This window comes from Anatilimnocola aggregata, from assembly GCF_007747655.1.
In the GTDB taxonomy this organism is placed as follows: domain Bacteria; phylum Planctomycetota; class Planctomycetia; order Pirellulales; family Pirellulaceae; genus Anatilimnocola; species Anatilimnocola aggregata.
In genome coordinates, this window is the sequence record NZ_CP036274.1 from 1,094,983 (window position 1) to 1,210,325 (window position 115,343).

At 55.8% G+C, this 115,343-nt stretch carries 103 protein-coding genes and 1 tRNA gene (1 of these 104 running past the window's edge); 53 read left to right on the forward strand and 51 right to left on the reverse strand.

Going from position 1 to position 115,343, the window contains the following annotated elements; genetic code table 11:
• Nucleotides 1-1,547 carry the final stretch of a WD40 repeat domain-containing protein gene (locus tag ETAA8_RS04165; protein WP_145085317.1) on the forward strand. The gene continues 1,684 nt to the left of window position 1, outside the view, so only the last 1,547 of its 3,231 coding nucleotides appear in the window; its start codon lies off the left edge, out of view; its stop codon occupies nt 1,545-1,547.
• A gap of 127 nt (nt 1,548-1,674) precedes the next feature.
• Nucleotides 1,675-1,923 (forward strand): hypothetical protein, encoded by a 249-nt coding sequence (locus ETAA8_RS04170; protein ID WP_145085320.1) that lies wholly within the window; start codon nt 1,675-1,677, stop codon nt 1,921-1,923.
• A 73-nt stretch (nt 1,924-1,996) separates the two neighbouring features.
• Here ETAA8_RS04170 and ETAA8_RS04175 read toward each other — a convergent pair whose 3' ends face one another.
• From ETAA8_RS04175 to bioB, 4 genes are all read right to left on the reverse strand, one after another.
• Nucleotides 1,997-2,620 (reverse strand): hypothetical protein, encoded by a 624-nt coding sequence (locus ETAA8_RS04175; RefSeq protein WP_145085323.1) that lies wholly within the window; start codon nt 2,618-2,620, stop codon nt 1,997-1,999.
• Nucleotides 2,613-3,206 (reverse strand): hypothetical protein, encoded by a 594-nt coding sequence (locus ETAA8_RS04180; RefSeq protein ID WP_145085326.1) that lies wholly within the window; start codon nt 3,204-3,206, stop codon nt 2,613-2,615. The genes ETAA8_RS04175 and ETAA8_RS04180 overlap by 8 nt, the downstream gene beginning before the upstream one ends.
• 21 nt (nt 3,207-3,227) lie before the next feature.
• Nucleotides 3,228-3,839 (reverse strand): hypothetical protein, encoded by a 612-nt coding sequence (locus ETAA8_RS04185; protein WP_145085329.1) that lies wholly within the window; start codon nt 3,837-3,839, stop codon nt 3,228-3,230.
• Nucleotides 3,840-3,984: 145 nt separating this feature from the next.
• The gene (bioB, locus tag ETAA8_RS04190; RefSeq protein WP_145100162.1) at nt 3,985-5,022 is read right to left on the reverse strand and encodes a biotin synthase BioB; all 1,038 of its coding nucleotides are present in this window, start codon (nt 5,020-5,022) and stop codon (nt 3,985-3,987) included.
• 144 nt (nt 5,023-5,166) lie between these two features.
• Between bioB and ETAA8_RS04195 the strand changes: the two genes are divergently transcribed.
• The gene (locus ETAA8_RS04195; RefSeq protein WP_145085332.1) at nt 5,167-5,751 is read left to right on the forward strand and encodes a PSP1 C-terminal domain-containing protein; all 585 of its coding nucleotides are present in this window, start codon (nt 5,167-5,169) and stop codon (nt 5,749-5,751) included.
• A 797-nt stretch (nt 5,752-6,548) separates the two neighbouring features.
• Here the strand turns inward: ETAA8_RS04195 and ETAA8_RS04200 are convergent.
• On the reverse strand, nt 6,549-7,604 hold the full coding sequence (locus ETAA8_RS04200; protein WP_145085335.1) for an NAD-dependent epimerase/dehydratase family protein: 1,056 nt from the start codon (nt 7,602-7,604) through the stop codon (nt 6,549-6,551).
• Between the two features lie 140 nt (nt 7,605-7,744).
• Here ETAA8_RS04200 and ETAA8_RS04205 point away from each other — a divergent pair, with 140 nt between their 5' ends.
• The 3 genes from ETAA8_RS04205 (at nt 7,745) to ETAA8_RS04215 (ending at nt 13,021) form a co-directional block, all read left to right on the forward strand.
• Nucleotides 7,745-8,683, forward strand: coding sequence for a prenyltransferase/squalene oxidase repeat-containing protein (locus tag ETAA8_RS04205; protein WP_145085338.1), 939 nt, complete (start codon nt 7,745-7,747; stop codon nt 8,681-8,683).
• A 131-nt stretch (nt 8,684-8,814) separates the two neighbouring features.
• Nucleotides 8,815-9,492 carry an ABC transporter ATP-binding protein gene (locus ETAA8_RS04210; protein ID WP_145085341.1) on the forward strand — a complete coding sequence of 226 codons (678 nt, stop codon included), beginning with the start codon at nt 8,815-8,817 and terminating at the stop codon, nt 9,490-9,492.
• Nucleotides 9,493-9,505: 13 nt separating this feature from the next.
• Complete coding sequence (locus ETAA8_RS04215; RefSeq protein WP_145085344.1) at nt 9,506-13,021, forward strand: FtsX-like permease family protein; 3,516 nt, start codon at nt 9,506-9,508, stop codon at nt 13,019-13,021.
• A 232-nt stretch (nt 13,022-13,253) separates the two neighbouring features.
• Here the strand turns inward: ETAA8_RS04215 and purD are convergent, their stop codons facing one another.
• Nucleotides 13,254-14,582 carry a phosphoribosylamine--glycine ligase gene (gene purD, locus ETAA8_RS04220; RefSeq protein ID WP_145085347.1) on the reverse strand — a complete coding sequence of 443 codons (1,329 nt, stop codon included), beginning with the start codon at nt 14,580-14,582 and terminating at the stop codon, nt 13,254-13,256.
• A 207-nt stretch (nt 14,583-14,789) separates the two neighbouring features.
• Here purD and ETAA8_RS04225 point away from each other — a divergent pair, with 207 nt between their 5' ends.
• The 5 genes from ETAA8_RS04225 (at nt 14,790) to ETAA8_RS04245 (ending at nt 18,388) form a co-directional block, all read left to right on the forward strand.
• Nucleotides 14,790-15,194 carry a ComEA family DNA-binding protein gene (locus ETAA8_RS04225; RefSeq protein ID WP_202921545.1) on the forward strand — a complete coding sequence of 135 codons (405 nt, stop codon included), beginning with the start codon at nt 14,790-14,792 and terminating at the stop codon, nt 15,192-15,194.
• A 137-nt stretch (nt 15,195-15,331) separates the two neighbouring features.
• A tRNA-Val gene (locus tag ETAA8_RS04230) sits at nt 15,332-15,405 on the forward strand.
• Between the two features lie 207 nt (nt 15,406-15,612).
• On the forward strand, nt 15,613-16,575 hold the full coding sequence (locus tag ETAA8_RS04235) for an AlbA family DNA-binding domain-containing protein (RefSeq protein ID WP_145085353.1): 963 nt from the start codon (nt 15,613-15,615) through the stop codon (nt 16,573-16,575).
• Nucleotides 16,576-16,863: 288 nt separating this feature from the next.
• Entirely contained in the window at nt 16,864-17,223 is a 360-nt protein-coding gene (locus ETAA8_RS04240; protein WP_145085356.1) for a hypothetical protein, read from the forward strand.
• 253 nt (nt 17,224-17,476) lie between these two features.
• On the forward strand, nt 17,477-18,388 hold the full coding sequence (locus ETAA8_RS04245) for a hypothetical protein (protein ID WP_145085359.1): 912 nt from the start codon (nt 17,477-17,479) through the stop codon (nt 18,386-18,388).
• On the opposite strand, the gene ETAA8_RS04250 is transcribed toward ETAA8_RS04245, so the two are convergent.
• The 3 genes from ETAA8_RS04250 to ETAA8_RS04260 all read right to left on the reverse strand — a co-directional run bounded on the left by ETAA8_RS04250 (nt 18,385) and on the right by ETAA8_RS04260 (nt 21,345).
• Nucleotides 18,385-20,466 carry a P-loop ATPase, Sll1717 family gene (locus ETAA8_RS04250; RefSeq protein ID WP_145085362.1) on the reverse strand — a complete coding sequence of 694 codons (2,082 nt, stop codon included), beginning with the start codon at nt 20,464-20,466 and terminating at the stop codon, nt 18,385-18,387. The genes ETAA8_RS04245 and ETAA8_RS04250 overlap by 4 nt on opposite strands.
• Nucleotides 20,467-20,612: 146 nt before the next feature.
• Entirely contained in the window at nt 20,613-20,984 is a 372-nt protein-coding gene (locus ETAA8_RS04255) for a hypothetical protein (protein WP_145085365.1), read from the reverse strand.
• 79 nt (nt 20,985-21,063) lie between these two features.
• Nucleotides 21,064-21,345 carry a hypothetical protein gene (locus ETAA8_RS04260; protein ID WP_145085369.1) on the reverse strand — a complete coding sequence of 94 codons (282 nt, stop codon included), beginning with the start codon at nt 21,343-21,345 and terminating at the stop codon, nt 21,064-21,066.
• Nucleotides 21,346-22,278: 933 nt separating this feature from the next.
• Between ETAA8_RS04260 and ETAA8_RS04265 the strand changes: the two genes are divergently transcribed.
• Nucleotides 22,279-22,908 (forward strand): hypothetical protein, encoded by a 630-nt coding sequence (locus tag ETAA8_RS04265; protein ID WP_145085372.1) that lies wholly within the window; start codon nt 22,279-22,281, stop codon nt 22,906-22,908.
• A gap of 506 nt (nt 22,909-23,414) precedes the next feature.
• Here the strand turns inward: ETAA8_RS04265 and ETAA8_RS04270 are convergent.
• Nucleotides 23,415-24,017: a hypothetical protein gene (locus ETAA8_RS04270; RefSeq protein WP_145085374.1), complete on the reverse strand. Its 603-nt coding sequence runs from the start codon at nt 24,015-24,017 to the stop codon at nt 23,415-23,417.
• A 57-nt stretch (nt 24,018-24,074) separates the two neighbouring features.
• Nucleotides 24,075-24,986 carry an ArdC family protein gene (locus tag ETAA8_RS04275; RefSeq protein WP_145085377.1) on the reverse strand — a complete coding sequence of 304 codons (912 nt, stop codon included), beginning with the start codon at nt 24,984-24,986 and terminating at the stop codon, nt 24,075-24,077.
• 405 nt (nt 24,987-25,391) lie between these two features.
• Here ETAA8_RS04275 and ETAA8_RS04280 point away from each other — a divergent pair, with 405 nt between their 5' ends.
• Nucleotides 25,392-25,802: a hypothetical protein gene (locus ETAA8_RS04280; protein ID WP_145085380.1), complete on the forward strand. Its 411-nt coding sequence runs from the start codon at nt 25,392-25,394 to the stop codon at nt 25,800-25,802.
• On the opposite strand, the gene ETAA8_RS04285 is transcribed toward ETAA8_RS04280, so the two are convergent.
• Nucleotides 25,786-26,088, reverse strand: coding sequence for a hypothetical protein (locus tag ETAA8_RS04285; RefSeq protein WP_145085383.1), 303 nt, complete (start codon nt 26,086-26,088; stop codon nt 25,786-25,788). The genes ETAA8_RS04280 and ETAA8_RS04285 overlap by 17 nt on opposite strands.
• Before the next feature lie 566 nt (nt 26,089-26,654).
• Here ETAA8_RS04285 and ETAA8_RS04290 point away from each other — a divergent pair.
• Both ETAA8_RS04290 and ETAA8_RS04295 read left to right on the forward strand, forming a co-directional pair.
• The gene (locus tag ETAA8_RS04290; protein WP_145085386.1) at nt 26,655-27,536 is read left to right on the forward strand and encodes an ATP-grasp domain-containing protein; all 882 of its coding nucleotides are present in this window, start codon (nt 26,655-26,657) and stop codon (nt 27,534-27,536) included.
• The gene (locus ETAA8_RS04295; protein WP_145085389.1) at nt 27,496-28,128 is read left to right on the forward strand and encodes a hypothetical protein; all 633 of its coding nucleotides are present in this window, start codon (nt 27,496-27,498) and stop codon (nt 28,126-28,128) included. The genes ETAA8_RS04290 and ETAA8_RS04295 overlap by 41 nt, the downstream gene beginning before the upstream one ends.
• An 88-nt stretch (nt 28,129-28,216) precedes the next feature.
• Here the strand turns inward: ETAA8_RS04295 and ETAA8_RS04300 are convergent, their stop codons facing one another.
• The 5 genes from ETAA8_RS04300 to ETAA8_RS04320 form a co-directional block, all read right to left on the reverse strand.
• The gene (locus ETAA8_RS04300; RefSeq protein WP_145085392.1) at nt 28,217-29,152 is read right to left on the reverse strand and encodes a tyrosine-type recombinase/integrase; all 936 of its coding nucleotides are present in this window, start codon (nt 29,150-29,152) and stop codon (nt 28,217-28,219) included.
• Between the two features lie 42 nt (nt 29,153-29,194).
• Complete coding sequence (locus ETAA8_RS04305) at nt 29,195-29,671, reverse strand: helix-turn-helix transcriptional regulator (protein ID WP_145085395.1); 477 nt, start codon at nt 29,669-29,671, stop codon at nt 29,195-29,197.
• 33 nt (nt 29,672-29,704) lie between these two features.
• Complete coding sequence (locus ETAA8_RS04310) at nt 29,705-30,658, reverse strand: Holliday junction DNA helicase RuvB C-terminal domain-containing protein (protein WP_145085398.1); 954 nt, start codon at nt 30,656-30,658, stop codon at nt 29,705-29,707.
• Between the two features lie 32 nt (nt 30,659-30,690).
• On the reverse strand, nt 30,691-30,999 hold the full coding sequence (locus ETAA8_RS04315; protein ID WP_145085401.1) for a hypothetical protein: 309 nt from the start codon (nt 30,997-30,999) through the stop codon (nt 30,691-30,693).
• Nucleotides 31,000-31,295: 296 nt separating this feature from the next.
• A complete protein-coding gene (locus ETAA8_RS04320) occupies nt 31,296-31,556 on the reverse strand; it encodes a hypothetical protein (RefSeq protein WP_145085404.1) in 261 nt (86 codons plus the stop codon).
• A gap of 126 nt (nt 31,557-31,682) precedes the next feature.
• On the opposite strand from ETAA8_RS04320, the gene ETAA8_RS04325 reads away from it, so the two are divergent.
• Nucleotides 31,683-32,750 (forward strand): endonuclease NucS domain-containing protein, encoded by a 1,068-nt coding sequence (locus tag ETAA8_RS04325; RefSeq protein ID WP_202921546.1) that lies wholly within the window; start codon nt 31,683-31,685, stop codon nt 32,748-32,750.
• A gap of 10 nt (nt 32,751-32,760) precedes the next feature.
• Here the strand turns inward: ETAA8_RS04325 and ETAA8_RS04330 are convergent, their stop codons facing one another.
• On the reverse strand, nt 32,761-33,000 hold the full coding sequence (locus tag ETAA8_RS04330; protein WP_145085411.1) for a DUF6117 family protein: 240 nt from the start codon (nt 32,998-33,000) through the stop codon (nt 32,761-32,763).
• Nucleotides 33,001-33,844: 844 nt separating this feature from the next.
• Here ETAA8_RS04330 and ETAA8_RS04335 point away from each other — a divergent pair.
• The 14 genes from ETAA8_RS04335 (at nt 33,845) to ETAA8_RS04400 (ending at nt 46,330) form a co-directional block, all read left to right on the forward strand.
• The gene (locus ETAA8_RS04335; RefSeq protein ID WP_145085414.1) at nt 33,845-34,987 is read left to right on the forward strand and encodes a metallophosphoesterase; all 1,143 of its coding nucleotides are present in this window, start codon (nt 33,845-33,847) and stop codon (nt 34,985-34,987) included.
• A gap of 65 nt (nt 34,988-35,052) precedes the next feature.
• A complete protein-coding gene (locus tag ETAA8_RS04340; RefSeq protein ID WP_145085416.1) occupies nt 35,053-35,733 on the forward strand; it encodes a hypothetical protein in 681 nt (226 codons plus the stop codon).
• 16 nt (nt 35,734-35,749) lie between these two features.
• Nucleotides 35,750-37,648, forward strand: a complete 1,899-nt coding sequence (locus tag ETAA8_RS04345; protein ID WP_145085419.1) for a formylglycine-generating enzyme family protein — start codon at nt 35,750-35,752, stop codon at nt 37,646-37,648.
• Nucleotides 37,649-37,706: 58 nt separating this feature from the next.
• Nucleotides 37,707-38,108, forward strand: a complete 402-nt coding sequence (locus ETAA8_RS04350) for a TspO/MBR family protein (protein WP_145085422.1) — start codon at nt 37,707-37,709, stop codon at nt 38,106-38,108.
• 44 nt (nt 38,109-38,152) lie between these two features.
• The gene (locus ETAA8_RS04355; RefSeq protein WP_145085425.1) at nt 38,153-39,091 is read left to right on the forward strand and encodes a helix-turn-helix domain-containing protein; all 939 of its coding nucleotides are present in this window, start codon (nt 38,153-38,155) and stop codon (nt 39,089-39,091) included.
• A 57-nt stretch (nt 39,092-39,148) separates the two neighbouring features.
• Nucleotides 39,149-39,727 (forward strand): DUF417 family protein, encoded by a 579-nt coding sequence (locus tag ETAA8_RS04360; RefSeq protein ID WP_145085427.1) that lies wholly within the window; start codon nt 39,149-39,151, stop codon nt 39,725-39,727.
• Between the two features lie 53 nt (nt 39,728-39,780).
• Entirely contained in the window at nt 39,781-39,909 is a 129-nt protein-coding gene (locus ETAA8_RS35535; protein ID WP_261343622.1) for a hypothetical protein, read from the forward strand.
• 163 nt (nt 39,910-40,072) lie between these two features.
• Entirely contained in the window at nt 40,073-40,477 is a 405-nt protein-coding gene (locus ETAA8_RS04370) for a response regulator (RefSeq protein WP_202921547.1), read from the forward strand.
• Between the two features lie 197 nt (nt 40,478-40,674).
• Nucleotides 40,675-41,223, forward strand: coding sequence for a c-type heme family protein (locus ETAA8_RS04375; RefSeq protein WP_145085433.1), 549 nt, complete (start codon nt 40,675-40,677; stop codon nt 41,221-41,223).
• Between the two features lie 102 nt (nt 41,224-41,325).
• A complete protein-coding gene (locus tag ETAA8_RS04380) occupies nt 41,326-43,548 on the forward strand; it encodes a nitric-oxide reductase large subunit (protein WP_145085435.1) in 2,223 nt (740 codons plus the stop codon).
• Nucleotides 43,548-43,877, forward strand: a complete 330-nt coding sequence (locus tag ETAA8_RS04385; RefSeq protein ID WP_145085438.1) for a cupin domain-containing protein — start codon at nt 43,548-43,550, stop codon at nt 43,875-43,877. Before ETAA8_RS04380 ends, ETAA8_RS04385 begins: the two co-directional genes overlap by 1 nt.
• A complete protein-coding gene (gene sdhB / locus ETAA8_RS04390) occupies nt 43,878-44,795 on the forward strand; it encodes a succinate dehydrogenase iron-sulfur subunit (protein WP_238397676.1) in 918 nt (305 codons plus the stop codon). It abuts the gene before it with no gap.
• 459 nt (nt 44,796-45,254) lie between these two features.
• Nucleotides 45,255-45,758: a nucleoside deaminase gene (locus ETAA8_RS04395; protein ID WP_145085441.1), complete on the forward strand. Its 504-nt coding sequence runs from the start codon at nt 45,255-45,257 to the stop codon at nt 45,756-45,758.
• A gap of 50 nt (nt 45,759-45,808) precedes the next feature.
• Nucleotides 45,809-46,330, forward strand: coding sequence for a CIA30 family protein (locus tag ETAA8_RS04400; protein WP_202921548.1), 522 nt, complete (start codon nt 45,809-45,811; stop codon nt 46,328-46,330).
• Between the two features lie 8 nt (nt 46,331-46,338).
• Here ETAA8_RS04400 and ETAA8_RS04405 read toward each other — a convergent pair whose 3' ends face one another.
• From ETAA8_RS04405 to ETAA8_RS04445, 9 genes are all read right to left on the reverse strand, one after another.
• Nucleotides 46,339-47,238 carry an alpha/beta hydrolase family esterase gene (locus tag ETAA8_RS04405; RefSeq protein WP_145085447.1) on the reverse strand — a complete coding sequence of 300 codons (900 nt, stop codon included), beginning with the start codon at nt 47,236-47,238 and terminating at the stop codon, nt 46,339-46,341.
• Complete coding sequence (locus ETAA8_RS04410; RefSeq protein ID WP_145085450.1) at nt 47,235-47,750, reverse strand: dihydrofolate reductase family protein; 516 nt, start codon at nt 47,748-47,750, stop codon at nt 47,235-47,237. Before ETAA8_RS04410 ends, ETAA8_RS04405 begins: the two co-directional genes overlap by 4 nt.
• A gap of 24 nt (nt 47,751-47,774) precedes the next feature.
• Nucleotides 47,775-48,533, reverse strand: a complete 759-nt coding sequence (locus tag ETAA8_RS04415; RefSeq protein ID WP_145085453.1) for an MBL fold metallo-hydrolase — start codon at nt 48,531-48,533, stop codon at nt 47,775-47,777.
• 52 nt (nt 48,534-48,585) lie between these two features.
• Nucleotides 48,586-49,851 (reverse strand): Kelch repeat-containing protein, encoded by a 1,266-nt coding sequence (locus ETAA8_RS04420; protein ID WP_145085456.1) that lies wholly within the window; start codon nt 49,849-49,851, stop codon nt 48,586-48,588.
• Between the two features lie 53 nt (nt 49,852-49,904).
• Nucleotides 49,905-50,381, reverse strand: coding sequence for a cupin domain-containing protein (locus ETAA8_RS04425; protein ID WP_145085459.1), 477 nt, complete (start codon nt 50,379-50,381; stop codon nt 49,905-49,907).
• On the reverse strand, nt 50,378-51,625 hold the full coding sequence (locus ETAA8_RS04430) for an MFS transporter (RefSeq protein WP_202921549.1): 1,248 nt from the start codon (nt 51,623-51,625) through the stop codon (nt 50,378-50,380). Before ETAA8_RS04430 ends, ETAA8_RS04425 begins: the two co-directional genes overlap by 4 nt.
• A gap of 23 nt (nt 51,626-51,648) precedes the next feature.
• Nucleotides 51,649-51,957, reverse strand: coding sequence for a hypothetical protein (locus ETAA8_RS04435; RefSeq protein ID WP_145085462.1), 309 nt, complete (start codon nt 51,955-51,957; stop codon nt 51,649-51,651).
• Nucleotides 51,958-52,052: 95 nt separating this feature from the next.
• Entirely contained in the window at nt 52,053-52,466 is a 414-nt protein-coding gene (locus tag ETAA8_RS04440) for a DUF3024 domain-containing protein (protein ID WP_202921550.1), read from the reverse strand.
• A gap of 110 nt (nt 52,467-52,576) precedes the next feature.
• A complete protein-coding gene (locus ETAA8_RS04445) occupies nt 52,577-53,347 on the reverse strand; it encodes an alpha/beta hydrolase (protein WP_202921551.1) in 771 nt (256 codons plus the stop codon).
• A gap of 265 nt (nt 53,348-53,612) precedes the next feature.
• Here ETAA8_RS04445 and ETAA8_RS04450 point away from each other — a divergent pair, with 265 nt between their 5' ends.
• Genes ETAA8_RS04450 through ETAA8_RS04465 form a run of 4 tightly spaced genes read left to right on the forward strand, consistent with a single transcriptional unit; the run spans nt 53,613 to nt 61,509 of the window.
• A complete protein-coding gene (locus ETAA8_RS04450; RefSeq protein ID WP_145085468.1) occupies nt 53,613-56,183 on the forward strand; it encodes an HsdM family class I SAM-dependent methyltransferase in 2,571 nt (856 codons plus the stop codon).
• Nucleotides 56,176-57,450, forward strand: a complete 1,275-nt coding sequence (locus tag ETAA8_RS04455) for a restriction endonuclease subunit S (protein WP_145085471.1) — start codon at nt 56,176-56,178, stop codon at nt 57,448-57,450. The genes ETAA8_RS04450 and ETAA8_RS04455 overlap by 8 nt, the downstream gene beginning before the upstream one ends.
• Complete coding sequence (locus ETAA8_RS04460) at nt 57,443-60,820, forward strand: type I restriction endonuclease subunit R (RefSeq protein ID WP_145085474.1); 3,378 nt, start codon at nt 57,443-57,445, stop codon at nt 60,818-60,820. The genes ETAA8_RS04455 and ETAA8_RS04460 overlap by 8 nt, the downstream gene beginning before the upstream one ends.
• Nucleotides 60,817-61,509, forward strand: coding sequence for a M48 family metallopeptidase (locus ETAA8_RS04465; RefSeq protein ID WP_145085477.1), 693 nt, complete (start codon nt 60,817-60,819; stop codon nt 61,507-61,509). The genes ETAA8_RS04460 and ETAA8_RS04465 overlap by 4 nt, the downstream gene beginning before the upstream one ends.
• Before the next feature lie 158 nt (nt 61,510-61,667).
• On the opposite strand, the gene ETAA8_RS04470 is transcribed toward ETAA8_RS04465, so the two are convergent.
• From ETAA8_RS04470 to ETAA8_RS04485, 4 genes are all read right to left on the reverse strand, one after another.
• A complete protein-coding gene (locus ETAA8_RS04470; RefSeq protein ID WP_145085480.1) occupies nt 61,668-62,693 on the reverse strand; it encodes a hypothetical protein in 1,026 nt (341 codons plus the stop codon).
• A gap of 9 nt (nt 62,694-62,702) precedes the next feature.
• Nucleotides 62,703-63,356, reverse strand: coding sequence for a DUF2726 domain-containing protein (locus ETAA8_RS04475; RefSeq protein ID WP_145085483.1), 654 nt, complete (start codon nt 63,354-63,356; stop codon nt 62,703-62,705).
• Between the two features lie 91 nt (nt 63,357-63,447).
• The gene (locus ETAA8_RS04480) at nt 63,448-63,816 is read right to left on the reverse strand and encodes a DoxX family protein (protein WP_145085486.1); all 369 of its coding nucleotides are present in this window, start codon (nt 63,814-63,816) and stop codon (nt 63,448-63,450) included.
• A gap of 22 nt (nt 63,817-63,838) precedes the next feature.
• A complete protein-coding gene (locus ETAA8_RS04485; protein WP_145085489.1) occupies nt 63,839-64,129 on the reverse strand; it encodes a hypothetical protein in 291 nt (96 codons plus the stop codon).
• Nucleotides 64,130-64,397: 268 nt separating this feature from the next.
• Between ETAA8_RS04485 and ETAA8_RS04490 the strand changes: the two genes are divergently transcribed.
• The 4 genes from ETAA8_RS04490 to recD2 all read left to right on the forward strand — a co-directional run bounded on the left by ETAA8_RS04490 (nt 64,398) and on the right by recD2 (nt 68,203).
• Nucleotides 64,398-64,697 carry a GYD domain-containing protein gene (locus tag ETAA8_RS04490; RefSeq protein ID WP_145085492.1) on the forward strand — a complete coding sequence of 100 codons (300 nt, stop codon included), beginning with the start codon at nt 64,398-64,400 and terminating at the stop codon, nt 64,695-64,697.
• Between the two features lie 8 nt (nt 64,698-64,705).
• Nucleotides 64,706-65,344 (forward strand): ferritin-like domain-containing protein, encoded by a 639-nt coding sequence (locus ETAA8_RS04495; RefSeq protein WP_202921552.1) that lies wholly within the window; start codon nt 64,706-64,708, stop codon nt 65,342-65,344.
• Between the two features lie 102 nt (nt 65,345-65,446).
• Complete coding sequence (locus tag ETAA8_RS04500) at nt 65,447-65,998, forward strand: hypothetical protein (RefSeq protein ID WP_145085493.1); 552 nt, start codon at nt 65,447-65,449, stop codon at nt 65,996-65,998.
• A gap of 39 nt (nt 65,999-66,037) precedes the next feature.
• Nucleotides 66,038-68,203, forward strand: coding sequence for an SF1B family DNA helicase RecD2 (recD2, locus tag ETAA8_RS04505; RefSeq protein WP_145085496.1), 2,166 nt, complete (start codon nt 66,038-66,040; stop codon nt 68,201-68,203).
• A 65-nt stretch (nt 68,204-68,268) separates the two neighbouring features.
• Here recD2 and ETAA8_RS34340 read toward each other — a convergent pair whose 3' ends face one another.
• Entirely contained in the window at nt 68,269-68,418 is a 150-nt protein-coding gene (locus ETAA8_RS34340) for a hypothetical protein (RefSeq protein WP_202921553.1), read from the reverse strand.
• 46 nt (nt 68,419-68,464) lie between these two features.
• Between ETAA8_RS34340 and ETAA8_RS04510 the strand changes: the two genes are divergently transcribed.
• The 7 genes from ETAA8_RS04510 (at nt 68,465) to ETAA8_RS04540 (ending at nt 74,696) form a co-directional block, all read left to right on the forward strand.
• The gene (locus tag ETAA8_RS04510) at nt 68,465-69,418 is read left to right on the forward strand and encodes a potassium channel family protein (protein ID WP_202921554.1); all 954 of its coding nucleotides are present in this window, start codon (nt 68,465-68,467) and stop codon (nt 69,416-69,418) included.
• A 43-nt stretch (nt 69,419-69,461) separates the two neighbouring features.
• Complete coding sequence (locus ETAA8_RS04515) at nt 69,462-69,917, forward strand: hypothetical protein (RefSeq protein ID WP_145085502.1); 456 nt, start codon at nt 69,462-69,464, stop codon at nt 69,915-69,917.
• Nucleotides 69,914-71,728, forward strand: coding sequence for an alpha/beta hydrolase family protein (locus ETAA8_RS04520; protein WP_145085505.1), 1,815 nt, complete (start codon nt 69,914-69,916; stop codon nt 71,726-71,728). Before ETAA8_RS04515 ends, ETAA8_RS04520 begins: the two co-directional genes overlap by 4 nt.
• A gap of 109 nt (nt 71,729-71,837) precedes the next feature.
• Entirely contained in the window at nt 71,838-72,914 is a 1,077-nt protein-coding gene (locus ETAA8_RS04525) for an alpha/beta hydrolase (protein ID WP_145085508.1), read from the forward strand.
• A gap of 78 nt (nt 72,915-72,992) precedes the next feature.
• Nucleotides 72,993-73,586 carry a methyltransferase family protein gene (locus tag ETAA8_RS04530; protein ID WP_145085511.1) on the forward strand — a complete coding sequence of 198 codons (594 nt, stop codon included), beginning with the start codon at nt 72,993-72,995 and terminating at the stop codon, nt 73,584-73,586.
• Nucleotides 73,587-73,592: 6 nt separating this feature from the next.
• Nucleotides 73,593-74,054, forward strand: coding sequence for a TfoX/Sxy family DNA transformation protein (locus ETAA8_RS04535; protein ID WP_145085514.1), 462 nt, complete (start codon nt 73,593-73,595; stop codon nt 74,052-74,054).
• A 330-nt stretch (nt 74,055-74,384) separates the two neighbouring features.
• Nucleotides 74,385-74,696 (forward strand): hypothetical protein, encoded by a 312-nt coding sequence (locus tag ETAA8_RS04540; RefSeq protein WP_202921555.1) that lies wholly within the window; start codon nt 74,385-74,387, stop codon nt 74,694-74,696.
• Between the two features lie 9 nt (nt 74,697-74,705).
• Here ETAA8_RS04540 and ETAA8_RS34345 read toward each other — a convergent pair whose 3' ends face one another.
• The 7 genes from ETAA8_RS34345 to ETAA8_RS04570 all read right to left on the reverse strand — a co-directional run bounded on the left by ETAA8_RS34345 (nt 74,706) and on the right by ETAA8_RS04570 (nt 83,605).
• The gene (locus ETAA8_RS34345; protein WP_202921556.1) at nt 74,706-75,116 is read right to left on the reverse strand and encodes a hypothetical protein; all 411 of its coding nucleotides are present in this window, start codon (nt 75,114-75,116) and stop codon (nt 74,706-74,708) included.
• A gap of 527 nt (nt 75,117-75,643) precedes the next feature.
• On the reverse strand, nt 75,644-75,889 hold the full coding sequence (locus tag ETAA8_RS04545; RefSeq protein WP_145085520.1) for a hypothetical protein: 246 nt from the start codon (nt 75,887-75,889) through the stop codon (nt 75,644-75,646).
• Nucleotides 75,890-76,880: 991 nt separating this feature from the next.
• Nucleotides 76,881-77,867 carry a DNA adenine methylase gene (locus ETAA8_RS35795; RefSeq protein WP_145085523.1) on the reverse strand — a complete coding sequence of 329 codons (987 nt, stop codon included), beginning with the start codon at nt 77,865-77,867 and terminating at the stop codon, nt 76,881-76,883.
• Nucleotides 77,868-78,954: 1,087 nt separating this feature from the next.
• Complete coding sequence (locus tag ETAA8_RS04555; protein WP_145085526.1) at nt 78,955-79,575, reverse strand: hypothetical protein; 621 nt, start codon at nt 79,573-79,575, stop codon at nt 78,955-78,957.
• A gap of 81 nt (nt 79,576-79,656) precedes the next feature.
• Nucleotides 79,657-79,863 carry a hypothetical protein gene (locus ETAA8_RS04560; protein WP_145085528.1) on the reverse strand — a complete coding sequence of 69 codons (207 nt, stop codon included), beginning with the start codon at nt 79,861-79,863 and terminating at the stop codon, nt 79,657-79,659.
• A gap of 103 nt (nt 79,864-79,966) precedes the next feature.
• Entirely contained in the window at nt 79,967-82,111 is a 2,145-nt protein-coding gene (locus tag ETAA8_RS04565) for a DNA methyltransferase (protein ID WP_145085530.1), read from the reverse strand.
• Between the two features lie 450 nt (nt 82,112-82,561).
• Entirely contained in the window at nt 82,562-83,605 is a 1,044-nt protein-coding gene (locus tag ETAA8_RS04570; protein WP_145085533.1) for a DNA-methyltransferase, read from the reverse strand.
• Between the two features lie 549 nt (nt 83,606-84,154).
• Here ETAA8_RS04570 and ETAA8_RS04575 point away from each other — a divergent pair.
• The 3 genes from ETAA8_RS04575 to ETAA8_RS04585 all read left to right on the forward strand — a co-directional run bounded on the left by ETAA8_RS04575 (nt 84,155) and on the right by ETAA8_RS04585 (nt 85,557).
• Nucleotides 84,155-84,424, forward strand: a complete 270-nt coding sequence (locus tag ETAA8_RS04575; protein ID WP_145085536.1) for a hypothetical protein — start codon at nt 84,155-84,157, stop codon at nt 84,422-84,424.
• Between the two features lie 190 nt (nt 84,425-84,614).
• A complete protein-coding gene (locus tag ETAA8_RS04580) occupies nt 84,615-85,046 on the forward strand; it encodes a hypothetical protein (protein WP_145085539.1) in 432 nt (143 codons plus the stop codon).
• A complete protein-coding gene (locus tag ETAA8_RS04585; protein WP_145085542.1) occupies nt 85,039-85,557 on the forward strand; it encodes a hypothetical protein in 519 nt (172 codons plus the stop codon). Before ETAA8_RS04580 ends, ETAA8_RS04585 begins: the two co-directional genes overlap by 8 nt.
• A 451-nt stretch (nt 85,558-86,008) precedes the next feature.
• Here ETAA8_RS04585 and ETAA8_RS04590 read toward each other — a convergent pair whose 3' ends face one another.
• The 6 genes from ETAA8_RS04590 to ETAA8_RS04615 all read right to left on the reverse strand — a co-directional run bounded on the left by ETAA8_RS04590 (nt 86,009) and on the right by ETAA8_RS04615 (nt 92,965).
• Nucleotides 86,009-86,593, reverse strand: coding sequence for a hypothetical protein (locus tag ETAA8_RS04590; RefSeq protein WP_145085545.1), 585 nt, complete (start codon nt 86,591-86,593; stop codon nt 86,009-86,011).
• A 752-nt stretch (nt 86,594-87,345) separates the two neighbouring features.
• On the reverse strand, nt 87,346-88,650 hold the full coding sequence (locus ETAA8_RS04595) for a hypothetical protein (protein WP_145085548.1): 1,305 nt from the start codon (nt 88,648-88,650) through the stop codon (nt 87,346-87,348).
• 118 nt (nt 88,651-88,768) lie between these two features.
• Nucleotides 88,769-90,070, reverse strand: a complete 1,302-nt coding sequence (locus ETAA8_RS04600) for a tyrosine-type recombinase/integrase (protein WP_202921558.1) — start codon at nt 90,068-90,070, stop codon at nt 88,769-88,771.
• 260 nt (nt 90,071-90,330) lie between these two features.
• The gene (locus ETAA8_RS04605; RefSeq protein ID WP_145085553.1) at nt 90,331-92,496 is read right to left on the reverse strand and encodes a phage/plasmid primase, P4 family; all 2,166 of its coding nucleotides are present in this window, start codon (nt 92,494-92,496) and stop codon (nt 90,331-90,333) included.
• Nucleotides 92,493-92,756 (reverse strand): helix-turn-helix domain-containing protein, encoded by a 264-nt coding sequence (locus ETAA8_RS04610; RefSeq protein ID WP_145085555.1) that lies wholly within the window; start codon nt 92,754-92,756, stop codon nt 92,493-92,495. The genes ETAA8_RS04605 and ETAA8_RS04610 overlap by 4 nt, the downstream gene beginning before the upstream one ends.
• On the reverse strand, nt 92,753-92,965 hold the full coding sequence (locus ETAA8_RS04615) for a helix-turn-helix domain-containing protein (RefSeq protein WP_145085557.1): 213 nt from the start codon (nt 92,963-92,965) through the stop codon (nt 92,753-92,755). The genes ETAA8_RS04610 and ETAA8_RS04615 overlap by 4 nt, the downstream gene beginning before the upstream one ends.
• Nucleotides 92,966-94,556: 1,591 nt before the next feature.
• On the opposite strand from ETAA8_RS04615, the gene ETAA8_RS04620 reads away from it, so the two are divergent.
• Nucleotides 94,557-95,156 carry a hypothetical protein gene (locus ETAA8_RS04620; RefSeq protein WP_145085560.1) on the forward strand — a complete coding sequence of 200 codons (600 nt, stop codon included), beginning with the start codon at nt 94,557-94,559 and terminating at the stop codon, nt 95,154-95,156.
• A 1,010-nt stretch (nt 95,157-96,166) separates the two neighbouring features.
• Here ETAA8_RS04620 and ETAA8_RS34355 read toward each other — a convergent pair.
• The 5 genes from ETAA8_RS34355 to ETAA8_RS04640 all read right to left on the reverse strand — a co-directional run bounded on the left by ETAA8_RS34355 (nt 96,167) and on the right by ETAA8_RS04640 (nt 105,021).
• Nucleotides 96,167-96,331, reverse strand: a complete 165-nt coding sequence (locus ETAA8_RS34355; protein WP_202921559.1) for a hypothetical protein — start codon at nt 96,329-96,331, stop codon at nt 96,167-96,169.
• Between the two features lie 5 nt (nt 96,332-96,336).
• Entirely contained in the window at nt 96,337-96,822 is a 486-nt protein-coding gene (locus ETAA8_RS04625) for a hypothetical protein (RefSeq protein ID WP_145085561.1), read from the reverse strand.
• A gap of 1,545 nt (nt 96,823-98,367) precedes the next feature.
• Nucleotides 98,368-99,099, reverse strand: coding sequence for a hypothetical protein (locus ETAA8_RS04630; protein ID WP_145085564.1), 732 nt, complete (start codon nt 99,097-99,099; stop codon nt 98,368-98,370).
• Nucleotides 99,096-101,918, reverse strand: a complete 2,823-nt coding sequence (locus ETAA8_RS04635; RefSeq protein ID WP_145085567.1) for a site-specific DNA-methyltransferase — start codon at nt 101,916-101,918, stop codon at nt 99,096-99,098. Before ETAA8_RS04635 ends, ETAA8_RS04630 begins: the two co-directional genes overlap by 4 nt.
• 28 nt (nt 101,919-101,946) lie before the next feature.
• Entirely contained in the window at nt 101,947-105,021 is a 3,075-nt protein-coding gene (locus ETAA8_RS04640; protein ID WP_145085569.1) for a BPTD_3080 family restriction endonuclease, read from the reverse strand.
• Nucleotides 105,022-105,251: 230 nt separating this feature from the next.
• On the opposite strand from ETAA8_RS04640, the gene ETAA8_RS04645 reads away from it, so the two are divergent.
• The 4 genes from ETAA8_RS04645 (at nt 105,252) to ETAA8_RS04660 (ending at nt 112,908) form a co-directional block, all read left to right on the forward strand.
• Entirely contained in the window at nt 105,252-105,551 is a 300-nt protein-coding gene (locus ETAA8_RS04645) for an HTH domain-containing protein (RefSeq protein ID WP_145085572.1), read from the forward strand.
• A 1,299-nt stretch (nt 105,552-106,850) separates the two neighbouring features.
• The gene (locus ETAA8_RS04650; RefSeq protein WP_202921560.1) at nt 106,851-108,164 is read left to right on the forward strand and encodes a TolC family protein; all 1,314 of its coding nucleotides are present in this window, start codon (nt 106,851-106,853) and stop codon (nt 108,162-108,164) included.
• A gap of 83 nt (nt 108,165-108,247) precedes the next feature.
• Complete coding sequence (locus ETAA8_RS04655) at nt 108,248-111,544, forward strand: efflux RND transporter permease subunit (protein ID WP_145085579.1); 3,297 nt, start codon at nt 108,248-108,250, stop codon at nt 111,542-111,544.
• The gene (locus ETAA8_RS04660) at nt 111,544-112,908 is read left to right on the forward strand and encodes an efflux RND transporter periplasmic adaptor subunit (protein ID WP_145085582.1); all 1,365 of its coding nucleotides are present in this window, start codon (nt 111,544-111,546) and stop codon (nt 112,906-112,908) included. The genes ETAA8_RS04655 and ETAA8_RS04660 overlap by 1 nt, the downstream gene beginning before the upstream one ends.
• A gap of 24 nt (nt 112,909-112,932) precedes the next feature.
• On the opposite strand, the gene ETAA8_RS04665 is transcribed toward ETAA8_RS04660, so the two are convergent.
• Nucleotides 112,933-115,281 (reverse strand): TonB-dependent receptor, encoded by a 2,349-nt coding sequence (locus ETAA8_RS04665; protein WP_145085585.1) that lies wholly within the window; start codon nt 115,279-115,281, stop codon nt 112,933-112,935.
• Between the last annotated feature and the right edge of the window lie 62 nt (nt 115,282-115,343).

Consider the following 115,343-nt stretch of genomic DNA (forward strand, 5'->3'; position numbering starts at 1 on the left):
AAGCCAAGAAGGTCACGGACGAGGCGGCCACCAAGGCTGCTGAGGCTTTCACCAAGGCCACCGCCGATCGCGATGCAGCTGCCAAGGTTGCCAAAGATGCTGAGGCCGAATTGAAGAAGGCTCAGGACGCGCAAGCCAAGGCCAAAGAGGCGGCCGACAAAGATGCAGCCAACGAAGACCTGAAGAAGGCGCTCGCGGCAGCCGAAGCGACCACGAAGGAGGTCGAAGGAAAGAACAAGACTGCTGTCGATGCCAAGGCCGCTGCAGACAAAGTCTTCACCGATCAAGAGACGGCCAAAAAGGCTGCCGACGAAGCCAAGAAGGTCGCTGACAAGTCGGCCACCGATGCCATGACCGCCTTCACCCAGGCTGAGGCCAAAGTGAAGACCGTGATGGTTCCTTTCACCAAGGCCGTCGACGAACGGAACGCTGCCGATCGCACCTTCAAGGCAGCTCAGCGGAGCGTTGAACGTGCCGACGAAGCCGTGAAGAAGGCCACCGAAGCTGTCCCCGCCGTCGAGAAGATCGTCAAGGATCGGGAAGAAGACGCCAAGAAGGTCGAAGCCGAACTGGCCACCGCTACCAAGGCTGTGACCGAGAGCGAAAAGCCCTTCAAGGCCGCAGCGTTCTCGCCCGATGGTTCGCTCCTGGCTGTCGTGGGAGACGATCAACTCATTCACACCTACGCTTCCGAAACGGGTGCCGCGGTCGAAGTTTTTGGTGGTGGTGCTCCGCTCGCGGCCGTCGCTTTCGCCAGTGACGCGCGCATCGTGATCGCGGCTGCAGCCAACACGGCTCAAGCCTGGGATCTGGCCACCGAATGGAAACTGGAACGAACCATCGGTTCGGCTGACATGGGCGATAAACTCGTCGACCGCGTCACCGCGCTCGACTTCAGCCCCGATGGCAAGACCCTCGCGACCGGCGGCGGCGAACCTTCGCGCAGTGGCGAGATCAAGCTGTGGGATGTGGCCACCGGCAATCTCAAGTTGGCTCTCAAGGAACCGCATAGCGATACGGTCTTCGCCGTCGACTTCTCACCCAACGGCGAGCAACTCGCCAGCTGCGGTGCCGATCGCTTCGTCAAGTTGTTCAACGTGGCCGATGGCAAGTTCGTCCGCTCGTTCGAAGGGCACACGCACCATGTGCTGGGTGTCACCTGGCGGGCTGACGGTCGCCTAATGGCGAGCAGCGGGGCCGACAACGTCATCAAGGTTTGGGACACTCGCACCGGCGACCAGGCCCGCACCGTGCAGAACCAGTTCACCAAGGAAGTGACCACCGTCAGCTTCGTGGGCGAGACCGACAACGTCATTGCCAGTAGTGGCGACTCGAAGGTGAAGTTCATCAACGCGGCCAGTGGTGGCAGCGTTCGCGACTTTCCCGGTGCCGCCGACTACATGTACTCGGCAGCTGCCAGTGCCGATGGCAAGACCATCATCGCCGGCGGTGCCGACAGTGTGCTCCGCGTCTGGACTGACGCCGGCACCGTCTTCGCCACCTTCGAAGCACCCAAGGTTGCTGGCGAGCAGACGGCAGCGAAGTAGCCCGTAGGCGCAAGTCATTCCTTGGCTCGCAAGTTGCGGCGAGCTGGTTGCTGCAGCGACTGTTGCAACGTCCTATACTGAGAGCATTGCCGCAATTTGCCGGTCTAGTTCTTGGGACAAACCAATCGTGAGTGTTGCACCTTCGATCAATGGCGATGCCGACGTGCGGCGTCGCATGCCGGTCATCGAGGTTGTGGATTGGCAAATGGCTGCAGTCCTGCGTGAGAAGACCCCAGCCCAGCGATATGCGATCGCACTTGGGCTTTGGCATTTTGCCCGCATGACGATTCGCCGACGAATTTCGGCAGAGAATCCTGCTTGGACAGCAGAGCAAATCCATCTTGCGGCAGCCCAGCGGATGCTGAATGAGTCCTGACAAACTCTTGTCTTCGCTAGTAGAGTTTTTCGAGCGGCTGTCCGTTCGCTATGCCATCGTCGGCTCGGTTGCCTCAATGTCTTATTCGGTGACTCGCCAACTGCGGTCCAAATCGCTCACTACGCCAGCGGGCTTCTAACGTCTCCTTCCAGATCGCAAAGGTCTCTTCGCCGAAGTCAGCCGTAGCGGGAATGTAGATGGCCGTTTGCTGATCCACGATCAGCGCGAGGGACTTTTCGTAGCTGTTTAGCGCGGTGATCGTGCATGGCCAAGAGGCAATGCCTCCTGGCGTTTGCAGTTTAATGTTGGCTAGATCGATCGTGACGATCCATTGGCCGGCAGTCCCGAGGATGGGATCCTTGCGCAATCGCTGCAAGGCAATCCACCAACCGATTTGCTCGGCCACACTTACAGTCAACATCGGGATGAGCAAGCCAACCATCCAACACCACGCGGCTTGCTGACGAGCGCTGAAAAAAGCCAATGGCGGCAGCCAGTACAAGGTGTAGATCAATGCTGGAGCCAGTAGAATAGTCCACGCCGCGCGGCGAGACCAGGGATTGGGCGCGGCGAGCGCCATCTTGGAATGGACTTTCCAAGTGCGCGGAAACTTCGCCGTGAGTGTGCGCAAGGGATCGAAATCAGTTGAACCGATTACTGTCTGCGGCGACGCATAAGGATTGATCGGTTCAGCCATGGGCGCGCCCCTGCGGTGCAACCTGATAGAGCCACTTCCGCAGCATCCAGTTCATTCGCTTGTACTTGCCCCCGTCGGGAATAATCAGCGGGTAGCCCGGCTCGAGCCACAGAATCAAATCGTGCCCTTCCAAGGCGATGAAGGGAACCTGAGTCAGCTGATAGACCTGCTTGCCCCCCGGTGTCTCGGCGGTGACTTCGTGGTGTCCCACGGTCAACTTCCAGCTTCCTTTGACGCCGAGGATGGGATGCAAGCGAAGTCGTTCCAAGTTCTGTTTGGTCTGACGTCGGCCATTCAGGTGAGACGCGCCCAGCAGCAAGAAGAAGCCTGCCGACAGAAACAAAATCGGTCCGAGTGGCCCATACGTCTGGTAGAAACCGGTAGCGACGAATAGGCCTACTACCACTACGGTAATCACCACTGCCAAGAGCCAACCCGAAAGGGGCGCGTTGTTGAGCGCTGCGGAATGCCATTGAACGGCGTCGTCAACTTCGAAGGTGGCGATCACCCCCAAAGGCTCGGCACCGGGCTGCCTGCTCTCGCCCGGAATAATCGGCGACTCATAGGGATTGATGGGCTCGTTCATGTTGCTCGCGCTTGTGACCTGCTATCTCCACTTCGCCAGTTTGCCGCCGATGTGCGGAATCCGGCTGCGAAGCGTTTTGCAGACTGCAGCATAGTCGTCTTCGCCATAGTCGCCATGCTTGGGAATCGCAATGGCTAGGTCATGTTCGAGCCAGAGCACCACCGGTCGCTTGGCCAGTTCCATTCGCCGCACATGTTTCAGCGGCCACTCTTCGGTCCCTTGTCGCGTGCGAATGTGAATCGTCTGTTCGTCGATGGTCACTTGCCACGGCCCCAGTGCGCCGACAACGCGATGCTTGCGTAGTTGCCGCAGGTTGTGCCAGAAGATCGACCAATCGAGCGAAACGTGAATGCCAATGGTCACAAACGAACCGACGACAAACACCAGCAGCATGCCGACCACCAGCCGCGTGGGGTCCCCCCGCCAGAGCAAGAGGGGCAACGGAATCATGACCAGCAGCGGCCAGAGCGACGCCAGCAGCCAAATGACGTGGCGAATGCGATAGCCGCGCGCTCCGTCGCGCTGCGTGAACTCGTCGACCGAGAAGTGCCCGACAATTGTCCGCCGCTCGTACAATTCATCGCGCTCGGGGGGCAACTCCGGCGACGCATAAGGATTGCTGAGATCGGTCACCGCGTGGCTCACAAGTTACCAGCAGGCAATTCTGCTTCCACCAAGTTTTCAAAGACCTCGCCCCAGCTGCTTCCAGCCATTAGACGATTGGTCTTTGACACGTCTGGTCACGGGCACGCAATATTTTCAGAATCTCTGCAAAAAGTTATCCGCAGCTACCGCCGTCTTCGGTCTTGGTGACCACGAAGCCCATTTCTTCAATCATCTTATAATCGGCCGACGGAGCCTGCCCGCTGGTGGTGAGATAGTCGCCCACGAAGACCGAGTTGGCCGCATACAGCCCCAGCGCTTGTAGCGAACCCAGGTGCAGTTCGCGGCCGCCGGCAATCCGCAATTCGCTGGCGGGATTCACGAGCCGGAACATGGCCAGCGCCTTGAGGCAATACCGCGGATTGAGTCGGGCATTCTTCTCCAGCGGCGTGCCATCGATGGCATTGAGAAAATTGAGGGGAATCGACTCGACACCTAGCTCGCGCAGCTCGAAGGCCATTCGTACGACGTCGACATCCTTCTCGCCCATGCCGATGATGCCACCGCTGCACAGTTTGAGGCCGGCCGAGCGCACGGCATTCAGTGTGTCGACGCGGTCTTGATAGGTGTGCGTCGTGCAAACTTCGGGATAATACTCGCGGCTGGTGTTCAGGTTGTGATTCACCTTGTCGACACCGGCTGCTGCCAGCCGCTGGGCCTGCTCCGGCGTGAGCAGACCGAGGCAAGCGCAAACGTTCAGCCCGTATTGCTGCTTGATCTCGGGGACGATGGTCTCGACCGCGCGAATCTCCCGCTCGCTCGGCCCGCGGGCCGAAATGACAATGCAGTAGGTGCCGCTCTTCCGCTCGGCGGCCATTTTGGCTCCCGCCATCAGCTTCTCGCGGCTGAGCAGGTTGTACTTGGGAATCTCCGCCTCGCTCACCTTGCTCTGCGAACAGTACGAGCAATCTTCCGGGCACAGGCCGCTCTTGGCGTTCATCAAAAAGTAGAGCTGAACCGTGTTTCCCCAGTGACGATGGCGCACCTTGTAGGCCGCGGCCATGATCTCCAGCAGTTGGTCGTCCGGCGCTTGCAACATGCCCAGCGCGTCTTCTTCGGTCAGTTGATAACCGGCGAGCACCTGCCGCGCGAGTTCGGCCCAATCGGTCGAAAGTTCAACAGCGCGAAGCGCCACGGGAGAAGGCTGAATCATGCAATCCTCGGGAACGAGCGGACGGATGTCGACTAGGCAGCGGAACGCATCTCGATCAAGATGAACCGGACCTTCGCAGCAGAACGAAGCCAGGCGGTGTATCTGCCGCGCAGGCTCAACGATTTTAACCATAGGCGGTAACTTGTGTTAGGCCAGCACTGGGTTCGTTTTGGCGTGATGGGACAGGTCTCGCGCTTCGGTGCGAGCGACGGCCTGCGGTATGCCCGTGGGGCCCGTGTTATTTGCCGAACCGAACGTGGCCTGGAAGTCGGCGAAGTCCTTTCGCCCATCGATAACGGCAGCGATAACTACCGCGGCAGCACTCAGGGGACGATCCTGCGGCGCGTGGGGGTCGAAGACGACCTGCTACTCGCCCGCCTCGAAAAAAACCGCCAGCAGGCGTTTCTCGATTGCGAAGCCTTGCTGGCCCAGCACGACCTGCCGGCCACGCTGGCCGAAGTGGAGCTCCTCTTCGACGGCCAATCGCTCCTGTTTTATTTCCTGGGCGAGACTACGCCCGAGGTCGATGCCCTGACTGCCGAACTGGCCAAGACCTACGCGGCCACGGTGCAGTTTCACCAATTTGCCGACCTCCTCACGCAAGGTTGCGGCCCCGGTTGCGGCACCCCCGAGGCCGAAGGGGGAGCTTGCGGCACAGGTCCCGGCGGTGGCTGTGCAGGCTGTGCTGTCGCTGCTGCTTGCAGTCCGCGGGTCCATCACTCGCACTAAGCGCGGCGAGTCGGCGGCCGGTGAATGGAAACCATCTCACCCTAACGCTGCGGAAATCTCCACAATTCGATTTCCGGAATTTCCATGATCCAAAGCGGCCAATCGACCCCAACGCATCAACGGGCTCCTGTACTTAGCCGCCAGGAAATTTCCATAATTCCAATCAAGTGCGCGGCAAGAAGCCCCGTGCCTCCAATCACTTAGGTCGAAAATTGCCGGAAACTTGCCATTTTCAATTTCCACAATTTCCACATCGCTGATTCGTCTCATCGTGGCCACTGGCCCGAAACTTCCCACTGGAAATTTCCACAATCGCGCGAGTTTCATCACTCCACAATGGCGATTACATTGCCATTAAAAATGAAGCAAGTGATTGCTTATGGATAATGTGTACGGCATCACTAAGCAATCAACTGAACAGTCGTTGCTGACCTATTCCACCAAATTTTCCAAAGAGCTATCGCCAACCCATTAGACACTTCGCGCGTGACACGTCTGGTCACGGCCTACATTTTTTGTTGCCGTTCACGCTGGCAGCCGCCTTGGGAGGGCGAGGCTCCTGCCGAGCCGTGGCAGCGATGAAATTGCCGCCGACGATTAGATCCCGTTTCCAAAATCGATTGAAATTTCCGAAGAGAAGCGATGACCAACGGTTAGCGGCTCGGCAGGAGCCTCGCCCTCCCGAATTGCGGGACAATCTATACGCCAGCGTGAACGTTTACGCTATTCCGCATCCGTTCACGCCGGCAAACCCTGAACCCAGACGGGCGAATTCGCAATCACGCTGATTGCAAAATTCAAAACTTCCCATCCGTCGTCTGAAAGTGGGTCGGCTTTCCTAGGCTCTCGCCGCCGCGGGCGACCCAGTCGGCAGTCCAGGCAATCATTTGCGCGGCATTCACCTGCGGCGCTCCCAGGTACTGGTAGCCATCGCGACCATCGTTCAGCAGGGCGCGCGTTCCCTCTTCACCTCGAAACGTCACCTTCCGATTCATCCGGTCTCCCAGCTGATGAGCCACCTCGCGCAAGCTGAGGATTTCGTCGCCGGCGAGGTTGATTACCCGCGGCGGTGAACTGCCGTGCGCGAAGCCCCGCAGCGACATCCGGTTCGCATCGGCCAGCCAGATGACATTCACGCGCGACAGACTCACATCGACCGGGCGACCGGCGGCAATTTCGTGAGCCAGGTCGACCAGCACGCCGTAGCGCAATTCGGTCGCGTAGTTCAGCCGCAGCAAAGTCAGCGGAATGTTCAGCCCGCGGCTGAAGTGCTCGTACATTCGCTCGCGCCCGACAGCCGTCATGCTGTACTCGCCGTCGGCTTGCAGCGGGTCGCTCTCGCGACTGCCATGGTTCGGCGAGCCGTCAGGCAGTTGAATCGGGACCATTCCATAGACATTGCCGGTCGAGAACGCCACGATGCGACTCTGGCGATAACGGCGGCAGATGACCGCCGGGGCATAACAGTTCATCGCCCAGCTATAACTCGGGTTCTGTGTCGCGCCGAACTTGAAGCCGCTCATCGATACGACCAGGCCGGCGTCTGGCAACTTCGCCACGGCCTCGTCATCGAGCAGATCGCAGGCCTGCGTTTCGATTCCCCAACTTTCCAGCCGCTGGCGCAAATCTCCGCTGCCGAACCGCGAGACGCCGATCACGCGCCGCTTGCTTCCCGCAGCATCGAGCGCGCGGCGGGCCATGCGCGCCATCGTCGGCCCCATTTTGCCGCCGACGCCGAGAAACAGAAGGTCGCTATCGAGGCCGCGCAGCGTCTCAATCACGGCTTCATCGGGCTCACTGAGGAATGTTTCGAGTTGTTCGACGCTAAGCGGGGCGGGCGAAAGTTTATTCATGCGGCAATCATAAACCCCTCCCGCGTGCCGCTCAAATCCGTGACAATCGTAGCAACCGCAATTTGCCTCCCCCCGTAGCCGAGTCATTCCCTGGCTCGTACTTTCCGGTCATGGAATGATCGGATTACGATAAACTTGCCATGCCCGCTTATCTCGAACAGCTGACCATCCGCGTGGCCGAAGGGCTGGGCCAACTGACAGACGCCGAGCGGTCATTGCAGACCCGCTATTTTCTGGCTGCGCAAAAAAGTGACGGCGGCTTCGGTGGTCGCGAAGGTGGCAGCGATTTGTATTACACGGGCTTTGCACTCCGCGGCCTTGCGGTCCTGGGCGAGTTATATGGCCCCGTCGCCGAACGGGCGGCGGCCTTTTTGCAATCGAAGCTGGGCGGGCAGGAATCGATTGTCGATTTCTTCTCGCTCATTTATGGCGGCATGCTCATCAAATCGGCGGCCGGCATCGACGTCTTCGCCAACAGTCAGCCCGGCTGGCAAGACCAGGTGGCAACCTGGCTCGAAACGCTCCGTCGCGCGGACGGCGGCTACGCGAAAGGAATCGAAGGGCAAGCCAGCAGCACCTATCACAGTTTTCTCGTCGTCATTTGCCTGCAACTACTCGACCGCCTCCCCCCCGAGCCTGCACGGCTTCTGACCTTCTTGCGCTCGCAAGCGGCCGAAGAAGGGGGCTTTCGCGAAATCAAGGCCGGCAAGCGCGCCGGGACCAATCCCACCGCAGCTGCCATTGCGACCTTCAAGATTTTGGACGCGCTCGACGAAAACACTCGCCTCGATACCATCGACTTCCTGCTCGACATGCAGACCGACGAAGGGGGCCTGCGGGCGAACACCCGCATTCCCATTGCCGACTTGCTCAGCACGTTCACCGGGCTGACGACGCTCGAAGACCTCGGAGGCCTGGCCGAAATCGACCTCGCCGCGGCCGAGCGGTTTGTCCAATCGCTCCAGCGCGAAGAGGGTGGCTTTCATGCCGCTGCTTGGGACGGCGCGCATGATGTCGAATATAGTTTTTACGGACTCGCGTCTCTCAGTTTCTTTGCCCGGCGAAGAATGATGAAATGACTGCCTTGTTCGTTGGAGTTCCGGCTTTAGCCGGCTTTGGTTTTTCAAATCGAACTATCAAGGCAAGCCGGCTAAAGCCGGAACTCCAACAATAGCCGGAACTCCAACAAATTTAGATCGCGGAACAACGCATGGCAGACTTGATCGTCGAGCATGTTCGCAAAGAATTCCCCACGCGTGGCGAACCTCTCGTCGTGCTGCGCGATGCTTCGCTCCAGCTTGGCGCTGGCGAGAATGCCGCCATTCTCGGCCCCAGTGGCTCGGGCAAGAGTACGCTGCTGCATATCATCGGCGGGCTCGATCGGCCGACGAGTGGCAGCGTGAAGCTGGCCGGGCAAGATCCCGCGACGCTGGGTGAAGTGGAACTCGCGCGGTTTCGCAACCGGAACATCGGCTTCGTTTTTCAAGATCATTATCTGCTGCCGCAACTGACGGTGCTCGAAAACGTCTTGATCCCCGCGCTGGCCGAAGGGGCCCCAACGGCCGACGATCTGGCGCGGGCGCGGAACCTGCTCGACCGCGTGGGTCTCGGGCAGCGGCTCGAACATCGTCCCGCGGAACTTTCTGGTGGTGAACGACAGCGAGTGGGCGTCGCGCGGGCCTTGCTGCTCAAGCCGGCCTTGCTGCTGGCCGATGAGCCAACGGGCAATCTCGACCGGACCAATGCCACGGGCATCGGTCAGCTGCTGCTCGAATTGCAACAGCAAGAACAGAACATGCTCCTCGTCGTCACGCACAGCAGCGAACTTGCCTCGCTGCTGCAGCGGCGGTTCGAAATCGACAACGGCGAGTTGCACGCCCAAACTTAAGCGGAGAGTGAACATGAATTTCTTCCGCTTAGTCAGCCGCAGTTTGCAGTTTCATGCCTCGAAGCACTTCGCCGTGCTGCTGGGTGTGATGGCTGCCACGGCGGTCCTTACCGGCGCGCTCGTCGTGGGCGATTCCGTCCGCTTCAGCTTGCGGCACCTGACGCTCGATCGTTTGCGCCGCATCGATCATCTTCTGCTCGTCGATCGCTTCTTCCGAGCGGAACTGGCCTCCGAACTTCAGCAGAACTTCGGCTCGAGCGGCGAGATCGCCGCGGTTCCAGCCATCATCATGCCGACTGCCACGGCCGAAGTCCCGCGCGAGAAAGGTCGCTCGCTGGCGGCGGGCGTTACGCTCATCGCTGCCGATCAAGGCTTTTGGGATTTGAACGGCAGTGAAGGTGAGTCCGCGAAAATCATCGCGCCCAAACCGGGCGAAGTGTTGTTGAACGAACCGCTAGCCAGTGAACTGAATGCGAAAGTGGGCGATACGCTCATTGTTCGCATTCCCAAGGCGACGCAAGTTTCTGAAGACAGTCCCCTGGGGCGCAAGGACGATCGACTGACCAGTCTCGCGGAATTGAAAGTGCGCGAGATCATTCCTGCCGAGGGACTTGGCCGCTTTAGTTTGCATCCCATGCAAACTTCACCGCGCAATGTCTACGTGGCGCTTGCGCCGCTGCAAGAGACGCTCGAACAGCCCGGCAAGGTGAACGCGATCCTCGTCGCAACCCAAGACGAGCGCCGTTTGAAGCCAGCGGCGCTCACCGCCAAGTTGCAAGCTGCTCTGCGTCCCACACTCGCCGACTATGGCCTCTCCCTCAAGCACGTCACGCTCAACTTTGAGCAAGATGGCAAAGAAGAGCCGATCCTCAATTACTTCAGCTTGAGCACCAATCGGATGCTGCTGGACGAAACAACCGAGCGCGTTGCGCTCGAAGCGTTCAAGAAATTCGACGCCTATCCCGTCCTCACTTATCTGGCCAATTCCATCGACAAGGTCGGCGCGCCCGAGGGAACCAAGGGCATTCCTTATTCCACCATTGCAGCGCTCGATCCTGCTCCCGATGGTCCGCTCGTTGATCGCGAGGGGAAGCCATTACCCAAACTGGCTGACGACGAGATCGCCCTCACCGATTGGGCTGCTGAAGATCAAGGGCTGAAGATTGGCGACAAGGTGCGCGTCACTTTCTTTGAGCCGGAAACGACGCACGGGGCTGAGAAGGAAGAGAGCGCCGAGTTCACGGTGAAGGCCATCATCCCGCTGACGGAGCCCACTGCCCCCTACTCGCGCCGCAAAGGTCCGCAGTTTCAACAGCGGCCGACGAAGGCCAACGATGCCGACCTGACGCCCGATGTCCCCGGGGTGACCGATCAGGCGAGCATTGCCGATTGGGATGCGCCGTTTCCGTTCGACTACAAAAAGATCCGCGCGCAGGACGACAAGTACTGGAACAATCATCGCACCACCCCCAAGGCCTATATCTCACTGGCCGCAGGACAAAAGTTGTGGCACAGCCGCTTTGGTCAGGCCACGTCGATTCGCATTCCTGCTTCGCCGGTTTTCACGGAAGAACTTTTGACGAAGGCATTCCTCGCCCAACTACAGTTGCAGAACGAGTTTCTTGGGTTTGAACTCATTCCCATCAAAGACCGCGACCTGGCCGCTTCGCAAGGGACAACTCCTTTCGACGTGCTCTTCTTGTTGCTGAGCATGTTCATCATCGGGGCCGCATTATTACTCATCTGGTTGTTGTTCCGCCTGGGTGTCGAACAGCGGGCCAGTGAAATTGGCTTGCTCCAAGCACTCGGCTGGCGACAACAACGCACGGGCCGTTGGCTCGCCAGCGAAGGGCTGGTGGTTTCGATTCTCGGCGCGCTACTCGGCACCGCCGTGGGCATCGGCTATGCGTGGCTCATGGTCACCGGCCTGCGCACGTGGTGGGTCGGTGCGATTTCGTCGCCGTTTCTCCTGCTGCACCCGAGTACCCTGAGCCTGGTGATTGGCTTTGTCGTCGGCGTCATCGTGGCCCAACTAACGATTTACTTCAGCTTGCGGCAACTGCGAAAAGTTTCGCCCCGGCAATTGCTGGCGGGAGAAACGTCGTCGGCACTCGCCAATTTGCAGAGTGATCGAGCACTGCCGGCCTGGCGCCAAGCTTTGCCCTGGATGTTCCTTGTACTTGCCGCGATCCTTGCGGGCCTGGCCAGTGTGCTGAAAGCCGAAGCCCAAGCAGCCACCTTCATGGCCTGCGGAGCCAGTGTGCTCACCGGCCTGCTGATGCTCATCTCGCGACAACTGGGCGGGCAATCGCGCGCGAGTACAACTCCGTTTCGCTATGTCTTGCCATCGCTGGCGGTGCGCAACATCGGCCGCGCGCGGGGCCGCAGCATGGCCACGATCGCGCTCGTCGCAAGTGCCTGCTTCTTAGTAGTAGCCGTCAGTTCGTTCCGCTTAAGTCCCACCGAGCAAGGCGTTGGTGGATTCAATCTCCTCGCCGAAAGTGCCGAGCCGATTCTGCCCGATCTGAACGACCCCGCTGCTCGCCAGGCAGCTATGGGAAAAGATGCTACGAAGTTAGCTGATTCCCTCGTGCTGCCCATGCGGATGCGCGGCGGCGACGATGCCAGTTGCCGCAACCTCTATCAGGCTATGCAGCCGCGCGTCCTCGGTGTGACGCCTGCCGTGATCAACCATTTCGACTTGCCCGATGTGACGAAGTTTATCTTCGCCGCTTCCGCTGCGAAAACACCGGCCGAACAAGCGAACCCTTGGCAGCTGCTTGCCCAGCCAGCCGCCGACGGCGAACCAGTGAATACCGTGCTCGACATGAACACCGCGCTTTACAGCTTGAAGTTGTACGGCGGCATTGGTCAGGAGTTTGAGCGCGACTATGGAGATGGCCCGCCGATCAAGTTCCGCGTCGTCGGCCTGCTGTCGAACAGTGTGCTGCAAGGGAGCCTGCTGATTGGCGAAGGCGATTTCAAACGTCTCTTCCCGCGAGTCAGCGGCTATCGATCGTTCCTCATTCGGACGCCCGCCGCGCAAGAACGAGAAATCGCCACGGTCCTGGAAGAGCGGTTCGGTGACGAAGGCTTCGACGTCACTCAGTCCAAAATCCGGCTGCAAGATCTGCTCGCCGTGCAGAACACCTACATCAGCACCTTTCAAGCCCTTGGCGCCCTCGGCTTACTGCTCGGCACATTCGGCCTCGCTGCGGTGCAACTGCGCAACGTGCTCGAGCGCCGCAAAGAACTAGCCATGCTTCGCGCCACCGGCTTTCGCGCCGCGCGCATCGCCGGCATGGTCATGCTCGAAAACCTGTTCCTCCTCTGCGGCGGCATCTTCACCGGCCTGCTCGCAGCCCTCCTTGCCGTGCTTCCTCACATGTTCCTCGGCGGCGCATCGCTCCCTTGGCGCGACCTGGCTATCATGATTTCCGCGATTCTAGTGATTGGTTCACTCGTCGGCCTGCTTGCCGTGCGTGCCACACTCAAAGCGCCGATCCTGGCAGCATTAAGAGGCGAGTAAACACAGGGTCGGGAGGTTTTTCGGGCTCGAAAAACCTCTTTGGCAAATCAATCGCGGTCCCGAAAATTCTCCTGACCAATTCGCGCAGATCAGCATTTCGGCAACGACCCGCTATCGATCAGCGCGAAATCGTAGCGCCACCGAACGTGGGTCAGGACAATGTTTCGGGCAAACCATCAATCTCCGGGCGCTGAGCCAGCGAGCCCGAAAAATGCCCCGACCCTGGTGAAGCTTACCGCCGTGGCTTATCCCGCCACGTATCTTCTTTAGGGGGCAGGCGGGCTTTGTCGGAAATGTCTTTGCGGCACCAGGCACCAGGCCAGCGAATGCACTTCACGGCGGTATAGGCTTGCAACTTCGCAGCAGCCAACGTGTTGCCGAGCGCGGTGACGGCGAGCACGCGGCCGCCGTTGGTCACCACTTTGTTATCGACCAGCGCGGTGCCCGAGTGGAACACCTTCACATCGGGCAATGCGCCCGCTTCGTCGAGGCCGCGAATCTGGCGTCCTTTTTCGTAGTCGCCGGGATAGCCTTCGCTGGCCATCACCACGCAGACAGCAGGGCGAGGATCCCACTTCAGCGGGCCCAGTTCGTCGAGCTTGCCGTCGATGGTCGCTTCAATCACATCGACCAGGTCGGTTTGCAGTCGCATTAGCAGTGGCTGACATTCGGGATCGCCCAAGCGCACGTTGTACTCCAGTACGCGCGGCCCTTGATTCGTCAGCATGATGCCCGCATAGAGCACGCCTTTGAACGGCTGCCGCGAGCGCTTCATCGCGTGGACGGTCGGCACCAGCATGTGCTCTTCGATCCAAGAGAGCATCCGATCGTCGACAATGTGTGCCGGGCAATACGCACCCATGCCGCCGGTGTTCGGTCCCTTGTCGCCGTCATAGGCAGGCTTGTGATCTTGCGCGGGAGGGAGCGTGACAATCGTCCGGCCATCAGTAAAGGCGAGCACGCTGGCCTCCTGACCATCGAGCCGATCTTCGATGATGAACTGCTTGCCGGCATCGCCGAACTCGCGCTTGCGGGCAATGCGGTCGATTGCATCGAGTGCATCGCGCCGCCGCTGACAAACAATCACCCCTTTGCCAGCTGCCAGGCCGTCGGCCTTTACCACGACCGGCACCGATTCGTCTTCCGACGGATAGCGGTCCAGAATGAATCGTTGCGCTGCTTCGGGGCTTTTAAAGACGTGAAAATCGGCCGAAGGAACGTCGGCATGCCGGAGCATCTCTTTGCAGAAGATCTTGCTCCCCTCCAACTGCGCCGCTGCCCGGCTGGGGCCAAACACCCGCAGCTTGGCCGCTTGAAAGGCATCGACCACACCTTCGACCAGCGGACCTTCCGGACCGACCACAGTCAGGTCGATCTTGGCCGTCTGCGCAAACTTGATTAGCCCGGGGATATCGTTGGCCGCAATCGCTACGTTTTCCCCTTCTTCCAAGGTCCCCGCATTGCCCGGCGCGATGAAGACCTGGGTCACGCGCGAACTCTGCCGCAGCTTCCACGCCAGCGCATGCTCGCGGCCTCCGTTGCCGATCACCAGTACTCTCATCGCACATCCCCCGTCCGTTCGATCTCGCCGCTGCGGTCCGCGCCCCGTTTGTTCGCACCATTCACTCCCTGAATATAAGAAAGAAGGCCCAGATTCGGTAGGGACCGGCCCCGAGCACTCCTCACCAAGAAAACTGGCTTGCGTCCCGACGTTCCATGCGAAATGATCAAGCTGCGACCGTGTCTTGCCACCACCGCGACTTTTTCCATGCCTCGCCCACCATCAGCGCCGAATAATGGACCGCGCTGGTCGCTGCGCTTGGCCGATCAGGGGACTGCTGCCGTCATACTGCTCGTCGCGCTCGGCTACATCGGCGTGCATTGGTGGCGGCATCAGCAGGCCGAATCGAGATTGGTCGATATCGATCGCACGCCGGTGCTGGTGGCCAAGTTTCAGATCGATATCAACGCTGCTGACTGGCCGGAGTTCGCCCTGCTGCCCGGCGTGGGCGAAGTCCTCGCCAAGCGCATTGTCGACGACCGCCAGACCAACGGTCCCTTTCGCGATTGGAACGACCTGCGCCGCGTCCGCGGCATTGGCCCCAAAACGTTCGAGGGAATCAAACCCTTCTTACTCCCCCTGGCCGACCTGAACGCCACCGCAGGCCCCTAACCTCTCCGTTGCTAACTCCCCCGTTTCTTCGCACGGTCGTTGTCCTGCCGACTTTTACTTCCGGGCCCTTCCACCCGTTCAGTCGCATTGACATCCCGCAGACCACCCAACTACCATGCAACTTCACCCGAAACTTCGGGCGGTTAGCTCAGTTGGTTAGAGCGCCACTCTTACACAGTGGATGTCGTGGGTTCGAGTCCCCCACCGCCCATTCTTAACGCCCTTTGCCGCAACGACTTGCGGCTACCGTGATTTTGGGTAAATCGCTTGGGTAAAAGATTGGGTAAAAAGGGACGGCAAAAACGAAAAAGCCCGCCGAGTTCGGCGGGCTTTTTCGTTTTTAGTGCAACTAGCGCCTTGGCCGGCAGGGGCACTAGGTAAACTAGAATCACCACCGCTCACCCTGCCCAGGTGCCACATGGATTTCGATAAACTCACCACCGATCAGCTGCTGGAACTGATCCCGACACAGCAGCAGGATCAGACAAGGGAAGATGATCGCTGGGAATGCAAATCTGGGATTTACCTCGCTCCCGCTAAGAAGAACGAACTGAAAAAGGAGCTTGGCAAACAGGTCTCAGCCTTCGCCAATTCCGGTGGCGGCTTTCTGCTGTTCGGCCTGAGCAAAGAACGGGTGTGGGAGCCTTGCGTGGATACCGTTGGCCGTGAGCCAATGTCGGATGTTCTTGATCGATTGGTGGAACAGTCCGTGGACCAGCCGATTCGATCCTTCCGGGTTTATCGAATCCCGTTTACTGGTGATAAGTCGAAAGGGGCCTACCTAATTCACATCCAGGATTCACCGGCCGCTCCCCATCAAGCCAAAGAAGAGCGTCAGTATTACTATCGTATCGGTGCCCACAGTCTGCCGGCCCCACACTTCCACTTGGAACTGTTACGCAACCGGTTCACTAAGTCGGTGCTTCAGATCATGGATGTAACCGGTGTGCCCAAAGATGCGGACTTGAACACTGGCGTGATCGGCGTGGAAGTGCAAGTGAGAATAAAAAACATTTCCCGGCAAGCGACTACGGCGTGGGGGGTGCTCGTAAGAAACCTAACCGAAAACGAGGCGTGGACGATTCCCGGCGGCGGGATGAAAGACGGAGAAATGTTTTCGCAAGGGTCATCCGTCATCTTACCCGGCGAGACTCGATTGCTCACGTTTTATATTCGGGCTGGTATCGGCAAATTTACCGCCACCGCCACCCCACTGGTTGGCCTGTGGCAACAAGTGGCTCTCGAACTCTACCCGGTATCAAATAACCACACCGGGGCTCAATACATCTTGGGGCAATGGTCGAACGAGAAGTGGCGGGAGAGCTATGGTCGGTTCGATCAAGAGCTTCAGCAGGTATTAAGCAGAAACATCAACCGATAGCTGCGGAACGACAACGAACCTTTAATTGACGGAGCGACGATGACAGACGAAAACGGTCAGTGTGAAAATTGTGGGGCGGAATTAGTCCCCGTAGGTGAGCCAGAGAAACGGCCAGACGGTTCGATTTACGAACGGCTGCTCTGTGCAATTGCGAAAGCAGAACCCGCCTCGGCGGATGTGGAGTGTGCCAAGTTCGTCGGCCACATCATACCCGCCCAACGGTAACAAAAGCCCGCCGAACTCGGCGGGACCGAAATGCTTTTTTCCGCTAACTCAAGGGAAGTCTCGATGGAAAGCGAAAGCAGCCCGAAGCTGGATGCACTGTTTGCTAAGTACAACGTCAAGTTTCGGGATCGAGATACAGAAGTCAGGGGGCTAACGCTCCGACCGATTCACTTTGCTCTCGCCGAAGTTTACATCAAGGCACATTACCGTTTCTGTGCGGTGCTTCTACAGGAAGCCGGAGAGCGAGATGCACAAGAACGGCAAGATCACGAACGACATTTACGGGATGCTGAGAAACAGGCAGCGGAAAATCAGATTGAACTCGAATTCTTGAAAATTCCAAAATTTGAAGCAATCAACGATGCGCAGTTTGCCGCCAAACTGCTCGATGCTGATGAGCTTACTAACGCTATCCTTCCCTGAAAACGAGTCCAACGCAAACAGGCCCGCTATTTCTGCGGGCCTGTTGCTTGAATCTTGATCCTTCCGAGAGCCTTAGCCGCTATCCCCCGCACTACCTGAGTTTCAATCCGAGCGGCGAAAGGTCCGAGCAATAGGGAATTCGCTTTGCCCGATCATCGCCGCCGATATCTTCGGCAAGATGATGCGGGCGGGGCTTATTTGATCGGATTGCAACAACTGGTAGAATGCTGCAAACCCAAAAAGAAAGCAAGCAGTGTTCGACAAGCAGACAGTCTTGGTGCTAGGAGCGGGAGCAAGTTGCCAATACGGATATCCGCTCGGTGGAAAACTGGTGGAAGACCTGATTGGGCTTCACAACAATGAGTTTATGCGCAATGAGTTAGCCCTCATAGGCAAGACTTGTGAGCATTACAAGGTCTTTGAACAGGTTCTCAAAGAGGCAATGCCACCCTCGATTGATTTCTTCCTCGAAACTCGGCCTGACTTTATCGAGATGGGCAAGCTGGCAATAGCTTATAAGATTCTTGTCCATGAAGGTCCAAATATCACTGCACGTGGAATAAAGAGTGCGTGGTATCACATGCTTCTTGACGCACTTGGGAACACCCCTGCAAAGATCATAGCCAACAAACTGTCGATAGTTACATTCAACTATGACCGAAGCCTTGAACACTTTTTGCACACGGCGATAAAGGCCCGTTTCAATCTCAATGACGTTCAGGCTGCCGAGGTCGTTGCGTCAATTCCAATTGTCCATGTCTATGGCCAGATTGGTCTTCTTCCGTGGCAGAAGGGAGCAGATGATGCGAAACTGCCTTGGGGTTGCGCTGGCACAACTGGCACTGCGCTAAAAGCATCCAAATCTATCAAGATCATTTGTGAAGAGAACACCCATGAATCGCCTACGCTGGTACAGTCTCGACAACTGCTGGCGGAGGCAGACACGACATACATCCTAGGCTTCGGCTTTCACGAGGAGAATTGCTTGCGGCTAGGACTAGATCAGAAGTCAGGCTCACGACAAGGAGGAAGGTACGGCCTATCCGACGCAAGAGTTTATATTCTTGAGCAGAAGTACGGGCTTAAACTGCATGGGCAACAAGACTCAGATATTCCGTGGCTTCTCGAAAATTGCAAGCGATATCTCGCTTCTTCAAGCGGCTAACCGATCAGCCTTACCGTATCGTCGAAGCGGGCTTGAATGTGCAAGTCCTTTGACCGGCCTCTGATTGCTTGGCGAAGGAACACTTCCAAATCTTTGTCGCCTAGCAGCAAAACCATTCCCTTGCGCTGATCGTGAATCTTCTTGATGTGGTGGTAATAGTGCGATTCCTTCGGATCGCCTCGAAAACAGACGATGCAGAAGTTGCCGCAGGCTCCACCCATGTAATACTGTGCTTGGTGAAAATCGTCAGCCCCGAGGTCGGTGTAGTTTTTGCATTCCCAAATCACTTGGGTTGCCTGATAGTTCGGATGCGTCTTCATCATTTGAAAGAAGCCTTCGTGCGCAACGTTGGCAACGATCCAATCCTTGATCGTAATCCCGTTGATGTCCCGTGACTTGCCCTGAACGTTGTTTAGCCAAAGGAAAAAGCAGAGCCGCAAAACTTCGCCAACAAAATCTTCGTACTCGCTTGCTCCGGGTTTACCATGTTGGATGTTGGCGAGTTGCTTCAACATCGCTTGAAGTTTGTCGGTGTACCCTTGCAGTTCGTACCCCTCGGGCAATTCGAGAACAAGCCCCTCAAACTGTAACGAGGTATCTTTCAACGAGGTAACAACAGCCTCTCGAAGATCGAGCGCCGGAACGTAACAAGGATGAATGATGACGTTTGCGCCGCCGTCGATTGAAGGGGCATCGGGCGATGCTTCGTAAGTCCGATAAGTGACAACGCCCTTGTTGCTGATGCCTGCGAAGCCGATGTTGTACAGCAAAGTTGCGAATCGGAATGGCTGACTGTGGGCATTTACCCATTCGCCGCAATGCTTCTGAATCTCGGGTTCAACTAGAATCTTTTGAATGAACTCGGTCAGCGCCGGAATGGTGAACGAGTTGCCGAGGCCATGAAAACGACCGAGAACTAGCGCTAGTTGCGGATAGTTTTCGGAGTATTCATCACCCACTTCCTTCAGTCGATTCAATGAAAACTTGCGCCGAGCAACTTCGAGGTCTGCCTTGGTCACTTTGGAACGTCGGTGCGATTGAGCTTCTTGTACCGCCTCGTTGCAGAAAACGAGAATGTCTCTCGGTCGATGTTGGCAGTAGTTCAGAACGTAGCGACTAGAGGACACGCCGTCGATCTGCTCGAAGAACGCATCCCACGCCTGCCCGGTTGGAGGGGCGGTGTTGACGGCAACTTTGAGCCGCCGTTCCACCATTTCTACAAGCAATTCTTCCGTCCAATCGAGCGAAACAACTGCCGTCTCCAAACGTGTGAACTCAGTGTCAATCTGCCGAACTCGTTGGAACAGATTCTCACGGCAAAATAAAATCGGATGAACGAAATTGCACTTGGAAGCCATGTCAACGCATGCATGCATCAACGCTTTGAGCAGCACAACCGCCAATTCCGAGCCGTTCCAAGTGTCGTCAATCTTGTCTATGAGCAAAAGCAAATCGGACTTTGGGCCGAGGCTTTCTCTCATCGTGGCCATCATGTGCAAGACTTCTTTTGAGCGGTTGCGCAGTTTGATCCAACCTCTGTCATCATGTTTCCGAACGGCCTCTTGGCCTTGCTCTACGAAGTGCAGCAACCTCGAATCAAAATCGAACTCTTCGATGAAGTTGCGTTCTGACCGCAACTTATCGGGAAACGCTTTGTAATCGGTCAAATTGCGCCGAACCCATTCGCTCAACACTTCATCGAGCATCGCTCGTTGGAAGCAGGCAACCAATGCGTGAAACGCTTGTTGCTTCGTGTCCCGAACTTCATCGGTTGAAAGTGTGTTGGCGAGAGTTGCAAAAATCTCGGGATGCAGCGAAACGACGTTATCTTTCTTCGCTCCCAAGAAGATCGTGATTGCAGTTTTGCCCGTTCCCCGCCGCCCGATAAAAAACGACTTGGCTCGGCTTAGGTCAGTTGCGGCAATCAATGCGGGAGTCTGAACGAAAACGCCCGGCCTCGTCAAAACCGGATCATGTTCGGCGAAGGCTTGCCCTAGGTTAACTCGTTGCAAAGCGTCTTTCGGCAGAACATACGGTTTCGGTGTGCCGCCGTGATTGTTGCTCTTCCCCTTTGACACGATGCGCTCCAATCGCCTGCCCGAAGAATATCCCCCACTTTGGGCCGCATTGTCGCCGAAGCTGTCGAATTGAGCAACGCACAAACGAAAACACCCCGCCGACCTCGGCGGGGTGTTTGCCTATCTAAGATCGTTGCTGCTGTTCTCTACCCATTCCCAGTCCGCTGGCCCATGATCTTCGCAATGGCTTCCAGCGTCTTCCGGGCCGCTTCTAGCGAGCCACAGGCCGTTAGAAGCGCTCCCGCTGATTCGATGGCCACGAGACCATTATCAACGATACTTCCGCCGCTTGGTGCGATGCTGGCCGACTTTGGCTTCGGCCCACGCTTGCCCGGTTTCTTTCCAGCATTCTTCTTAGCGTTCGACTTTATAGTGGAAACGAACTGCGGCGAGACTGGATAGCCTTGGGCTGTAATAAAGTCTGCAACCTCTTTTGGTGACTTGTCGGGGAACTCGGCGACATACGCACGAATGAGTTCAGACTTGTTGACTTTGTTAGCGGACTTCTTCTTAGCCATGTGCTGCGAAACTCCAATGATGCTGTCGGTAAACCAATTCTCAATGCTAGTTGCTGACTCCTGATACGACAACCAAACCCTAGTATTCCTCCGGCAGCAAAATCGTCGTCGCCTCTCGCCGCCCCTGATCGTCAGTAGCCTCGGTAATGATCCAAATTTTTACGCCGAGTTTCGTCCGATACGCCGAGAGGAGTCGGCTGCCGTCTTTCAGGGATTCATCGTTGGCCAACTTGTCATCTTCGCAGACTTCTCCCCAGTCCCTCGATTGATGACGGGCAAGGAACTGCGCCGGCCCTTGGCCGGCTAGTTCCAGAGCCGAAAGTGCGCCGGGTGTTGCGACAGTTTTCCCAAGGTTGAACATGCGAGTTCTCCGATGCGGGGCAGATCGTTGAAACCAACGATTTGGAGACGCCCGTCGGAAAGTAAGCGAAAGCGACCGAAAGTGGTTAGCTTGGAGTCCCGGGTTGCTTTTACGTATTTGGGAATTCGGGATTATTTAACCGAATTCAAAAATGAAATGGTGAGTGAGGCTGAACACCAGTTTCATTCACCGAGCGAGTACCGTTCGGAGGTCGTCCGCTGTTAGATCGTTGAGAGAGCTTGCTTCAGATCTTTGATGCCCCGTCGGCGGTGAAGAATCTTTCTGTTGATCAGCAGTTGAAGCGGAAATAATTTCGGGGCTGCTTATTCGTCAGGGCGAGAGCGGCGGTCCTGAATACCCTCCCGTGCAATGCTAGTCCAATCATTATCAACTTGGAGAATGGGCGACTCGGCAATTTCTATCGTTTGCTGCTCGCATCCGATACCTCGTACTTCTGACGTGAGGTTCGTCCAAGAGGCCGTTTCATTTTCCGATTGTGTGGCCATCCATTCAACTCCTTTTTGTGGCGGGGTGGATCATCCACGTTGTCCCTCTATACCACGGGCGAGCGAATCACAGAACCCGTCGCTAGCAGCGAGACTCGTCCCACGGTTCCATACCTTTCACCCTGAAAATCGGATGATCGTTCAGGTCAAGAAGAATTGCCGAGTAAGAGTCGGCAAGATGAAAAGTCAATCAGCCTCGACCGAGTTACCTCGGTCGGGTTTGATCTTCACTCAGGCATAAATGCGAGATGCACTAGCCCTTCTTGCAGGCTTCAGCGCAAGCCTTGCAGACCTTCGCACATTCCTTGCAACTGGCGTCTTTGCCCTTCTCGCAGACCGCTGCACATTCAGTGCAGACCTTGGCACAAGCTGCCTTCACTACATCTTCGGAAGGTGTGCCATCGAGAGCCGCACATGCAGTGCAAAGATGGTGGCAAGCCATGCACATCTTTGCGCATTCGGGATTGTCCTTTTCACAATCCGCAGCGCACATTTTACACGACTCCGCACACGCCTTGCACTTCGCAACGCAATCGTCGGCCTTCTGCGCCCCTTGGACGACCGAGCCGATAGCGAACAAGAGAAACGCCGAAGCACACCCAACGAACCAATTGGCAAACATAGAAATCTTCCGGTAGTTGAAATCAAAAACAAAACGAGACTGCTGACCAGTCTTGAATTATTTCCGCCAACAACAGAACGCTTGCTGAAGGTTTCGCTGCGAAAAAATCTCAACGATGTAAACGTAGCCAACGAAAGTGTCGTTGCCGCTGAGAACGAAGCCTGCCGGAACTGCGGTCGATTCAATGGCGACTGTTTCGGCCTGCTTGATCGGCAGATTGCCGCATTGGCACTCTTGCTTCGGCGGATCAGTTGGCCGTTGTGGTTCGCTGTCTTCGTGACAATCAGCATCGGCACAGGCCGGACAACATGCGACCGGCAAATCAGAAAAGCCCTGACACCAATGGGGCGGCAATCCCACCATGAGGGCAAAGAGAATCGTCAGGAGTTTCGAGCTTGGCCGCATGAAACTATTTTCCCACCGATGGCAAAGTAATCAAGTTGGCGTTGGCCCCGGCATCATCAGCTTTAGTAGCCGCCCACTTCCGGTCGGAATGATGGCAACTCGTGAGACGCCTTAATGCACACGCTCGATGAGTTGTCGCTCTTCGGCCCAGTGCCAGTGGCTTCAATCCCACATTATGGATACGCCCCCGTCGGATGAAAGCAAAAGCGACCGATAGCGGCTACCCAGGAGTCCCTGGTCACTTTTGAGCTAATGGGAAATCGGGATTATTTAATCGCACCTAGGTTTTGTAACGGTGAGCGAGGTCGAACACTGAACTCACCTCCCCGCTTCAGTTTTTTGACGCCCGTCGTCAGTGCAGCGTTTCCATCCATGCTCGTCACTTAAATCAGCCGTTGCGTTCTACCTCGCCCATCACGGGCATCGACTGAGAATTCAATAGCCGTTCACACTCGGTTTCCACTAGGTCATCGGCGACGTTTTTTGACGCCCGTCGTTCGTTACGCATCGGGCGTCCCCAACAACCGGGCAGCACCTCACTCAACCCGCTCATACCCCAGCGCCTCGAATGCCGCCGTGAGGTCATCATCGTCCGGCCAACCGCCTTGGTCGTCGGTGTTCTCAAGCGAGTTGGGGCGGCTGTCTGACAGCCATGAATACGTTTCATCCTGCCAGTTCTCCGGCAGATCGAACTCTCGTTTGAGCCGCCAAGCAGCGTGTTCGAGATTCTCGAACGTGGCTTCACTTTCCCGATTGGAGTAATCCGTCTCATCGAGAATCGGATAGTCTTCCATGCTCTCCGCCAATTCGTGGTAAGTGCGAAATGCCTTTGTGATTTGGCCACGGCGGAACACTCGCACGCTGAAGCCGCTGACGTGGCCGACGGCCCAATGGCTGTGCGATTCGACGACAACATCCGGGTCGTCTCCTTCGGTGAAGGGCTTCAGCGCCGCCCGGATCACCGAAGCGTTGCTTTGGTCGAGAAGGCCACTGTCACGGTTGTGGGTATAGATCACCGCCCAGTCTTTCGGCTTGGCGAGTTCGCTGCGCCGGAACCAAACAAAGCAGTTGAAGTCCTGCCAGTTTCCCGCCGCTTGCCGAGCGGCGTCTTTCAATTCGATCTCACCAAGAGCGACCATTGCTGTCTCCAGATTTTCGACATGAATCGGACAGATTTCCGACTCCCGTCGGTCTGGCTAGACAAGCAATGCCTCCTCCTCTTCTGCTTCTTCGGCTTCGTTCTGTTGGCTGAATCCCAGGATGTAATCAGCAGCAGCGCTGGCGGCAGTTGCAGCGGTGAAGATCGCCCGGTTGTCAGTTCGCAGCACTTCTAGCCATGACTTGAGATACGCCGCATTGTCCTGCAGCGGCACGTTTGGAACGCCAAGCGATGATGACAGGAAGGCAGCGCCGAGTTCGGCGACCAACTCTTCAGCGGCATAAGACTGATCTCCGAACCGTGTCAACTTGTCGAGCCGATTTAGGCGGCTATCGTGACCGCTCCAGTGAACCAATTCATGGAGTGCTGTCGAGTAATAGGCCGCTTCGCTGTCGAAAGCGACCTTAGGCGGTAGTTGTACGAAGTCGGAATCGGGAGTGTAGAAGGCCCGGTTGCCGATGTGCCGAATGTCGGCACCCGTCGCCGAAATCGCTTCTTCAGCCGGAGTGAAATCCACAAACTCACGAACGGGGCGAACGGTGCGAAAGCGCTCGAGCTTGTCGCCGCCGCACTGGGCGAGATTGAAAACGACGAATTGTTTGCAAAAGAACCGGCGTTCCTCTTTCTCCTGACCAGTCTTCGGGTCTGTGACCGTCTCTGTGACGACTCGCCAGAAAATGATTCGAGTTCCCTTCTCACCACGCTTAACGTGACCACCAACGCCTTTCCATTGGTTAAACGTTCCCCACATCGTCGAATCGAAACCACGATCCTGAGCGGCTGACCAGAGCAGCAAGATGTTGACGCCTCGGTAGCTCCGGCCTGCCACGTTTCGTGGCAGGCCGGAGCCGGCGCTCGCCCACCGTTTGCGCCATTCACCGACTCCGCTTTCGAGTTGCTTGATGATCTGGTCGGTGACTTGCTGGTAGATTTCGGTTTGAGCGATCATTTGAGCGTCCTTGTGTCAGTTGGTTTGCCACTGACTTTGGGACACCCGTCGCTTCGATCAGGCCCGCTCCCAACTGTCCAGCGGGAGCAGATGGGGCGGGATGTTTACAGTCCCCCTAGGTTACTTTCCACTTCCCCCAAACTCACTCGAACGATGTTCGGAAACGTTCTCTCGCCGAAATTTTCGCCGTGACTTGTCCCGACTTCACTTCGTGGCAAACATTCCTCGATGGCCTCGCTATCCCGAACCTGGGAGTCAAATATGAAGTTCTGTCGCTATTGCAATGAAATGATTCCGTGGTGCAGGCAACTCTGCTCGCCATGTGTTTTCGCAAGTCGGATGTGGAGCAATTTGCTAGGACGCTGCAGAGGGCACAGGGAGTGTTACCGAGGCGTGGAAGTGCGCATGAGCAAACCGGAATTCATGGCGTGGGTGCGACCTGAACTGATGAGATTTTGGCACGAACACCGAGGTGAGAGCGCATCAATCGACCGCACCGGGCTGCATTACGAAATTGGGTCGATCCGTGTCGTATCCAAGCGAGTTAACAGCGGCAAGACATCAAAATCACGCATCAGGTCGTTTCGAGAGTTCGTCGAGATATGGTTTTGGATTAAGCGGTCCTACAAGAAGGACATCGAAATAGCTAGGCTTTTCGGACTCAGCCCTCAGACGGTTGGCCGAATCCGGGCAGGCAAGACCTATCGTGAATACATCGAGAAGATTAACCGAGGAGAGCACAGGCCAAAGATGATTAGGCTCGATGCAAAGCACGCCCAAACTGCACAGAACCAGGAATTTAGCGGAGCATCTTAACCGTCGCACGCCGGCGCTCATGGTGCCGACACGAAGAACGCTTGATCGGCTTGAGGTTGTAGCCGATGCCGGTTAGCTCTATGGCCAAACCTGCACAGACTTCGGCTGACGCCGGCGTGGTGTGCTGGATCACGCCGTGACAGTCGGCTCCGCCGTGCTGGCCGATCTGCTCATACGAATCGCAGTACCACCCGTTTTTTTCGGAAGGCAGTTCGGGGAGCAGAGCGATGATCGTGCCGGTGTTTCGCCACTTCCGAAAAACGACGACGTGTGTTTCCCTGCACATTCCTGATCCTCACTTGTTGGTGAGTTTTCAGGACACCCGTCGGCAGTACAGCAGATGACCTCATTTATTATTGCTGAGCCAGCGTTGCCTCCAACTGTCGGCAGAGGCTAGAATTACGCTCCCGACATCAACGCCACTTCGCCATTGAAACCCTCCAGACAGGTCGCCATGCAAAGCAAGCACTATCTTATTGAAAAGGCAGTCCAATTCGAGGTGCCGTCAAATCGACCTGATGTGTTTCCTGATTCAGAGTATGATGACGCCGCTGGCGGATGGCGACATAAGGCGACCGGAGAATTGGTCGCAGCGAGAGGGATAGACGGGATTTTTCCTGGGACCAAAAAGAATGATGTTGAGACTGGCGAAGATCAAAAGGGGCAATAGTAGGCGCTGCGATTTATTTCTGATCTGCCTTATGCATCAAGGTTTGCTGGATTGTGAAGCCAATAAAGCCGCAAGTTCTGATACTTTCTAGCAGGTTCGACTTTTCGACTGACTATGTGATTTGCCAGTTAATCAAGAATGGCGTCTCGTATCTCCGCTTGAATAGGGATCAGTTTTCAGAAATGCGACTGGAACTCTTTCCGTCGCCTGCTCGCCTTGTGGGCCAGATGTCTTCGGTAGAATTTGAAATAGTGAGCGAGAGCCTTCGTTCCGTATATTTTCGTGCCCCAGTCTTTCTTCGTGACAACTATCAGCCAAACCTAAGTCCTGAGCAACAGTTCTCAAGAAGCCAATGGGCGGCATTCATTCGGGCACTCACAGTGTTTAGTGACGCAAAGTGGATTAACCATCCGACTGCGACCTATCAGGCCGAGATTAAGCCGTTTCAATTGTCGGTAGCAGCTTCATTGGGATTTAAGATTCCAAGGACAGTCATTACCAATGACTCCAGTGCAGCCCAACGACGCTCACTTGGGCAACGCCTAGCGGTTAAAACACTCGATACAACCGTGCTTAATTTCGGAAGCTCGGAAGGATTCATCTACACTAATCTGGTCGATGGCGAAGAGCTGTGCAGGGCCAATATCTCCACAGCGCCAATAATTGTTCAAGAAGCGGTGCTACCCAAAGTTGACATCCGTGCAACAGTAGTTGGCAACAAAATCTTTGCAGTTGAGATCGTCTCGGTGACGGGAGTCGGCTTTGCGAATGATTGGCGAGAAAACAAAGCCCGCATCCAATACCGCTCGATTTCACTCCCGAAGGAGATTGAGGAAAGGTGTTGCCGGCTAGTACGGAAACTTGGATTGGTGTTTGGCGGTATTGACTTGGCAATGAGAGGCAACGAGTATTACTTCATCGAGATCAATCCTACAGGGGAATGGGCGTGGCTGATGCCTCCCACCGGGTTTCCAATAGACGAAGAGATCGCCGGGCTGTTGTCACGAACGGGAAAGCTTCACGATGCTGATGCAACTCTTGACGACAATCCTGACGTTTATTGAGCAACAGTTGATTGCACCCCTTTCTGCTGCCTGGGCGCACTGGCGACTTGCTGGCGAACTTCAAGTGCTCAAAGCCGCTCAATTCGTGGTCGAGGCTCCAGAGGAGTCGATTAGCGAGTCGAGACTTGAGGAACTCGAAAAGGATTTTGAAGATGAGCTGCAGCGAAGCTACCGCATCGTTGAGAAAGGACGAGCGGGACTTTTTATGATCGGAGTGACGATTGCACTCATTGCGACGATCCTAAATTATCCGTCGAGTCGAACGTTCGGGCGTGTCGAGGTTATTGTGCTATTATCAGCGGTTGGCTGTCTGGTGTTATCTGCGATGTGCCTTACTGTCGCAGTTAACATCAGAGAGCGTTTCGGGACATATTTAGATGACTTGATAAAAGCCGAGGGGGAGCGGTTGACGATAATTCAGATTTCCAAGCAACAGAAGGTACTGAGCTTCTATCGTTACGGAAAGCTCAATCAAACAATTGCCACAATTGTGGCTAATTATGTAGCTGCTAGTTATGTAGGCATCAGAAACGGAATCGTGTTAATTGCCTTATTTTTTGCAATAGATGTCATTCGCCATCACTGGAAGTAGGCAAAGTTTCGTCGCTATTTTTAGGCTTAACACTATCCTGCGATCTATTAAGTGATGTTGGCCCCCTGTTTCCTTGAAGTGCGATTCGCTAGTAGCTTATCCGATCTGCCGACTCGGCCAGTTTCTCTGCTGACCGCTTTGTGTACCTCGCCGTCGTGTTGAGCGATTCGTGGCCGAGAATTTGGGCTAGACCGACGAGATCGTTTTCGGTGTCAGCCAGGAACTGATGCGCCATCGTGTGACGAAGCAAGTGCGGGTGCAGTTTCACGCCGATGAGTACGGAATACTTGTCGCACAATGCCCTGACTCCTCGCTCGGTCAATCGACCTCGCTCGCCGACGAAGACGGCACCCACAGAAACCGGAGGGCGAACATTCAAATACGATTGAATCGCTCGCCGAGCGGGTAACGACATAGGAACCGTCCGTTGCTTTCCGCCCTTGCCATTTCGGAAGACAACTGAACCGCCACGATCATGCAAAACCAAATCCTCTAACTCCAGCCCGACGAGATCGCCAACACGGCACCCGGTGTAGAGCATGGTCGAGAAGATTGCATTCGCCCGCACGTCCTGGCGCAATTCGATCTCACGAAGCAGCCGCCGAACTGCAGCCCGATCCAGGCCCTTGGGTGAAAGTTGCTGCCGACGAAGTTCCTTCACCGGCTTGGCTGGATTCGCTTTCACATGACCATTCTCTGTGAGCCAACGGAAGAATCGTCGGATGGTCACAAGGCAGCGATTGACTGTGGCGACGGCCTGCTGCTTGTCCCGGCGCAGGTACTCTTTGAAGTCAGTCACGTCCCGTGTCGTCACTCGACCAATGACGAACGATTCTTTGTTCGATGCGCTGAACCACGAAGCAAACTTTCTGACATCTTGAGCCATCGCACGCCGACTGTTGGCGGCGAGATCGAGTGAGCAGAGAAACTGACTGAACAAGGTAGGCTCGTTCGGCCCGGTCGGGATGCCGGTGAAAACATTATCGCCCGAATTCTCACGGCCTTCTGGACGCAAATTGGACATGAATCAGACACCTTTCGGGACCAACTGGGCTGATATTGACTATTATCGACCGAGATTATCGGTCGAATTCTGACGCTGAATCTGAACGAAAACGGAGCGGATGACCTCGGCCTCATCGACCTGGGCGATCCCAGTTGGGAACAGTTTGGCGACTGCGGCACTGACCTGTTGATCGGTGACACCGACTAGGCCAAGACCTTTCATCGCATCGACGATGGTGGTGTATTTGTTCTTCACTTTCTCTTGCGGCTTCGACTCCCGTCGTTTGGTCGGAGCCGTGGGCGCTCCGCCTCGCCTTGCGTAGAAAAGGATCGGTTTGCCATCGACTCCGCAGTTTCGGCGGCGCACTTCAAGACACACCTTTTGCACAACCTCGACATAAAATGGACGGCCAGTTTCAGCGTCTCGTTCCGGCGCTGGGAACGCCGATCCGATCAGTTGGTAAAACCTTGCTCGGGACAGGCCGACCATCCGAGCCATCTCGGCAACAGTCACGATGGCCTTTGTTTGAGTTTGCATTTGGGCGCTCATTCGACACTCCTGTTGCGATAATTAGACGGGTTGCTGACACGATTGAGACAGAAACTCACGACCATCGGCGGTCAGTTCCCGTAGCCCGCTCTTGTCCTTTGTCACTAAGCCGGAACGAATCAAGAACGGTTCGATCACGGCGCTCACAGTTCGACTCGGAAGACTGAGAATCGACGCAACCACATTCAATCGAGTCGGCCCTGACTCCAAAATCCGCAGGTACTTCTGTTCGTTCGGGCCAAGGCCGATATCGTCGATCTCTTCAAGTTCACAAGCACGATGGAGGTGCGCCGCTGTGATCGTGGAATCGCCGACTGAACGAGCAACACGGTGACACGATTGAAGCAACCGAAGTGCAAGGCGAGGAGTTCCACGGGATCGGTAGGCGATCTGAACCAGCACAACATCATCGACCTTCCAGCCAAGCGCTTTCGTGCGATGCAGCAGGACAATCGCCAGTTCTTCATCGCTGTAGAACTCGTATCGAAGCACGAGCTTCATCCGATCCCGCAACGGCTGCAAAATGCAGAACTCGTCTGTCGTCGCCAGCAGCAACGTGAAGTCGGCAATGCTCAGGCCCATCGGTGTTCCGGTGCCGGTCTTTACGAAAATCTTCTGCTTGTCGAGGGCGAGGTAGAGTGCAGTTTGAAACTCCTTCTTCATTTCGTGGCATTCGTCGATGAATACGATGTCCCGCTTTTTTACGCCCAGCAGAAGTGCGTTCAATTCGGCGGGTGAGTTCAGCGATTGGCCCAAGACTTCATGGAAGCCGGTCGCCATTTCCTGGGCGATGACCTGGGCCAAGGCACTTTTGCCAAGTCCAGGTGGTCCGACCATGAGGCAGTGGTCGAGCTTCTTGCCATCTTGCTGTGCGGCGTCGAGTGCAACCTCGACTTGCTGGATCACCTTTCGCTGGCCAATCAAATGGCTCAGTGATGATGGCGCAAAGTCGCTGATTTCGTTAGATTCGTTCATGGTTATTCCGCTTTGCAGGTAGTTTGATTTCGTTACGAACCCGACACCCGTCGTTCCTCGTCAACCTTCTGTTCATGCCACTCCGTAAGTTCGATCTCCTCCGGCGTGGCGATTCGCACCGTCAGAACTTCACTGCCTTCCAGCACTGGATGAACTTCCCCCGCCTTCAACGCCCCAAGGGCGTTGAAGGCTTGAACCAAGACGTATCGACTGAGCGTGGCGACGTAGAAGTTGCGAGGACTTACCTCGGCTTGCTCACGGTCGCCGTTGTCATCCATCAACGACCTAGTAAACGTCTCGGCATCCTTCTGATCAGCGAAAATCCCTTTGATGCTGGCCACTTCCAGACCGCCTCGAACTTGGAGAGCGAATCGCCGAAAGTCGCATTCAAAACAGAAGTCACCGAGCGGCGACTTCGGTGACGGGTCAGTGACGACCCAAAAATTTTGGGGAAGGCCGACGATCTGCATTGGCGTATGTCCATTGTCGGGGGCTGGCGGCAACTTTCTGTAGACGCCCGTCGGAACGTCCGGTTCGTGGTTTTTCAGGGCATGGAAGAAAACCCAGCGCAGCAATGCGCTGGGTTTTAGGTCGACCGTGTCCTACCTCCAGCTTGGAACTGAAGCAAGCTTGCCGATCACCAGTCGCCCGTATCATCGCCAAAGTGCCAGAAGTATTCGTCCGCTTGCTCGAAGTCTTCGAGTTCCTGCTGGGAGAGAATATGATCGTTCGGCTCATCATCTTCGATGACAACACAGTGACTACAGCCGAAGTCCTCGCAGGTCAGACAAACTGGTTCGTCGTCGCCGAAACGCTCGTCAGCCTCGATCTGATCGAGGATTGAGCCGTAGCCGCCGTTGATTCGGTCTTCGGCAAACTGATCGAGATAAGCGTCCATCGTTCTGCTCCAAGGTGATGTGTTGGGAACAGACTTGGGACGCCCGTCGGTGTTCGTTCGCCGAATGTGTTGCACCAGACATCTCGCCTGCTAGACTTTGCAGCAACACCAATGGAGACCAGCAGAATGTCGCTTCAGATGTCGCTCTGGGAAGTAAATGGCAAAGCCCTGAAGGCATGCCCGGTTGAAGTTCTCGATGACGAGATGAGGCTTGAGGATTGGATTGAAAACGACACTTCATTACTCGGGATGGAACTACTGCTGATCGGTCGGCAAGTACAAACTCGGTACCGTGGTTATCTTGATTTGCTCGGGATCGACTCGGAGGGCAACCTGATCGTCCTTGAATTGAAAAAGGACAAAACGCCACGTGAAGTTGTTGCCCAGATTTTGGATTATGCCTCTTGGGCGAAAGAACTGTCGCCTGCAGAAGTTGGCGCATTGGCCGCAAAATACTTGAAACGCAGCCTTTCAGAGGCATTTGCCGAGCGATTTGGTTCGCCAATTCCGACTGCAATCAACGTTAGCCACAGGCTGATCATCGTCGCATCGAAGCTCGACGATTCATCCGAACGCATTGTTCAGTATTTAGCATCTGAACATTCCCTCGACATCAACGTAGTATTTTTCAATTGCTTTACCGTGAATGGGAAGGAAGTTGTGGGCCGGTCCTGGTTAATGGACCCAGAGGAGGTTGAACAGCGCTCTGAGGCTCGCCACAAACTTCCGTGGTCAGGGACGTGGTTCGTCAACGTGGGCGAGCGCCCATTCCGAAACTGGGATGACTTTCGCAAATACGGATTTACTTCGGCTGGACAAGGTGCGGTTTATAGTAGGCCACTGATAAAACTCGAAGTCGGCGACAAGATATTTGCCTACTTGAAAGGTTACGGATATGTCGGATACGGTGAGATCACATCGACCGCATGCATGGCAAAGGACTTTATGGTCGATGGAAAGCGACTTTTGGACTTGCCATTGGTCGCTCCGTCAATGAATTCCAACAGCGACGACCCTGAGCTATCCGAATGGGTTGTCGGCGTGAAATGGCTTTGCTCTTTTCCTAGAGAAGAGTCCAAAACCTTCACTGGCGTCTTCGCTAATCAAAACGTCGTCTGCAAATTGCGACATGAGCAGACGCTCGACTTCTTGAAACGTGAGTTTGGCCTCGACGAAGCTGTGACAACGAGTTAACCCGCTTCGACTACGACTGAAAACCACCATCAGGATTCGGCGGGTTGAGCAACTCATACGGATTGTCATTGAAAAGAATGGCGAACGGAACGAAGTCGATCACCCCGTTTGCCAAGCGATTTGCGGCACAGATCACCGCCACTTCCTCGCCCGTTGTCCGAAGCTCGCATTCAATCAGCGCAACGTCTCCAGCGCCGAATGCCTGGGCCAACGCTTCAAAGTTCGACTTGTGACCAACTGCGAGAGCCATTGTTCGTTTCCTGCGGATTGTTATTTCAACTTCGAGTCAGTTTTGTGACGCCCGTCGTTGAACGTTCCGCCTCGCCCCGCCGCCGTTACCGGCGTCGTGGCTCGTCCGCACGCACAACGCATTTGAGAACACTGCCGTGGGAGAAGGATGTTCCTTTTCCTCCCAGTACAAACTTCCGAAGGAACCCCCATGTGCGTGGTCGGAAGCCGACCACCACCCGCAGCGCAGCGACCGAAGGGAGCGAGCAGCGGATTACTAAGTTGCTCTTAAAGGCGACCGAGTTTGCAGCGACTCTTCTTCGCCGCAGAATGCGCATAGCTTCGGCCAAATCAGGATCGCTTCGTCGTACTCGACTCCGCATGGCGGTAGTTGAGTTGTTCGATGCTCGTTCGCTGCGCTCACTTGCGCTTCGAGACATGGCCTTGCGGCCAAGTCGATGGAGTGCCTTCGGCAAGTGTGAAGGAACGAGCGACGGCGACAGCCGGAGCGAGTGAAGTTCAAGCGAAGTAAGCGAAGACGACGAAAACGAGACTCACGTGATAACGAGGTTGCGTTGATCGTGTTACGACAACGTAACTGAGTGTGTCCAAATCGGATTTTGCACAGAATCTGGAAAGATTCTGGATAATAATTCGACATGATTCGGACAGTCGGCTGGGTGTCGTTATTAATGAGGTGCTTTTGGGATTCTGATTCGACGCCGTTCTTGTTTTTGACGCCCGTCGGACTTGTTGTGAAATCTGCACAGGATCACGGCTGTTCGCAAAGTCGTGCCAATGACCGCATGAACTGCGGTCGCTAAAATGACGGTTTGCCTGACATGCAGCACCCTTGGGTTTCCGAAATGCTTCGTACATTCATCGCTGCCGGATTGATGTTCATCTGGCAGTTGTCATCGTCGCCAGCATTCGCTCAGGTCGAGCGAGCATGGCTCACGCACCGAAGCCACGATCCGAGCAAGATTGTAGTGAGTTGGACGACCAAGACGCCGAGCGAGTCCGTTGTTCGTTTCGGAGTGACGAAGGACTTCGGACAAGAAGGGCGAATCGCAGGTACAAGCACACTTCATCACGTCGAGATTCCAGTTACAGAGAAAGGCAAGACCTACCACTACTCGGTCGGCGCTGCCGACCTCGTTCCTCTGACAGGAACCTTTAAGTCGTGTCCGACCGACGAACTTCGGGTTGCCGTTGTAGCCAACTGGCATGCCAAGGCCGATCTGACCGCTCTCGTCAAAGATGATGTGCATCTATTGATGACAGCGGGCGACAACATCACCAGTCTTTGGCAGAAGTGTGGCGATGGAAAGAAGGATTGCTTCCTGCCCTATGCGGAGTTGATCGACGCCTACCCAGAACTCTTCCGCTCGACACCATTCATGCCGGTGCTGGGCAACCATGATCGAGAAATCCGGCCAAGAGGCGACAAGCCACCTGCCGAGCCGGTTTACGACATTGACGCCACGGCGTTCCGGCAATTCTTCGAGCTTCCCGACGACGAATGGAAGTGGCATTTCGACGTATCAGACTTTGGCGTGCGTTTTGTCGCTCTCGACTTCAACCACATTGCGGACTTCGGAACAACTTGGCAAACGTGCCACGATTTCAGCCGGGAGTCGGAGCAGTTTAAGTGGTATGAGAGCCTGATGGCGAAACCTTCCCCGTTTGTTGTCACCATCTACAACGAGCGTAACGGCAGCATCCGAAGTCAGGCCAAGGGAGGCTGGCACGAACTCTTCCGCAAAGGAACAGCGTGCATCACCGGCTTCGGACACTTTGCTGAACGAGCCGAGGTCGATGGCCTGCATTACTTCGACACTTCGCTGAATGGGAAGGGAAACAAATACCCCGATCCCAAGTCGAATGCGTTGTTCAGCGAGGACAATTACGTGTTGCTCACGTTCAATCGAGAGAAGAAGTCGGCGACCATCGACTTGAAGAGCCTGGACGGAAAGGTGCTGGATCGAACGGAGGTTCAAGGGAAATGAACTGTCGCTGAGATGCTGCGAGAGGCGATGCTGATCTCCCCTGACATGAAGGAAACTAGCTCTGAATGACGGACAAAATGCAAGACACTGACCTAGAAAGGGAACTGCACATTGCCAACGAGCGCCTTGATCGTGCGGTCAAGGCGCTTGCCCCGAAGCACAAAGGTGGAGAGCGGGAAGAGTACGACGCCGCACATGAAGAAGTCCTGCGGCTTGAACGAGCCATGTCCGCTTCGAGGGGGGACGAATATGCGGAGACGATTCCATTCGCCGTGAAATGGGACACAGGCGCTCCTATGCCGCAATTGCTTGTGAATGACTATCGGGCGCTGCTGGCCTTCCTCGTCAGTGAACCGGACCCGAATTGGGATGGAAGCTACGTTACTGTAAAGGCTGCCTCGGCTCAATTGCCGGAACCGCTTGGCCTTGTCGAGTTCGAGAATTGCGTTTCAGCAAAGCTCGGAGCGCCGAATGACGAAGTCATCGAAGGCCACCCATTGAATGGCAAGGGGCTTGAACCGTACAGAGCGCAGAGAGTGGTGAATTCACGATGGCTTCGAGAGATTGAGGCCATCAACAGCGTACACCGCATGTACCGCCCCGAATCCTGGCACGATTTGAATCACTACGTCTTCTGGTTCCATGATTCGACGTTCGAGTGCATTGCCCGGTCATTCCGTGTTGAGACGCATCGAACGAGCATGAAAGAACTTCTTAAAGTGATGTTGGAGCGTCTAATCGCCTAGCCAAGAATGGTGCAGGATGGCAGATACCCGTCAAGTCGTCAGGTGGTCACTCGAACGCAAATGCACTTTCCGCAATGGTGACCGCTGGTTTCTGCCAGACCAGACATTTAAGCAACTGGCCGACTTCCGCACAGTTGCGGCGGCAGAGGGCGACAATCGCAATGTGAACGGAATCTGCGTCACCGGCTGGACGACGGAAAGAGATAATGCCGGGAAGGTCCAAAGCATCCCCGTATCTGGCTTCAGAATTGAGGATCGACTAGGGCCGTTTGGCGGTTTGCCGATGGTGCTTTCGACCTGCCATTTGTGTGAAGCAAATGCCAAGGGCGAACTTGGCGTAGAGGTGGCTGGATGTTTTGGCTATCTCGATGTCTGGCCCGATTCGGAGGAACTCGACAAGCAACTTTGGACCATCATTGAGCAGCGCCACCTTGAGTCTCGGATCAGATCGGCGTTTCCGCTGACAACGCCACTTTGGTACGGATTTTGGATCGAATCGCCACTTCGTCGTTTGCAGGCAGAGGTACTTCACGAACTTCTAAATGCCGCCTGCGATTACGCTGATCCCAAGGACAAGGACGTTCGCCACTTCCTTAACGCTCTGGACACCGCAATCCGCTGGGAGTTGCCGGTCCACGTCTCGCTGTCTCCGCTTGGCCACACTGATTTTGGTTGGTACACGGTCTTTCCGCACTGCCCTAGATGCAAGGCAAACGCTTCAGTTGGACGTTGGAAGGAGAATTACCAAGCAACTGCTTACGAATGCCGAGTCTGCGGCCACGAGTTCAATCCTGACGACCATCACAGCATGGAGAGGGACGACTTTGATTGGGATGCGAACTCGCTCGAAAAGCAACTTGGCCCGATGGCTTACCAGCAGTTCATAAAGTCGTTCTTGCTTCAGCGTGGCTGTTCATCGGGACAAGTTGATGAAGTCGTTGACAACAAGAACAACGGTCCTCTGATTCGCCGCATCAAGGCGACTCGTCGAAAACGCAACGGGACGCTTCGGAGGTTGCGGCAGCGTGTTGCTGAGAAGTCCGACGGTGACCGTCCATCTTTGCTCTCGTTTGCGATTGCCGATGACATTGAACTGGAGATGGTGCTAGTTCCCGCCGGCGAATTTCTCATGGGTTCGCCAAACGCTGATCAAGTACCAAGTGAAGCTCCACAACATCCGGTGCGGATTTATCGACCTTTATACATCGGACGATTCCCAGTGACGCAAGCACAGTGGAGCGCTGTCATGGGAAGAAACCCTTCAAAGCATCAGGGCGACCCACGATTGCCCATAGACCAAGTAAGTTGGTTTGATTGCCAGGACTTCTGCGACCGGCTTTGCAAGCGTCTGCAGCGGGTGTTCCGTTTACCCAGTGAAGCCGAGTGGGAATATGCCTGCCGTGCAGGGACAACGAGCAAGTTTGCATTCGGCGATTCGCTTTTGCCAACTCAGGCGAATTTCACTCCATTTATACAACGATTTGGGATGCCGCCCGATGGTGAAGAGGATGCTGTTCGGGAGCTTGAACAGTTGGTGGAGAGCGGACCTCGACATGATGCTCAAACTACACCGGTTGGCAGCTATCCGCCGAATGCCTGGGGTATCTACGACATGCACGGAAACGTCGATGAGTGGTGTGAAGATGTCTGGCACCCGAACTACGATGGCGCACCGAATGATGGAAGCGCTTGGCTAGAGGGTGAGAACACGGAGGTGTTCAGGGTTATGCGAGGAGGCTGGTGTTCTGCAACCGAGTTCGTTTGCACAAGTTCAGCGAGGCGACAACTTCGAGCAGACGCAGGATCACCAGACGAGGACATCGAAGGCGAGGAAGACGATGGAGGATTTATGGAATCGCTCTTTGATCTGATGTACATACCCAACGGATTCCGGGTGGTTTGCGAATGCCCGTAGCCTTGCGGCGCAGTCCTGCCGTTACTATCGATTCGTGCTTAAACGAAGGCTGCTCCAGATGAACTGGCTCGACTGGTACAACACGCTCGCCAAACCAAGTTGGACACCGGCCCCTGCGACCATCGGATTGATCTGGCAGATTCTCTACCCGATCATCCTCGTCACATTCGGCTTCGTCTTCGTGCAGACTATTCGAGGCAAAGTGCCGTGGCTCGTGGCACTGCCGTTCGCCATCAACCTCGTCGCCAACTTGATCTTCACCCCGATCCAGTTCGGGATGCGGAACCTGCCGCTGGCATCGGTGGACATCCTGATCGTGTGGGTCACAATCATCTGGATGATGGTTGCCATCTGGCGACACTACCGCTGGGTTGCCGTGGCCCAGGTTCCCTATTTCGTGTGGGTGTCACTGGCGACCGTGCTGCAACTGTCGATCACTGCGATGAATTGGGAAAAATGAAGCTCGCAACTCAGGGAAGTGAATAATTCCCGGCTATCGTCACGATGAGCAAACGCAATATCGGCAACTTGTACGATCCTCGTCAGGGCGATCAGGCGATCCGAATGGAAAGCCTGCGGCTCCCCTGCAAACCGACCGAGCCGCCACGCACGAACTACTTCTCGATTTACTTCATCGAATCTGGTTCCGGCTCGTTCTGGGCCGATGCTTCTAAGTTTTACCTCCATCCCAACTCACTGCTATTCTTTGTTCCCTACCAGCACATCCGATTCGCACCGACTCGTTCAGTTCACGGAGAACTCATCCAGTTTCATGCGAACTTTCTCTGCGTGGAGACGTTTCACGCCGAGGTTGGCTGTAGCGGCATTCTGTTTAACGATCCCTACGGCGCTCCTGTCGTCACCCTGGACGAACATGCGAGGTCGGAAGTCTTGGGTCTGGTCGAACGCATTCGGAACGAACAAGGCAGGGAAGAGCTTGCCTTTGGCGAGGTCATGCTCGCCTATCTGAAAGTGCTGCTGATCCTCGCCACTCGTCTTAAGACGCCGCAGGCGGCAGCCTGTGGACCAGGGCTGGCAGACTTGCGACATCCCGTTCTCGCTCAGCTTCGTGACCTTATCGAAGCGAACTACCAAACCCTGCATTCACCCGCCGACTACGCCAAGCGACTGCACGTCACCCCCAAGACTCTCGGCAGGATTGTGCGGGATCATCTTGGGACCACGCCTAGTGATCTGATTCGTAATCGCATTCTCATTCACGCCAAATGGCAACTGCTCCACACGTTGAAGTCCGTGAAAGAGATTTCACGAGAGGTTGGCTTTTCCGACGAACTCTATTTCAGTCGCTTGTTCAAGAAGGCCACCGGCTACTCTCCGACCTTCTTCCGTGACTTCGAGACGGAAATTCGAGGCGGGAGCAATCTGTCCATGCTTTCGTCCCATGCGCCCATTCTGCGTTCTGGTGGGGCATCCGATAGTTGAAGTAGGGCGGTGAGAGAATCGAAGCTCGCCGTTTCTGACTCTAACCGGAGAAGCAAAATGAGCGTGCTGAAACTGTTTGAACTGGCGTCTCGAATGGACAAAGTGGGCATAACTCTGACCAGAGTTGGACTCATCGTCGTGTTGCTTTGGATCGGAGGTCTGAAGGCGTTTCGGTACGAAGCGGACGGCATCGTGCCGTTCGTCGCCAACAGTCCCACTATGAGCTTTTTCTATGCCGATCCTAGCAACTACAAAGCCCACAAGAACCCCGAAGGGGCACTCGTGCCAGAGAACCGCTCCTGGCACGAGTCGAACAGAACTTACGAGTTTGCCTACGGGCTGGGGACCGTGATCGTCCTGTACGGACTGCTGCTCTGCCTGCATCCTTGGCTTCCCCAGGCGGCGGCAGTCGGCAGCTTCCTGGTCTTCGTGATGTCGTTCGTCACGCTGTCGTTTCTCATCACGACGCCCGAATGTTGGGTTCCACCTCTTGGCGATGCGCAGCACGGATTTCCGTATCTGAGCGGGGCCGGAAGGCTCGTCATCAAGGACGCCATTATGATGGGTGCAGCCTTGGTGACGATGGCTGATTCAGCCAGGGCGTACCTGCTACAACGAGCGGCGTCCGACTCGTAGACATTCGATGTGAGGGAGGAGCAGCTACTCTCAACCAGCATGTGAGTGCCGAGTTGACCACTGTATGGATGATCGTTGCCGTCTGGCCGCACTTCCACTGGGTGGCGCTGGCACAAGTACCGTATCTGATCTGGGTGGCGACGGCGACCGTGCTGCAACTCTCAATCATGGCCATGATTTGAGGGGATTGAACAAGATGCGTCTCGGCCTGTGCTGTCCTCGACTTGAGGAGTACGATACAGCGTTGGCTAAAGAGTAGGCCGACGTGGTGGACGACCCTTGGGGTGTTCCGCCACGTCGGCCTTTTTTATTGTCGGTAGCCCAACACAACAGGGAGGAATGCCGGTGATAGACACAAACATCTTGTTGGTTGACGACGACACGGACACCTGCGATTCGATGTCGGACGTGTTCATGGACCTCGGCTACACGGTGGATACGGCCCACGACGGTGCAAGTGCCGTGGAATTATCCGGGGGGCACCACTACCTCTTGGCTCTTCTCGATTACAACATGCCCGGCATGGACGGCCTGGAACTCTGCCGACGCTTGAAGATCATGCGGCCGAACATCGTGGTTGCACTCATAACTGGCTTCACTTCCATCACCACAACGGGTGAAGCAGCCGAGGCGGGAATTAGGTGTTCCTTTCTGAAGCCGGTGGATTTCTCACTGCTGATGCCGCTTGTGGAAAAGATTGTCGGAAACTTTGTTTCTCGGCGTTCGAGCGAAGGTGCGAATACCTGTTAATCCGCTGACTGCACTGGTAGTCATCGCCGAAGAAGCGAGGCGAATGGCGCTCCACCAACTGGCCCGGCCCAAACCTCGACCGGCTCAATAGAAAGCCATTCTGGACATTGACATCCACATTAACCGTTCGCTATATTCCAAAATTGGATATCGTAGTCCACTTTTAAGCTCTCGCTCGTTTTGGAAAGGAAATCAACATGGGTCGAACGTCGTCAATTCTCGTTTGTGGGCTGTTGGCAGCCTTAGTTGTGACCGGACTCCTGTTTTCGGCTGAGCAAGCGCCGCCGAAGAACGAGAACGAGAACGAGCCATCGGCAGCGGCTACGGAGCGGACCCGGAAGACGGTACGGATGCTGGACGACGTGTACAAAACCGCCGTCGTGCTAATCACGGATAAATATGTCAATGACGAAAATGATTTCCCCGCAGGCAGTGCTGCAATCGCTCTGTTTAGCGAGGTCGAGAAAAAAGGCTGGCACGGAGTTCGATTGCTGGATGTAACTGGAAAACCCTACGACAACAAGAATGTCGCCAAGGATGAGTTCGAGAAAAAGGGTGTTAGCCAATTGCAGGCCGGGAAGGACTATTACGAACAGATCATCGAAAAAGATGGCAAGCCGTACCTGCGTGCGATGACGCCTGTGCCCGTGGTTATGCAGAAGTGCGTCATGTGCCATCCGCATTACGCCGACGCCAAAAAGGGTGTAGCCATTGGAGCGATCAGCTACACACTGCCCATTGAATGAGGCCGGTAGGAATTGCAGAAATGGGAGTGATCCATACTGATCACTTCCGTTGAACGATGATTGTCCTTCAAATTACCCCTGCGAAGAGCGAGTAAGTGGACCATGAAAAAGCTTTGGATCGGCTTCACCCTCGTTCTGTTTGTTTCCTTTTCTGTCCTTGGCTGGATCGGCACTCGGATTTACGAGGAAGCTCCACCGATTGTGAAGCAGGTAGTCACCACCGAAGGCAAGGTGGTCATTGACGAAGGCGAGATTCAAGCTGGCCAAAATGTTTGGCAGACACTCGGCGGAATGGAGGTCGGCTCAGTCTGGGGACACGGCAGTTATGTCGCACCGGACTGGACAGCCGATTGGCTACATCGTGAAGCCATTTTCATCCTCGACCGCTGGGCAAAGAGTGACTACGACACCGAGTTCGAGAAACTCGACAATGAGAAGCAGGCGCAGTTGAGTGGTCGGTTGACCACACTCATGCGGACCAATACCTACGATCCGAAAACGCAAATGGTTACGGTTGCTCCGATTCGTGCCGCTGCGTTTGAGTCGAACTTGGCCCACTATTCAGATGTGTTCTCGAACGGAAAAACCGACTACGCCATTCCCGCTGGAGCCGTGAGCGATCCGGTTCGTCTGCGTCGGCTTTCGGCTTTCTATTTTTGGACCTCGTGGGCAGCCTCGACCAATCGACCGAACGCTCACATAAGCTACACCAACAACTGGCCTTACGAGCCATTGGTCGGTAACCGAGCCACTGGTGATGCAGTAGTCTGGACGGGCGTGAGCATCATCATGCTGCTGGCGGGAATTTCAGCGATGGCATGGTGGTATGCGTCTCGACGAGAGGCCGAGCAAGAGCCGACTGCGCCGGAAACCGATCCACTAGGCAGTTGGCAAGCCACTCCTTCTCAGAAAGCGACCGTCAAATACTTTTGGGTCGTGTCCGCCTTGATTCTGTTGCAAATGCTCTTGGGAGTCATCACGGCGCACTACGGCGTTGAGGGCGATGCGTTCTACGGCTTTCCACTCTCAAAATGGTTGCCGTACAGCGTGGCTCGAACATGGCACATTCAATTGGGCCTCTTCTGGATCGCCACGGCTTGGTTGGCTGCCGGTTTGTTCATCGGCCCGCTGGTGAGCGAGAAGGAACCAAAGGGCCAACGCCTGGGCGTCAACATCCTGTTTGTGGCACTGCTGGTCGTGGTGGTCGGCTCATTAACCGGCGAATGGTTGAGCGTTCACAACAAGCTGTCGGACACGGTGTCGTTCTATCTTGGCCATCAGGGCTACGAGTACGTGGACTTAGGGCGAGCGTGGCAGGTTGGCCTGTTCGTCGGTCTGCTGCTCTGGCTGTTCTTAATGATTCGAGTCTTGCTCCCAGCCTTGCGAAAAGAAGGGGAGCAGAAACAGCTTGTGGCTTTGCTGGCCGTCTCCACGGGCGCTATCGCTCTCTTCTACGGTGCGGGGCTGACTTGGGGGCAGCATACGAACCTGACGATAGTCGAATACTGGCGCTGGTGGGTGGTTCATTTGTGGGTCGAAGGATTCTTCGAGGTTTTCGCCACCACCGTCATCGCCTTCATCTTCATGCGACTGAATTTGATCAAACCGGGGATCGCTGCGGCGGCGGCTCTGTTGTCCGCCACAATTTTTCTGTCAGGCGGCATCATCGGGACATGCCATCATCTGTACTTTTCAGGAACGCCACCCGTAGCCTTGGCCTGGGGATCGGTTTTTAGTGCGCTGGAAGTGGTTCCTCTGGTTCTCGTCGGGTTCGATGCGATGGAGGATTTGCGACGGTCGAGATCGTCCCCGTGGGTGCAAAGGTACAAGTGGCCGATCTATTTTTTCGTGTCTGTCGCCTTTTGGAACATGGTCGGGGCCGGGTTGTTCGGGTTTATGATTAACCCGCCGATTGCTCTCTATTACATGCAGGGGCTCAACACGACTCCGTTGCATGGTCACGCTGCCTTATTCGGCGTCTATGGGATGTTGGGGATCGGGTTGATGCTGGTCTGCTTGCGAGTCCTAATTCCCGGTGTGGAATGGAAGGATGGGCTGCTGCGGTTCTCGTTCTGGTCTTTGAACGGCGGTTTGGCGGCGATGTGCCTGCTGAGCTTGTTGCCCGTAGGTCTGATGCAGACCTGGGCCTCTGTCGAGCATGGTTACTGGTACGCCCGCAGCAGCGAGTTCTTGCAAACGCCGCTGATGCAAAACTTGCGGTGGATGCGAGTTCCAGGCGACACGATCTTCTTTCTCGGAGCCGTGGCGTTGGTCTTATTTGTCGCCGGTCTCAAAACCGGACACTCTTTTCGGAGGAATGCTTAATGTCGATTCACCATGCCAAATCGGGCGAGATCATCGAGTTGCCACTCGGCGCTGCCCTGGGCGATTCCAAAACAGAAACTCTGGTGAAGACCGCCAACTTGGAGTTAATCCGCTTGGTCCTGCCAGCAGGCAAAGACATTCCCTCGCACAAAGCTCCCGGCGAGATCACTGTGCAATGCTTGGAAGGGCGAGTCACCTTCACAGTCGGGGAGAACGCAGTCGAACTCTCTGTGGGACAGTTGCTTTATCTCACCGCAGGCGAGCCACATGCGTTAAAGGCCAGCGAAGATTCTTCGTTGCTGGTAACACTTCTGTTGGCTAAGAAATGATTGTCTGCCCAATGCTTCTTCATTCTGGCCGACATGGGGAACATGAACGGTCCCGCTGCTCGTCAGCTATTTGAAGGGACTGATTCTGTGAATGACGCTGAAGGTTGGGTGAGCGTTCGCATTCTTCGGCAGGATCATCCAGCCGAAGCGAGCTACTGGCAGAGTTTTCTGATTCGTCGTGAACCTGGGCTGAATGTCACGGGAGTTTTACAACGCATCGCAACTGAGCCGAAGACCACCAGCGGCGAAATCGTTGCTCCCATCGCCTATGAAGCCAATTGCCTCGAAGAAGTCTGCGGCTCCTGCACGATGCTAGTCAATGGTCGCACTCGACAGGCTTGCAGTGCTTTAGTGGAAAGGCTCGTGGCCGATCAACCCGGTGAAATCGAGCTTCGCCCGCTCAGCAAGTTTCTCGTCGTTCGTGATCTGGTGGTGGATCGTCGTCGGCTCTTTCGAGCGTTGGAAAAAGTCGAAGCCTGGATTCCGGTAGATGGTTACTACGACCAAGGGCCGGGGCCTCGACAGTCTCAGCAAGAGCAGCAGCAGGCGTACCCGCTAAGCGAGTGCATGAGTTGTGGCTGCTGCTTGGAAGCGTGTCCGCAGTACAACTTGGCGCAAATTCAGAAAGCCGAAGGCGAATCGGAAGCAGAGTTCAAGGCAAGACAAGACATCCACTTTGATCGAACCTTCATTGGGGCACATGCCATGAATCAAGTGGTGCTGATTAACTCGCATCCAACTGGTCGTTTCAATGCAGGCAAGCGACTGGATGCTGTTACCACCGAAGGAGGTATCCAGCAGTGCGGAAATGCTCAGAATTGCACGGCGGTTTGCCCTAAACATATTCCGCTAACCGACTCCTGGGGTCGCATTGGACGTACGGCTACGCTGCACGCCATCAAGAAGTTTTTCGGCTGACGATGTGCGTGTAATTGGCATGGTTGGCTTGGCCCATTTATTTGAACTTGCGTCATCAGCCGACACCGACATAACCGGATGCCCCGGTCAGCAGAACTGTCAGTGCAGTCAACACTTCTGTTCTTTCTAGCTCCGGTGGCAGCATGGTTCTCGCACCAACTCCCGGTTGGGAATCGGTTTGCCCTGCGGATAAGATTCCACAGGAGCCATTTTACCGTTTCTCGAACGGAGCGACATGCGAAGTGGCGCAAAGGCCGCTAGGGCCAGCCTCAAATCACGAGGAAGAGTCATGGATACTTTTGAAAATGCAACGCCGCCGCAAGAGCAACCGGAGATGGTTTTGGCTCAATGCTGGGAGTGCGGCGAAAAGAAAATGTGCTACGAACATCTCGTCTGCTGCACCGGAACTCGCTTCCACACTTGCCCGGAGTGTCGGAAGAAAATCGAAGGCAAGGCAGCATGAACGATCACGAACTTTACATGCGGCGGGCCATCGCACTAGCGGCGAATGCTCCCGACCTGCCCTTTGGGGCTTTGATCGTGGATGGAGACAGCGGCACAATTCTGTCGGAAGGCTGGAACAAGACTTCGCTCAATCCGATGTGGCATGGAGAGATCGACGCCATCAACGGACTGGCCGCATCCGGTGTTGTCCTTGAGGGCAAGTGCCTCGTCTTGTACACGACGGCAGAGCCATGTCCGATGTGCCAAGCAGCGATCCTTTGGAGCGGAATTGAAACGGTGGTGTTCGGCACTTCCATTCGCTCCCTTCAACGGCTGGGCTGGCGGCAGATCGACATTCTGGCGGAAGAAGTCATTCGTCGTAGCCCAGGTTGGAACTGCACTCTGTTCGGCGGGGTGTTGGAGCGGGACTGTGACGCTCTGTTTCAAAAGGCGATGTTACAACGTGTGTTATCGAGTGACGTAGTTCCCATAGAATCATCCAGAGAGAGCGTCGAATGAAACTTGCTTACCTGTCGGGCTGTTTGGCCCTGTTGATGGTGACAACGGCGATGGCCGAAGACACGCAGCAACCCCTGTTCGACTTCACCGGAGCCGACTCTACGAAGGACTGGCAGACCGTCAACGACGGCGTGATGGGCGGCGTCTCTGAGGGCAAGTTCCAGATCACCGACAAGAAGACGATGGAGTTCTTCGGTACGCTGTCACTGCAAAACAATGGCGGCTTCGCTTCCGTGCGGACCAAAGGCAAGAAGCTCGGTCTGGAAAAAGGTGATACGCTGGTCGCCAAAGTAAAAGGCGACGGGCGGGAGTACCACATGAATCTTTCTGTGCCGACATTCCAGATCGCTTACAACTACCGAGCGGTGCTTCAGACCAAGAAAGATGAATGGATTGAGGTCAAATTGCCTTTGGACAAGTTTGAGGCAACGTCTTTCGGGCAAGTCGTCAAGAATGCCGGGCAAGTCAAGCCAAGTTCTGTCAACGGTCTGGGCTTCATGCTAAGTGACAAGAAGGCCGGACCGTTCAAGTTGGAGATCGAGTCGATCAAGGTGGAGCGGGCGAGGAAGTAACGCCTTGCTCACTTCATCGGATGTTTCTGAAAGAATTCCCACATCAAGTCGTTTGCTGAGACATCGAGCGTTGACTTCCCAATCAGGCTGATCGGCGCTTTCTGTCCCGGCCAAGTGTGACCCCCGCCTTCGATCTCGATCAGCACAACCTCGGCTCCATCCTTCCCTGGCCCGTAGCATTTTTTGGCCACCTTGGTCCCATCGTCTTCCTTGTCGGCGAACTCAGTGATCGTCGGCTCATCAGGGCATTCGTTGATCTTCCGCCAGATAGCGATGGATTCCTCGACGGACTTGAACGTCAGAAACTTCGGCGTCCCTTTATCGGGTCCACCGAATGGAACCATGTTGTCGGCTCTGCCGTGGAAGTGCATCACCGGCACGGGGCGAGTTGGCTTGCTCTCGTCGATGGCGATGGTCCCTGCCACAGGTGCGATTGCTGCAATACGATCCGACATTTCGGCAGCGAGTCGATAGCACATCATGCCGCCATTTGAGATGCCGGTGGCGAACACCCGCTTGGGATCGACGTTGCTGACAGTGGCCAGATCGTCGAGCAGTGCGCCGACGTACTTCACATCATCGGCACTCCCTTCGGCCATCTTCCCTTGGCGACCACCGGCGTTGAGCGTCAGAAAAGGACCGAAGCCCGTGCCGTTGGGATAGACGGCGATGAACCCAACTTCATCCGACTTCTTGCTCATGCCCGTGAAGGACACGGTGATGGCGGCATTCGTCCCTGCGCCGTGGAAGACCAACACTACAGGCGTCGGCTTCTCATGGTCGTATTTGGGCGGGATGTGGACGAGGTAGTTCCGCTCACGGCCATCGACCGTCAGTTTCCGAGTGTGGTCGCCGGGGCCGAGTGCATCGGCAGCGAGAGCGGTGAGGAGAATGAGGATGGTGGTCATTTCCGTTTTTCGTACCTCAACTCTACCAGCCCGCTCGCAAAGGCCGTACTACTCGCAAAAGACAATGTAATCATGCTCGCTTGCGTCAGAAAAAGCGGAAGTCCCGATCCCAGGATGATCGGATGCACGAAGAGGCGATACTCGTCGATCAGATCGTGGGCGATGAACTGCTGGATGACATCGCCGCCGCCGACCAGCCAGATGCCCTTTGTCGCTTCCGCACGAATCTGGTCGAGAATCTTCGGGGCTTCTCCTTGGACAAAGCGAATCCGCTCGTCGGCGGTGCTTACGGGTGATCGGGAGAGGACAAACACCTTCTTTCCCGCAAAAGGAACGGCCTCGAACGTCTTGGCCTGCTCCCAAGTCTTTCGGCCCATTACCACCGCACTTACCGAGGCCATGAACTCCGTGTAGCCATAGTCGGCATCATGGAATAGCCAATCGACGGTTCCATCGGAACTGGCGATGTAGCCGTCGAGGCTGGTGGCGATGAAGAGGACGACTTTCGTCATGGCTTGCTTCTTACCGTGCAGTCTTTAACTAAGCGGGAGTTCGGCAAGGTCGTGGTAGCTGATGATGTCGATCTTATCGCCGTGGTCACGCACGAGGCGACGGAGTTGCTCAAGACTCGCCCGGCGCTGTGCATCATCATCGGCACGCTGGGTGGCAATTTGCGAAACGGGGTGTTCGTCTGTCGTCAATTCAGCCCGCAGGTAGTAGGCATCACCGACGTGGAATAGCCACCGGCCTTCCTGTTGAACCGCAACGCCGCAGTGACCGAGGGTATGACCGATCAGCGGGATCAGCAGCACTTCCGACGAGAATCCAACATCAACGGGACGAGCCTCCAATCCGAACCACTGACGGGCTGAATGACCGTAGGTTTTCCAACACGGGCCGTGGGCAAAATGTGTTGAGACATATCGCCAATGTCCGCCTGCAACTTGGGTGTGTTCCTCAACCGACATGTGGACCTGAGCATTCGGGAAGTCGGAAAGTCCACCTGTGTGATCTGGGTCTCCATGCGTCAATACGATGTGCCGCACGTCATTGGGATCAAGTCCGAGAGCTTCGATCCGACGAACGGCGGTGTCTGGTTCGTTGAACTGAAAGCCCGCCATGTCGATGAGTTGCTGGCCCAATCGCTTTATCGGGTTGTGAACGTCCTGTAGGCCGATGCCTGTGTCTACGAGAGCCAGATGCTTGCCCTCGTGGAGCAGCAGGCAGTGGCAGACGACCGTGGGATACATCGGTACAACGAGCGTACCGCAATTGATGTGATGGATCGTAGTCACGGATTCGCCTCGTAATTCCTCAAGCATCCTCTCGGACTTAGCAGGACGAACTTCATTTCTTGTAGCGATACACCCACATCACGCCGTTATCGCTGCTATCACCGGCGACATGGCAGAAGTAGGCATTCAACTCCCGGTCATAAAAGGTGTTGGCAGCGTACTGAAACTTGGGGCCATCAGCCGGAAAGGGAATCGGGTCTGCCCATGAATTTGTGTTCGGGTCGTACACATAAACGCCAGGCGACTTTCCCTTGAAGTGGATCGCCACCACGATGTCGAGGCGAGCGTCATATTCGTAGAAGGCAGCGTTCGTGTTCGCTGGCGGCGGGACTGTTCCTTTGGGTTTCAGGTGGCTCCAAGAATTGCTCTCGATGTCATACACCATGAGTCCTTCGTCTTTGGAAGCATCGCCGTCGTTGCGGTAGAACCGGCTCCGCTTGGAATCGTAGCAGCCACAGGCATCGTACCCCTTGGGGCTTGAGCCTTTTGGCTTGGCATCGCTCCACTGGTTCTTCGCCGGATCGTAAATCGCCACGGTGTCGGAACCCACGGCGAAGAATTGCTTCCTTGACGGGAGATAGTGGAACTGCGGAAATCCTCCAGCGTTGATGGCGGTCAAATTGTCTGCCGGGGATCGCTCAAATTTGCCCGACGCCACGTCGTAGAACCACGGAGAGTAAACCAGTTCTTTTTTGCCTTTGAGTTCTTCTTCCAGCAGCTTGAGTCCCTCGTCCATCTGCTTCTCACCGCCCAGGAAGTAGCGGGGAATCTTGTTGCCCAAGCCGTTCCAGCTAATGAAGGCGAACTTGCTTCGTTCGGAATCGTAGGTGAGGTAGCCCCAGGCATGAACCAGCGTGTGGAGCGGGATGGGCAGCTTCTCTTTGTCGATCAATTGCCCGTTCTCATCGAGCAGTAGCTCCTTGTCTTTCACTCGCTGAGTGAAGGTCTTGGTGTTCATGCCGGGATAGAGGCAACTCCAGGCATGAGCGTTGATGTCATAGAACCACAGATCGTCCATTACATGTCCATCGGGCTTCACGTAACCGTGGACTCCTTCTCCGAATAGGAAAGCTCCACGCTTGTCCGGTGCGAGGATCAGGGCTTTAGCGCCCCACGAACTACCCCGTGCCTTGCCCCACTTCGGGTCTGCGGCAGGGACGCCGAGTACCATCCATTCGTTGTCGCCCATCGCCTTGATCTTCTCGATATGCGCCGCCGGTTTGCTCGGCAGATCGGCAAGTGGCCCTATCTTATCCTGGGCAAACACCGTCAGGCCCACAGTTAGGGATGCGACGAGTACAGTTGCGAAACGAATCATCCCGATGCTCCTTTTTAATCACGAACTCGCCCTGGGCAACATGACGTTCTCCACTAATGCCCCGGCACTTTGATCTCGACCCCGTACTTCGGAGCCACAGCCAAGAGCTTCTCGATCTCGGCCTTGGAAGGTGGTGGTGGCGCATCGCCCAGCTTCACGGGTTGACCAACTTCCAAGAACATCTTCTCCAACCCAGCAGGCGCAACCGAGATTATCATGCGGGCGCTTTTGTCGGTGGTGTTCTTGAACGAATGCAGGCTGCCGACCGGCATGTTGGCGAATGTGCCCGCCGTGGCAACGATCCGCTGGTCACCGACCATAAACGTGATCTCGCCTTCGAGGATGAAAAACGATTCCTCTTCCCGGCTATGAATGTGCGGTGGAGGACCGCCGCCTGGAGGCACGATGGCCTCGAACATGGCGTACTTGCCGTCTGTCTCGTCGCCAGTCGCCAGGAAGCGGTAGATGTCACCGACGACGGCGATGGTGCGGCCTTCTGTCGGTTTGCGGAGAGTCGGTGGGTGGGTCATTGAACGATCTCCTCTTGTTTCTTGACTTGCGCCTCACTGCTCGCAAACGCTCGATACAGCAGCACGTCGTAAACGATCTTGAGTCCACCGGCTACGAAGAATGGCAGGCTCATCATAGCGGCGCTGCCAATGAAGATCGTCGCCAGTAACGGCGAGATCGAAGCTCCAATTGAACGAGCAACTGCCGTAACACCTGCTGCTGCGGAGCGTTCATCGGGATTCACGACCGCCATCGTGTAGGCTTGACGAGTCGGCACGTCCATTTGAGAAATGCTGAACCGTAGCAACAGCACGCCGATTGCCCAATAGACGTTCGGCATCAACGGAACCAGGATCAGTAACACATTCGATGGCAGGTGCGTGAAGACCATCGTGTTCACCAGCCCGATCCGTCGAGCGAGCCAACCAGCAGCCAGGGCCGACATGCCAGCGAACAGATTGGCGAACAAGAAGATTGTGCCGAGCATCGCCGGGTCGAGTTCGTAGCGGACGTGAAACCAATAGGCGATTATACTCTGGATCACGAAGCCGCCGCCGAACGAATCCAGGGCAAAGAGCAGCGACAACTTAAAGATTGTCCATCGAGATTCGTGAAGTCCAAGAATAGTCTTTCGTTGCGGGCCTACTTCGGCGCTCGGCTCAATCGCTGGGGACAGCAAAGCAAACCCGCCGATCATCGCCACGCCGATCCCCGCATAGGCCCACAGGACCGGACGATAGGCAGCGGCCCCCTCCAAACCAAAATGGAGTGCTTCTTCCGCCAGAAGACCGCCCGCCAATGCGCCGAGCGCCGTCGAGAACGAGCCGGCGAGGTTATACCAAGCGAAGATATCAGTTCGCCGATCATCAGTGACGATGTGCGAAAGCGCCGCTTGCTCGACCGACAGGAATGGCCCAATTTCATTTCCGCTGGGACTGATGACTCCAATCGTGGCAGCGATGACGAGCAGAACGAAGTTGCCAGTGGCGAGAAAAACAACCCCGGCCAGGGCCATCAATAGAGCGCCGACGATCAGTGTACGACGGCGGCCAATCCGATCTGCGGTCGTAGTCAGCCAAAGGGAAATCGCCGTGTCGCCGAACAGCGTCAATGTCAGCAGCACACCGACTTCCCACTCCTTCAATCCGACCTCGACCAGATACAGCATCAGCACAACCGAGAGCAAGCCGTAGGCGAACATCCTCGAACAGCGAGTGGCGAAGAGTAGCCAGCCGTCCTTGCTCAACATGCCTTTGGATTTCACGGGTGCAATGCCTTCCTCGGCAGCTACTCAACCTGCCTCGGAGGATGAAGCGGCGATTTCGTTTGCGGAATATCCTGATCCAACCAACGACGCAGCTTGTCGTAAAACTGGCGGGAAGTTTCGCCTTCACTCCGCTGACACTCGCCAAACGCTTTGGTCCTGCGTTGAAGCTCGGTGCTGCCTTCGGGCGTTTCTTTCAACTGTTCAACAGACGCCAGGAGTTGAGTCAGGTTATCTTCAACCAGTTCCTCGATCAGGAAAGCCTCTTTTGGACTCATGTGCTGGAGAGTGATTTCGTTTCCCTCACGAGTCGCCTTTCGGGTGCGGTCCATCTTGTTTCGTTCTCCTTCGAGATTTCTTCGGTCCACTCATCGTAGCAGGGTCGCTTCATGGGCTGCTTCGGGAAGAACTACAGGTCAGTCATCGGTTACGGCACGAACCACGCATCGTCTTGAATTGCACTCAGGCACTCATCCACAGTGAGGGCATCGTGTAACCCAAACCATTCGTCGTTGTGACGCATGAAGCTAAGAGCGAACTGGCCACGACCAACGTATTCTAGTCTTGCAAACTTCGACTCGAACGTGGGTGAAAGGGCGTTCGGGCCAGGGCAGGCATAGGTGGCGATGAAGTAGAAATAGTTCCTGTACCACTTTGCCCCCAAGTCCGTGATGTAATTGAACTGCGGGTCTGCTGCGGGCGGCAAAACGTGCTTCGGCTCCAAGACACTTTCGATCAGGACGGCTGCTTTGGCTTCCAATTCCAACTTGATTGAATCTGGCACGGAAGGCTTGGGATTCTTCTTTGGGCTTATCGTCCAGGCTTTGCGGCTCTTTGCCATCGTCACTCCTCGTGATTGTCTTCGGGCGTTCTCCAGGTGCGACGCAAACCTGCGTTCGGCATTTTCGTCTGTGACTCAGAATGAGCAAGCCTGTCTCGACAAGTACTCCTTCACCGACTATCGACCGTCTTCACGAAACTGCGTAACGCATTGAAGTATTCCTCTCGATTCCGCTCCAAAATTGAGTTGTGGTCGCCAACCGGAAATCGTACCAGACGTTTTTGCGAACTGGCTGCCCATTTGTAATTCCGCTCGGCGTGCGAAATCTCGACCAGCCCGTCGTTTTCAGTGTGCATCACGAGCAACGGGTTCTTGTAGCCGGCCAACTTCTGCTTGTGGTTGAACTTCCGTTTGGCCTTTGCGACTACATCGGCCTCGGTGATGTCTGAGGCGGATAAGTCGGCATAGACCAGAAATCGTTCTGCCGGATCGGCGATTCCACTTTCGAGAATTAGACCAGCGATGCTGGGCTGTCGATGAGCGAGTTCGATGGCATACAACGAGCCAAGTGAGCGGCCAAAGGCGAGGACTTTCTCTGGTGAAAGTTCCGCAGCTTCAATTGCAGCCTCCCCGTCGCCAAGCATGGCTGCAAGTTGCGCCTTACCAGTGGAACCGCCGTATTGCCGATACTCGACGAATAGCGAATTGAGTTCGAGTTTTGCAAAATCCTCAGCCAGCCACGGCAGATAATCGGCGACCGCCTCACCGTTGCCATGAAAATAAACCACCGTGAAGGTGGCGTGGTCGATGACCTTTCGATAACAGGCCAGTTCGGCTCCCTCAACTTGGACCATGAATGGGTCGGCAACACAGCGTGGCTGCGGAAACAAGTAACGACTGCTAATGGTCCGATGGTCGAGGATGCTTTCGTGCGATTGCATGGGGAACTCCCTTTCTAGACTGCCGATCAAGGCTTGGCATCTCAATCCAAACGACATGCCCGACTAAGCCTCAAAACCTTGCTGCTGGATGGGGTCACTGAGAACAAAATCTCCAATTACCTGCTCCCTCAATGACAGGTATTGTCACCTGCCGCAAACTCCGATTCAGCAGCGAATTGCGACTGCTTGCCTTTGCTGGTAGCCTGGGTGGCCCGTCTCCTTTTTCTGGGTGGCGTGACTGCCGACGACGCCACGGAATAAGCGAATGCAACAGGTACTACCGTTTAAGAATAGCTCGCCCGCTGTCCCAGCCCATAAGAAAGCGGAACGCCTCACGCTCCCCCGTTTGGAACGCAAGTTGTTCGAGGCGTGCGACATCCTTCGGGGCAACATGGATGCCTCGGAGTACAAGGAATACATCTTCGGCATGTTGTTCCTCAAGCGGCTGAGCGATCAGTTCGCCGCCGACCGGGAAAAGCTCACCGCCGAATACGAGGGCAAGGGCCTCAAGCCCGCTCTGATCGAAAAGCAACTTGACAATCCCGATAAGTATGACTTCTTCGTTCCGCTTGATGCCCGCTGGAGTGCCAAGGACGAGAAGGGCCGCAACACGGGCATTGCCCACCTGAAGACCTCGGTCGGCTCCGGGCTGAACAAGGCCCTGGCCGCTATCGAAGACGCCAATCCCAACACTTTGCAAGACGTTCTCAAAGGGATCAATTTCAATCGCAAGGTCGGCCAGCGGTCGATGGACGACGACACCTTGGTGGCGTTCATCCAGCACTTCAACGACATCTCCCTCTCCAACGACGACTTCGAGTTCCCTGATCTGCTCGGTGCGGCCTACGAGTACCTCATCAAATACTTCGCCGACAGTGCGGGCAAAAAGGGTGGCGAGTTCTACACGCCGTCCGAAGTCGTCCGCATGATGGTTCAGGTGATCGAGCCGAAGGAAGGCATGGGCATCTACGATCCCTGTGCCGGTTCGGGCGGCATGTTGATACAGTCGAAGCAATACGTGCAAGAAGTCGGCGGCGATTCTCGCAACCTCGAACTCGCCGGACAGGAACTCAACGGCGGCACCTGGGCCATTTGCAAGATGAACATGCTCTTGCACGGCGTCCGCAGTGCCGACGTTCGCCAAGGCGACACGATCAAGGAGCCGCAGCATCTCGACAAGAAAGGCGAAATCCGCCGCTTCGACCGAGTGATCGCCAATCCTCCTTTTTCGCAAAACTACGTTCGCAGCGGGATGCAGTTCGCCGAACGCTTCCACACCTTCATGCCCGAGAGCGGCAAGAAGGCCGACCTGATGTTCGTGCAGCACATGGTCGCCTCACTCAAGAGCGATGGCCGCATGGCCGTGGTCATGCCCCACGGCGTCTTGTTCCGTGGCGGCGAAGAAAAGGCGTGCCGTCAGAAGTTCATCAAAGACGGCAACCTCGAAGCGGTCATTGGCCTGCCTGCCGGTCTGTTCTACGGCACGGGGATTCCGGCCTGCGTGCTGGTCATCAACAAGAACGAGTCGGCCAAGCGAAAGAGCGTGTTGTTCATCAACGCCGACCGGGAATACAAGGAAGGCAAGAACCAGAATTCACTGCGGCCCGAAGACATCGAGAAGATCACCCACGTCTATCACAAACGGCTCAGTGTGCCGAAATACTCCCGTGAAGTGCCGGTCGAGGAACTGGAGCGGGAGGAATTCAATCTCAACATCCGCCGCTACGTCGATAACAGCCCGCCCCCGGAACCGCACGATGTTCGGTCACACCTGCACGGCGGCATTCCGGTCAGCGAGATCGCCCTGCTGACTTCCTACTTCGACAACTACGCCGGGCTGCGGTCGTTGCTGTTCAAGGATCGAGATGCCAAATACAGCGACTTCGCTCCCAGTGTCGGCTCGAAGGAAAACATCAAGTCGCTCGTTGAATCGGCACCGGGCTTCCAGGCCAAACATGCTGAGTTTCACAAATCGCTCGATGCGTGGTGGACCGGCAACGTCAAACGGCTGGAGAAGCTCCCCGAGACACAGAACGTCTTCGAGTTTCGTCGGCAGTGCATCGACGGGTTGTCGAAGGCGTTGGTTCCGCATCAGTTGCTCGACGTGTATCAGGCTCGTGGTGCCGTGGCGGCGTACATCAAGTCGCTGGATAGCGATCTCAAATCGATTGCGGCGAGTGGTTGGGGGCCGGAACTGATCCCAGACGATGAAATCCTCCAGTCCCAATTCCCCGAAGTGCTGGAGCAGATCGAGCAAAAGACGGCTCGCATCGCCGAACTCGAAGGGTTGCTCGCCGCCGTCAGCGGTGGCGAGGAAGACGAGGGTGAAGTCGAGGTCGATGCGGAGAACGGCGTGCTGCCCAAGTCGCTCGTCAAATCGCTCAAGGAGGAGAAGAAGAACCTGGGGGGCGAGATCAAGGAAGCCAAGAAGCGAGCCAGGAACGAAGGGCGTGGTGGCGTGCCCGCCGAAGTCGCCGCCTGGGAGAAACGGATCGAGGAGATCGACGCCCAACTCGCCCGGCATGTCGCCCTGGACGACGAACTCAAGACGCTCAAGGCCCACATTCGGGAAGTGGAGAAGCAGAAGGAGTCACTGATCGCCTCTGCCCGTGCCAAGATCACCGGGGCCGAGGCGAAGAAGTTGATCCTGGCACGGTTCAAACGGCTCCTGACCGAGCAGTTCGACGGCTACCTGCGGCAGTACCAGCGGGCGTTCATCGCCGCCGTCGAGAACCTGTGGTCCAAGTACGCCGTGACGACGAAGCAGATTCTCGCCGAGCGGGATCGGGAAGCGGCCCAACTCAACGCCTTTTTGAAGGAGTTGGGATATGAGTAATTGGACGGCTTTGCGATTAGGCGATCACGCAACAACGTATGCTGGCGGCACACCCGACCGGAGCAGGCCGGAGTTTTTCGGTGGAGTGATCCCTTGGGTCAAATCCACCGAGGTCAATCTTGGCAAAATCTACCACACTGAGGAAACCCTTTCAGACCTGGGCTTGCGATGTTCAGCAGCAAAATGGATTCCCGAGCAAACAGTCCTCGTCGCACTTTACGGGGCAACCGCCGCCCAAATTGGTTTCCTCAAAATTAGGGCAACGGCGAATCAAGCGGTGCTTGCTATCGTTCCTGATACACAACTTGATTCGACGTTCTTGTTTTACGCACTGACCGCAGCGAAGGCGAAAATCCTCTTTCAGGCTCAAGGCTCCGGTCAACCCAACCTGAACAAGCAGATTATTGACAGTCTTCTGCTCGATACTCCACCACTCCCCGAGCAACGCAAGATCGCTCGGATTCTGACGACGTTAGACAACCTGATCGAGAAGACCGAGGCCCTGATTGCCAAGTATCAGGCGATCAAGCAGGGGATGATGCACGACCTGTTCACCCGTGGCGTGGACGAACACGGCCACCTGCGGCCCCCTTACGAAGAAGCCCCCGAACTCTACAAGCAGTCCGAGTTGGGTTGGATTCCGAAGGAGTGGGCGTGTGTTCGTTGTACCGAAGTGTGTCGTGAGATCGTGGTTGGCATCGTTATTCAACCCGCCAAATACTACCAGAGCGAGGGAGTGCCAGTCCTGCGGTCAGCGAACGTCCGTGAAACGGGGATCGTCGGCACTGATTTGGTGTTCATGTCCGACGAATCAAATCGCCTCCTCGCTAAGAGCATGTTGCGGACAGGCGATGTAGTAACGGTGCGGACGGGCTATCCGGGTACATCGTGCGTCGTCTCTCCTGAATACGACGGATCAAATTGCGTTGACATCATCATTTCACGCCCTGGCCCAAAAGTCAGGTCGCAGTTTCTTGCAACATGGATCAATTCCGACTCAGGAAAGAACCAAGTTCTGCGTAAACAGGGCGGATTGGCACAACAACACTTCAATGTTGGCGAGCTTAAAGACCTTCTCCTTGTCTTGCCGTCCTTAGACGAACAGGCAGTGATTGAATCAGTTCTGCATACACAGAAATCGGAGATTCAGACGGGGGAGAGACACCGGGACAAGCTGCATTTGCTGAAAACCGGCCTCATGCAAGACCTGTTCACCGGCAAGGTCCGGATGAAGGTGGACGAAGCCGAGGAGGTCACTCGTGTCTGAATACTCCTTCGTCGAAAAGCCGTTCCTCGATCAACTCCACGCCCTCGCCTGGACGGTGATCGACCAGGGGCCGGGCATTCCCACCGACCCGACCAAGAGCCTGCGGGCCAGCTTTCGGGAAGTGACCCTGCGGGATGTGTTCAACCAAGCCGTTCGTGCCATCAACACCACCGCCGATGGCCGAACGTGGCTTACGGACAAGCAACTCGACGACCTGCACGACGATCTGTTCAGTCACTCGGGCCGCAGCTTGGTCGAGAACAATGAAGCCGTTCTCAAACTGCTGTTCCGCTCCCAGGTCGATGCCAACGAATGGACCGGCGAGCAGTATCCGAACGTCAAGCTGATCGACTTCGAGCATCCCGACCGCAACCAGTTTCACGCCGTCAACCAGTTTCGCATCGACACACCGGGGGCTGGTAGGGGCTTCATCATCCCCGACATCGTGCTGTTCGTGAACGGCTTGCCGTTGGCCGTGATCGAGTGCAAGGAAGCCAATGTCTTCACGTCGAACCCGATGTTCGAGGCGTTCCAGCAGTTGATGCGGTACAGCAATCAACGGGAGGAAACGAAGCAATCGGGTTTGAGAGAAGGCGAGCCGAGGCTGTTCTTTACGAATCAATTGCTGATCCGCACCAGCGGCGAGCAGGCCGATATCGGTACCATCACTTCGACCGACGAGGAGTTCTTCTTCCCCTGGCGGGACATTTATCCCGAGAAGTATCGCACCTTCACCCCACCGCTAGGCAAAGTGCGGCCCCAGGAAACACTGATCCAGGGCGTGCTGCCTAAGGAAACGCTACTCGACCTGATTCGCACCTGCTCGATCTTCATGGATGTCGGCAAGGTGCGGGCCAAAGTGGTGGCTCGTTATCAGCAGTACCGGGCCGTGTGCAAGATCATCGACCGACTTCGCAAGGGCAAAACGCCTAACGACCGCTCCGGCGTCATCTGGCACACCCAGGGATCGGGCAAGTCGCTCACGATGGTCTTCGTGATCCGCAAGCTACGAATGTGCGACGACCTCAAGGATTACAAGGTTTGCCTCGTCAACGACCGCACCGATCTGGAAGTCCAGCTTGGGGACACGGCGGCACTGACCGGCGAAAAGGTCACTTTCATCACTAGTTCGTATGACCTGAAGCAGAAGCTCGCCACAGAATCGTCGAACTTAAACATGGTGATGCTGCACAAGTTCAACGAGAACCAGAATCGGAACGTGTCGGATTATCTACAAGACGTGATCGACTTGCCGAAATACGAGTCGTTCGGGTTGGTAAATGCATCAGAGCGAATCCTACTGATGATCGACGAGGCCCACCGCTCGCAGTCCGGCGACCTGGGCGACAACCTTTTCGAGGCGTTTCCCCAGGCCACAAGACTCGCCTTCACCGGCACGCCGTTGATCGTGGTCAAGGATCAGCAGAAAACTATCGAGCGGTTCGGCAGGTACATCGACAAATACCGTCTGCAAGATGCGGTCGACGATGGCGTTACCGTACAGATTCTCTATGAGGGCAAGACGGCGGATTCTGCCATCTCGCACAAAGCGGCATTTGATCAAAAGGTAAATGATCTGGCTGCGCAACATGTCGCCAGCCAGATGCGGAAGGCTGAGAATGTGGAGACACTACGGCAAATCGCTAACCGGGAGAACCGCAAGTTCGACGACTTGATGAAAGAGCGAACCGCTGAGGAAATCTTAGCGCTCAAAAAGAAGTGGGGAACCAGTGACGACTTGTTCGAGGCCGAGCCACGGATCAAAGAGATCGCCAGCGACCTCGTGGGCCATTACATTGCCAACATCCTGCCCAACGGGTTCAAGGCCCAGGTGGTTTGCTCGTCGAAGTTGGCAGCCGTGCGGTACAAGAAGTTCATCGACGAGGCCGTGGCCGAGCGATTAGCTACCGAGGAAGGCAAACCGATCTGGGCGGGCAAGCCCGAAGACCTCCCCGAGGATCGGCGGGCCAGCTATCGGGATGAAGAACTTTGCAAACGGATCGGGTTCTTGAAGTCGGTGGTTGTAGTTTCTTCGGAGGGAACCAATGAACGGGCAATCATCACTCAGGCCCGCAAACATGCGATTGAGTCCAACGCCGTTGAGAACTTCAAGAAGAAGTTCGACTACATCGAACCGGACAAGGCCAACACGGGCATTGCTTTCCTGGTTGTCTGCGACATGCTGCTAACCGGCTTTGATGCTCCGATTGAACAGGTGATGTACATCGACAAGCGGGTGAAGGATCACAACCTGCTGCAAACTATCGCCCGAGTTAATCGGATCGCTAAAGGCAAGACACGGGGCTACATCGTCGATTACATCGGGTTGACCGACCACTTGAAGAGCGCCCTGTCAATCTACGCTGCTGACGATCAGAAAGATGTCGAAAGCACATTGACTGACATCACCGGTGAATTGCCTGTGCTGGAAACCCGCTATCGGCGATTGTTGAATCTGTTCGTAGATAACGGCGTTGTGGAGATCGGGGATTTCGTTCAGCAGCAAATCAAGAATACAGCCCACGAATTGGCTGTGCTGGAGAAGGCGATTCGGTGCATGGAAGACTTGGCTCAGCGGGCCAACTTCGAGGTCTTCTTAAAGAAGTTCTTGCAGAGCATGGACATCATCCTGCCCAATGCCGAAGCGTTCCCTTACCGGATACCCGCCAAGCGATTCGGCTTCCTGCTGGTGAAGATCAAGGAACGCTACAAGGACGATTCGCTGAGCATCTCCGGTGCCGGTGAGAAGGTGCGGAAGCTGATCGACGAACATCTGGTCAGCCTGGGAATCAATCCCAAGATTCCTCCGGTCGAATTGCTGTCGCCAAACTTCGTGAAGCAGTTGGACAAGAACACCACACCACAGGCCAAGGCCAGCGAGATGGAGCATGCGATCCGCAAGCACTGCAAAGTTCATTTCGACGAAGACCCTGTGCTGTACGAATCGCTGAGCGAGAAATTGGAGGCGTTGATCAAACAGTACAAGGACAATTGGGACTTGCTCAGCCAGCATCTTTTCGATCTACGAAAAGATGCGGAGGCCGGGCGAAAGGATGATCCCCAGGGCGTGAGCAAGAAGGCGGCACCGTTCTATGATTTGATCGGCAAGATCGCCTTCGGTAGAACCGGAATTTCGCAGGAACACGGCGAACAGGCCAAGCAACTGGTGATCGCCCTGCTGAGCAAGTTGAACCGTACGATTGGAATCGTAAATTTCTGGGGCAATCCGCCCGAAGTGGCGAAGTTGCGTGGTGAATTGTCCGACTTGCTCTTGTTCTCGGGCATCGATGCCATTGCCGATAAAAGCGACAAGATCGTGACCGAGATCACTGCCCTTGCGAAAGTTCGAGAGAAGGACATTCTCGAATGAATCGCACTTATCGTGATATCCGTTACACGCTCAAGCGAAGCAAACGTAAGACCGCCAGTATTTACGTAGAGCGAGATGGAAACATTACGCTCATCGCTCCCGAGGACTTGTCTGTCCAGCAAATTGAAAAGGTGCTGGAGGAGAAACGCCGCTGGATTTACAAGAACTTGGCCGAGTGGCATGACCTAAATGCCACTCGCATCGAACGGCAGTTCGTGAACGGCGAAGGTTTCTTGTATCTTGGTCGGTCCTATCGGTTGAAGCTCGTGCCGAAGCAGGAGGAACCGTTGCTGCTCAAGGACGGCTATTTTTGCTTGCGAGCCGAACTGCGACCTGCGACCAAGGCCGTTGCGGCCTTTCGGGATTTCTACCGGGACAAAGGGCTAGTGCGGATCAATGAGCGGGTGGACTTATTCAAGGCCCGGATGGATGTCGAGCCGAAGTCCGTCAAGATTCTTGATCTCAAGCACCGTTGGGCGTCGTGGACACCGGGCGGCAATCTCAATTTTCATTGGAAGTGCATGATGTCACCGGCAAAGATTCTCGATTACATCGTGGTCCATGAACTCGCTCACCTAATCGTCCCAGACCACTCAGCGAAGTTCTGGAACGAGGTCGATAAGCTCCTGCCCGATTTTTCCGAACGGAAAGAATGGCTGAGAGTGCATGGGGCGGGGATGGATTTATGACTCGTTAGCCTGCTTACGCAGGAGGACTCGGTGGAATACACCACTTACGTGCAGGTGAATGTGCGACGTGACCGCAGAGGAACGCCACATGGCAAAACAAGAATTCCTCCGATTCCCCGTTGTTTCCGCTGGTGCCGAGTTTCTCGTCATGGGCTAACCTATACCGAATTGCCACTAGCCCGTTCCTCCACGTCTATCGTTTCAAGGATCAACCGAAATGTCTCCTCAATCTCTGAGCGAAATTCGGGCTGGGGACAAGCTGCCCCTGGGGGCCTTTGTCGAACAATCTTAAATTGTCGGTGCCAAGTCGAATCGGGGTCTACGATAACTGCATCGGGAGCATCTCCAAATTGGTCGGCGGTAATGTCTACGCAGACCCCATCCTTTGTGAGCCAAGCATGGTGGGTACGGTCGCCCCGAAGACCGGAAACGTAAGTCCAACCGGAGAATCCCTTTGATTCAAGAAATCGCCCTAAGAGGTCGCTTGTTTCGCTGCAAGAGCCGACAGGAAAATCCGTGAATGCGATGCAGGTCAGCCTCAGCTTGCAGCGCTCAATGGCCGAGCGGAAGGCCAACGCCAGTGACTTTACTTGTTCAAGCTCGTCATTTTCCATTTTCAGAATGCCTCGACCTTTTGGCAAACACCCATTTACCTTCCTTTCAACCCCAGCGAACGCATCCTTGAAGATGCAAAGAAAATCCTCGGCCTGATACGGCTCCAGCGCCCGAACCGGCTTCGGCAGCTTCTCCATTTCGACCGTGCCACCCTTGGTCATTACACCCAGCGCCTTGCAGCCCTTCTTCGTCCCGGCATGGAGATAGACGACTTCGGGCCAGAGGTCCAAATGCGCCCCTAACCGAAGTGATGTGTCGTAAACGGCCAGGACACCGAAGCGGTCGATGCTGCTAGTTCGATTCTCGACCAGCGTGTGCAGATCGTCGAACGACTTACAGGCCATGATCTCGTCGGCGTGGCGTTGAAGCACTTTGCGGGCTTGCTCCAGCTTCTCCTTGCCGACGAGATGCTGGTGGCCGTGGATTTTGCCGTCCTTTCCGTGGCAGGCGAATCGAATGGCGTCTTCAAGGGATTGGAGTTCTGTGAAGTAGTCGAGGTAGGTAGCGATTCGAGGGCCGTGCTTGCGGCGGTAGATGGCGACCAGGGTGGAGAGGGATTGCTTGCTCATGGGATTCGCCTAAAGGCTCTGCACGATCTCTCTGCACTTCGGATAGTTCGGGCAACCAAAGAATGACTGGCCCGCACTCTGCCCTTTCTTTGCCACTCGCTCCACCATTAATACGCCGCACTTCGGGCAGGCCGGTGGTCCCGATGACTGGACATCAGGCGGCAACGAGTTTGCCACCGGGCCGCTCAGGTGCGGCTCGATGAACGCCAACAATGCAGCCGGGCTGTAGGCCGACTTCGCCGGAACTCGAACAAGTGGTAGTCCAGCGACCTCGAATACTTCATCGACAAACTCATCCCGCTCCTGCCGATCACGTCGAGCATGGCTGGAGTCGTCGAGTTCGACCCCACATCGAGGCTTCATGGTCATTGGATCGCAGAGCAAGAAATCGACGTGCTTCCGGTCGATCTTGTTTCGATAACTCTGGTTCTCATTGGGTCGCACGACGAAAAAGATGTCGGCAATACTCACCTTGGGACACACCACGGCTCGATTGCCGAGGGCCGTTGCCAAAACCCGATAGAACGAAAGCTCGGCTGCTGAGAGAAAGTCGTCACGCTGGCGGTAGGGCAGTTCGACACTGACCTTTGCGGGACCACCGAGGCTGATCCCAAAGAGACTCAAGATCGCTGCCAAGCAGCCTTTGGGTTCGGCGTCAGTCATGGGCTGCCCAGATTGTGCGTTCGTTGTTCAGTCAGGGACTCGATTCTACAGAGAGAATTTGGCGGAGTAGAATACGCAATTGCGACCCAACTCAAGATTCTGGCCTCGTGTGCCAATATGCCCACAGAATGAACACGCCCTGGAGCGGCAATCGAAGAAAGTGAACCATCGGCGATGCAGGAAGCAATTCCTGGTGCTGGTAGAGATAGATGTTTGCCGGAAAGACGGCGATCAACAGAGCGATGATCCCCCATGCCGCCATCCCTGAAGTTCGTGGGACGAGGAGAAGCAGTCCCATAGCAGCTTCAAAAAAGCCGCTGAGGTAGACCAGTTCCAGATGAAAAGGCAAATACGGCGGCATGATCTTGACGAAAAATTCGGGCTGCACGAAATGCAAAATGCCAACACCGATCATCAAGATCGCCAGCAGATACTTCGACGCCGCTTTGATTCCCTTCATCCAATTCTCAATCGCCATTAGGCTATTGCACTTCTTTCGCAACTTTCAAGATTTGGAGTAGGGCGATGGCCTTCTCCAGTCCACCAACGGAGTTGGCAAATGCCGCCGCCTTACGAATGTCGCCGATTCCGACATTGCCGTTGGACGGCTGTTCTTCTTTCGCTTTGACCTTGGGACGTGCAGGACTCTTTTCGGCGGTGGGTGCTGCGGTCGTCATCGCTTCTGGGGCCTGACTTAGCTCAGCCGGGTCTTCGGTCACTGCGATCCCCGCTGTTCCACTTGGCTTCCGACTGTTCATGTTCTTCTTCGCCATATTGTCTTCCTTTGATGTTAGCTCGCTAGATGCACGGTTAGCCTAGCTGGTCATTGAAAAAGGCGAAACCCGTTGGCAGGGGCGGGCGATCATCTTCGACAGATGGGCTTCCGTCGCAGGTTAAGGCGGCTGATGGGCTGGCAAAGTTCCGGGCCTTCCTGCCAGTTCATCCTTTGCCGCACGTCGTCCGATCCAACCGACTCAAGGCCGAACCGGGTAGAATCACGGCATTTGCAGCGATTCTTTCCCGAAACGCAGGACTCACCAGATGGCAACTTTCATCACGAACATCAAGTTCTCGCAGCAGGGCATCAAAGACATCGACCACACAACCAAGCGGGCGGCGATCTTCAAGGCCGAGGCGAAGAAGCTCGGTGCGAAAGTCAAGGACATCTACTGGACCTTGGGCGAACACGACGGCCTCTTGATCTTGGAAGCCCCGGATGATGAAACGGCGACCGCCGCCATTCTGCATCTCGGAGCGATGGGCAACGTCCACACAACCACCTGCCGGGCCTTCACCGCCGCAGAAATGGACAAGATCGTAAGCAAGGTGCATGGCGGTTGAATGACGCCATGCCCATTGTCGGTTGTACGCAGAGCATCTTGCCGGAACGTGATGGAGCTTGCACGGTGAACGAGTCAGTCAAGATTGAGCATCCAAAACTCGTGAGGCTCCTTCAATTGGCTTATTCAGCCGAGAAAGCAGCGGCATTTGCGTACATCGGCCACGCCGGTTCGGTGAAGAACCCAGGCGAGAAAGTGGCGATCAAGCAAATCGAATTGGACGAGTGGCAACACCGAGAGACAGTTCTGTCCATCATGGGGCGATACGAAATTTTGCCATCACGGTACAACGAAATCAAATATCACGTCATCGGCAGGATCATCTCGGCGAGTTGTTACGTCATTGGCTGGTTCATGCCGTACTACTTCGCCGGACGATTGGAAAGCGGAAACGTCTGCGAGTATTTCGTAATGATGCGCTATTTCAACGAAGTTGGGATCACCGAACACGACGAAGTGTTGTACGAAATGGGAATGAAGGAGAAGGAACACGAGGTCTATTTTCAGAAGGGTCTTGAGAACAACCGCCTGTTGCCGCTGTTCGAGAAAATCTTCGGGTGGGGCAAGAAAAGCAGTTTCAACGACATTGATTTGGAGAACAAATCTCCCGTCGAAGAATCAAAGGGATACTGCAAACACCGAAAGTAGACGTTCTCTGAAGCAGGGGATAGTAAGTGAATGACGGAGAAGACCTCGATACCGACTGGTGGCTATCCTGGTGACGTTTGAGCGGGAGAAGTAGGAACGCTAATGACTCGGCAAGCCCTGCAACAAGTATTCGATGAACAGCGACTCGCCAATGGCTATGAGTTAGTCGATGGAGTCGCCATGCACGCCGAAAACGGCAAGCGATTCCAGATACCGCACCCGGTCTTGAAGAAGCACATTGACATCGGGCAGTTCGTCGAACTGCGGATCGACTCGCCCCGTTTTTCCGTGCATGAAGATGCTCCAGAGAAATGCACTTGCCCGACCTGCAACGGGGAGATCACCAAGCCGATTCTAAGTCACGCACATCCGGCGACTTTGCTTCCGCTGCCGACTCAGAATGTTCCGTCACGGGGCTGGGGCGAAGACTTCTGGGTGCGGATCATCGAGCGAGAGGAAGATTACTTCAAGGGAATCGTAGACAATCCGTTGTACGAGACTCGACTCCACGAACTGAACCAAGGTGACGAGATCGTGTTTCATCAGGATCACATTCTCGCTGTTCACGGCATCCACCGGCAGGAGCTAATCACGGGAATGAATGCCGCTGATTTGAAAGAATTAGCGCAGTGGCTTGGCTCTCAGCCAGATTGATGCGGCATCGACTGCGACCGGATTAACGACTATCTCAACATGTCCGAAACCCTGAAGGGAATCATCGAACGAGTTAGTTTCCACAACCCAGACAATGGGTTTGCGGTGCTGCGGGTGAAGGTCAAGGGACGTGACGATCTTGTTTCTGTCGTGGGCAGCACGATGTCCGTAACTGCGGGCGAACATTTCGAGGCAACCGGTCATTGGGTGATCGACCGAGAGCATGGGCAGCAGTTCAAAGCCGACGAACTGAAAACGACGCACCCGGCATCAGCGGAAGGCATCGAAAAATACCTCGCATCGGGAGCCATTCGGAGCATTGGGCCAAAAATCGCCGCCAAGATCGTTTCGATCTACAAGGAGCGGACGCTGGAAATCTTTGAGCAGGCTCCTGATTTCCTGCTCCATGTGAAAGGCATTGGTGCAGAACGCCTCAAGCGAATCAGCAAAAGCTGGGATGAGCAGAAAGAAGTTCGCAAAATCACCTTGTTTCTGACTGAGCATGGGATCACGTCAGGCCGAGCAGTCCGCATCTACCGCACTTACGGCCATGAATCCATAGCCAAAATCAAAGAGAATCCATACCAACTAGCCGATGACATCCGTGGCATCGGCTTCAAGACCGCCGATGAACTGGCAGCCACTTTGGGCATCGACCGCAATAGCCCGTACCGAGCGAGGGCGGCGGTGCGTTACACGCTGCAAGAATTGGCGAGTCAGGGACATTGTGGTTATCCAGAGCCGGGTGTGATGGAACATGCAAAAAAGCTCGTCGAAATCGAGCAGAAGATCATCGCTGATGCCGTGCGGAGCGTGGTCCATGACGGAAGCGTGATTCGGGAACCTGTTGAGGGCGAGCCGTGGCTATACCTCGCCAACCTCCACCGATCCGAAGTCGGGCTGGCTCAATCGGTTCATCGGATCGCCTCAGCCACACCACATCCGCTGCCACGATTTGATGTCGAAAAAGCAATCGCCTGGGTTGAACAGCGGTTGAACATTCAATTGGCCGCAGCACAGCAAGAAGCGATTCGACAAGCATGTCAGCAAAAACTGCTCGTCATCACGGGTGGTCCAGGTGTTGGCAAGACGACGCTCGTTCGCAGCATCCTCGAAATCTTTTCGGCCAAGGAAATGAACTGCGTGCTGGCAGCGCCGACGGGCCGAGCAGCCAAGCGGTTGGCAGAAACGACTGGACGCACGGCCAAGACAATTCACCGGCTCCTTGAGTTTGATCCAGCCACCGGCGAGTTCAAACGCAACGCACAACACCTACTGACCGGTGACCTGTTCGTGCTGGATGAAACTTCGATGGTTGATGTCGTTCTCGGTCACCAAGTCTTGCGAGCCATTCCTAGCGAAGCCTGCGTGATCCTTGTTGGCGATGTGGACCAACTTCCCTCGGTTGGCCCTGGTTCCGTGCTGGCCGATCTGATTTCATCGAACGTGGTTCCTGTTGTGCGACTGACCGAGATTTTTCGGCAAGCAACTGAAAGCCGAATCATCACCGCCGCCTATGCAATCAACCACGGTCAGATGCCGAATCCGTCCAAGTCCGAGGAACTCACCGATTTCTATTTCATCGAGTCGAACGAACCTGAAGGCATTCAAGATATGTTGGTGCGGCTAGTGAAAGAACGAATCCCGGCCCGCTTTGGCTTCGACCCGAAATCCGACATCCAAGTCCTGACGCCAATGAATCGGTCTGTCTTGGGAGCCAGGAACCTCAACCAAGTGCTGCAAAAGGCGATCAACCCAGGCGACGGCGGACCCGAAGTACAGCGATTTGGCTGGACGTTTCGTATCGGGGACCGAGTGATTCAAACCGTCAACAACTACGACCGAGATGTGTTCAACGGCGATTTGGGAATCATCGAGCAGATCAACCGTATCGAGCAGGTAATGACGATCAACTTCGAGGGGCGGCAAGTCGAGTATGATTTCGGCGATCTCGACGAACTGGCCTTGGCTTACGTGCTGTCGATTCACAAGAGCCAGGGTTCGGAGTTCCCCTGCATCGTGATTCCGCTCCACACGCAGCACTACATGATGCTGCAACGCAACCTGCTCTACACAGCGGTCACCAGAGGCAAGAAGCTCGTGGTACTGGTGGGGTCAAGAAAGGCCCTGAGCATGGCCGTGCGTCGAGCGGATTCCGGTCAAAGATACACGGCGTTGAGGAAGAGACTGCAAGCGATCAAGTAGCTGAGAGCCGGAATAGCGAGCCGTCTGGGCTTCGTCGTCATTCGCAGCCGATACCAATCTGCCCATCATTTATCGTTGACGACCGAACCTTGCTGGCCTCGGTCGAGGTCATGCTCTTTGCTGATGTGGATTCGCTTCGTGAGTAGTTCGAGTTCTTCGAGCAACTGTGCCGTGTTGGCTGGAACTACTAACTCATTCTTGTCTGGCGATTCCATGCCGATCTCGCTTGGGTTGGGTACGATGCTATCAGGGGTGAACTTGATGAGCCACTTCTTCCTTCGGCAAGACTCCCCTCATCCTTCACCTGGACCTTCTTTCGCCATAATGCTTTACCGGCCTGCTAGCATATTCGGGGCAAGAGGCTCGCTGAAAAGCTCATTTCCCCGCCGCCTGCACCGGCAATCTCCGGCGACGAACTCATTTACCGGGCAGGTTCGCACTTGTAACTTATTTGCAGCAAGCGTTGGCGGTGTTTTACGAGCAAAGGCGGGACTGATGAATGAAGCGTGGCCTCAGCGATATAAGGAGCGGAGATTCGGCTTACTTCTCGCCATTCTTTTGGTGCTGCTGGCTGGTCCACCGATCTTGATCGGCTTCGGTCTTTCCGCCGTGTGGTTCGATGGACTGATGTCGGTTCTGATGTTGGCTGCGATTGTCTCGCTGTGCTTTGAGCCACAGCAAAGGATATTCGCCCTCTTGCTCGGCATTCCATCCATCTTGTTGTCGCTTGGCGGCCATCTTCTTCCAGGTGCAATCGCTGCTTGGCCTTTGTTCTTGGGGCATCTGTGCGAAGTGCTGTTCTTGTTTGGTTCAGCGGTTCTGATCGTGAAGTCGCTATTCGGCTCCCGTTCAATTTCATTCGACAGCATTCTGGGTGCGGTCTGCGGTTACTTATTTCTTGGGCTGGGATGGGCCGTTCTCTACGCAATGATCGAAAGCCTTCGGCCCGGCTCCTTTGAAATCGACCAATCGCTTGCTCCAGTGGGTGAAGCTGCTCGGCCTCTGTCCGACGTGCTGACGTACTACAGCTTTGTCACCCTGACAACCGTGGGCTACGGAGATGTCGTCCCCATTTCGGCAGCCACACGAACATGCGCCTGGATCGAAGCCATCACAGGTCAGTTCTACTTGGCGGTAATTGTAGCAGGATTGGTCAGCCTATTGGTTACGAGGAAACGAACACCGCAGGATAGTGGTGAAGTCGATTCCGAATAGCACGGTCTTGATCCTTCATCGTCGGTCACGATCACACCAACCGATGCCCACCTACCACCACACTCAACGTGCGCCGCTTTGCCTGCTGCTATATGGCTTGGCAATCACGTTTCTCGTCCTGACCTGCGTATTGCGACAGGAGCCGGTGCTTGCGTGGGTATTTCCCGTAACTGGCCTCATCGTCCTCGTTCTAGCGGCGGCGTTTCACCATCTGACGGTGGTCGATGGAGGAGATCATCTGTCGATCAGCTTCGGCCCCTTGCCGCTCTTTCATCGAACTGTGCGTTACGATGACGTCGAGCAAGTTGAAGTTGGCAAGACGACGTTGCTCGATGGTTGGGGCATCCACATGAGCATACGTGACGGTTGGGTGTGGAACCTATGGGGCTGTGATTGCGTAGTGCTTCGATTGCGAAACGGCACACTGCGTGTCGGAACGGATGATGCCGAGAATCTGAGAAGTTTCATTGTGGAACGCAAATCTGAGGAACAGCGATGAGAATGATGCTCCTGATGTGTTTGGTTGTGTTTGCAGTGGGGCCGAGGCAGGCATCTGCCGCTGACGCTCCGAACACGGTCAAGCAACTCTTCGCTTATTTCGATCCACGCAAGGACGACATCGACGCCAAATTCGTTCGGGAATGGGAAAAGGACGGCATCGTTTACCGCTACGTCACCTACCGCATCGGTACGTTCAAAGACAAACCGGCCCGCATGGCGGCGTTTTATGCCTTTCCCAAGGGGGCCAGTAAGCTGCCGGGCTTGCTCCATCTTCATGGCGGTGGACAGAGGGCATTTCTGCATGAAGTAGAGTTCTACGCCAAGCGTGGCTACCCTTGCCTTTCGATCAATTGGGGCGGGCGGGAAATGGAAGAAGCCAAGGACGGCGAACCGAACACTGATTGGGGAGCCGTCGATCCGACCCAGAATAACGTACCGGGCTACTTCAATCTCAAGCCGGGCGAGAAGTATCTCGATCCTGTTGAGTCACCCCGTAACAACAACTGGTATCTCCTCACGCTCGGCTGCCGTCGAGGCTTGACCTTCTTGGAGCAGCAGCCGGAAGTCGATCCAGACAAGCTCGGCGTTTACGGCCACTCGATGGGCGGAAACCTCACCGTCTATGTCGCCGGAACTGATGAGCGAGTGAAGGCAGCAGCGCCGTCCGTGGGTGGATCGGGTTTTCGCACTCAGCCCTGGCCTCTACTTCCGCAGCACAGACCTCAGACGCCAAACGGCGATGCAAAGCTGTTTGACGCCACACTCGGCTTCGAGTCGTATGCGCCGCTCATCAAAGCGCCGGTCCTGTGGCTCGGTGCGACGAACGACTTCCACGGCATCATGGATGACACCTACCGAACCGGCGAGTTAATTCCACACAAGGACGTGCGGTACTCGTTCACTCCGCACATGAACCATCGGTTCACGCCAGAGTTCGCCGTCACAAGGCCGCTCTGGTTTGATCAGCATCTCAAGGGAAACTTTACCTTCCCGAAGACGCCGGAAACGAACTTGATCTTCGATACGAAGGATCACGTCCCAATGCTGGAGGTCATGCCTGATTCTTCGCAGGAAGTGGCCGAGGTCCACATCTACTACTCGGTCGATCCTGATCCAAGGGCGAGATTCTGGCGGTCAGCGGAAGCAAAAAGGTCGGGCGACACTTGGACGGCAAAATTGCCGCTCCTGAGCGTCGATCAGCCACTCTTCGCCTTCGCCAACGTCGTGTACAAACTGAAGCAGTCCGAGTCCGAGCCTCACGCTCGACCGACAGATCGGTTCGCACTCAGTTCGATGCTGCACACGGTTGCTTCCAAGGAAGTCGCCGCCAACGGTGCGAGCGCCACCGACAAGGCCGACCCGGTAATTGATGACTTCACCCACGGCTGGCGGGACTGGTACACGCTGTCCGCAGACAACCCGCACCATTGGGAGTTCTCGACCAGGAAGCTGAGTGATCCGAAATGGCAAGGCCAGCCAGGACAACGGCTCACGGTCGAGGTCCAGGCCGAGAAGCCGAATGAACTCGTGATCGTGCTGACTGAGAATTACTTCCGACAATACCGGGGCAAGCAGAGAGAACTGGTGGCGGTCGTGAAGCTCAACGGTGGCAAGGAAACGCAGACTGTCTCGCTGGAGCCGAAGGACTTCAAAGCCAGTGACGGTGAGACTCTGTTGTTGTGGCAGAACGTTGATCTGCTCTCATTCCGTGCGTACTTCGACAAGGGCGAAAAACTGGTCGGCAGCAAAAGCTGGGCGGGGCCGCAGCCGGTGTTCAAAAAGCTGTGGTGGCAGGGCGATGACCGTTGATTTCCCTCTTAGTGGTGATAGCAGCGGGTCTGAAAAGAAGAACCCGCTGAAACGCAGTGAAGCAGCCAAAAAGCGGCAGAATTAACAAGCAAAATAACCAGAGGCAACTATGCGTGTCATCTCTCTACTTTTTTTCCTCCTTTTCACCACTCCTCTCCTCACAGCCGAACCCAAGGTCCATCGTGACCTTGCTTATTCCGAGACGAAGAATGAACGGCAGACGCTTGATGTCTATGCATCGACCGAGGGCAAAGGCCGGCCAATCGTCTTCTGGATTCACGGTGGCGGCTGGAAGGCGGGCGACAAGAAGAGCGTGAAAGACAAGCCGCAAATCTTCGTGGACAAGGGGTTCACCTTCGTTGCAACAAACTACCGATTCGTTCCAACCGTGACAGTGAAGGAAATGGCGAGCGACATCGCCAAGGCGATCCGCTTTATTCACGATCATGCCAAGGAGTTTGGTGGCGATCCGAACTCGATCATCGTCATGGGGCATTCGTCAGGGGCGCACATCGCTGCATTGGTCAGCACCGATGCAAGCTACTTGAAAGCAGAGATGCTGTCGCTCTCGATCCTCAAGGGCTGCGTGCCAGTGGATAGTTCTTTTTATGACATTCCTAAACGAGTCAAAGACGGCGGTGATACGTCACCCGCAATGATTAAGGAGGTTTTCACCGACAACGAACAATGGCAGCGGGAATGCTCGCCGTTCAACTACGTCGCCAGACAAAAGAATATCCCGCCGTTTCTTATCCTCCACGTCGCCGAGCGTGCCGACACCAAAGCCCAAGCTCACTGGCTGGCCGATAAGTTGAAGGATAATGGCATCTCAGCGAGGGTAGTTGCAGCCAAGGGCAAAACGCACGGGACTATCAATTCCGAGTTGGGCGTGGTTGATGACGAGCCGACCAAGGCGATGTGGGAGCTTCTGGATGGCGTGACGAAGAAGAAGCCTCGCACACTCGAACACTTTAAGGCCAATCTGGCCGAAGGACTCACAGAGGCCAAGGTTGAAAGGCTGTTCGGGGCACCAGATCGCAAAAAGGTCAGCACGAACTTCTACCTTTTGACCTACGAATACGATCTTGCTGGCGGAAGCAAAATCAGGCTGGGCTTTCTCGGCGTCGTTTCCAAAGCCACCCATGTGAGAACCGACGGGACCACGGAAGACTTGCCGTTGAAATAGTCCGTAGATCGTCAAGATTGAGCCATCGGTTCGAGTGAACGACGCCGAAAGAGAAGACAGTGTGGTTGGCGGTGTTCTATGAATGAAACCTCATTCCGCATCGCCCTGGTGGTCGTGATCGTCCTCACGATGGTCGTCACCGTGTATCACCGGCTCCAAGCGGCAAAGTCAGGCGAGAAGATTTCGCACAAGGATGAAGGCTATCTGTCCGCCACTGTTTTGCGATTGGCGGGTCTGGTCCTGTGGATCAGCACGTTCGGCTACCTGTTCTTCCCGACATACTTTCAGTGGGCAGCCATGCCGTTGCCGGCATGGCTGCGATGGACCGGCGTGGTCACGGGCGCACTCTGTTCGCTCTTGATGTACTGGACGCTATCGAGCCTGGGCAAGAACCTTACCGACACCGTGGTCACGAGGTCGGAGGCCACGTTGGTCACAAGCGGGCCTTACCGCTGGGTCCGACATCCGTTCTATGTGACGGCGGCGCTGCTGATGGCTTCCGTGACTTTGCTGACCGCCAATTGGTTTATTGGCATCAGCAGTGTGGCGGTTTTAGCTTTGCTTGCCGTTCGCACGCCGAAAGAAGAGCAGATGTTGATCGAACGGTTTGGAAGGCAGTATCGGGACTACATGGCGACGACAGGCAGATTCATTCCGAGGATCGGAAGGTGATGAACGATGGCCACTCCCAAAGGCTCACATCTCTTCGTGAATGTCAGTCCCTCCGAAGCACGTCGTCGTCTCAAAGGATTCGGCCACGGCGTCAGGAAGGTTCAAAGTTCCGGACGGAACCAAGCCGTCGTCATTCACACGGCGACTGGCCAACATCTTTTGGAACTGGAAGCCAAGTTTGCAGATGTAGGTTTCTCCAGCACCGAGAACGACCTGAACGAGCCAATTGAAAACCTCCGAAATCTCGGTCCAGCCAGTGCGACATGGTTGCGTGAAGTCGAGATCACCACGATTGCGGAACTAGAACGCATCGGCCCGACCCTCGCATATCGGCTGGTGAAACAGAAGCAACCGGCAGTGAGCTTGAACTTGTTGTGGGCGCTGGCTGCGGGGCTTTTGGATCAGGATTGGCGAGAACTGTCAGACGAACAGAAAGATAAGTTGCGGCAAGCGACTGAGGAAGACTGAAGATGCGAACGGTCGCCCCCGTTTCAATTCACCAAGAAGCCACTGCTGCGAGGCCAAGACTAGGACTGATCGCACTCGCTCCACGAACTCGTTGCGATCTTCCGTTCCGGCTTGGGGCTGTCCTTGAGAGCGACCCTGCACGTTCCAGGTCAGCTATTTTCAACCGCAAAACAGGGCAAATTCGCCACTTTCGCCAGATTTCACGCTAACTGCCATTTTGCCTTGAAACATTTCTGGCAGTCTCACGCTCACAGCCATAGACAAGTTCAGTTGCCTCAGCAGTTTGCTCCGGTAGCTTTCGCCTTCACAATTTGCCTTGGAAGCTGTGCCATGACTCGTTTAATTCTTACTTTGGTTGCGGTTTCTATCCTTTCGCTGAACGGCCTATTTGCATCGTCCGCTCTTGCCGGTAACAGTGGTGGACATGGTGGCGGCGGGAATCATCACAGCAACGGCCATCACAGCAACGGCCATCACAGCAACGGCCATCACAGCAACGGTCACCACAACAACGGTCACCACAACAACGGTCACCACAACAACGGTCACCACAACAACGGCAACAAGAACTTCAATCAGAACTTCAACTACAACGGCTTCCAGTTCCAAAGCAAGAATTTTGGCTTCAAGTTTGGTGGGTAACCTCGCCAGTTATCGGTACGCCTGCCCCGAAAACACTTCCCGTTGCCGGGAAGTGTTTTCAGAAATGCATTCCAACAAAGCTGCCTGACGTTCCCGTGCAACAAGCCACTCGTCCGCATCAACTCTGGAAATGCGGCACTCGAAGCAAGTTGCCTTTCCGCTTCGAGTCAGTGCGGCAAACACCGTGGCCAGATCGCAGTCATCGTTCGCACCGATGAATGCGGCGACGTGGGCTGCGGGCGAAGACCTTCCCCAGCCTCCGAGTGACAACTCATTGATCTCGTCGAAGTCCGCCTGCTCGAACCAGGGTTCGGCATCAAATCGGCAACTCAATTCACCGATGGTCAGTTCTCCACGGATCATCGGGGCACCATCCGAGGGTAGTGCGCCGCAACCCAATCTTCGACCTTCCAGTGCCAATATCCTCTGGTCCATCGAAGTGCCTCCCGGTCAATCGCCTTTGCCCCTCTCACCACTGCCTGACGAATTCTGTAAGCGACGTATTGCTTCGCTCGAATCGTCGACTTGGCTGGCACTGCGACACCATGCCTGCGAAGGGCATCATGGGCGTATATTTCGGCCTCATACTCTTTCCGATGCACGGGGAGACTTCCCGTATGCTTCAGAGCAACGTGACCGGCTTCGTGGGCAACGATGTAGAGCCTGCGGCGAGTGGTTGGCGTAGGGACGTAGACGTACCGTTTTTTGACAATGGCAAGTCCTCGCAATCCCTTATCGTGATACTCGACGGACTCGACGCCCGCTTCCTTCAAGATTGCTTTCGTCACCTCTTCACATCGCTGGCGCATTCGTTCTCGCCCGGTTTTCATGGCCTCCAAGGTCGGCCTGTTTTTCAATTCTAAAGTCATGCTAGTTCTCGCTTTCTATTTTGAAGCCTTCCGCCCCATCTCTGGCCCTTGGCCAGAGAAGGGGCTTCGGCTGATTTATTACGCCTTCACTGCCTCGATTCCGCACGCTTGCTGCCAGCATTCCCAAAGCCGCTTCTCTAGCGTGTTGGTGCTGATGCGATTCCTCTGGCGGTTGCTGACAACGATTGCCCACGAGAATCCCTCCGTGCTTTGGCCAAACTCCGACACTTCGAGTTTGCGATCTGCGAGGTATCGCTTGATTAACTCGACCTCTTCTTGGCTTCGCTGGTCCTTTTCGTAGCCGTCGTTTCCGTACAGGATCACTTTGTCTCCACAATCGAGCACCCCTCGATGCCGGTGGAAAAGGCATTTCCCAACGAACTCTGCTGCCGCCTTTGCGGCTCTGTTATTACTCATGTTTACGTTACTCATCACTTGGTTATTAAATGCAGTCAGCCTCGTCACCGAACTCGGTGACGAGGCTGCATCCGTGTTGAAAATACTTCCTGTGCGACTGTCACTCACAGTTCGCTATCCATAACTCGGATCGAGATCGAATTTCCTGAAGCTTGTTTTCTGTTAATTATCAGCGGCGATCATCCTCGATTGCGAGCCTGTTGCGATGCCGTCTCCCACCGAACATTTCCAGGTTCATAACCACGGCAGTTGTCGATCCGGCCAAGAGAATGCTTCGGAGTCGGTGCTGGGCCAACGTGACTGACAAAAGCCTCGAAGTCATGTTGCCATTCGCTGCAAACGGTGATTCCACGTCCGATATAGCGATGTGCATTGTGACGGCGGTGGTCGGAGCAACGTCGTTTCATCGCAAGCCATGCCACATGCTCTTTGGAACCTGATTGTCCGTGTGTGCGACTTGCAACTCCCATTGGCTGTGGCGGCGTGGAGATTGCTTGCTGAAACGACCAACCCTTTCGCAGTCTTGCTAGGAGCGTCTGATATTTGACGCCGGCGTGCTTTGCCCAATGGGCGAGGCACTTACGTTCGCCCTGGTGCGTTACTTCGATGTACTTCGGCATGGAACAGATACCTTTCGCTGATATCTATTCAGAACCACTCCATTTTTACTGACGGAAGAACGCACTTGGCAGTGGTCAGCATGTATTACCGCAGCCCAACCGCAAGCATGGCAAGGCTGTTGGCATTCACAAGAGCCGAACACGCCCACAAAACTTGATCGCACCGCCCGGCAAAGGCTTATTAACTGCCAAGCACACTCCTATTGCCGTCACGCAGGCGAGATGGCCCCATCCACCACAGTGTGGTGGACCGAGCCAATTAACTTCGGTCACCCTTGCTAACCGGCAACCGACAAGTGACCGTCATCGTCTTGGGGACAGGCCGACGCAAGTAGCTGCCTTAGCAGCACGAAGTCGTCAGATTCGTATTCCTTTCCAGAATGCGCCCTCGGTTTCGCCTTAGCCCCTTGCAGCGATCTCCAATCCGACAACATCTCCCCACCTTCGTGATGGAAATTCGTCCAAATCACCTCGGTGCGTTGTGGCCTGCGTCGGCTGGCCGTCACGGAGCACCTGACATCCATATCTAGTCGTCGCCACCCCGTTAGGGCCTCGTCGTAAAGCGGACTTCTATACCCAGACAGAACAACCTTGCTCTGTGACCGGACGAGTCGTCTTAGTAACTCGGCATGGTCAGTTCGACTCATTTCATGACGATATAGCCGCTTTTCAACCCGTGTCTCGTGCAAATATGGCGGATCGGCGTAAATGAGAGTGCTTGGATCGTCGTACTTTTCTATGATTTTCTGCCAGGGGAGGCATTCGATTACAACCTCTCGGAATCGCTTTGCAATATGCCCCAAGGTTTCCGTTACGTGTGTCCAGCGTCTCGCCCACGGGATGCGATTGTTAATGGTGAATGCACCCGGTTTGGCATACCTCGGAGGTTTTGCAACAAAGCCAAATAGTGTCACGATAATGAATGCCCAGGCATGCTCAACAGGGTCACTCGGATTCGACTGCAGAATCGTGAGGCATTTGCGATACTGACTACGACTGTACGGCGTAAGAATCATCATTTCGCAAAGTCGTTTGCGTGTCTTATCGTCTCGTAGCGTTGCAAACACATTAACTACGTCGTCGTCCAGGTCGTTGTAGATTTCCAACCTCGACCGAGCTTTGTTTACGATGTCTGCTCCTGACCCTCCGAACAAAGAAACGTAGCGTTCGTGCGGCGGAAGAAGCTCTGCAATTCGAGGCATCAAAGTCATTTTGCTGCCGACCCAGCGAAATGGCTGTAGCGGTTTTAGGGTGCGTCGTTTCATAATTGTGTTCCTGGTCTAAACGTGACGCAGGCACATTGTGTGTCTGCTGGAGACACTCTAACGGGGCAGGACGCAAAACCTGATATCAGTTGCCCCGTCGCTTTATTAGCAAAACCGCTTTGCCTATCAGCAAAGTCTCGCACGAATAACACTTCATTTGTCGTTTAGTTAAGAAAAAGATAAGCTGTTACGATATGATATATTGAGGTATGTGCCCGGTTGTGTCTCGCAGACCCTTACACCGGCTTGCCAGTCCGTTCGTGGATCGGCAGCAATAAGGCTGACTTAGTAATGTCTCAGCAAAAGGAACTGCGTTATCAAGTGCTTTCGGTCACTTAACCTGCGACTGAACTCGTCTGCTCTCGCCGGTCGGAAGACCTCCAGGGGCGTTAATGATGTGTGGTCTGTTCTGCTTTAGGGATGGATCATATCACCCAAACAGTGTTCTGTTCTTCTGAGAACAGTTTTCCCGGCAACGGATAAGTTAGTTGATCTTAGATTGGGGCTACGTCCGGGTCACAGAGGTGATGGATCAAAACACTGGTAAGTAAGGGACAGGATCGTAGTGGCTATATACGGTCTTTCAGGCAGACGACGACAAAAGCATCCGGCACGTAGGACAATTCAATCGGCCTAAAGCGGCCATCTGGCTATTATCACCCAGGGATGACCCCGGTATGCGCCGACGGCGCTGGTGCGATGCGGTTGAAGTGTCTGATGCATTGCCCTGAGAGCGGTATTAGGTTGTTGGCAGTCCCTTGGTACTCTTTAGGGCCTGTGGCATTGTTGTTGATCATCCCTCTCGGTTTTGGAACTAAAGAAATATGACAGAATCTATAACCCGTGAGATGTTCGTGAACGAACTCCGGTCAGCCGCTGAGAAGAGTTACTGTGCCAAATGGAAAGCCGTCATAGAGCCGCTTTATGTCTGCGCAACGCAGGGCAACGAAAAGCATATTCCAGGGTGTTCCGCTCGTGGGTCAGCCCGAATCGTCAACGCTCTGTTTCGTGCCTACGCCTTGTGCGATGCACGAAACAATTACTCACCCCCGCCGTTCTCACGAGGGGATGAGTAACTTTGTGAAGCTTAGCCGTTGTCATCATCAAAACCCTCGGGGAGTGGGGCTCCGAGAGTGCGATCCCCGTGGCCCAGGTCGAGGAGGTATTGGAGGCTGCCGAGCCCCGACTCCAATTCGTTCCGCAAGTCTTCGAGCGTGGCTGTCGCATCCTCCTGAGCCATCGCATCAGCAATCAGCGCAATCATTCCGCCGTCTCTGGCATGAAGCCAATCACCAACCTTGGTTGCCGGAGGTTTGCAGCCAGTGAAAGTCTTGACGGTCTCAGAAATGGCCGCTTCAACCGTAGCGTGGGCTTCTTGTGGCGTCACTGTTGGAAACTGGGCTGGCTCAAAGTAGGCAATGCACCGGATGGAGCCGCAGAAGACGTACCGAGTAAGGCCCCGCTTGGTTAGCGTGGCCTTGACCCAATCGACGAGATTCTGCCAACGAGTACGGCTGCTACCCCGCACCTTGTTCTCATTCAACCCATTCGCAAACTTGGTGGCGATCAATTCCTCCAGTTCAGTAACCGGCATTACTCGTCGCTCCTTGAGCTTTGCCTCCGCAAAGGCGAGGTAGGGCCGAAACGATTCGTCAACGGACCTGTTCTTTCCAATGGGCTTGCTACGACTGACTGATGATTTACTCATGCGATTTGATTTCCTGGTTAAAAATGAGATGTGTTTCTGGGGACATGTAAACGCCTAGCCGACCACCTGTTTATTGGTAGGCTAAGGCTGCTCATTCGGTTCCTCCAAAATCACGAGGCGGTTTTTGAGGTACTTTGCAATCGCTGATCGGATCAGGCTCGAAAGCTCCACGAAGACTCCCTGTTGAGCCATGCTTGTTTGCATGGCCACGAGGCGCTCGTGCATTTCTCCGTCCAATTTCAAAGCGACTTGCTTCGAGTTCTCTCCATACCGTTTTTGTTTACTCACTTGCTTTCTCCTTCAGGTCTAAAAAAAGTGGAAATGGGCAATAAAAAACCTCGCTGGAGCGAGGTGGTGTTTGGCCGATGTGCGGGCGTTTGGATCAAATCGTTCAGGCGATCTTCGCTCCTGGCACTCGTTTCATGGCGATGTCGAGATAATCTCGATTCAGGTCGATGCCGATGCAGTGCCGGGCATTCTCGACACAGGCAACTGCAGTCGTTCCGCTGCCTACGAACGGATCGAGTACAGTTCCGCCTTCTGGGCAGCCTGCTCGAACACAATCGACGGCAACTTGCAGAGGCATCGGCGCTGGATGGTCTCCAGCGCCGGATGCCGGGCCAGCGGGCCATACAGAGCCACGGAGTTTGCCGAGAGGATGAAGCTCATATTCGGGTTTACGTGATTCAGACTTCCGGCGACGTGGCGAGGCTGAATAACCCCGTTCGCTTGTCTTGGACGAATACGCTACCCGCAGACTGTCGGTGTCGAAGTAATAGTCGGTGGTCTTCGTAAACAGATATAGGTACTCGTGTGTCCTGATCGGACGGTCTTTGCAGCCATCGACCGCCTGCTTTAGAAGGATGACCTCCGCCCGACCGATCCATCCGTCCTCTGCCAAAGCAACTGTAAGCCGGTGAGGAGCGAACATCAGGCTCTTGGGGTGAACAGGTCGATTGCGAGCCATCTGGAGGCGGGCTTCAGCGATGCCTGGGGTCCAATGTTTATCTCGACCGTGCGAGTTGAATGACCCAGTTCCGTATGCATACGGGTCGCCAACGTTGATCCAGCAGGTTCCCTTATCGTGAAGCACCCGGCGAACTTCCCGAAAGACGTTTAGCAGATTTGATACCCAATCACCGACGCTCGGTTCCAGTCCGATCTGTCCCTCGCAACCGTAATCACGAAGCAAGTAGTACGGCACACTGGTCACGCAACAGTCAATCGAGTCTGCTGGCAGGTTGCCGAGCACCTGCTTTGAGTCGCCACAGTGATACTCAACCTTAGGCCGGAAGCCATCGGGATGCGCTGCAATCCGCAACGGACGAGTGTGCGGCGGCGGAAGTGCAGGTTCAACTCCTGACGGCGGCAGGGGCGTGGCTTCTTCCTCTGGCGCAATCCAATCAATGAAAGGCTTCCCGACGTAACCACGCTCCCACACAAACCAAGCACAATAGAGCATTCCGTTGCCGTTATCAGTTCGCCCCTCGTCGAACTGCACGGCCTTCCGAAAGATGTAGAGACACTTGAGCGGAAATTCTGGATTGCTCAAGTGTTCAATTCGCTCGATTGAGGTCAGGCCGGTTAGCGGGAGCAACATCGCCACTTTGCATTTAGCAAGCGACAGCGCCCGCTCGATGAACTCGGTCTTCTTTCCCCACGGCGGGTTGGTTGCGAAGTTCGTAATCTCCCGCTCCCCAAAATTTTGGGTAACGAAGTCGACAAACGAGTGAGTCAGAAAATCCACGCCCTGAGTAATGTCAATTCCAAAGGCTTCGCAGCCAATCGCTTGAAGCCTTCCCACAATCCGTCCGTCTCCGCAGGCAGGCTCGACAGTCAGCCCGTGGAATGCCTCTCTAGCGAACAGGGAGTCAATGGCGTGAAGCGGTGTATAGTAGGCGTCGTTAGCCTTGCGGTTTGACTTGTCGCCGATGTTTGCCAATGAGCGGGCTCGGGACACTTGCAAGTCTTCGTGACACTTCGACGGAACGACGCCACGAAATTCGGCGTAGGCTTCGGAGATCGTCAACTCTCCCGATTCGACCTGGGGAATGAGATCGGGACGGGACGCCTGGATGGACTTTGCTTGCTCTACCAACCGAGGACAGCAATCGACCAGTTTTGCTGCAAATTCAGTTGCCTTGCCCTTCATGCCAGCGCATTCTTGCGCTCCCTTTTTGCCTCGGCCACTTGATTGCCGTTGTCGCTCCTTCGCCGCCACCGCCAACAAAGGCAGTGCTCGCAATGCGACAACGGCAAGTTGGCTCTTGGTCAGGTGGCGTCGATGCACATTCATGGAGATCACGTAATCGAGCGGCGAGCCCTTGCCATCCCAAGCCAAAATTTTTGGCTCGATCTCCGCCGTCAAGCAGGCGAGGTAACGGCGGCGTCCATCGAGAATCTTGCCCTCGTGAAGGATGATCGGATGGTGTTGGCCGTTCGTCTTGATGTCTGCGGCGAGCGCATCGAGTTCGAGACCTTGGGCGAGGGGGAAAATGTCGGCTGCAGCGTGAGAGTCGTACTTGTTCAGGGTCATTCAAATTGGTTCCTTGGATCGATTTCTCTGGCCTGGACTGCCCAGGTTTTCTGAATTTCTTGACACCCGTCGTAACTTGGAAAAATGGAAAGGAATCAACTTGGACCACCCAAGTTTTCTGAATTCCTACACACCCGTCGATCTTGCTCGGTAAGCTGGGCAAAAGACCGATTTCGCCGAAATCTTGACTTGCTGATCATTCGTTGCTCCCGCTGAGGCCGGATTTCTTCGCCTGGACATCCCAGGTTTTCTGATTTCCTACACGCCCGTCGGAGTTCTGGAAAAAATGGGAAGGAAGGACTTGGACCTCCCAAGTTCGACTTGCCACCAACGTGAAGAAGGCTCATGCAAAATGAGCCAAGAAGGCCGAGGCTCAGCCTTGCCGACACCGAAAAGAAGGCGGTATCGAGAGTTAGGTCGTCGCTTTCGGAGCACGACCCATTAAGAGCCCTAGACCAATGAAGACTTCGGAAGCCGCTGCCGGGCCAGGGAGAGATAATAGGGAGAGAGTTCAATCCCGATGCCGTGGCGGTAGTTCTCCACGGCGGCAATCAGACTGGTCCCGATGCCGGCGAAGGGATCGAGAACTGTGCGGTCTGGAGGGCATCCCAAGGTTACGCAGTGCCGTGCCAGTTCAATTGGCATCGGAGCCGGGTGCCCACCATCTTCGTGGCGCACAGGCGGCAAGCGCCAGACCGTGCCTTGGATCGGAGCACGGTGCCGGGCCAGTCCCCAGTTCTGCTCATCTGCAAAATCGAGTCGTAATGAATCCACGTCAAAGTAATGCGGCACATTGAGAGCGAAAACCAGCAGAGTTTCGTGTGTTGGAGAAAGCCTTCCTTCATACCGACGAGGTGCTGGGTTAGACTTTTCGACGATGATCTCGCCTCGCAGTTTCCAGCCTCGGCTGGTGAGTGCCAAAGCCAGTCGTTGCGGAACGAGCAACGACTGGCCATCACGAAACGTATCGCCGATGTTGATCCAGAGCGTGCCGGTTCGCCGCAGGGTGCGGCGAACCTCGTCGAAGACCTTCGCAAGTCTGGCGATGTACTGATCGACGCTTTGCTCCTGTCCGATCTGCTGGTCGGCGCAGACATCCATTTGCAAAAAATACGGCGGCGATGTTACGCAGCAATCCACAGAATCATCGTCCAACTTTCGCAGTTGCTGCTCGGCATCACCACAGAGCAGGGTCACTTGCGGCTGGAAGTCATCAGCGACATCGGCTCTTGGAATCTTCCTCCCTTGCCGTAGCTTTCCATCTAGCCCAACTCGCCGATTTAACTGGGGCAACGCCCCAGTTGAAATAAGCTCCCCTACTCGCCGCCCAACACGTTTGTGATCGGCCTTGATCCAAGCAGGGAGCATCGAAGCAATCGCTCGATGCGATGTTGGCGAGTGAGGGTCGAGATAAGCAGCCCGGATCGTGGCATCGATCACGGCGTCTTGCTGGTCTTTCGAGGTGAGCGGGCACTCTTCGCATTGCGGCTTCATGGATCGTCCCTGAGTTGTTTTACTGCCGCTAATGATCGCAAATATCGTTGCCTGATGCGAGTAGGATCGCTGCCTGTGTGTTCACGGAATGGCATCGTCAGATTGCTGAAAAATCAACCGATAACTGCGCTGCCGGCGTTCATTGCTCTTTTTCAAAAAATCGAGTGAAGCAAACCAAACCGACTTGGTGCAAAGCGTGGTCGGATCGAGCTAATCAGTGCAGGTTTTTTAGGCGCTAAACAGACCGCAGAGACTGATATCAGATTTCAGGGACGAGGGCGGTAGCTTCGGAGCGTGCGGTCGACTTCCTGAACCACAGTTCAGCCCCAAAACTGGCAGTGCCGCACGTCGACTAGAGCGGCGGGGCTGGTTCTATTGGCAAGGTGAATCCATGAAAGCGAGAATAGCCGTTTTGGTAGACTCCTGGGAATCTCTTTTGCCGGAACAAGTGATATCCGGTTTTCTAACTGCCATCAGTAGACTTTGACCATAGCAAGCCGTGATTGCGGTTTGTGGAATTCGATCACCCTACTTAAAGAGGTTTGACAGATGATCTGCAATATTGAGAAATGTAAAGATGCGATAGGCGATGCCGCAACGATCAAGAAGCTGGAAGACTTAAATGCTCTTGGCGAGCATTTCGGGCGCTACGTTGACAGGCGGATAGGTGAGGCGGCACGAAGGAAGGCGGGCTTAAGCCACTTGCCCGCTTTCGATCTCGCCGATAATCATGCAGTAGCCTACGCTGCCAAGGAGCAGAAATTCGACGAGTTTGTAACGCAGTTTCTAGCGTGGGCAGACAAGGAGTACGAAAACTAAATCGCTTCGTGTTTTCTTCCTAAACAGTAACGACCACAACTTATCTTAGGTTCCTTCCAGCCATCAGTAGAATTGATGCCGTGCTGGTTTGGTCCGCCTTTGAGATATGGGCGTTAGGCGGTTTTCATATTTTCCACCAAGCATGGTCGTACGTTGTAAACGTGAACCGGCGCACGTTTGGAAGTTTGTTTTGGCCCAATCCCTTGGCATCGCCAAGGGATTGGGGTTTCTGATTTGTGAGGTGATAAAGATGTCTGATGAAAATACGCTAACTGTTGAACAGGTTGCCTTACTCGAAGCGATTCCCGGTTGGATAGAGTTCTGCGAGGAAGAAGACGAACAATGCGACCACGATGACGGCGATTCGTGTCACCTTTGCGAGCGGGACAACGAAGACAAGATGGATGCCGCCCACGCCGATGTGTGGAACGCTATTTCCTGCTTTGTTGGGATTGATGCAAATAGTGAGGTTGTCGCCAAGGAACTAGGCACCGAGGAAGCCGAGGTAACCAACGCCATAAAACCGCTAAAGGAATTGGCGGCGAAGGTGGATGCTTGGCAAATTGCCGTGGCGTTGGAGGGATGGCCGAGCGGAGTAGCCGAGGAGGTGGCTGATGAGTGAACTACTCAATCCGCCGCCGCTAAAAGACCCTGCATGTCGTGCTAATCACTGCTGGCAGAATGTCGCAGGACGTATCAAACAGTTCGGCGGCGAGGCTGTCAGGGGATGGGCGGTCGCATACAAAGGCGACATTATCCACCTAGTCCCGCACGTTGTTTGGCGTTCGCCCGAGGGTACGCTATACGAGATAACGCCGATCACGATTCTGAATAGGGATGGCTCGGCGGGTGTCAGGTTCTCCGAAACAAAGCGTTTCTTAGTTGATTCCACCGTACGGCCACAAACGTCGTCACAATACTTGTACGATGGCAAAGATCGGCGTTACCTCGATGCAGTGAAGGCGTTCCGAAACGCCGAAAAGTGGATTGAGCGTGGAAGGCCACAAACGTTCCTTCACCATTTCAATCGGGGCGTGCGGAAAGTCTGTGAGGCGTGCAATATCAGTGATACTGATCTGAAAGAGGCGTACGATTCTGGCAACAAGTCGGCCTATGGAATTCTGAGTGCTTAACAAACAAAGCCCCGGCGAACTCGGCGGGGCTTTGATATTTGCACATCTTGTATGGCTGATCGAACCCAAAATTTTGGGTTTACTTCTTGAGCTTCCTGGCCTCGATTTCTCTTGCCTCTTGTCGCTCTTGAGCTTTCCGAACCGCTTCCATCGCTGACGCTCCCGTGAAGCCAATCATCACGCAGCCGCTGCAACCGCAAACCGGTAGCATGCCGATGTGCGAGAACGTGATCACTAGCCCGATGCCCATGCCTTGTTTTACCGAATTCCCGCCGTCGTCGTTGCTCAACCCTTGCCGTATTAGTTGTGAATCGAAAAACGGCTGATCAACCTAACTCCAGTGCAAGTAGCTAGCAAGGTAAAGCCCCGCCGAGTTCGGCGGGGCTTTACTGCTTCCATTTCAAAAACTCGATTTCAACCTGCGTGCCTCATGCACGAAAAACAAACCTATTCAACTCCAAGTAGTTGTGTCTCGGCGGGTCTCAATTTTGCCCTGCGGCGTGACGAATCGACTGACAACAACATAAGTACAATCTTCGCCTCTTCTTGGGCTGACGGTCTGATTGTTAATCTCCTGATCTTGGCCCGTTGCTGCGGCGAGTGCCGTCAATTGTCCAATGATGTCTTTGCCTTCGGCGATGATCTTCGCCCGCTGGGTTTCAATTTCCGCCAAGTGTTTTGCGATGCTCTGGTAATGATCCTTTCGTTGCTTGGCATCGGCTAAGAGAATCGCCAGCGTGTCGCCATCTAAGCCACATTCCCCCGCTTCGAGCCGTGCGACTAGGCTGGCAATGGTTGCGCCGTATGCCTTGCTATTTGTGGCGGCATCAATTCCCCAGCAATGCCATTCGTCAGCCTTACCGCTCGGAGGCTTGACGAAATAGCACAAGTGGCCAAACCAGTTATTGCGGCGTGTCAGTTTGTAGCCTTTGTGATCTTTGGGTTGTGATCGGCGGGCCAAGGTTATCCGGCGCTCGGCGGCTCGCTTCGCTTTATCCTCTTCCGCCCATCGTTTCGGGTCAGCGTAAATTGTCATTGTCTTGACCTCACTCAAGAAAGCAAAAGACCCGCCGCAACAATCCCTGATTGTGAGGTCGGGGGCCAAATAAATTGCGGCGGGGCGGATCATTTCGTTGTACTGACCTCACGCCCTCTATTTTACCAACTGAAGAATAGTCGTCAATTTATGTTCTAAAAAATCCTTAGGAGGTATGCCTTATATGATCGTTTATATATGGCAATTGCTTCCCCAAAATTTTGGCTCATCCAGTTGTTGTATGGCTATTAGGCTGGCGGCTCTTTTGTTCCTAAATCCGCCGCCCTCGAAACGGTATTAGACTTTCCGCCGCCATCAGTAGAATTGATGTCGTGCTGATTTGGCCCGCCGTCCTAATGCGGCGTCAGGCGGTTTTTCAAATTGTCCGCCAAACATGGGCGAACGTTCTGTACGTGAACCGGCACAAGTTTGGAAGTTTGTTTCGGCCCACTCCCTTGGCATTGCCAAGGGAGTGGCTTTTTATACGTGAGGGTGTGGCATGACGCCAAGATCGGCGTCATAGTCGAAACAACTGGCCTTAGACTTTAGGATGTAAACGTTAAAGTCGAGTGAATGTGCGTTGCCGAGAAAGTCCGTCAATCCCTTGCCATCAAAGGCAAGATGAACCTTGATTCAATCTGGGTTCGGATTCAGGCGGGCGAAGCAACGAGAGATGAACTCGATTGGTTCAAGCGGCTTTGTGAAGAATACAAAGCCGAACAAATGGCCGTCCAAGTACCTCACAAGCCACGCTAGGACGCCTTTTTCTTCTTTCCGAGAATTAACACCCGTAAGGCGTTCACCGCCGTATCTAGTTCGGGTTGCGTCGGGTCAATGTAGTGCTTCAAAACTACGCCCGAGGGGACATCGGCCAAAAACTTTACTTGCAGACTGAGTTGGTTCGTTTGGATTGCGCCGGAGGGGTTGAGCAGGTTCGCAGCCGAACCCCGAATAAACTTGGCGGCGTGCGGCTGCGGATTGGTGGCGATAAAATCCCGCCAAAGCCCAGTGAAATTGTCATCTCGTTTTCGGCGGTCGTTCTCGTTTAGTTCGTCGTCCAAGACCCACGGCTTGCCGTTCTCTTGTACGAACAACAAATCATCGCCCTTGCCCTTCGTTCGGAATTGCTCGATGAGTTCAATAGTTTCGGGCCAAAGTTTGTGGGAGACCTTCGGAGCGTTGGGCGTCGTGTTGATCGTCTTCCCACGTTTGCGGGTGATGTAGCCGTCCTTGTACATGGCGTGAGTGATTGAACTGACATCTTTTTGCCGCATGCCGCAATTTGCAAAAAGGAAAACAAACAACTTCAAATGACCGTCAGCCTTGGTTAACAGCGCCCGAAGTTCGTTTGCGGAGAAGTGTTTTTGCTCACGGTCGACCACCCGTACTTTCAGGCTATCCAAGTTGCGAAGTTCCTCTTTGATCGCTCGATTCTGCCAAAGGAAGTTGACGAACGTTTTCACGTCCCGCACCGTGTCCCGAGTGAAGTAATCGGAATGCCCTGCCTTCATTATCGAAGAATAGAACTTACGGTAGTTTTCCTCGGTCACCGCTGCCACTGGCGCACCATCGCCGAGGCTTGCGCAGAAACGATCAACTGAACGCTTCAAGTTGTCGTATCGGCCTGACCGTCGCTGGCCGTCGCTCTTCTTCAAATCGAGAAACTCTTTTTGCCAATGGGCGATCCCCTTGTTGCTGGCAACTTTGGGAATCGCTGGCAGGACTTCCCAGAGATTTTTGGCCTCGGGGGCTTCGAGCGACACCCCGAGAGTAGCGGCAACGTTTTTGAATTGCTCGGCCTTGGCCATCAGTTCAAAAGCGCCAACAGGAAGTTCAACCGCTCGGATGGCGTTTGTTTCCCACCATGCATTGGCAGCCGCCCAAGAGTCTTCTTTTGTCCACTGCGCTTCAGGCAAGCCGAGCCAACCGGTATTCGGCTTATCTTCGCCCAGCATTTTCGGACGGCAAAGCAACCGCCAACGAACACCACGAACCATGCGAGTCCAGCGATAGGCGGGCGCACCTTCAAACGTTCCGGGGGTCTTCTTTCGGGGCATCTTTTAGCATCCCGCTTTGGGTAAAAATTTGGGTAAATCGGGAAGGCTAAACGGAAATTTACCCAAAGGCATATCGCTAAACAAGCGAACTACGCATATTTTAAAGAGACAATCACTCTTACACAGTGGATGTCGTGGGTTCGAGTCCCCCACCGCCCATTAGAGGGGTTTTGCCTAAGTGAGCCAGAGTGCGACTTGGTGCGAAATCTTCCTTGTTTTTCGATGCTTCTGCCGACCGGGATGCCCTGGCTGGCGTGCTCAGTCCGGGGTTGTCGCATCCTGGTTGCACCGGATTTTGCAGCGCGCTATCAAGTGGCGTTGCTGCTGCCTTCTCAAAGTCGGTGTCCGTTGTCTGCCAGTAATGCTTTTGAGCAATCAGTGTGCTGTGCCCCAGCCACTCGGCGGCGACATGCCCCGGAAACTGACCGGCTAACTCTGTTGCTCGGGTTGCGCGAAGATTTGCGAACAGTTTCGGCCACGGTTTGAGGCCCGCGCGGGCGATGATCTTGAGAAGCGTCGTTCGCCAGTTCACCCCCGGCTCGCGTGATTTGGTGATAACGAATTCCGTGCCCGGTGCCGCTTGATCAAACATGCGTTCCAGAAGCACCCGAAGCTCCGGGAACAACGGAATGACACGGCTTGCGCCGCCAGCGTGATGTTCGGTTTTAGGCGAGTGAACGGTGATGCGGTTGCGCGCCCAGTCAATGTCACCCCACCGCAGGCCTAGGTGTTCGCTCGGGCAGCGCAGGCCGCCGAATCGACTGAGAGCAAAGATCATTTGCCATTCATCGCTGTTGCAGGCATCCAGCACCTTCTGAGCATCGGCGCGGGTGATGAAGTAGTCTTTCGAGTCATTCACTTGATCGCCAGATTTTAGATCTGCAAACGGGCTTTCCTCGACCAGTCGCTTCCTTACAGCCCATCGAAAAAATTGCTTTGCGATGCCGGCACGACGGCGGGCTGTGCTGAGCGATAGCTTCTGGTTTTGCTCGAGCCAGATTCGCCACGCTTCGGCATCGGCTGGCGTTACATCGCGCAGTGGCTTGCTATTGCCCAAAAACTCTCGCAAGCAGCGCATTGTGTGGCCGTAGACAATTTTCGTCGCGCGTTTAACATCCGGCCGGGCCTTGTCGTACAGGTCCAGCAACTCGCCCACGGTAACCGCCTCGCGCTCGGCAACTAGTCCGACGGCAACTAGTTTGTCGCGCAAGATCCCATCGATTTCATTCAGCCAACGGGCAGTACCATCGTCGATTGCATGGCCCGTGATTGCCGCGGCGGCGAGAATCTCTACTCGGAACTTCACCGACTTAGCCATGGCTAATGGCACCGGGCCCAGGCGGATCGTCTTGCGACGCCGATTGGCTGCTTTGAACTGAATCGTCTTGTTGCCATTCTTGTCGGTAGCGAGAGATGCCATTCGTATACCTTTCAAAAAACTGAGTTCGTCGGTCGGAATCATACGGGGCGATGCAAGGGCTAGCAAGACTTCGCATTTCGTTTTTGCGATTCCCCTGTGCCCATTGAAGCCATCGGTTTGGAATTAAGGGAGGAAGGCCGGTCCGGGGTGGTCACCCTGACCCACCATTGCGGGTTGAATGGCAGCATGAATTGGCGAGTTAAACACCTTTTTTACGCATGCAGTTTCAGGTCACCCTGACCACCCCTGACCACCCAGGACTAGAAGCCCTCTAGTGAAAGCAATCGCACCCCGACATAGGTGTGCCACCGTTTGTCGCCTTCTCTGCGGCGAACGGGACGGACCGCTGGGCAAGCGGCATAAAGGTCGCGAGCGAACGTGGCATCGTTCACTGCCTTGCTGTTGTTCGCCAGCATCCAGGCGACGTAAGCGGCGTAGAGGCTCTTCGTCGGCTCTTCCACAAGGGGCGATAGTTCGCACCGTTCCCGCACAAAATGTCCAACGGGCGAAGTGAGGTCTTCCATCTGTTCTCGCATTTGGTCACCAGCCGCGGGCTGCAGGAGATACCCGCGCTCCCTGAGCCGCCGCCAGCCTCGGATTGCCCACAGCATAATTCCCGCGCGCTCTTCCAAAAGCTTTTCGGTAAGCTTTCGATCCTCGGCTCCGTAGAACGACTTGGTCATCCGCAGGATGATCAATCGACCTGCTAAAGCACCCGACGAATCGCCGAGCCGCGGGAGTTCGTTTGTCAATATCATCAACCGTGTCAATAGCTTAGTTGAGTTGACCGGGGGCAAATGCTTGCGATCAACGTCGATCCCATCTTCGCCGCTGATCGACAACAACCGTTCGGTTACCACGGCCGAATCCGTCCTGCCGCTCAATCGCGCGTCGCTGATGATGGCAACAGTTTTGTGAAGTAAGGACTGCAAACCGAAATTGGTTCCTAGCCCGCTCATCGTCGGGCCGCAACAGTTGTACTCACCGACGACGGATCGCAGTACCCGCGCGAGCGTACCTTTGCCGCTACGCTTCGGGCCGAGAATGAGTAGAATTTTCTGGAACGATGTATCTGGGGTAAGGCAAAGACCGAACCATTCCTGCAGCATGTCGACGCTCTCTTGGTCGTCTTCCCAAAGTTGAGCCATGAATTGCAACCAGTGCTCCGGACTGGGCGCGTTCGGATCGAATTCAAAGTCAATCGCAGCCGGGCTGAAGAACAACGGTGTTGCCGGTATTGAGTAAAGAATCGGCTCATTGGGATTGTTCAACACTGTTGCGAACGATGGCAAATGCACAATTGCGTTTTTTGTCGCCAGCAGGTCACGCGGTTCCCACGCCTCGCAGCCGTTCGGTTGTTCCAGCCAGCAAGGGGGACTATAGCTGACCGGTAAGATTGCTTGCGCTTTTACTTGGTCAAGCACATTGTTGGTGATTCCAGTCGACAGATGGTTAAAGTCCTGATTGATTTGGTTCACCAAGCGCGCCCGTACCTCACACGGCGGGATCTCCACATAGCGGCCAGCAGTCCAAAGGACAAACCCACCCCGATGGAAGCGAACTCGATAGACTCCATCCTGTTCGCCGGTTTCCAGGAATTGTTTTGCTACTATTGCGGGGTCCAACTTGCTCGCAGTTAACTTTTCGCTATCCGGCGCAACCGGCAATGGTTCAATCGCATCGTCGATCAACTGCCGGAGTCGCCGTTTGCCATCGTCGCCGGCTGCAACCAGTAGGTCGTCCAGTCCTTGCTTAGCGCCTTCAATACCGTGAGGAATGCGTAGGCAACGAACGATAGCCCCTTGAGCGGCAAGTGCTGCGGCTAATCGAGACTCAGCATTCTGCACTCCCTCTTTTTCTTCGAGGTCGCTGTCAAACGCGATGAAGACCTTTCGGCCATGCCAAGCGATCTCGGCCAATTCCGGCAGCAAACATTCTTGTTTCGCATGTTTCCAACCATAGACTCCCACTAGGCCTAGACAAGGAAAGCCTTCTTGGGTTGCCTTGGCAGATTTCTTTTCGCCTTCGGTGAACAGCAATTCCTGGCGAACGTCCTGCAGATAATCTGCAACGCCGGGGGGAAGATAAACTTGGTTCGGCTCGCCGCGAGGTGATTCGTACTTAATCTTTTTTTCGTTCCGATCGACGCGCGGATTGTCCGGCTTCACGCGGGAGTAGCCATTACTGCCGTCGGCACGAGCGAAGGGGAAAACGATGGCCGGTACCAGCTTCTTCACCCACCGTTCGTCAAGTTTCAAAATTCGGCCGAGCTTCGCCGGCGTCCACTCGGAATAGATGCCAGCTGCTTTTATAGTTTCGGCAGACAGGCCACTTCCTTCCATGAGTTCCCGCTCATGGTGCGGCATCAGTCCCTTGCCATCAGCTACTTGAGTGCTGGCGGTGGCAGGAGAGCGCGGGGCGGTCATTTGGCACCGCCTTGCGCTGTCGTAACGCGTTGACCAGGCCGCGGGCAGCCGGCGGCAATCCAAGCGCGTAGTTCGTTCGGGCAGTAGCGGGTCAAACGGCCGATGCGCCGGCACGGGATTGCCCCCTCGGCAACCAATCGATTGATGGTTCGGATCGAGATGCCAAGCAAATCGCCGGCGTCCAGGCCGTCGATCAACAATGGCTCTGGCTTCGTCGGCTCGGGCAGTTGCTGCCGCGGTGGAAGCAGGTGTCGGTTCACTTCGCCACCTCTTCACGCTGGGCAATCCAGGCTTGAAGTGCCGTTGGGGAGTACAGTACCCGTCGCCCAACTCGCACGAACGGAATCTGGCCCGAGTTGGTCAACGTCCAGAGTGTGCGGGAAGAAATGCTCAGCCGTCTGGCAGTTGCACGAGCGTCGAGTAGGAGCCGGTCGTTAAAGGTGATCGGGACCGACTGAGAAGTAGACATTTTCTAACCTCACTGCGATTTTATGTTCCAAAACATGCCAGATGCTCGGTCGCAGTATTTCGTTTGGCGCGCACGCGCACGGATTTCGCTGATTTTCGTGCGCGCTTCTGCAAGGAATTGAACGGCAACGTGCCGATCGGAATTGGGTTGCAAGAAAACGGCGTACGAAATTAAATGCCGCTTGACACAATTCCGATGCAGTGCGGAAGCGCACAAATTGCACTCGCGCCGAACTTAGCACTTTCCGACTATTTGCTTGGGAAGCTCAACGTTTGAAGGCCGGCATGAAGCACCTTGCGCCGTCCCTTCTACTGGAAATCTCGCAAAAGCAGGTTTATCAAAGTCAAGCAACCAGGTCGGTTCACGCCGAAATGTACTGCACCGCCAGGACGAGCAAACGGCGCCCAAGAAGTGGGCTGAGTTGGCGGCGGTCGATCGACCCGAGGCGCCGACTGCCCAGATGTTTGCCTTTGCCGAGGCGTTGCTCCGCTGGGGCCGTCTCTAATGTCACGCCCAAGACTTACCGCGATTGCCAGGACTTCATTGTGTCCTTCTGCAAAATGCATCGCCACTCCGTCGTTCGCGATCTGAAGCCGTTTCCCTTGACTCGCTGGCATGCGACAGCGGATGGAATCCCTGGTCCATTTCTCTCCAAGGCTGTTAAGAAAAAGCGGTCCCTTGATTCGCAGGGGAAGTGCGATGCGCGTGAGGGTCTGGCTGGTCGGCTTCACTTACTTCTGCGGCCACGCGGAGTCGCTCTGACGTCCCGCACCTTCGCCAACGGCAAACATCACGCCCCGGTATAAATCGCTGCAAAATCACCTCGGGAATCTCCATCCTGGGGCTTCCGTTTCATGGCTAGACACAATGTCTGCTGCGGTGGCAAAAAAACTAGCAGCCTAAGCGGTTGCTACGGAAGCATTTGCGCGCTGGCTCAAGAGATTTCGTGCGCAGACGGAGATTTTTGTCGCCAGAGAGCCCCGCGAAGTCCACTTATGGATTGAAGCCACACGACTACGCGAACTGCATGTCGCAGTTGGGTAGCAGTGGCAAAACCAAACAGGAGTCTTTCTATGTACAAGGTTGTTGTTGAGGTATCCCCTCGCGATTACCACGAGGTCGCCGCCGAGCTGGCAGTACCTGATTACGGGGGGGCGTGGATTGTCGCCTCGTGTAATTCAGTTGCCCAGACCGAATCGTCATCCGACACCTTCGGAATGGCATTCAAAGTCGTGTTGGCATTCGACTGCATCGCAAGCGAGTGCCTCCAGGCGTGGGTTGTGGGGGAACCTTGGTTTCTTGCAATCGACACGTCAGGAAATCAGGTGGCCCGCAGCGAATGCCGAGCATCGCGTCAGGGAACCAGCTCGTCTGGTTTCATTCTCCCTCTCGCGCCAAACGATTGGGTTACGTGCTTACCTCCAGCGGAGGCAATCGCGGCCTAGTCACACACCAAACCCAGAAGATCCCTCGCGGCCACGCTTTTTTCCAGACGGGAAGACGCAGTGGTAGTGCTGAACATTCAGTCATTGTGGCCCGAGTCTAAGCTATCCACTGCGACTTCTCCGTCTCGAAGAGACGAAGAAGCAGAATGAAGGATTTGCAAGCTAATAAGTTTCAGCGGACGCTGAAACGCCTTGTGAGAAACGCAATTGGAGGACGGTTCCTCCCGCAAGGTGCAACCGAAGATGAGATTTCGCAACAAGCATGTTTGCTGCTTGTGCTCCTCTTGGGGGTGGAAAAATGTGAACAACTCATTGATCAAGAGAGCCTTGCAGCCGAAGACATCCGGATGATGACTTTGGCCGCAAAGCGAGCGGCAGGTAACGCTATGTGGGCCACCCAGAAGCGTAACCAGCGGAGCAAGCAGCGCAAGTTGGCAGAACTCAAGCAGTGGTTTCCGGAAGCTTCCGCGGCTGAACTTCAGGTTCGTCTGGGTAAGCTTGCCGAATTCGATCGCTTGAGCCTAGCGGAAGAGCAACCCGCTCGACCGGAATTAAACGTCGAAGTTGTCGCCGACCTTCGAGATGCTTTTTTTCACATGTCATCGATTGAGCGTCGCTTGATCGACTTGCTGCGGAAACGCATTTCCAGAACAGCGATCCGAAAGCGACTTCAAGTTACGAGAGAGGAGCTGGTAGTGCTCATCGATTCGCTCGAACAAAAGTTGCTAAGCATCATTAAACCATGAGAGCAGCATGAAAACCAAAAAGATCGTTAGTGGCCATGGGGGGAAGGACGATGCCAAGCAACTGCTTGCCATTCGTTCCTTCTTAGGCCTACTAACACCCCGACAAATTGCTGAGACAAAGCTCCGCACTGTCTCAGACCCCGAATTGGGAGCGATGCTTAACGCTCTCGAAACGGGGTGGAAACTAGGTTCCGTGCTTCGCTCGGAACCGGCCAGCCCTCGTGAGTAGTCAACAGGTTCGCCTCCGCCCGCAATGATGCGGCGGGGGGCGGAACTTGTCGTCGCTCGATAGGGAACCAGTAGACGCTCGGTACCAATACCGAGACCCAACATCATCGAGCGACGCTGCTAACGCTGCGTCGCTTTTTTCATGTGCCGTCCGCTCCCGCTGACTCATCGCCGCAGCAGATTGATCGTCGGCACTTCCCAGCGTTGATAATCGGTCGGCGGATCTGCGCCCTGGCCGACGATATCCAGTTTCAACACGTGCGTTCGTTTCCCCTGCGATAGCAGCGACCCATCGCCCGATGGTGTCGTATATTCGAAGTTGAATGCGAAGAACCCACCGAGACGGTTCCGGCTTTGCAGCGGAGTCAATCGTCCAGCCGCGACCGTATTGTAAGGTGTCGAAGATCACCTCCGTCTTGTCGAGCGTGATGCTACTGACGACATTCACCGGATCCGTCAGATCGTAGACATGGTGCTTGATGGCGCTGATGTCCGCCTGCTGAAGCGCTACCGCATCGCAATCTTCCAACCTAGCCATCAATTTGACTCTGCCACTTCGAAGACAGCCGGAAGCTGAATAACCTTCACGGATTTCTCCTTCGACGGCTCGAGCACCAGTGATCAAACCAACCGCCGCTGCGACACCAGGAGCGATATGCGCGACGGCGACGGACCCCGGCATTTAGTAACCCACCGCAGTAACGCGAATCGTGGTGGCAATCGACACGAAGAAGGTCACGGTTGACGGCAGACTCGCGTTGCCGGGACCAACCGCAACAGCTTCAGGACTTCGAGCGACCGGGCGGGGCGCTGAGATTGGCTTTGAGTGGCATCGAACCGTTGTCGATCGCCGCTTTGAAGCTGTCGAACTCGTCGAGATCGAGGGGGCCGCCATCGACCACGACACCCCGCGGCACTTTGTCCGCCGGCCGGTTGTGGCAATTCAAGCACGTCAGAGCGCCGAGCTGGAATGCACCTTTACAAGCGCGGGGCACGCCCTGCGGTTCATCCAGATGCGTGACATCGTTGTTCCGTCCTCGCGCACGGTGACTTTGAGTGATCGCGTCTGCGCCCCACAGGCGTCCGGCCTTACCGCCCGGCAGGCGGCTTCCACAGCCCGACCTTGGGCGTCGATGGTTGCCGCCTGCAGCATCTCGCCATCGAGACCGTGGGCGGAGGATGTGAACTCGCTGGAAACTTCCAACGCCCGCCGCGCGTTGTCGAGATACAACGCCGAGTTAGGCGCGTAGTACTCGAGTGCTCGCGCCAGTCCATAAACGGTCGGAGCCTTCGGCGCGAGATCGCCGGCCGGAGCAATTTTGTTGAAGATAAAGTTCTGAACCGCCCGCTCGGGAACGACCGGCGTGGCGCCTGTAACAACGGGGCAGCGAGGTCGCTTCGGTGGGGGTGATCGTCTGCAGGTTTTCCATTTCAGCAATGATCGGTTCCGCAGTCACGCGAAACCGCTTAATGCCCCTACGCGGCGCGGACCTGCTTGCTGTTGCATGCGCAGCATTTGTGCCTCGGCCGACAGTACCGGAGCGAGCGCCGGGTTCTCCGCCCAACTCCGCAAGTGCCGCGAGTCCTTCCTCTTTTCCCAAGCCCAAGTCGTCGAACTCGCGGACATTCCGCGCGGCATTCAAACACACATTCACAACGTTCGCTTCTTGTTCGCGCGCGAGCCGTTTGCAGCTCCCAGTGCTTCCGTCCCCCTTCAGCCGCGCGTCGAAGAGGCGGGCGACGGTAGGTCAAACGATCGGTCTGCACTTCGGTCGCCTGGGCGCCGGCCCAGTTTCCCCAAGTGTCTTTTCGCCCGGCGACGCCATGCTTGCGCGCGAGATCGCTGCCCATCGGTTGGTTCCGATCGGAGATCTCCCGGCCGACGGAGCATACCGCATTTTGGCGACAGGATCGCTTGCGGGGGCAGCGCAGGAGCCTGCGCCCAGCGAGGGAAGCGTGAGTGGGTCGACTTAATAACCGGCCATGCAGCAGCCCTTCGCCCCGATTAAAGGTGCGCGGGGGTCGCGCTCGACGCGCCCTTTTCGTCACTCCAGACCAAAGAAGGACGGGCGGATGCGGGTGCGCGCGGAGCAAACAGCGAAAGCAGAGTCCGCATTATCGATTTGTTTGCCGGAAAGTTGCAAACGAAATCAACTTTGCGTACTCTGCCTATTGGCCTCTGGCTGCGGGAACCGATATGATTCCCACAGAGGCGGCACGATTCTGACAGTTGTCCCTGATCAACGTCGCTGAGCGGAACTTAGTGGCTTGCGGCCATGACCAGGTGAACAACGGCCAGCGCTAGGTATAGCCCGGCGATTCCCGCATGGAATGGGTCCATTGTCTCCTCCTTTCTTGGTAAGGGGTGGCGGTGGAACAACAGGCTCGGCGAGGCTGCAACCTTGCCGGGCCGTTTTCGTTTTCTCGCGAAGACAAACCCTCTAATAAACAGGTGGACATGGACCGGTTGTTCCGTCCATTTTTTGCCCCGCCATCCCCGGAAATCCACTTGCGGCGGGCTTCTTTCTGCTTGCTTTTTGCCCACCATATTTTCAGGGTCGGGCGTCGCTTCTTGCCTAGTCTTGCTGCAGAACTTCTCCGATGGCCAGCACTGACAAACCTCGCAAAACCGGCTGCCTCACGTAGCTCACCTGGACCGTCGTGATCGGCAGCGGCCTTTGGGCCTGGCGCCTGCTCGATCGGCCGCGCTACACCGGTCCCAAATACGAGAACCGCGAAGACAATCCCAACGACGACGCCCCAGGGGCGTCTGACAATCCGCGGCCATACTGATTGAAACCTCGAAGCGCGCATGCGCTTCGGCAACTCTCTGGTGAGTCCGCAAACTTGCGAGAAGTTCGCAATCAGCTCACGTTTGGCGTGATTTGCAACTAAGTAGTCTGCCTCATCACCACATGACCAGATTTTGGCAGGGTCATTACAAAACCTCACTTGACCGAATGCAAAACAGCGAACCGTTATTTTAGTCGGCGTTTTTCTTTCGCTGTCGCCCGCGCATCGCCCGCACTTTCCCTTGTAGCCGCGTCAATTCCCGAACCTTAATTCCGTGGGCATCGCAAAACTCTTTTCGTGACGTCCCTTGCCGACGTGCGGCCTCGTAGTGCCTGAGTAATTGCAATTCGCTGGGCAAAAGGGGATGGGGTTTTGACTTTCGTCCGCGGCCATTTGCTTTCGCAGCTGGCTGGGTGGAACCAAGCGTATCCAAACGGTGACAAAGCACGCCTTCAAAGTCCTCATAGACGCCAGTCAGCCCGCGGATCGCTTCTTGTGCCTCGCGGACGTGGTTGCCGTATCGGTGAGCAAAGTCGTCGGTTGACAGCGGGGCACAAGAGTCCTTTTCGATCGCATTTCTACACTCGCGCACAATGTCGCGATGCGACTCCATGTCGTGGCGCAAGGCGTCCGGAAGATGCTCGTTGACGCGCTGCCATCGCGCAGCGGGTAACTCTTGCAGCGGACGGAAAGCAGCGACATTCTTGGCAAGCCAGGTCGCGTACTTTCCGATCTTGTGGCGGACAACGGAGATTTTTGCGAGAGATAGGGATTCGAGCCTCACTGCATCGTCGACATCGATACAGCCGGCGTAGAACGCGATCAGGTTTTGTGTTTCCCGCAGGAGAGTTCGCAGGCCGGCGCGTGAATCGAGCATCGAAATTACGGCGCTGACGTCTTGTTTCGCGCTTTTGCGTTTCATTTCACGGAGTAAACCTTCAGCACTTCATCGCCGTAGTGGTTGATTACCTTCACGGCGATTTTCCCCTTCTTCGCCGGCACGGGGAAAGGTTGGCTGCGGGTGGAGTAGAGCGAGGCCCAGGCGGATTCGTCGATTTCGGCGCGGAGGGCGCGCTTCAGCTTTTCGTAGGGCTCGCCGGCGCCAGTGAAGTAGGCGTGGCGGACGAAGAACGCTTCGTCATCGTAGTCGGTATCGATGAACCAGCAGGCGATGTCGTCGGTCGAACTGTTGCGAATCACGCCGGTCGTCGGGTCGTAGACGTCTACGCCGTGAATCTCGACAACCACCCTCTCGTCGCCAGACTTTTTGTCTTTCGTCCGTTTGATTGCAATGTCCGGCTCGCCGAAAACCATGAACAGGTTGCCAGCCCCGGTTTTCTTGAGCAACTCATCGCCCATGGACAGGTCGGGGTTCATCCGGCAGATCTGCACGTTCAGCTTGCCGTATCGCTTGGCCTCTTCGTTGACGTGCGGATCGAATGAGAAGCCGCAGACATAGAGCAAGTCGAAGCCCACGCCGCGGACAGCTTCCTTGGCAGCTTCTTTGATGAGCTCTGGGCCGACGGTGCCGTGCTCGGGGCCGATGCAAACGGCGACGCGTTTCTGCTTGCCGTCGGCATCGGTGAAGTCACCCGCGGCGTGGATCCACTCGCCAGCATAGGGTTCCAGGTGGTCGAACTTCAGGCGTTCGCGTTTCTCGCGAGCTTGAATGCCGGCCTTCTTCAGATTCTCGATGATCATGGTCCCAAAGCGGTCGGGGCCGATGATCTGCGTCTTGAAGCCGGGGACGAACTTGGTCCCTTCGATCTTCTCTTGCACGGTCAGCCGGCGATGCGGCGAGAGGCTTTCAACAGTGAAAGGGCCGGTCACGCGCACCCGGCTGTTGTCTTCATAAGGCTGATCGAACAGCAACTCGTGGTCGGCCCGCTTGGCAATGGCGGCGTCGATGTCCTGCTGACGACTACGGAGATTGGTCCACCAGTCGGCCAATTTCTTTTTAGCAGTCGCGGGCCATTTCTCTTCCGGCTCGCGGGGGATTTCCCATTCTTCCCATTTCGTTTTGAGGATCTTGTTTAACTCGGCCCGCAGCGTTTCGAGTTCCTCCTGCCAGCGGGCGTGAATCACGTCGATCGCTTCATTGTTGGCAATCGACTTGAGCGTGACGTGAGGGACCCGCTTGTAGACAAAACCCTTCTTCACGTCCGCTTCGGTTTGATACGGCGGCGGGAACCGGCCGGTGACCTCCGCTTCCTTCTTCAGCCCCTCCGGCGAATCGGAAAGGAGATAATACGGAAACCGCCCCGCCATCAGCCGCGTCCGCGCCAAGGCAATTGCCACGCGACTCGTATCGCACGTGATCCACCGGCGGCCCCATTGCTCGGCGACATAAGCGGTCGTCCCACTGCCGCAGGTCGGATCGAGGACGAGATCGCCGGGATCGGTGGTCATGAGGAGACAGCGCGCAATTACGAGTGGACTCGTCTGTACGACGTAAGCTCTCGCCTCGGCGAATCCAGAAACAGCGGTGTCGGTCCACGTATTGGTAAGTGGGAAAACTGGGAAATCGTCAAGAAAGCGAACATAGGAAAGCGTGTTTCCAATAGCAATTAAGCGGTTAGCAGATGCCAATCGCTTTAGGCCATCCGGGCTTGTCGACCAATACCTTGCGTTCGGCGAAAACGACCTACCCTCAAATACGTAATCTCCTTTGCCCAGGCTGTACTCGTGACTGGACGTCAAGTTGTCGCCGCGGAATGGACGTGACATGACAGGCAACTGTCCATCGCCCTTAACTTCAGAAGATGTCATTCGACGGCGTTGACCATCTGGAAGTTCGATGGATGAGTATTGTGCTGCTCCTTCGCCTCCCAATTCTTTGGAAATCCAAACCTGCCGAACTTTGACGTTTGACTTGTCTTTTGCAAACCAAAGTATGTAGTCGACGACGCCAGGTATAACGCCGCTCGTCGAAACACTTGTTTTCTTGAACGCAAGTTGCGCGCACTGGTTCTCAGTTCCAAAGACTTCATCCATCACCGCTCGCACCAAATGCACATTCTCATCCCCAATCTGCACAAACACGCTGCCTGACTCCGTTAGCAGGTCACGGGCAACGATGAGCCGATCGCGCAGGTAAGGCAAATACGAATGAATGCCTAACTGCCAAGTATCTCGAAACGCCTGCACCTGTTCCGGCTGGCGGCTGGCGTCTTCGGCCTTGCCGTCTTTCACATCCCGCTTGCGGGTGCTCACCTGCCAGTTACTGCCAAACTTGATGCCGTAGGGCGGGTCCATGTAAATGCATTGCACCTGACCTTTGAGCCCTTCTTTCTCCGCGAGGCTCGTCATCACGTGGAGCGAGTTCCCCAGTATCATCCGGTTGGTCCAGTGGGCGTCGTGCTGATAGAACTCGACCTTCTTTTCGAACGTATCAATGCCATTGAAATCGGCGAACAGATCGAGCTGCTGCTGCGCCGGCTTGACCGCAAACCGGTTTTTTAAATCGTCGACGATTACCTGCGGATGAATTTTTTCCTGGATGTAAATCGGTACTACCGGCACTTCGAGCGCGCCGCGGTCCTGCTCGTCCTTCCCCTTCCAAACCAATTGCGGGTCCAGCGACGGATCGCGTGGATAGAGCATGGCCCGCGGTTCGTCCTGGTAGAAATCTCGCAGTTCTTCCGTCGGAATGTTCTTCCGCCGGTCTTGCTTGTGCTTGATGACTTCCACCGCGGAATCGGCTGCTGCCGCCACGGATTTGCTTTTTGCCTTCTTGGCCATGATGCGTGCTTTGCCCGTGCTATAGGAATCAGGTCGTTGCCAACTCTTTGGTTTCGCGCAGGAATTGGCGCAGGATCGTTTTCAAGTTCCAAGGGTCGCTAGTTTCCAGGAATGCCCAGCGGCCGAATTCGCCGGCGTTGTTCACCGCGGGAATCCACAGGTTGCGGGCTGTCGCTACCTTCGCCGATTTTTCCTTCTTCGCCTCGCCGGAACATTCAAGCACCAGATTGAGCAAATCATCCGGTCCCTGCCCATCGTCAATGCGAACCAGAAAGTCCGGGAAGTAGCGGCGCTCGATGCCGTTGATGGTGTAGGGGATGGTGAAGCCAAGCCCCTGATTCTTGACGTAGTGAATAACCTCCCGAAGATCTTCGAGCACGTCCGCGACCTTTTGCTCCCAGGTCTTGGTGTCGGCGACCATGTGCGAAATATGGCACTTCGCTGGGCTGGTCGGCATTGTGGGTCGCACGGTACTGAAATCAACGCAATCGGTACTGCCCAGCGGATCGTAGGGCTGCATGATCGGCAGCAAAATCTTGCGGCCGGCGTCGTTGTTGTCGCCGCTGACGATGGCGAGATAAATCCGGTCGGCGGCATCGTGGGCGAACTCGACCAACAGCAGTAGTTGCTTGAATGCGTCATCGCTGACGTCGACACATTGGTCGAGCCACTCCTGGGCGATTTGCAGCAGTTGCGGAAATCGCCAGGCTTGGACCTCATTGTTCCAAGTATGGGCCGCGGGGCGGTCGGTCTGCTTCTCGTTGTCGGCGCGGAAGTACTTTTCCAGCGTTAGCTTGGCGAGGAGGAAAGCGACTTCCTTTTCCCTGCGTTGCTTCAGGTCGTCGAGCGTGTGAATTACGGATTGACCGACGATCGGCGCGTTCTCGGTCTTAGTCGGAATGTCCTTCGTCGAGAGTTTTAGCCGGCAATCACGGGTGAAGCGGTATTTGAGCTCCGGCTCCGCAATGTCATACCGGTAGCCGAGCAGCCGGGGGAAGGAAATCGCGCATTCCTTTCGTTCGGACAAAGCGCGGACGCGGGTGGGCTGCGGCGTTGGCTTGGGGTTCGCGCTGCCGGTGCTGGCAATGAAGGAGAACGGCACGCCGTAGACTTCGGCGTATTCGGGCTCGAATTTACCTTCCGAATTGAGGCTGTAGCTCATGCGCCGCAGGCCGCGGCCGACTACCTGCTCGCAGAGAAGCTGTGTGCCGAAGGCTCGCACTCCCAGAATGTGCGTGACCGTGTTGGCGTCCCAGCCCTCGGTGAGCATCGAGACGCTGACGACGCACTTGATGTTCTCGCCCAGCTTGCCGGCTTTGCCGACGGTGTTCATCACTTCGCGGAGAAGTTCTTCGTCGGTCACCTTGTCGGCATCGCGGCCGGGGAAGCGGGCGCGGTACTCGGCTTTGAATTCCTCGATCTCCGCGCCAGCGAGGGCTTTGAACTCCGGACTGAGGGACTCGCCCGATTCAAGCTGCTCGCTGTCGATCAGGACGGTATTGGGGCGATGCGTCCACTCGCCCCCTTGCTCATTGCTGAAGATCGGCAATGCGCCGGGAACCACGACTTCGGATCCGTCCGGAAGCTCTTTCTCCCAGCCCGCAATAAAGTCGAAGACCATCTTGGAAACGTTGGTGTTGTTGCAAACGACGATGAAGACCGGCGGCGTCAATCCTCGGGCTCGAGCCTCGGCGTTCTGCTCCCAGCGCTCGTAGGACTTCTGGTAATTCTGATAGAGGCTGAGTAGCGCCCCTTGGAGCTTGGCCGGCAGGTGGGGCGGGCCGGTTTTCGCGTCGGTCTTGCGTCCCTTCTTGGGAAGGTCGTCGCGGATGGCGTGCCAGATATCGCGATAGGCCAGCACTTCGCTACTGCCGGAATCGTCCGCAACGGGGACGCGGGGGATTTTGACGATGCCGGCTTCGATGGCGTCGATGAGGGAGAAATCGGAAACTACCCAGGGGAAGAGTTTTCCTTCGCCGTAGCCGCTCCCTTTCAGAAAGAAGGGTGTCGCGGACAAATCGTAAACCGAGCGGATGCCGATCTTTTGCTTGATGGCTTCCAGGCCGGTAATCCAGACGCGGGCTTCCTCGTTCCGCTTGGCAGCTTCCTTGCGATCGTCGCCGGTGAGTTTTTCCGTCGCTTCATCGGCGGCCGCGGCCTCATTCGCCTCATCGTCGGCGATGGCCGCCGGCTTGCCACGGTAACAGTGATGCGCTTCGTCGTTGATAACGACAATGTTTTTCTTGGTTCCCAGTTCTCGCAACACGCGGCGGACCATTTCGTCCGGGGATTCGGTGAAGGGACTCGGCCCCCCTTGGGCCAACAGCTTTTTCGTCAGGCTCGCGGCAGATTCCTTTTCCCGGAGCAGAAATCCGTGGTAATTCGCGATGATGATCTTGGCCTTCTGCAAATCGTCCATTTGCCAGGAGGGGACAATATCGCGCTGCCGGTAGTAACTGTTGGGATCGCTGGGCAGTAACACTCGCAACCGGTCGCGGATGGTAATGCCCGGGGCGACAAGTAAGAAGGCATCGGCAAATTTCGGGTTCTGCCGGTCGGCAATCTTGTTGAGCGTGTGCCAGGCAATGAGCATGGCCATGACCACCGTCTTGCCGCTACCAGTCGCCATCTTGAATGCGATGCGATCAAGCAGCGGGTTGTGGGCGTCGTTGAAGCTTTTGAGCTCGGTGGCAATCCACTGGTCGCCGCAGCGGGCCGCCGCTTCGGTCAGATAGATGACGGTTTCCAGGGCTTCGATCTGGCAGAAGAAGAGGGGCTTGTCGCGGTCTGGATCGGTCCAGTACTCCAGCAGACGCCGGGAAGTGGGGGTGATACTCGGGTAGCGACCTTCCCGCCATAGCCTCACCCGCTCGCGAACGTCGTTGATGAATTTACTTTCGACCTTTCGGTCATCCGTCCAATCGGTGTCGAAATACTTTTGCTTTTCCTTTTTCTTCTGCTGGGGGATCGGAAGAAAATAAGCGCTGGGTCGGCGACTGGAAATGATTTCTTCCGTGATGCCGTCGTCGTCAAACTTGAAATGACGGCTCGGTTCCTCAAAAGGGCCGTTGAGGATCGGATTTTCGATGTTAACTGCCGCCATTGGATACCGCTGCCCTGCGGAGTGCTGATAGATGCAAGGGTTTGCAAGCTGGTGCAGATTCTAGCGGCGAATAGGAGGGGCCGCCACAAGTAAGAGAACCCTTTGGACTGGGGAACCGGTCGGCTATAAGTGTGCAACAAATCGAGGAGCAAAATTTTTTGAGCATGCCGTTTTTCTTACGGGCGATAAAATAAAAAATATTCGACGATTCGTAGCATCAGGATTCAGCCATGGCTCTCGCAGAATGGACCGACAGCATCAGCAATGACGAAGCTCGTCGTCGGGCCGGCGGCCGGCGGCGGTACAATGCACTCCGACAGTTTCAGGCGGATCATCGCCAGATGTTGGTGGCAAAGATGATTCAAGCGAGCGGATTCCGGCGAGGAGTTCAGTCCGAAATTGCCCGCAAGCTGGGCGTCGATCGCGCGACGATCAGCCGTGACGTGAAGGAACTGCGCACCGAGTGGCTGAAGGAAGAGGAATTTCGTCAGTTCTTAGCAGCATGCGTCGCCGAGACCGTTGCTCGATGATGGCTCAAAAATTCGCTGAGCGACACTTGGGAAGATGCAACTACGATGCTTTGCGAACAAGGGCCAGCACCTTAGCGCGATCCTGCGGCGAAAGGGCCGGCCACGCAGCAATTATCGCCGCCAAATCAGGATCGCTGGTTCCCGCTGGAGTCGTGCAATTCGGGCAGCTGTTTTCATCACTTGCACCGGATTCTGCAGCGCGCGAATTCGGCGATTGCCGTAAGTTGCTGTCCTGACAATCGCTTAGAGGATTGGGTTCGAGTCCCCCACCGCCCATTTTTAAACCTTCTGCCGCAACGACTTGCGATTGCTAAACTTTTGGGTAAATCGCTTGGGTAAAATGTTGGGTAAAAAGGGACAGCAAAAACGAAAAAGCCCGCCGAACTCGGCGGGCTTTTTCGTTTTTAGTGCAACTAGCGTCTTAGTTGACTAGGACATTGGGCCACAGCGTGATGAACATTCACCCACTGATAGGAATGTTCGAAAAAACCAGCCTCGGATTTACACCGGTTTCATTGGCGAACAATTCGTAGCGTGAAGTGGTTACCATCCGATTGCCATAACCGCCGCACAGCTTCGAGGACGAAATTCTCCGGTCCCGCAATTAACTAACCACCACGGATGGATTGTTGGAACTCATCCCGGAAACTGAGGTTAACGATAAGTAAGCCTTCACAAAAGTCTCGCATACCTGCGCCCAGCCCACCATTCGAGCTTGAACGTTGACCTCCGGGGATTGGGTATTTCTTGAAGCAGAGTTGACGCACGACAAACGCGAGGCTGGCAAGGCTCCTGCCTCGTTTTGCTATCACTGCGTGCGCCAGCAACAGGGCGATTTTCGGGCAACAACGTTGAAGTCCGCAGATTCATTCGATCCCGAACAACCGGTCGCCGATGCTAATGAAGTCGTGCCCTCCCAGTGCGCGACCCAGCATCGCTCCCCGTGGTGCTGGCACGCCTAGCCAGATCCCGCCAGAACGATACCTCATGCGTTCAAGCCAATCTCTATTGCCGCCTGTATGTACCGCTGCGCTTTTGGCGCTTGCGTGCATCACTGCCTGCGCTGCGTCGGGCTGTGCAACGTCTCGTCCGAAATCCATTGCAGCGCCAGTCGCGGCGCCGAACCCCGCAGCGCCGTCACCGGGAAGCAACACCTCACAGCGCCCAGTCGACCCTTCAATCGCACCGACGCGACCAGCCGTGCAGCCCGCGGGTTCTGCTATTCAGCAAGTTTCGTTAAATGAGCCTGAAGCGGTCCCTGCGCCGCAACCCTGGCCCGAGCCTTCGCGCGGCGTGCCGATGAATTTGGTCTCGGCGCTGGCTGCGACCGATGCGCAGAACCCGCAAGTCGAGTTTGCTCGCTGGCGCGTCCAAGAAGCTTATGCGCAGGCCCAGCGTGCGAATGTCCTGTGGTTGCCTCATCTCCGTTTGGGCATCGCTTACAACCGGCACGAAGGGGCGATTCAAGATGTCGCCGGGACGGTGTTCGATACCAGTCGCGGCGGCTATCAGGCCGGCCTCGGTCCCCATGCGGTGGGCCAAGGTTCGCCCAGCATTCCTGGCGTCTTGATGAACTTTCACGCTGCCGATGCCATCTTCCAGCCCAAGATTGCCGCCAGTGCGGCACAAGCTCGCAGTTGGGGAGCCCAGCAGGCGTCGAGCGATGAAATGCTCGACTCCGCGGTCCTTTACTTGGAACTATTGCGGGCAGAAGAAGAAGCCGAGATTGCTCGCGAGGTGACCGCGCACACCAAGCGTCTGGTCGAACTCACCGGGGCCTATGCTCGCGCGGGACAAGGCCTGGAATCGGACTTCGATCGCGCGCAGACCGAACTATCGCTGCGCGAGACCGACCTTCTGCGGGCGCAAGAAACGGCCCAGGTCGCCTCGGCTCGTCTTGCGACTCAATTGCGACTCGATCCGGCGGAGCCAATTCTGGTGCAAGAGCCCGTGCCATTGCCAATTCGGCTTTTCGGACCCGATCATCCCACAGCTGACTTGGTTGCTGAGGGGTTGTCGTCTCGCCCCGAGTTGGCCGAAAGTCGCTGGCTGGTAACTGAGGCCGCTGAGCGACTACGCCGCGAGAAGTATGCTCCTTTGCTGCCGAGCCTGCTACTGGGCGTCAGCTACAACGGCATAAGTGGTGGACAAGGAACCAACTTCACTCCCTTCAAGGATCGCCTCGATGCCGATGCGATTGCTTACTGGGAACTGCGCAACTTCGGTTTTGGCGATCGGGCCGCACGCAACGAAGCAGGCGCGCGCGTTGAACAAGCCCGCTGGCGCGAAGTGGCAGCGCTCGATCGCGTGGCGGGTGAAATTGTCGAAGCGCACGCGCGGGTTCGCTCGCGCACTCAGCAGATTGTCATCGCTGAAAAAGGAGTCGCTTCGGCCGTCGAATCGTACCGCCGCAATCTGCTCCGGATCGAAAACTCGCAAGGACTGCCCATTGAAACGCTGCAAGCGATCCAAGCTTTGGGGCTCGCGCGACGCGACTACTTGCGGACGGTCATCGACTTCAACATTGCCCAGTTTCAGCTGCTGCGTGCCATTGGCGGCGGTAGTCCGCGTTTCTTAGGTGTCGAGGCGACTGCTCCTCCTGCTGGACAATAACGGTCCATCTGCAATCATCAGGGTGTCGCCAGGCACGAGGCTTCCCTTCTCGCCTCGCCCCCAGCCCTCCGATGTGGTGAATCATGAATCCTGTAATCTTTGCGATGCGTCGACCGCTCACGGTCATCGTCGCAATCATCGCGGTGCTGCTGGCAGCCGGCGTGGCGGTGCGACCCAAAGCAGTCGATCAATACCTGGCGAAGTACAACATCGAGTTGCCCCTCAAGCGGATGCCGGTCGATATCTTTCCCGCGCTGAACCTGCCGGTGATCTACGTCTGCCAACCATACGGCGGCATGGACCCAGCCCAGATGGAAGGGCTGATTACCAACTATTACGAGTATCACTTTCTCTACATCAGCGGCATTCATCACGTCGAGAGCAAGAACGTGCAAGGGAATGCGCTGATGAAGCTGCAGTTCCATCCGGGCACGAACATGGCCCAGGCAATGGCCGAGACGATTAACTACGTCAATCGCTCGCGGGCGTTCATGCCGCCGGGAACCGTGTCGCCGTTTGTGATGCGTTTCGACACCGGCAGCGTGCCGGTGGGCTACCTGGTACTTTCCAGCGAATCGCGCACCATCTCCGAGATTCAGGACATTGCGCTATTCAAAGTGCGGCCGCTGTTTTCGGCTTTGCCCGGGGTTTCGGCCCCGCCTCCCTTCGGCGGCAGTGCGCGAACCGTGGTGCTGCGCGTCGATCCCGACCGGCTGCGAGCCTACGGTGTCTCGGCCGATGACGTCATCAATTCGCTGGTCTCGGGCAACACGATCAGCCCTTCGGGCAACTTGCACGTCGGCGATTCTTACCCCATCGTCCCGATGAACGCGATGGTCCGTGAGCCGCGCGAACTGGGGAACATTCCCATTCGGGCGGGGACGACGCCTTCGGTCTATCTGCGCGATCTGGCCACCATTGAAGACGCTGCCGACATCGCCGCGGGCTACGCTTTGGTAAATGGCCGTCGCGCCGTCTATATCCTTGCCACCAAGCGGGCAGACGCTTCGACGATGAGCGTGATCGATGAAATCAAACGCGCACTGCCGAGCATGCAAAAGGAATTGCCCGACGATATCAAGGTGTCGTTTGAATTCGATCAATCACCGTACGTGACTCGCGCCATTGAAAGCCTGCTTAGTGAAGGAGCGCTTGGCGCACTGCTCACCGGGCTGATGGTCTTGGTCTTCTTGCGCGATTGGCGCAGTGCGCTCGTTGTGGTTCTGAATATTCCGCTGGCGATTGCGGCCTCGATTGTCGGGCTCTGGCTCTGTGGCCAAACCATTAACTTAATGACGCTCGGCGGGCTGGCGCTCGCCGTGGGCATTCTGGTCGACGAAGCGACGGTGGAAATCGAGAACATTCACGCGCAACTAGAAGGAACCGATTCGGTTGCCTTGGCCGTGCGCAGGGGGAACTCGCAAACGGCCGTACCTCGCCTGCTCGCGATGCTCTGCATCCTTGCGGTGTTTGTTCCCAGTTTCTTCATGACCGGCGCCGCCCGCGAACTGTTCGTGCCACTCTCGCTGGCCGTGGGCTTTGCGATGATCGCCTCCTACATTCTCTCCAGCACCTTTGTGCCCGTGTTATGCACCTGGCTGCTCAAGCATCACGCGCCTCGTGCAGCGACTGAACCGCGAACAGCGCTCGGCAAACGGTTGAGTTCGATCGGTCGGTTATTGTCGTTCAATTTCTATCGCGATCTCTATGCTCGGTTTCTCGGCGGCGTGGTGGCGATTCGTTGGCTGGTGATACCAGTCTACTTCGTAGGGACGATTCTCTTGATCGCGTTCTTCGGCAATCGCTTGGGGGTCGAAATCTTTCCGCAGACCGATGCCGGCGAATTTCGCTTGCGCCTGCGTGCCGCCGATGGGACGCACATCGAGAAGACCGAGCAGATTTCGCTCGAAGTGCTGGAGCATATCAAGCAGAAGGTCGGGCCAGATAATGTCGCGCTCACGCTCGGCTATGTCGGCATGATTCACTCGAACTTTCCGATCAACGCCGTCTATCAATTTTCGCGCGGGCCGGAAGAAGCGATTCTGCGCGTCGCCTTGCGACCCCACAGCGGCATCAACACCGAACAATTGAAAGAAGAACTGCGGCGCGAATTGCCCGACCGCTTGCCCGGTGTCCGCTTTTCCTTCGAACCGGCCGATATCGTCAGCGAAGTGATGAGCTTTGGTTCGCCGACGCCCATCGAAATTGCCGCTCGCGGGGGTTCTGTCGCAGAAAATCGCGCCTATCTCGATAAAGTGCAAAAGGGATTGGCCACCCTCCCTGAGTTGCGCGATACGCAGTTGTATCAATCGCTCGACTATCCCACGGTCGATATCAAACTCGACCGCGAGAAGGCGGGCAAAGCAAATGCGACAGCCGGCCAGGTCGCGCGATCGGTCTTGGCAGCAACCGCTTCAAGCCGCTTCGTCGTGCCGAACTACTGGCCCGATCCCAAGTCGGGCATTGGCTACCAGGTGCAAATTGAAGTGCCGCAACCGTTGCTTACGAGCTTGGATGACTTAGGCGCAATCCCCGTCCGGCAATCGGCTTCGCCACTGTTGCTGCGCGATGTAGCCACTCTCAGCAGTGGGACGATGCCCGGGCAATACGACCGTTACAACATGAAGCGCGAGGTGAGTTTGACTGCGAATCTGGCGGGTGCCGATCTTGGGCGCGCTGCGGGCCGAATTACAAAAGTGCTCGACCAGGTGAAGCGCGAACATGAAGCGGCGATGGCGGAAGTAGCCAAGACGGGAACGAAGCCTCCCGCGATTTCGCACGAACTACGCGGACAGATTCCGCCGATGCGACAAATGATCAGCGGGCTGGGAATCGGGCTGCTTCTCGCGATTCTGGTGATCTTCCTGCTACTGACCGCCAACTTTCAATCGCTGCGGCTGGCCTTTGTGGCCGTCGCTGCCGCGCCGGCCGTGGTTGCCGGTGTGTTGGCCGCACTCTACTTCACGGGCTCGACGCTCAACATTCAATCGTTCATCGGCGCGATCATGGCCATTGGTGTGGCAATGGCGAACGCGATTCTCCTCATCACGTTTGCCGAGAAAGCACGTCGTGAAGGGGCGGATGCTCGGGCGGCTGCCATCGACGGTGGTACGCATCGTCTGCGGGCGATTCTGATGACTAGCCTGGCAATGCTCGCGGGCATGCTTCCGCTGGCCTTAGCGCTCGGCGAAGCGGGCCCGCAAACGGCTCCCCTGGGACGCGCCGTCATGGGGGGCCTGCTGGCTGCGACCGTCACCACGCTCATCGTCCTGCCTGCACTCTTCGCCATGTTGCAGTCGAGCGCCACGCGCGCAAGTGCATCGCTGGACCCTGCAGATGAACAGAGCCGGCACTTTGTCGCTGGATCGGAGAGTTTCTAATGTTTGCCAGATATCGCTGCCGCTCATTCGTTTCTGCTGTGGCCTTAGCCACCTGCGCCGGCTGTACACCACCGCCGACCTCCGGCCTCAGTCATGGCGAGCCAAGTGCAACCCTCGCAGCAACCACCACGACCAGTGGTAGTTCGGTAATGCGCGTGGCAACGATCAAGCCCGTGCGTAAGACACTTGTACGTCGCGTCGAACAGCCCGGCGAGATACATGCCTTTGAACAAACTCCTCTGTATTCGAAGGTCACCGGCTTCGTTAGCACTATTCATGTCGATATTGGCGATCGTGTGAAAACTGGCCAGTTGCTCGCTGAAATCTCCATTCCCGAGTACGAGCAGGAGTTGAAGCAGAAGCAGGCCCTCGTGGCGCAGGCCGCCGCCGAAACGACGCAAGCCCAAGCTTCGATCAAGGTTGCCAAATCGTCGCTGCAATCGGCTCAAGCGCTAGCCGCCGAAGCGGAAGCGGGGCAAGAACGACTCGAAGCAGAGTTTCAACGAGCCACTTCGGAACTCGAACGCTTCACGGCGCTATTCGCAGAAAAAGCGATCACCCAGAAAACGCTCGACGAGACACAGGCCACCCATCGCGCCGCGAACGCGGCCCGTAGTGAAGCGAAGGCCCGCATCATCTCGGCCCAGGCAGTCGTCGCCGAAAAGCAAGCTGGCGTTGAGCAGGCCCAGGCCGATGCGTTGGCCATCGCCTCGAAGGAAGACGTCGCGAAAGCCGACGAACAACGGCTCCGCGCGGTTCACGAATACACGCGGATTCTCGCCCCCTACAACAGCATCGTCACCGAGAGGAACATCGACGCGGGGCACCTGGTGCAGCCAGGCAAAAGCGCCAGTGATAAACCTCTGTTTGTGGTGGTGCAGGCCGATACCGTGCGAGTGTTTGTCGATGTCCCCGAGGCTGATGCCGGCTTCGTCTCCAAGGACTGCGAAGCGTCGATTCGCATTCCTTCGGCTGGCAATCGCACTATTGCCGGCAAAGTCACGCGTACCGCTTGGCTGCTTCATCCCACCACGCGCACGCTCCGCGCGGAAATCGACATGCCGAACGAAGACGGCACACTGCGACCAGGCATGTACGTGATTGCCGATTTGAAAGTCGCCGAACGGCCCGATACGTATGCCTTGCCGCGAACTGCAATCCTGTGGAAAGATCAGCAGGCATCGTGCCTCACGGTGAATGCGGACAACGTCATCGTCCGCATCCCCATCGTCACGGGCATCCGCGCTGGCGAAGAAGTGGAAATTGTCTCGGGTCTCACCGGCGACGAACGGATTATCGCCGGCAACGTGGCTGCCTATCGCGAAGGCCAGTCCGTGGAAGTGGTCTCAATACCGCCCAAGTAATTTGCTGCGGTTTTTGAGACACAATTAGTACAGATAGCTGACAGTGGCCCGCACGTTGAACGGTGCGCCCTGGTAGATCTGATAAGAGTTGGAAGAGCCGAGGGCGTATTGAATGTTGCCTAGATTTTCCAAGTAGACGCCGGTGTTGAACTGTCCCTTTTGATAGTACAGTCCCGCATCAAACCGGCTGTAGCTGGGCAAATCGACAGCATTGGGCGCGTTGGGATCCAAATCCGCTTGCCGTTCGCCGACATATACCCAGCCGAGGGCGGCACCCCAGGTTTGATAGCCGTCGTTAACCAGGTTGTAGCGCGACCAGATATTCGCGTTGTTGTACGGCACATTGCGTGCTCGCGCGCCATCCAACATGAGTAGCGGGTCGTTGTTAAACACCGCAGAATCGCAGTAGCAGTAGTTGGCAATCATGCTCCAGTCGCTCGTGATGTTGCCGATCAGGTTGATTTCGGCACCTTGGGTTTCGACCTCACCAACTTGGACGAAGACGCCGGGATTCGGGTTGAACGTGTCGTTTTGCCGCACGGTGCGATAGCCGCAGGCCGTCAAACTCAAGCCGTCGACGAGCAAGGTCTTAATGCCCGCTTCGTGGCTTTCGCCGAGAACCGGACGGAGCGTTTGTCCAGGCAGCAGGAAGTACGCACCACCACCAGGCGGGCTGAACGACTGAGTGTAGCTGTAGTAGAAGGCCAGGCTTTCATCGGCCCAGGGTTGATAGATCAAGCCGCCACGTGGTGAAGCGCGATTGAAGTTCTGTTCAGTGACTTGATCTGGCCCGAACCCGCTACCATCGCCCACATCAATTGAACGGTTGAAGTAGAAATCAACCGTGTCGACGCGAACGCCGCCGAGTGCCTTCCAGTAGGGAGTAATTTCAACCAGGTCCTGGACGTAGCCACCCACTCGCTGTTGCCGGAAGTCATTGGTCCGGATCCCAAACAACTGCTGAGTGGGCAGGTTGTTGTAAACCGGGTTCGTTACGTCGAATTGTTCGAAAATCGGAATGAACGGAGGCAGCATCGGAATGCCTGGGTTCGGAATAGCCCCCACAACCGCCGAATTAGAGGTGAACTCCGAATTCGAGTTCAGGTAGGCGTACTCCATGCCCACCAGGAACTTGTGCTTCATCTCCCCGGTCCAGAACTCGCCTCCCAAGTTGGTGACCAGCGAGTGTGTTTCTTCGTCGTTGTAAGGCGAATTACTGCGGACGCGATTAAAAAATGGATCGACTGGCGAGACTGGAGGCCCGATCGGAATAAATGGCGCGGCAGCTGCTGTTGTCGACGATGGCGTTTCGACAAACAGCGAGTAGCCACCAATGCTGAAGAACCAGTCGTCGTTGATCTGGTGATTCAACACCAGCGATTGGCGAAATTCTTCCCCAGCAAAGAAATCGTTCGCGGGTTCCCCGACATAGACATTGGGCTCCAGGAAGAGCGGATCGCCGAAGACGGCTGGCGTTCCTTGATTGCCACGACGATGATCTTTGTGCCACTCGCCGTTCCAGGTGAGCGTGGTGTCTTGATCGAGCAGGAACGTCACTACCGGTGCGATTTGCGTGCGATGGGTATAGTCGAAGTCGACAAAGCCGTTCACGTCTTCCTGGGCCGCGTTCAAGCGAAACAGGATGTTGCCAGAAGTGCTGACGTTGTTCGCATCGACTGTGAACCGGCTTTGCTCGTAAGCGCCGAAGGTATAGCCAAAGTTAGCGAATTGAGCGTCGAGTGGTTTCTTCGTAATCAGATTGACGAGACCAGCAGCATCGCCGGCTCCGTACAGGATTGACGCGGGGCCTTTCAGAATTTCGATTCGTTCGACGTTCTGAAAATCGCGCGGTACCCCCGTGCGATCGAGAAAGCCGTCTTTGCGGAAGTTGCTCGAAGTGAGCTGCTGACCGCGAATAAGAATTCGATCGAAGAATTGGCTATCCCCCTGAAACACGACGCCGCCGGCATTTCGGATCACGTCTTGAAATCGCAAGGCACTTTGATCGTTCAGCGTATCGCGGGTGATCGTGTTCACTGTTGCCGGCAGGTCGGCGTCGGGAATGGCGATGATCGTGCCCGTAGTCGACGTTTCAGCTCGGTAGCCTTCAGTCGGTTGATTGCTGAAGATCGTGCCATCCAAGATCGATCGAGACAGGTCCCCTTGTTCAAAACCGTCCATTACCGGCTGCGTCGGTGGAGCAGCTTTCACTTCTGTCGGCGGCAACGTTGGCGGCTGACCAGCTTCCTGCGCGAACGACCGCGGCAAATCACCAACTGCCGACCAGCCCAAGAGCCCCATTGCTGCCAGCGAGAGGTACCAGGGAGCACGGCTCGTGGATTCATGGCGTTGCAGGATGGAGAGGACTTTCATGGTGGGATCAATTCTCGTGGGTAGCAGGAATTGGCTACCTATGACAATCGTCCCATCGGCCG

Bases quoted from the DNA above. Each gene is read 5' to 3' on its own strand.
- ETAA8_RS04175 (WP_145085323.1), bottom strand. From the start codon at position 2,620: ATGGCTGAACCGATCAATCCTTATGCGTCGCCGCAGACAGTAATCGGT.
- ETAA8_RS04180 (WP_145085326.1), bottom strand. From the start codon at position 3,206: ATGAACGAGCCCATCAATCCCTATGAGTCGCCGATTATTCCGGGCGAG.
- bioB (WP_145100162.1), bottom strand. From the start codon at position 5,022: ATGATTCAGCCTTCTCCCGTGGCGCTTCGCGCTGTTGAACTTTCGACC.
- ETAA8_RS04200 (WP_145085335.1), bottom strand. From the start codon at position 7,604: ATGAATAAACTTTCGCCCGCCCCGCTTAGCGTCGAACAACTCGAAACA.
- ETAA8_RS04205 (WP_145085338.1), top strand. From the start codon at position 7,745: ATGCCCGCTTATCTCGAACAGCTGACCATCCGCGTGGCCGAAGGGCTG.
- ETAA8_RS04210 (WP_145085341.1), top strand. From the start codon at position 8,815: ATGGCAGACTTGATCGTCGAGCATGTTCGCAAAGAATTCCCCACGCGT.
- ETAA8_RS04215 (WP_145085344.1), top strand. From the start codon at position 9,506: ATGAATTTCTTCCGCTTAGTCAGCCGCAGTTTGCAGTTTCATGCCTCG.
- purD (WP_145085347.1), bottom strand. From the start codon at position 14,582: ATGAGAGTACTGGTGATCGGCAACGGAGGCCGCGAGCATGCGCTGGCG.
- ETAA8_RS04225 (WP_202921545.1), top strand. From the start codon at position 14,790: ATGCCTCGCCCACCATCAGCGCCGAATAATGGACCGCGCTGGTCGCTG.
- ETAA8_RS04235 (WP_145085353.1), top strand. From the start codon at position 15,613: ATGGATTTCGATAAACTCACCACCGATCAGCTGCTGGAACTGATCCCG.
- ETAA8_RS04240 (WP_145085356.1), top strand. From the start codon at position 16,864: ATGGAAAGCGAAAGCAGCCCGAAGCTGGATGCACTGTTTGCTAAGTAC.
- ETAA8_RS04255 (WP_145085365.1), bottom strand. From the start codon at position 20,984: ATGGCTAAGAAGAAGTCCGCTAACAAAGTCAACAAGTCTGAACTCATT.
- ETAA8_RS04260 (WP_145085369.1), bottom strand. From the start codon at position 21,345: ATGTTCAACCTTGGGAAAACTGTCGCAACACCCGGCGCACTTTCGGCT.
- ETAA8_RS04265 (WP_145085372.1), top strand. From the start codon at position 22,279: ATGGTGGCAAGCCATGCACATCTTTGCGCATTCGGGATTGTCCTTTTC.
- ETAA8_RS04270 (WP_145085374.1), bottom strand. From the start codon at position 24,017: ATGGTCGCTCTTGGTGAGATCGAATTGAAAGACGCCGCTCGGCAAGCG.
- ETAA8_RS04275 (WP_145085377.1), bottom strand. From the start codon at position 24,986: ATGATCGCTCAAACCGAAATCTACCAGCAAGTCACCGACCAGATCATC.
- ETAA8_RS04280 (WP_145085380.1), top strand. From the start codon at position 25,392: ATGAGCAAACCGGAATTCATGGCGTGGGTGCGACCTGAACTGATGAGA.
- ETAA8_RS04285 (WP_145085383.1), bottom strand. From the start codon at position 26,088: ATGTGCAGGGAAACACACGTCGTCGTTTTTCGGAAGTGGCGAAACACC.
- ETAA8_RS04290 (WP_145085386.1), top strand. From the start codon at position 26,655: ATGCGACTGGAACTCTTTCCGTCGCCTGCTCGCCTTGTGGGCCAGATG.
- ETAA8_RS04295 (WP_145085389.1), top strand. From the start codon at position 27,496: ATGCTGATGCAACTCTTGACGACAATCCTGACGTTTATTGAGCAACAG.
- ETAA8_RS04300 (WP_145085392.1), bottom strand. From the start codon at position 29,152: ATGTCCAATTTGCGTCCAGAAGGCCGTGAGAATTCGGGCGATAATGTT.
- ETAA8_RS04305 (WP_145085395.1), bottom strand. From the start codon at position 29,671: ATGCAAACTCAAACAAAGGCCATCGTGACTGTTGCCGAGATGGCTCGG.
- ETAA8_RS04310 (WP_145085398.1), bottom strand. From the start codon at position 30,658: ATGAACGAATCTAACGAAATCAGCGACTTTGCGCCATCATCACTGAGC.
- ETAA8_RS04320 (WP_145085404.1), bottom strand. From the start codon at position 31,556: ATGGACGCTTATCTCGATCAGTTTGCCGAAGACCGAATCAACGGCGGC.
- ETAA8_RS04325 (WP_202921546.1), top strand. From the start codon at position 31,683: ATGTCGCTTCAGATGTCGCTCTGGGAAGTAAATGGCAAAGCCCTGAAG.
- ETAA8_RS04330 (WP_145085411.1), bottom strand. From the start codon at position 33,000: ATGGCTCTCGCAGTTGGTCACAAGTCGAACTTTGAAGCGTTGGCCCAG.
- ETAA8_RS04335 (WP_145085414.1), top strand. From the start codon at position 33,845: ATGCTTCGTACATTCATCGCTGCCGGATTGATGTTCATCTGGCAGTTG.
- ETAA8_RS04340 (WP_145085416.1), top strand. From the start codon at position 35,053: ATGACGGACAAAATGCAAGACACTGACCTAGAAAGGGAACTGCACATT.
- ETAA8_RS04345 (WP_145085419.1), top strand. From the start codon at position 35,750: ATGGCAGATACCCGTCAAGTCGTCAGGTGGTCACTCGAACGCAAATGC.
- ETAA8_RS04350 (WP_145085422.1), top strand. From the start codon at position 37,707: ATGAACTGGCTCGACTGGTACAACACGCTCGCCAAACCAAGTTGGACA.
- ETAA8_RS04355 (WP_145085425.1), top strand. From the start codon at position 38,153: ATGAGCAAACGCAATATCGGCAACTTGTACGATCCTCGTCAGGGCGAT.
- ETAA8_RS04360 (WP_145085427.1), top strand. From the start codon at position 39,149: ATGAGCGTGCTGAAACTGTTTGAACTGGCGTCTCGAATGGACAAAGTG.
- ETAA8_RS04375 (WP_145085433.1), top strand. From the start codon at position 40,675: ATGGGTCGAACGTCGTCAATTCTCGTTTGTGGGCTGTTGGCAGCCTTA.
- ETAA8_RS04380 (WP_145085435.1), top strand. From the start codon at position 41,326: ATGAAAAAGCTTTGGATCGGCTTCACCCTCGTTCTGTTTGTTTCCTTT.
- ETAA8_RS04385 (WP_145085438.1), top strand. From the start codon at position 43,548: ATGTCGATTCACCATGCCAAATCGGGCGAGATCATCGAGTTGCCACTC.
- ETAA8_RS04395 (WP_145085441.1), top strand. From the start codon at position 45,255: ATGAACGATCACGAACTTTACATGCGGCGGGCCATCGCACTAGCGGCG.
- ETAA8_RS04400 (WP_202921548.1), top strand. From the start codon at position 45,809: ATGGCCGAAGACACGCAGCAACCCCTGTTCGACTTCACCGGAGCCGAC.
- ETAA8_RS04405 (WP_145085447.1), bottom strand. From the start codon at position 47,238: ATGACCACCATCCTCATTCTCCTCACCGCTCTCGCTGCCGATGCACTC.
- ETAA8_RS04410 (WP_145085450.1), bottom strand. From the start codon at position 47,750: ATGACGAAAGTCGTCCTCTTCATCGCCACCAGCCTCGACGGCTACATC.
- ETAA8_RS04420 (WP_145085456.1), bottom strand. From the start codon at position 49,851: ATGATTCGTTTCGCAACTGTACTCGTCGCATCCCTAACTGTGGGCCTG.
- ETAA8_RS04425 (WP_145085459.1), bottom strand. From the start codon at position 50,381: ATGACCCACCCACCGACTCTCCGCAAACCGACAGAAGGCCGCACCATC.
- ETAA8_RS04435 (WP_145085462.1), bottom strand. From the start codon at position 51,957: ATGGACCGCACCCGAAAGGCGACTCGTGAGGGAAACGAAATCACTCTC.
- ETAA8_RS04440 (WP_202921550.1), bottom strand. From the start codon at position 52,466: ATGGCAAAGAGCCGCAAAGCCTGGACGATAAGCCCAAAGAAGAATCCC.
- ETAA8_RS04445 (WP_202921551.1), bottom strand. From the start codon at position 53,347: ATGCAATCGCACGAAAGCATCCTCGACCATCGGACCATTAGCAGTCGT.
- ETAA8_RS04450 (WP_145085468.1), top strand. From the start codon at position 53,613: ATGCAACAGGTACTACCGTTTAAGAATAGCTCGCCCGCTGTCCCAGCC.
- ETAA8_RS04455 (WP_145085471.1), top strand. From the start codon at position 56,176: ATGAGTAATTGGACGGCTTTGCGATTAGGCGATCACGCAACAACGTAT.
- ETAA8_RS04465 (WP_145085477.1), top strand. From the start codon at position 60,817: ATGAATCGCACTTATCGTGATATCCGTTACACGCTCAAGCGAAGCAAA.
- ETAA8_RS04470 (WP_145085480.1), bottom strand. From the start codon at position 62,693: ATGAGCAAGCAATCCCTCTCCACCCTGGTCGCCATCTACCGCCGCAAG.
- ETAA8_RS04475 (WP_145085483.1), bottom strand. From the start codon at position 63,356: ATGACTGACGCCGAACCCAAAGGCTGCTTGGCAGCGATCTTGAGTCTC.
- ETAA8_RS04480 (WP_145085486.1), bottom strand. From the start codon at position 63,816: ATGAAGGGAATCAAAGCGGCGTCGAAGTATCTGCTGGCGATCTTGATG.
- ETAA8_RS04485 (WP_145085489.1), bottom strand. From the start codon at position 64,129: ATGGCGAAGAAGAACATGAACAGTCGGAAGCCAAGTGGAACAGCGGGG.
- ETAA8_RS04490 (WP_145085492.1), top strand. From the start codon at position 64,398: ATGGCAACTTTCATCACGAACATCAAGTTCTCGCAGCAGGGCATCAAA.
- ETAA8_RS04495 (WP_202921552.1), top strand. From the start codon at position 64,706: ATGCCCATTGTCGGTTGTACGCAGAGCATCTTGCCGGAACGTGATGGA.
- ETAA8_RS04500 (WP_145085493.1), top strand. From the start codon at position 65,447: ATGACTCGGCAAGCCCTGCAACAAGTATTCGATGAACAGCGACTCGCC.
- recD2 (WP_145085496.1), top strand. From the start codon at position 66,038: ATGTCCGAAACCCTGAAGGGAATCATCGAACGAGTTAGTTTCCACAAC.
- ETAA8_RS34340 (WP_202921553.1), bottom strand. From the start codon at position 68,418: ATGGAATCGCCAGACAAGAATGAGTTAGTAGTTCCAGCCAACACGGCA.
- ETAA8_RS04510 (WP_202921554.1), top strand. From the start codon at position 68,465: ATGAGCCACTTCTTCCTTCGGCAAGACTCCCCTCATCCTTCACCTGGA.
- ETAA8_RS04515 (WP_145085502.1), top strand. From the start codon at position 69,462: ATGCCCACCTACCACCACACTCAACGTGCGCCGCTTTGCCTGCTGCTA.
- ETAA8_RS04520 (WP_145085505.1), top strand. From the start codon at position 69,914: ATGAGAATGATGCTCCTGATGTGTTTGGTTGTGTTTGCAGTGGGGCCG.
- ETAA8_RS04525 (WP_145085508.1), top strand. From the start codon at position 71,838: ATGCGTGTCATCTCTCTACTTTTTTTCCTCCTTTTCACCACTCCTCTC.
- ETAA8_RS04530 (WP_145085511.1), top strand. From the start codon at position 72,993: ATGAATGAAACCTCATTCCGCATCGCCCTGGTGGTCGTGATCGTCCTC.
- ETAA8_RS04535 (WP_145085514.1), top strand. From the start codon at position 73,593: ATGGCCACTCCCAAAGGCTCACATCTCTTCGTGAATGTCAGTCCCTCC.
- ETAA8_RS04540 (WP_202921555.1), top strand. From the start codon at position 74,385: ATGACTCGTTTAATTCTTACTTTGGTTGCGGTTTCTATCCTTTCGCTG.
- ETAA8_RS35795 (WP_145085523.1), bottom strand. From the start codon at position 77,867: ATGAAACGACGCACCCTAAAACCGCTACAGCCATTTCGCTGGGTCGGC.
- ETAA8_RS04555 (WP_145085526.1), bottom strand. From the start codon at position 79,575: ATGAGTAAATCATCAGTCAGTCGTAGCAAGCCCATTGGAAAGAACAGG.
- ETAA8_RS04565 (WP_145085530.1), bottom strand. From the start codon at position 82,111: ATGACCCTGAACAAGTACGACTCTCACGCTGCAGCCGACATTTTCCCC.
- ETAA8_RS04570 (WP_145085533.1), bottom strand. From the start codon at position 83,605: ATGAAGCCGCAATGCGAAGAGTGCCCGCTCACCTCGAAAGACCAGCAA.
- ETAA8_RS04575 (WP_145085536.1), top strand. From the start codon at position 84,155: ATGATCTGCAATATTGAGAAATGTAAAGATGCGATAGGCGATGCCGCA.
- ETAA8_RS04585 (WP_145085542.1), top strand. From the start codon at position 85,039: ATGAGTGAACTACTCAATCCGCCGCCGCTAAAAGACCCTGCATGTCGT.
- ETAA8_RS04590 (WP_145085545.1), bottom strand. From the start codon at position 86,593: ATGACAATTTACGCTGACCCGAAACGATGGGCGGAAGAGGATAAAGCG.
- ETAA8_RS04595 (WP_145085548.1), bottom strand. From the start codon at position 88,650: ATGCCCCGAAAGAAGACCCCCGGAACGTTTGAAGGTGCGCCCGCCTAT.
- ETAA8_RS04600 (WP_202921558.1), bottom strand. From the start codon at position 90,070: ATGGCATCTCTCGCTACCGACAAGAATGGCAACAAGACGATTCAGTTC.
- ETAA8_RS04605 (WP_145085553.1), bottom strand. From the start codon at position 92,496: ATGACCGCCCCGCGCTCTCCTGCCACCGCCAGCACTCAAGTAGCTGAT.
- ETAA8_RS04615 (WP_145085557.1), bottom strand. From the start codon at position 92,965: ATGTCTACTTCTCAGTCGGTCCCGATCACCTTTAACGACCGGCTCCTA.
- ETAA8_RS04620 (WP_145085560.1), top strand. From the start codon at position 94,557: ATGAAGGATTTGCAAGCTAATAAGTTTCAGCGGACGCTGAAACGCCTT.
- ETAA8_RS04630 (WP_145085564.1), bottom strand. From the start codon at position 99,099: ATGAAACGCAAAAGCGCGAAACAAGACGTCAGCGCCGTAATTTCGATG.
- ETAA8_RS04635 (WP_145085567.1), bottom strand. From the start codon at position 101,918: ATGGCCAAGAAGGCAAAAAGCAAATCCGTGGCGGCAGCAGCCGATTCC.
- ETAA8_RS04640 (WP_145085569.1), bottom strand. From the start codon at position 105,021: ATGGCGGCAGTTAACATCGAAAATCCGATCCTCAACGGCCCTTTTGAG.
- ETAA8_RS04645 (WP_145085572.1), top strand. From the start codon at position 105,252: ATGGCTCTCGCAGAATGGACCGACAGCATCAGCAATGACGAAGCTCGT.
- ETAA8_RS04650 (WP_202921560.1), top strand. From the start codon at position 106,851: ATGAATTTGGTCTCGGCGCTGGCTGCGACCGATGCGCAGAACCCGCAA.
- ETAA8_RS04655 (WP_145085579.1), top strand. From the start codon at position 108,248: ATGAATCCTGTAATCTTTGCGATGCGTCGACCGCTCACGGTCATCGTC.
- ETAA8_RS04660 (WP_145085582.1), top strand. From the start codon at position 111,544: ATGTTTGCCAGATATCGCTGCCGCTCATTCGTTTCTGCTGTGGCCTTA.
- ETAA8_RS04665 (WP_145085585.1), bottom strand. From the start codon at position 115,281: ATGAAAGTCCTCTCCATCCTGCAACGCCATGAATCCACGAGCCGTGCT.